General features: G+C 55.7%; 87 protein-coding genes, 1 pseudogene and 1 riboswitch (1 of these 89 running past the window's edge). Of the genes and pseudogenes, 40 read left to right on the top strand and 48 right to left on the bottom strand.

The features are described 5' to 3' along the window. Window positions 1-316 carry the 3' portion of a diguanylate cyclase domain-containing protein gene (locus tag AC4BBN_RS00440; RefSeq protein ID WP_490589984.1) on the top strand. Its footprint begins 1,400 nt before the window's first position, so 316 of the gene's 1,716 nt are visible here — the last part of the coding sequence; its start codon lies beyond the left edge, outside the window; the stop codon is at window positions 314-316. Here the strand turns inward: AC4BBN_RS00440 and AC4BBN_RS00435 are convergent. Next, window positions 296-1,216: a LysR family transcriptional regulator gene (locus AC4BBN_RS00435; RefSeq protein ID WP_490589983.1), complete on the bottom strand. Its 921-nt coding sequence runs from the start codon at window positions 1,214-1,216 to the stop codon at window positions 296-298. The genes AC4BBN_RS00440 and AC4BBN_RS00435 overlap by 21 nt on opposite strands. Before the next feature lie 103 nt (window positions 1,217-1,319). Between AC4BBN_RS00435 and AC4BBN_RS00430 the strand changes: the two genes are divergently transcribed. Next, on the top strand, window positions 1,320-2,351 hold the full coding sequence (locus AC4BBN_RS00430) for a zinc-binding alcohol dehydrogenase family protein (RefSeq protein WP_490589982.1): 1,032 nt from the start codon (window positions 1,320-1,322) through the stop codon (window positions 2,349-2,351). 260 nt (window positions 2,352-2,611) lie between these two features. Continuing rightward, a complete protein-coding gene (locus AC4BBN_RS00425; RefSeq protein ID WP_490589981.1) occupies window positions 2,612-2,854 on the top strand; it encodes a hypothetical protein in 243 nt (80 codons plus the stop codon). Window positions 2,855-3,042: 188 nt separating this feature from the next. Here the strand turns inward: AC4BBN_RS00425 and AC4BBN_RS00420 are convergent, their stop codons facing one another. From AC4BBN_RS00420 to AC4BBN_RS00405, 4 genes are all read right to left on the bottom strand, one after another. Further along, complete coding sequence (locus AC4BBN_RS00420) at window positions 3,043-4,395, bottom strand: TRAP transporter large permease (RefSeq protein WP_490589980.1); 1,353 nt, start codon at window positions 4,393-4,395, stop codon at window positions 3,043-3,045. A gap of 2 nt (window positions 4,396-4,397) precedes the next feature. Continuing rightward, window positions 4,398-4,880 (bottom strand): TRAP transporter small permease, encoded by a 483-nt coding sequence (locus AC4BBN_RS00415; RefSeq protein WP_490589979.1) that lies wholly within the window; start codon window positions 4,878-4,880, stop codon window positions 4,398-4,400. A gap of 57 nt (window positions 4,881-4,937) precedes the next feature. After that, window positions 4,938-5,924, bottom strand: a complete 987-nt coding sequence (locus AC4BBN_RS00410) for a TRAP transporter substrate-binding protein (protein ID WP_490589978.1) — start codon at window positions 5,922-5,924, stop codon at window positions 4,938-4,940. A 100-nt stretch (window positions 5,925-6,024) separates the two neighbouring features. After that, window positions 6,025-6,807, bottom strand: coding sequence for a FadR/GntR family transcriptional regulator (locus AC4BBN_RS00405; protein ID WP_490589977.1), 783 nt, complete (start codon window positions 6,805-6,807; stop codon window positions 6,025-6,027). A gap of 169 nt (window positions 6,808-6,976) precedes the next feature. Between AC4BBN_RS00405 and AC4BBN_RS00400 the strand changes: the two genes are divergently transcribed. From AC4BBN_RS00400 to AC4BBN_RS00380, 5 genes are all read left to right on the top strand, one after another. Then, window positions 6,977-7,786: an NAD-dependent epimerase/dehydratase family protein gene (locus AC4BBN_RS00400; protein WP_490589976.1), complete on the top strand. Its 810-nt coding sequence runs from the start codon at window positions 6,977-6,979 to the stop codon at window positions 7,784-7,786. Beyond that, complete coding sequence (locus AC4BBN_RS00395) at window positions 7,783-8,661, top strand: SMP-30/gluconolactonase/LRE family protein (protein ID WP_490589975.1); 879 nt, start codon at window positions 7,783-7,785, stop codon at window positions 8,659-8,661. Before AC4BBN_RS00400 ends, AC4BBN_RS00395 begins: the two co-directional genes overlap by 4 nt. Window positions 8,662-8,768: 107 nt before the next feature. Next, entirely contained in the window at window positions 8,769-9,680 is a 912-nt protein-coding gene (gene kdgD / locus AC4BBN_RS00390) for a 5-dehydro-4-deoxyglucarate dehydratase (protein ID WP_490589974.1), read from the top strand. A gap of 6 nt (window positions 9,681-9,686) precedes the next feature. Next, the gene (locus AC4BBN_RS00385) at window positions 9,687-11,126 is read left to right on the top strand and encodes an aldehyde dehydrogenase family protein (protein WP_490589973.1); all 1,440 of its coding nucleotides are present in this window, start codon (window positions 9,687-9,689) and stop codon (window positions 11,124-11,126) included. Window positions 11,127-11,153: 27 nt separating this feature from the next. Next, window positions 11,154-12,080: a sugar kinase gene (locus tag AC4BBN_RS00380; protein ID WP_490589972.1), complete on the top strand. Its 927-nt coding sequence runs from the start codon at window positions 11,154-11,156 to the stop codon at window positions 12,078-12,080. A gap of 35 nt (window positions 12,081-12,115) precedes the next feature. Here AC4BBN_RS00380 and AC4BBN_RS00375 read toward each other — a convergent pair whose 3' ends face one another. Together AC4BBN_RS00375 and AC4BBN_RS00370 are read right to left on the bottom strand one after the other, a co-directional pair. After that, window positions 12,116-12,499 carry a RidA family protein gene (locus tag AC4BBN_RS00375; RefSeq protein ID WP_490589971.1) on the bottom strand — a complete coding sequence of 128 codons (384 nt, stop codon included), beginning with the start codon at window positions 12,497-12,499 and terminating at the stop codon, window positions 12,116-12,118. Between the two features lie 130 nt (window positions 12,500-12,629). Further along, window positions 12,630-13,829: an MFS transporter gene (locus tag AC4BBN_RS00370; RefSeq protein ID WP_490589970.1), complete on the bottom strand. Its 1,200-nt coding sequence runs from the start codon at window positions 13,827-13,829 to the stop codon at window positions 12,630-12,632. A 266-nt stretch (window positions 13,830-14,095) separates the two neighbouring features. On the opposite strand from AC4BBN_RS00370, the gene AC4BBN_RS00365 reads away from it, so the two are divergent. Next, complete coding sequence (locus tag AC4BBN_RS00365) at window positions 14,096-15,391, top strand: GNAT family N-acetyltransferase (protein ID WP_490589969.1); 1,296 nt, start codon at window positions 14,096-14,098, stop codon at window positions 15,389-15,391. A gap of 89 nt (window positions 15,392-15,480) precedes the next feature. Here the strand turns inward: AC4BBN_RS00365 and AC4BBN_RS00360 are convergent, their stop codons facing one another. After that, window positions 15,481-16,005, bottom strand: a complete 525-nt coding sequence (locus AC4BBN_RS00360) for an FKBP-type peptidyl-prolyl cis-trans isomerase (RefSeq protein WP_490589968.1) — start codon at window positions 16,003-16,005, stop codon at window positions 15,481-15,483. 54 nt (window positions 16,006-16,059) lie between these two features. Here AC4BBN_RS00360 and AC4BBN_RS00355 point away from each other — a divergent pair, with 54 nt between their 5' ends. Both AC4BBN_RS00355 and AC4BBN_RS00350 read left to right on the top strand, forming a co-directional pair. After that, window positions 16,060-17,178, top strand: a complete 1,119-nt coding sequence (locus tag AC4BBN_RS00355; RefSeq protein WP_490589967.1) for a JmjC domain-containing protein — start codon at window positions 16,060-16,062, stop codon at window positions 17,176-17,178. A gap of 6 nt (window positions 17,179-17,184) precedes the next feature. After that, window positions 17,185-17,694, top strand: a complete 510-nt coding sequence (locus AC4BBN_RS00350; RefSeq protein ID WP_490589966.1) for a hypothetical protein — start codon at window positions 17,185-17,187, stop codon at window positions 17,692-17,694. A gap of 92 nt (window positions 17,695-17,786) precedes the next feature. Here the strand turns inward: AC4BBN_RS00350 and AC4BBN_RS00345 are convergent, their stop codons facing one another. The 8 genes from AC4BBN_RS00345 to AC4BBN_RS00310 form a co-directional block, all read right to left on the bottom strand. Continuing rightward, window positions 17,787-18,026: a hypothetical protein gene (locus tag AC4BBN_RS00345; RefSeq protein ID WP_490589965.1), complete on the bottom strand. Its 240-nt coding sequence runs from the start codon at window positions 18,024-18,026 to the stop codon at window positions 17,787-17,789. Between the two features lie 133 nt (window positions 18,027-18,159). After that, on the bottom strand, window positions 18,160-19,107 hold the full coding sequence (locus AC4BBN_RS00340) for a cation diffusion facilitator family transporter (protein ID WP_490589964.1): 948 nt from the start codon (window positions 19,105-19,107) through the stop codon (window positions 18,160-18,162). Window positions 19,108-19,131: 24 nt separating this feature from the next. Beyond that, the gene (locus AC4BBN_RS00335; protein ID WP_490589963.1) at window positions 19,132-19,707 is read right to left on the bottom strand and encodes a TMEM165/GDT1 family protein; all 576 of its coding nucleotides are present in this window, start codon (window positions 19,705-19,707) and stop codon (window positions 19,132-19,134) included. 5 nt (window positions 19,708-19,712) lie between these two features. Beyond that, window positions 19,713-19,887, bottom strand: a riboswitch (yybP-ykoY riboswitch). Window positions 19,888-19,916: 29 nt separating this feature from the next. After that, window positions 19,917-20,693, bottom strand: a complete 777-nt coding sequence (locus tag AC4BBN_RS00330; RefSeq protein WP_490589962.1) for an MBL fold metallo-hydrolase — start codon at window positions 20,691-20,693, stop codon at window positions 19,917-19,919. Between the two features lie 20 nt (window positions 20,694-20,713). After that, window positions 20,714-21,793, bottom strand: a complete 1,080-nt coding sequence (gene bamC, locus AC4BBN_RS00325) for an NlpB/DapX family lipoprotein (protein ID WP_490589961.1) — start codon at window positions 21,791-21,793, stop codon at window positions 20,714-20,716. Between the two features lie 91 nt (window positions 21,794-21,884). Next, on the bottom strand, window positions 21,885-22,766 hold the full coding sequence (gene dapA, locus AC4BBN_RS00320; protein WP_490589960.1) for a 4-hydroxy-tetrahydrodipicolinate synthase: 882 nt from the start codon (window positions 22,764-22,766) through the stop codon (window positions 21,885-21,887). Window positions 22,767-22,911: 145 nt separating this feature from the next. After that, a complete protein-coding gene (locus tag AC4BBN_RS00315; protein WP_490589959.1) occupies window positions 22,912-23,037 on the bottom strand; it encodes a hypothetical protein in 126 nt (41 codons plus the stop codon). A 3-nt stretch (window positions 23,038-23,040) separates the two neighbouring features. Beyond that, on the bottom strand, window positions 23,041-24,264 hold the full coding sequence (locus AC4BBN_RS00310) for an MFS transporter (RefSeq protein ID WP_490589958.1): 1,224 nt from the start codon (window positions 24,262-24,264) through the stop codon (window positions 23,041-23,043). An 89-nt stretch (window positions 24,265-24,353) separates the two neighbouring features. Between AC4BBN_RS00310 and AC4BBN_RS00305 the strand changes: the two genes are divergently transcribed. The 4 genes from AC4BBN_RS00305 (at window position 24,354) to AC4BBN_RS00290 (ending at window position 31,541) form a co-directional block, all read left to right on the top strand. Next, window positions 24,354-26,330 (top strand): DNA topoisomerase IV subunit B, encoded by a 1,977-nt coding sequence (locus AC4BBN_RS00305; protein ID WP_490589957.1) that lies wholly within the window; start codon window positions 24,354-24,356, stop codon window positions 26,328-26,330. 7 nt (window positions 26,331-26,337) lie between these two features. Continuing rightward, a complete protein-coding gene (locus AC4BBN_RS00300) occupies window positions 26,338-27,147 on the top strand; it encodes a lytic transglycosylase domain-containing protein (RefSeq protein WP_490589956.1) in 810 nt (269 codons plus the stop codon). 173 nt (window positions 27,148-27,320) lie between these two features. Then, window positions 27,321-29,663, top strand: a complete 2,343-nt coding sequence (gene parC / locus AC4BBN_RS00295; RefSeq protein ID WP_490591358.1) for a DNA topoisomerase IV subunit A — start codon at window positions 27,321-27,323, stop codon at window positions 29,661-29,663. 96 nt (window positions 29,664-29,759) lie between these two features. Continuing rightward, complete coding sequence (locus AC4BBN_RS00290; protein WP_490589955.1) at window positions 29,760-31,541, top strand: methyl-accepting chemotaxis protein; 1,782 nt, start codon at window positions 29,760-29,762, stop codon at window positions 31,539-31,541. 23 nt (window positions 31,542-31,564) lie between these two features. Here AC4BBN_RS00290 and AC4BBN_RS00285 read toward each other — a convergent pair whose 3' ends face one another. The 4 genes from AC4BBN_RS00285 to AC4BBN_RS00270 form a co-directional block, all read right to left on the bottom strand. Continuing rightward, window positions 31,565-32,023 carry a RidA family protein gene (locus AC4BBN_RS00285; protein ID WP_490589954.1) on the bottom strand — a complete coding sequence of 153 codons (459 nt, stop codon included), beginning with the start codon at window positions 32,021-32,023 and terminating at the stop codon, window positions 31,565-31,567. Between the two features lie 90 nt (window positions 32,024-32,113). Continuing rightward, window positions 32,114-33,127: a transglutaminase family protein gene (locus AC4BBN_RS00280; protein WP_490589953.1), complete on the bottom strand. Its 1,014-nt coding sequence runs from the start codon at window positions 33,125-33,127 to the stop codon at window positions 32,114-32,116. 64 nt (window positions 33,128-33,191) lie between these two features. Continuing rightward, window positions 33,192-35,777 carry a circularly permuted type 2 ATP-grasp protein gene (locus AC4BBN_RS00275; RefSeq protein WP_490589952.1) on the bottom strand — a complete coding sequence of 862 codons (2,586 nt, stop codon included), beginning with the start codon at window positions 35,775-35,777 and terminating at the stop codon, window positions 33,192-33,194. Window positions 35,778-35,910: 133 nt separating this feature from the next. Beyond that, window positions 35,911-39,486, bottom strand: coding sequence for a transglutaminase family protein (locus AC4BBN_RS00270; protein ID WP_490589951.1), 3,576 nt, complete (start codon window positions 39,484-39,486; stop codon window positions 35,911-35,913). A 117-nt stretch (window positions 39,487-39,603) separates the two neighbouring features. Here AC4BBN_RS00270 and AC4BBN_RS00265 point away from each other — a divergent pair, with 117 nt between their 5' ends. Both AC4BBN_RS00265 and AC4BBN_RS00260 read left to right on the top strand, forming a co-directional pair. After that, window positions 39,604-40,506, top strand: a complete 903-nt coding sequence (locus AC4BBN_RS00265) for a ComEC/Rec2 family competence protein (protein ID WP_490589950.1) — start codon at window positions 39,604-39,606, stop codon at window positions 40,504-40,506. Window positions 40,507-40,704: 198 nt separating this feature from the next. Then, the gene (locus AC4BBN_RS00260; protein WP_490589949.1) at window positions 40,705-41,805 is read left to right on the top strand and encodes a hypothetical protein; all 1,101 of its coding nucleotides are present in this window, start codon (window positions 40,705-40,707) and stop codon (window positions 41,803-41,805) included. 653 nt (window positions 41,806-42,458) lie between these two features. On the opposite strand, the gene AC4BBN_RS00255 is transcribed toward AC4BBN_RS00260, so the two are convergent. The 3 genes from AC4BBN_RS00255 to AC4BBN_RS00245 all read right to left on the bottom strand — a co-directional run bounded on the left by AC4BBN_RS00255 (window position 42,459) and on the right by AC4BBN_RS00245 (window position 45,858). Next, window positions 42,459-43,439 carry a hypothetical protein gene (locus tag AC4BBN_RS00255; protein ID WP_490589948.1) on the bottom strand — a complete coding sequence of 327 codons (981 nt, stop codon included), beginning with the start codon at window positions 43,437-43,439 and terminating at the stop codon, window positions 42,459-42,461. A 713-nt stretch (window positions 43,440-44,152) separates the two neighbouring features. Continuing rightward, complete coding sequence (locus AC4BBN_RS00250) at window positions 44,153-45,541, bottom strand: type II toxin-antitoxin system HipA family toxin (RefSeq protein ID WP_490589947.1); 1,389 nt, start codon at window positions 45,539-45,541, stop codon at window positions 44,153-44,155. Beyond that, window positions 45,538-45,858, bottom strand: a complete 321-nt coding sequence (locus AC4BBN_RS00245) for a helix-turn-helix domain-containing protein (protein WP_490589946.1) — start codon at window positions 45,856-45,858, stop codon at window positions 45,538-45,540. The genes AC4BBN_RS00250 and AC4BBN_RS00245 overlap by 4 nt, the downstream gene beginning before the upstream one ends. Window positions 45,859-46,535: 677 nt before the next feature. On the opposite strand from AC4BBN_RS00245, the gene AC4BBN_RS00240 reads away from it, so the two are divergent. From AC4BBN_RS00240 to AC4BBN_RS00225, 4 genes are read left to right on the top strand one after another with little or no spacing between them, the layout of a single operon-like run. Next, window positions 46,536-47,576, top strand: coding sequence for a hypothetical protein (locus tag AC4BBN_RS00240; RefSeq protein ID WP_490589945.1), 1,041 nt, complete (start codon window positions 46,536-46,538; stop codon window positions 47,574-47,576). Window positions 47,577-47,605: 29 nt separating this feature from the next. Further along, window positions 47,606-48,325, top strand: a complete 720-nt coding sequence (locus AC4BBN_RS00235; protein WP_490589944.1) for a zinc metalloprotease — start codon at window positions 47,606-47,608, stop codon at window positions 48,323-48,325. Beyond that, window positions 48,322-49,377: a S1 family peptidase gene (locus AC4BBN_RS00230; RefSeq protein WP_490589943.1), complete on the top strand. Its 1,056-nt coding sequence runs from the start codon at window positions 48,322-48,324 to the stop codon at window positions 49,375-49,377. Before AC4BBN_RS00235 ends, AC4BBN_RS00230 begins: the two co-directional genes overlap by 4 nt. Continuing rightward, entirely contained in the window at window positions 49,374-50,345 is a 972-nt protein-coding gene (locus tag AC4BBN_RS00225) for a S1 family serine peptidase (protein ID WP_490589942.1), read from the top strand. Before AC4BBN_RS00230 ends, AC4BBN_RS00225 begins: the two co-directional genes overlap by 4 nt. 208 nt (window positions 50,346-50,553) lie before the next feature. Here AC4BBN_RS00225 and AC4BBN_RS00220 read toward each other — a convergent pair whose 3' ends face one another. From AC4BBN_RS00220 to AC4BBN_RS00200, 5 genes are read right to left on the bottom strand one after another with little or no spacing between them, the layout of a single operon-like run. After that, entirely contained in the window at window positions 50,554-51,576 is a 1,023-nt protein-coding gene (locus AC4BBN_RS00220; protein ID WP_490589941.1) for a transposase, read from the bottom strand. Between the two features lie 48 nt (window positions 51,577-51,624). After that, a complete protein-coding gene (locus AC4BBN_RS00215; protein WP_490589940.1) occupies window positions 51,625-52,788 on the bottom strand; it encodes a TniQ family protein in 1,164 nt (387 codons plus the stop codon). 5 nt (window positions 52,789-52,793) lie between these two features. Continuing rightward, window positions 52,794-54,443, bottom strand: coding sequence for an AAA family ATPase (locus AC4BBN_RS00210; protein ID WP_490589939.1), 1,650 nt, complete (start codon window positions 54,441-54,443; stop codon window positions 52,794-52,796). After that, window positions 54,436-56,646, bottom strand: a complete 2,211-nt coding sequence (locus AC4BBN_RS00205; RefSeq protein WP_490589938.1) for a TnsB C-terminal domain-containing protein — start codon at window positions 56,644-56,646, stop codon at window positions 54,436-54,438. The genes AC4BBN_RS00210 and AC4BBN_RS00205 overlap by 8 nt, the downstream gene beginning before the upstream one ends. Next, complete coding sequence (locus AC4BBN_RS00200; protein ID WP_490589937.1) at window positions 56,646-57,497, bottom strand: TnsA endonuclease N-terminal domain-containing protein; 852 nt, start codon at window positions 57,495-57,497, stop codon at window positions 56,646-56,648. Before AC4BBN_RS00200 ends, AC4BBN_RS00205 begins: the two co-directional genes overlap by 1 nt. A gap of 230 nt (window positions 57,498-57,727) precedes the next feature. Between AC4BBN_RS00200 and AC4BBN_RS00195 the strand changes: the two genes are divergently transcribed. Then, on the top strand, window positions 57,728-57,979 hold the full coding sequence (locus tag AC4BBN_RS00195) for a DUF6471 domain-containing protein (RefSeq protein WP_490589936.1): 252 nt from the start codon (window positions 57,728-57,730) through the stop codon (window positions 57,977-57,979). A gap of 653 nt (window positions 57,980-58,632) precedes the next feature. On the opposite strand, the gene AC4BBN_RS00190 is transcribed toward AC4BBN_RS00195, so the two are convergent. From AC4BBN_RS00190 to AC4BBN_RS00155, 8 genes are all read right to left on the bottom strand, one after another. Continuing rightward, window positions 58,633-58,929, bottom strand: coding sequence for a hypothetical protein (locus tag AC4BBN_RS00190; RefSeq protein WP_490589935.1), 297 nt, complete (start codon window positions 58,927-58,929; stop codon window positions 58,633-58,635). A 1,356-nt stretch (window positions 58,930-60,285) separates the two neighbouring features. Beyond that, window positions 60,286-60,618, bottom strand: a complete 333-nt coding sequence (locus AC4BBN_RS00185; protein WP_490589934.1) for a helix-turn-helix domain-containing protein — start codon at window positions 60,616-60,618, stop codon at window positions 60,286-60,288. Then, on the bottom strand, window positions 60,599-61,012 hold the full coding sequence (locus tag AC4BBN_RS00180; RefSeq protein ID WP_490589933.1) for a type II toxin-antitoxin system RelE/ParE family toxin: 414 nt from the start codon (window positions 61,010-61,012) through the stop codon (window positions 60,599-60,601). The genes AC4BBN_RS00185 and AC4BBN_RS00180 overlap by 20 nt, the downstream gene beginning before the upstream one ends. Window positions 61,013-61,342: 330 nt before the next feature. Next, window positions 61,343-62,308, bottom strand: coding sequence for a plasmid replication initiator TrfA (trfA, locus tag AC4BBN_RS00175; RefSeq protein ID WP_490589932.1), 966 nt, complete (start codon window positions 62,306-62,308; stop codon window positions 61,343-61,345). 1,322 nt (window positions 62,309-63,630) lie between these two features. Then, window positions 63,631-64,782: an SAVED domain-containing protein gene (locus AC4BBN_RS00170; protein WP_490589931.1), complete on the bottom strand. Its 1,152-nt coding sequence runs from the start codon at window positions 64,780-64,782 to the stop codon at window positions 63,631-63,633. Beyond that, a complete protein-coding gene (locus AC4BBN_RS00165; RefSeq protein ID WP_490589930.1) occupies window positions 64,772-65,251 on the bottom strand; it encodes a Mov34/MPN/PAD-1 family protein in 480 nt (159 codons plus the stop codon). Before AC4BBN_RS00165 ends, AC4BBN_RS00170 begins: the two co-directional genes overlap by 11 nt. Continuing rightward, window positions 65,248-66,870 (bottom strand): ThiF family adenylyltransferase, encoded by a 1,623-nt coding sequence (locus AC4BBN_RS00160; RefSeq protein ID WP_490589929.1) that lies wholly within the window; start codon window positions 66,868-66,870, stop codon window positions 65,248-65,250. The genes AC4BBN_RS00165 and AC4BBN_RS00160 overlap by 4 nt, the downstream gene beginning before the upstream one ends. A gap of 92 nt (window positions 66,871-66,962) precedes the next feature. Beyond that, entirely contained in the window at window positions 66,963-68,042 is a 1,080-nt protein-coding gene (locus tag AC4BBN_RS00155; RefSeq protein WP_490589928.1) for a nucleotidyltransferase domain-containing protein, read from the bottom strand. Window positions 68,043-68,188: 146 nt separating this feature from the next. Here AC4BBN_RS00155 and AC4BBN_RS00150 point away from each other — a divergent pair, with 146 nt between their 5' ends. The 7 genes from AC4BBN_RS00150 to AC4BBN_RS00120 all read left to right on the top strand — a co-directional run bounded on the left by AC4BBN_RS00150 (window position 68,189) and on the right by AC4BBN_RS00120 (window position 81,293). Further along, window positions 68,189-69,076, top strand: a complete 888-nt coding sequence (locus AC4BBN_RS00150; protein WP_490589927.1) for a BrxR family transcriptional regulator — start codon at window positions 68,189-68,191, stop codon at window positions 69,074-69,076. A 232-nt stretch (window positions 69,077-69,308) separates the two neighbouring features. Continuing rightward, the gene (locus tag AC4BBN_RS00145; protein ID WP_490589926.1) at window positions 69,309-71,123 is read left to right on the top strand and encodes a type I restriction-modification system subunit M; all 1,815 of its coding nucleotides are present in this window, start codon (window positions 69,309-69,311) and stop codon (window positions 71,121-71,123) included. Further along, the gene (locus AC4BBN_RS00140) at window positions 71,120-72,409 is read left to right on the top strand and encodes a restriction endonuclease subunit S (protein ID WP_490589925.1); all 1,290 of its coding nucleotides are present in this window, start codon (window positions 71,120-71,122) and stop codon (window positions 72,407-72,409) included. The genes AC4BBN_RS00145 and AC4BBN_RS00140 overlap by 4 nt, the downstream gene beginning before the upstream one ends. Beyond that, a complete protein-coding gene (locus tag AC4BBN_RS00135; protein ID WP_490589924.1) occupies window positions 72,406-73,461 on the top strand; it encodes a hypothetical protein in 1,056 nt (351 codons plus the stop codon). Before AC4BBN_RS00140 ends, AC4BBN_RS00135 begins: the two co-directional genes overlap by 4 nt. Further along, a complete protein-coding gene (locus AC4BBN_RS00130) occupies window positions 73,449-74,006 on the top strand; it encodes a DUF2939 domain-containing protein (protein ID WP_490589923.1) in 558 nt (185 codons plus the stop codon). The genes AC4BBN_RS00135 and AC4BBN_RS00130 overlap by 13 nt, the downstream gene beginning before the upstream one ends. A gap of 74 nt (window positions 74,007-74,080) precedes the next feature. Then, on the top strand, window positions 74,081-77,170 hold the full coding sequence (locus tag AC4BBN_RS00125) for a type I restriction endonuclease subunit R (protein WP_490589922.1): 3,090 nt from the start codon (window positions 74,081-74,083) through the stop codon (window positions 77,168-77,170). A 43-nt stretch (window positions 77,171-77,213) separates the two neighbouring features. Next, the gene (locus tag AC4BBN_RS00120) at window positions 77,214-81,293 is read left to right on the top strand and encodes a PIN domain-containing protein (RefSeq protein WP_490589921.1); all 4,080 of its coding nucleotides are present in this window, start codon (window positions 77,214-77,216) and stop codon (window positions 81,291-81,293) included. A 163-nt stretch (window positions 81,294-81,456) separates the two neighbouring features. Here the strand turns inward: AC4BBN_RS00120 and AC4BBN_RS00115 are convergent, their stop codons facing one another. Then, complete coding sequence (locus AC4BBN_RS00115) at window positions 81,457-81,864, bottom strand: H-NS histone family protein (RefSeq protein WP_490589920.1); 408 nt, start codon at window positions 81,862-81,864, stop codon at window positions 81,457-81,459. Window positions 81,865-82,122: 258 nt separating this feature from the next. Between AC4BBN_RS00115 and AC4BBN_RS00110 the strand changes: the two genes are divergently transcribed. The 3 genes from AC4BBN_RS00110 (at window position 82,123) to AC4BBN_RS00100 (ending at window position 93,185) form a co-directional block, all read left to right on the top strand. Beyond that, complete coding sequence (locus AC4BBN_RS00110) at window positions 82,123-82,629, top strand: hypothetical protein (protein WP_490589919.1); 507 nt, start codon at window positions 82,123-82,125, stop codon at window positions 82,627-82,629. Between the two features lie 333 nt (window positions 82,630-82,962). Next, window positions 82,963-89,559, top strand: coding sequence for a DUF3320 domain-containing protein (locus AC4BBN_RS00105; RefSeq protein ID WP_490589918.1), 6,597 nt, complete (start codon window positions 82,963-82,965; stop codon window positions 89,557-89,559). Between the two features lie 473 nt (window positions 89,560-90,032). Beyond that, window positions 90,033-93,185, top strand: coding sequence for an SIR2 family protein (locus tag AC4BBN_RS00100; protein WP_490589917.1), 3,153 nt, complete (start codon window positions 90,033-90,035; stop codon window positions 93,183-93,185). Between the two features lie 298 nt (window positions 93,186-93,483). On the opposite strand, the gene AC4BBN_RS00095 is transcribed toward AC4BBN_RS00100, so the two are convergent. Together AC4BBN_RS00095 and AC4BBN_RS00090 are read right to left on the bottom strand one after the other, a co-directional pair. Further along, the gene (locus AC4BBN_RS00095) at window positions 93,484-94,974 is read right to left on the bottom strand and encodes a hypothetical protein (RefSeq protein ID WP_490589916.1); all 1,491 of its coding nucleotides are present in this window, start codon (window positions 94,972-94,974) and stop codon (window positions 93,484-93,486) included. Between the two features lie 301 nt (window positions 94,975-95,275). Further along, the gene (locus AC4BBN_RS00090) at window positions 95,276-95,443 is read right to left on the bottom strand and encodes a hypothetical protein (RefSeq protein WP_490589915.1); all 168 of its coding nucleotides are present in this window, start codon (window positions 95,441-95,443) and stop codon (window positions 95,276-95,278) included. A gap of 684 nt (window positions 95,444-96,127) precedes the next feature. Here AC4BBN_RS00090 and AC4BBN_RS00085 point away from each other — a divergent pair. After that, window positions 96,128-96,691: a hypothetical protein gene (locus tag AC4BBN_RS00085; protein ID WP_490589914.1), complete on the top strand. Its 564-nt coding sequence runs from the start codon at window positions 96,128-96,130 to the stop codon at window positions 96,689-96,691. Between the two features lie 161 nt (window positions 96,692-96,852). Then, a complete protein-coding gene (locus tag AC4BBN_RS00080; RefSeq protein ID WP_490589913.1) occupies window positions 96,853-97,128 on the top strand; it encodes a glycine zipper 2TM domain-containing protein in 276 nt (91 codons plus the stop codon). 112 nt (window positions 97,129-97,240) lie between these two features. Here the strand turns inward: AC4BBN_RS00080 and AC4BBN_RS00075 are convergent, their stop codons facing one another. From AC4BBN_RS00075 to AC4BBN_RS00060, 4 genes are read right to left on the bottom strand one after another with little or no spacing between them, the layout of a single operon-like run. Beyond that, window positions 97,241-98,131: a hypothetical protein gene (locus tag AC4BBN_RS00075; RefSeq protein WP_490589912.1), complete on the bottom strand. Its 891-nt coding sequence runs from the start codon at window positions 98,129-98,131 to the stop codon at window positions 97,241-97,243. A 2-nt stretch (window positions 98,132-98,133) separates the two neighbouring features. Continuing rightward, entirely contained in the window at window positions 98,134-98,682 is a 549-nt protein-coding gene (locus AC4BBN_RS00070; protein ID WP_490589911.1) for an HAD domain-containing protein, read from the bottom strand. After that, entirely contained in the window at window positions 98,679-99,350 is a 672-nt protein-coding gene (locus tag AC4BBN_RS00065) for a hypothetical protein (protein WP_490589910.1), read from the bottom strand. The genes AC4BBN_RS00070 and AC4BBN_RS00065 overlap by 4 nt, the downstream gene beginning before the upstream one ends. Before the next feature lie 36 nt (window positions 99,351-99,386). After that, the gene (locus AC4BBN_RS00060; RefSeq protein ID WP_490589909.1) at window positions 99,387-99,887 is read right to left on the bottom strand and encodes an HAD domain-containing protein; all 501 of its coding nucleotides are present in this window, start codon (window positions 99,885-99,887) and stop codon (window positions 99,387-99,389) included. Window positions 99,888-100,644: 757 nt separating this feature from the next. Here AC4BBN_RS00060 and AC4BBN_RS00055 point away from each other — a divergent pair. The 5 genes and pseudogenes from AC4BBN_RS00055 to AC4BBN_RS00035 all read left to right on the top strand — a co-directional run bounded on the left by AC4BBN_RS00055 (window position 100,645) and on the right by AC4BBN_RS00035 (window position 108,849). Next, window positions 100,645-100,884, top strand: coding sequence for a helix-turn-helix domain-containing protein (locus tag AC4BBN_RS00055; protein ID WP_490589908.1), 240 nt, complete (start codon window positions 100,645-100,647; stop codon window positions 100,882-100,884). Window positions 100,885-101,251: 367 nt separating this feature from the next. Next, window positions 101,252-102,907 (top strand): annotated as a pseudogene (locus AC4BBN_RS00050) (DNA internalization-related competence protein ComEC/Rec2); the annotation flags it as partial. A gap of 126 nt (window positions 102,908-103,033) precedes the next feature. Next, window positions 103,034-104,539 carry a circularly permuted type 2 ATP-grasp protein gene (locus tag AC4BBN_RS00045; protein WP_490589907.1) on the top strand — a complete coding sequence of 502 codons (1,506 nt, stop codon included), beginning with the start codon at window positions 103,034-103,036 and terminating at the stop codon, window positions 104,537-104,539. 32 nt (window positions 104,540-104,571) lie between these two features. Next, window positions 104,572-105,531 carry an alpha-E domain-containing protein gene (locus tag AC4BBN_RS00040; protein ID WP_490589906.1) on the top strand — a complete coding sequence of 320 codons (960 nt, stop codon included), beginning with the start codon at window positions 104,572-104,574 and terminating at the stop codon, window positions 105,529-105,531. 96 nt (window positions 105,532-105,627) lie between these two features. After that, on the top strand, window positions 105,628-108,849 hold the full coding sequence (locus AC4BBN_RS00035) for a bifunctional diguanylate cyclase/phosphodiesterase (RefSeq protein ID WP_490589905.1): 3,222 nt from the start codon (window positions 105,628-105,630) through the stop codon (window positions 108,847-108,849). Here AC4BBN_RS00035 and AC4BBN_RS00030 read toward each other — a convergent pair. From AC4BBN_RS00030 to AC4BBN_RS00010, 5 genes are all read right to left on the bottom strand, one after another. Continuing rightward, window positions 108,843-109,307, bottom strand: coding sequence for a spore coat protein U domain-containing protein (locus tag AC4BBN_RS00030; RefSeq protein WP_490589904.1), 465 nt, complete (start codon window positions 109,305-109,307; stop codon window positions 108,843-108,845). The genes AC4BBN_RS00035 and AC4BBN_RS00030 overlap by 7 nt on opposite strands. Further along, the gene (locus tag AC4BBN_RS00025; protein ID WP_490589903.1) at window positions 109,289-111,556 is read right to left on the bottom strand and encodes a fimbria/pilus outer membrane usher protein; all 2,268 of its coding nucleotides are present in this window, start codon (window positions 111,554-111,556) and stop codon (window positions 109,289-109,291) included. Before AC4BBN_RS00025 ends, AC4BBN_RS00030 begins: the two co-directional genes overlap by 19 nt. 52 nt (window positions 111,557-111,608) lie before the next feature. Continuing rightward, complete coding sequence (locus tag AC4BBN_RS00020) at window positions 111,609-112,313, bottom strand: fimbrial biogenesis chaperone (RefSeq protein WP_490589902.1); 705 nt, start codon at window positions 112,311-112,313, stop codon at window positions 111,609-111,611. 1 nt (window position 112,314) lies between these two features. After that, window positions 112,315-112,842 (bottom strand): Csu type fimbrial protein, encoded by a 528-nt coding sequence (locus AC4BBN_RS00015; RefSeq protein WP_490589901.1) that lies wholly within the window; start codon window positions 112,840-112,842, stop codon window positions 112,315-112,317. A gap of 137 nt (window positions 112,843-112,979) precedes the next feature. Continuing rightward, the gene (locus AC4BBN_RS00010; RefSeq protein WP_490589900.1) at window positions 112,980-113,906 is read right to left on the bottom strand and encodes a transporter substrate-binding domain-containing protein; all 927 of its coding nucleotides are present in this window, start codon (window positions 113,904-113,906) and stop codon (window positions 112,980-112,982) included. 60 nt (window positions 113,907-113,966) lie between these two features. Here AC4BBN_RS00010 and AC4BBN_RS00005 point away from each other — a divergent pair, with 60 nt between their 5' ends. After that, complete coding sequence (locus AC4BBN_RS00005; RefSeq protein WP_490589899.1) at window positions 113,967-115,211, top strand: ABC transporter substrate-binding protein; 1,245 nt, start codon at window positions 113,967-113,969, stop codon at window positions 115,209-115,211. Window positions 115,212-115,343: the final 132 nt, after the last annotated feature.

Raw genomic sequence — 115,343 nt, 5'->3', positions numbered from 1 at the left:
GCAGCGCATGCTCTCCCTGGTGCGTGAAGTAGACACGGTGGCCCGCCTGGGCGGCGATGAGTTCGTCGTGCTGCTGGGGGCCGCCGTGCCCGACGAAGACCTGATTGCCATTGCCGAAAAGCTGCTGAACGGCATCAAGCAGCCCATGACGGTGCGTGGCAAGGTGCTGCAGCTGACGGCCAGCATTGGCATCAGCCGTTACCCGCAAGACGGGCAGACGGCCGGCGAGTTGCTGTCCAGCGCCGACAAAGCCATGTACGAGGTCAAGGGCAGCGGGCGGGACAGCTTCCACCAGTCATCCATTCTGCCGCTTTGACCCCGTGGGCAGTGTGGCGCACTGGACTGCGACAAACTCGCGCAGCAAGCGCAGGGCGGGCGTGAGCTGGCGCCGGTCGGGCAACACCATGTACAGGGGCGCAGCCTCGGTATCCCAGTCGTTACACAGAGCCTGCAGCCTGCCGTCCGCCAGTGGCTGGGCCACATCCAGCCAGGACTTGTAGGCAATACCTCGCCCGGCGATGGCCCAGCGGCGCACCAGATCGCCATCGTTGGCCACATGGCCGCCGCCGACCCGTACCGTGGTGGGGTGGCCGTTGTGGCTGAACTCCCAACGGTCGTTCACATCTTCACCCAGCAAAAAACACAGGCAGTCATGCCGAGCCAGATCGGCTGGCGTGCTGGGTGTGCCATGCTGTTGTAGATAGGCTGGTGAGGCACACAGCACGCGCCGGTTTTCCAATGCGACCGGCAGCGCCACCAGGTTGGAGTCGGGCGGCTCGCCGTAGCGGAAGGCCGCGTCCACCGGTTCGCTGAAGATGTTCGCCATGCGGTCGGATACCTGCAGGCGGAAGCGCACCTGCGGATGCTGGTCCTGGAAGGCATCCAGCCAGGGCAGCAGCAGGTTGCGCCCCAGGTCGGACGACACGGCCAGGCGCAGCGTGCCCTGTACCTGCTGGCGGCCCGTGGCCAGGGTTTGCTGCCCTTCACGCAGGGTGTTCAGCGCCAGGCGGCAGTGCTCCAGGAAAACCGCGCCGTCGGGTGTCAGGCGCAGGCTGCGGGTGGAGCGCACCAGCAGCGCAGTCTGCAGTTCGGCCTCCAGCCGCTGCAGTGCCGCGCTGGCCGCTGCGGGGGTGATGTCCAAACTCCGCGCGGCGGCCGACAGGCTACCTGCATCCACGGTGCGCACGAAGATTTCTAGGTCTTGCAAGGCTTTCATTTGCAAATTTTATTTGAAACTGAATTCAATCATTGGGCTATTTATCTTAAATTCAATAAAGCTGAAGATGAGTCCCTCAGTACACGTCTTTAAAGGAGTTTCCATGCGTGCCATCGGCTACCAACGCCCCCAAGCCATCTCCGAACCCAGTGCTTTGCTGGACATCGAGCTGCCCGAACCCCAGGCCCAGGGCCGTGACCTGCTGGTCGAAGTGCAGGCGGTATCTGTCAACCCGGTAGACGCCAAGGTCCGTGCCTCTGCCGCACCTGCTGAAGGACTGAGCCACAAGGTACTGGGCTGGGACGCCAGCGGCATCGTGCGTGCGGTAGGGCCGGAGGTGCAGCTGTTCCAGCCTGGCGACCGCGTTTACTACGCCGGCTCCATCACCCGGCCCGGCAGCAACAGCCAGCTCCATCTGGTGGACGAGCGCATCGTGGGTCACATGCCTAAAACACTGAACTTTGCCGAGGCTGCTGCCTTGCCCTTGACCAGCATCACCGCCTGGGAGTTGCTGTTTGACCGCCTGGCCATCGCGCAGGGTGAGCAGGATGACCAGGCCCCGTCCAAGTCGCTGCTGGTGATTGGCGCGGCCGGTGGCGTGGGCTCCATCCTGGTCCAACTGGCGCGGCGCTTGACCGGGCTGACCATCGTGGGTACAGCCTCACGGCCCGAAACCCAGGACTGGGTGCAGCAGTTGGGCGCCCACCATGTGATCGACCACAGCCAGCCCCTGGCGCCGCAGCTGCAGCGTGTCGGTCTACCGCAGGTGGATTACGTCGCCAGCCTGACCCATACCGGTGACTACCTGGCACAGATTCAGGAGGTGATTGCGCCGCAGGGCAAGTTAGGCCTGATCGACGATATGGCGGTGCTGGACGTGATGCCGTTCAAGCGCAAAGCGGTGTCGGTGCACTGGGAGATGATGTTCACCCGTCCCATGTTCGGCACGCCCGATATGCAGGCCCAGCACACGTTGCTGGAGGCGGTGGCACAGCTGGTGGATGCAGGCCAGATTCGCACCACGCTGGCGGAAAGTTTTGGCAGCATCAATGCCCACAACCTGCGCCGCGCCCACGCCCTGATCGAGTCCGGCCAGGCGCGTGGCAAGGTGGTGCTGGAAGGCTGGGGTAGCTGATCTGACTGCCAGCGAAGGGCGCATTCAGAAGAGTGAGCAAATGTGTCTCATGCATCTGCTTTGTTACTCTTTTGATAGCGCCCTACGCAGGTATTTTGTGCGCTGCAGGGCTATGGGGCTTAAATGGGTGGCGTGTATAAAGAAATGTATATGTGGTCAACGGGGTTGATACGTTCGCGTTGTAGGTGCAGGTCTGAACGCAATTCGGACTTGCTCGACGAAGTCGGAGCCTATGCGACTATTGTTTTAGGAAACCTGTAATGACCACGATCAAATCCCTCTTCGCTGCCGCCCTGATTTCTACGGTTGCTGCTGCCTCGTTTGCCCAAGCGCCAGCCGCGCCTGCCAAGGACGCCGCTCCTGCTGCGGCCGCTGCAGCTCCCGCAGATGCCACATCCAAGCCCATGAAGAAGCACGCCAAGAAGCATGTGAAGAAGGCTGAGAAGGCTGCTGCAGCAGCACCGGCAACGCCTGCTGCACCCGCAGCTTCTGCCGCCAAGTAAGCACATCCGCCATTGCAAAAAGGGGGCTGAAGAAATTCAGCCCCCTTTTCTTATGTGCGCCCAGCATGGGCGCACTCTTGGAGGTACAAGTCCTCCCGCAAGCTGGTCACAGCGCGCGAAGTGAAGCGCAGCTGCATGAGGGGTAAAAAGGGCTGCGGTTGCAGCCCTTTCATTTTTTACCGGGTTCGCTAGAACACCGGGTGGCCGGTAATGATGGACGGCAGCCAGGTGGAGAACGACGGCACATAGGTCACCAGGTTGATGGCTATCCATATTGCCAGGTAGTAGGGCCAGGCGGTTTTGGTTGCCTCACCAATCGATATATTGCCTATGGCACACCCCACAAACTGCACCGTACCCACCGGCGGGTGGACCAGGCCGAGTGCGCAATTCAGCAGCAGCATCATGCCGAACTGCACAGGGCCCACGCCCATCTGGATGGCCAGTGGCAGGAACAGCGGCGTGGTGATCAGGATGTGCGCTGCCATGTCCAGGAAGATGCCCAGAAAGATCTGGATGATGTTGATATACAGCAGCATCAGCCAGGGCGTGGTCGTGGCGTGCAGCAGGGCTGCCTCGATCGCATCTGGGATTTCCAGGTAGGCCATTTGCCAGCGCAGCATGTTCGATACACCGATCAGCAGCAGGATCACACCCGTGGTCTTGGAGGCTTTCTTCAGCGACTTGATCAGCTTTTCTTTGCTCATGGTGCGGTAGATCACCGACGTCAGCAGCAGCGAATAGGCCACAGCAATTGCTGCTGCCTCGGTAGCGGTGGTGACGCCGCCCATCACGCAGCCCAGAATCACCACGATCACCATCAGACCGGGAATGGCCGCGATGAAGGTAGTCAGCACCGCGTACCAGCCGGGGAACTTCTCCAGCATGGAAGAGCCGTCGGCCCGCTTGGGGAAGCCGTTTTTGTTGGCCTGCCAGTAAGCTGCAATCAGCATGCAGACCATGATCCAGAACACTGGGACCAGGCCGGCAAACATCAGGTCGCCAATGGACACACCACGGATAGGGTGGCCGTCGATCATGCCGCTGGCAGCCTGGGCCGCAAACGCGTAGATGATCATGTTGTGCGAAGTAGGCATCAGCGCGCCGGTCAGCGATGCGTGGGTGGTCACGTTCACTGCGTAGTCGGCGCTATAGCCCTCGCGCTTCATGATGGGGATCAACACGCCGCCCATGGCCGATGTGTCGGCAATGGGGGAGCCCGAGACACCGCCAAACAGCGTGCTGGCCATCACGTTGGCCAGGCCCAGGCCGCCCTTCATGTGGCCGACGAGGCTGCGCGCGAAGTTCAGGATCTTGTCGGCAATGCCGCCGTGCAGCATCAGCTCGCCAGAGAAGATAAAGAACGGAATCGCCAGGAACGAGAAGACGTTCATGCCGGAGACCATCATCTGCATGGCGGTAGCCAGCGGTAGGCCCTCTACCGCGAAGGTGGCCAGGCAGCTCAGACCGATCGCAAAAGCGACGGGCACACCCAGCACGAGGAAAAGCACGAAGCTCAGGGAAAGTACAGCGAGTTCCATGGTCAGGCAGCAGCCTTCTTGGTAAATAGTGCCAGCAGGTGCTTGACTGAAAAAAGGACGATGAGGACACCCGCAATCACTGGAGGCAGGTAGCGGAATGCTTCGGAAATGCCCAGCGTGGGAATGGTGTCGTGCCGGGTGGACGCAGCCATGTGTTCGCAGCCCCACAGCAGTACCAGGGCAAATGTGATGGTCAGCAGCTCGACCAGTACGTGGCAGATGAATTGGCCCTTGGGTGGCAGCAGCTTGACGGCAGAGTCCAGGCCAATATGGCCGACATCATGCACGCCCGCAGCGGCGCCGAACATGGCGACGGAGATGACCAGCAGCAGGGCTACCTGTTCCACATACGCAGGCGCGTCGTTGAATGCGTAACGCATCACGACGCCGTAGATGACCACCAGGCCCAGTGCGGCCAGGCAGACACTGGCCAGGCGCAGCACCCAGTTGGACAGGTGCGCGTTGATTGAGTTGAATAATTGCATGGTGCGGCTTTGGCACGGCTCTGCCGCCGCGCCCAGGAGCGCGGCGGCAGAAGTGGCTTATTTGACGTTGACGATCTCTTGCACCAGAGCCTTCAGCTCAGGCGTGGTGGCGAACTTGTCCCAGACGGGTTTTTCTGCATCTACAAAGCTTTTCTTGTCGATTTCAGAGGTGGGGATGATCTTGGCGCCGCTCTTCAGCACGGCAGCGCGGGCTTCCTTTTCCTTGGCATCCCATAGCGTCACGTAGTAGGGCACAGAGGCCTTGGCCGACTTGCGCAATGAGGCCTGCTCGGCCGGAGTCAGGGTATCCCAGACCTTTTTCGAGAACACCAGCACTTCGGGGGTCATGACGTGCATGGTCTCCGAGAACACACCTGCCGACTCGTAGTGCTTGGCTTCTTCGTAGGAGGGGACGTTGTTTTCCGCTGCGTCAACCAGGCCGGTCTTCAGGCCGGTATAGACCTCAGCCATGGGCATCGGGGTGGGCGATGCGCCCATGGCGCTGACCATGCTGACCATCAGGTCGGAGGGCTGTACGCGGATCTTCATGCCTTTCATGTCGGCCACGCTCTTCACGGCCTTCTTGGCGTAGATGGAGCGCGAGCCGCTTTCATACATTGCCAGGCCGACAAAGCCTGCCTTGTCGAAAGCGGCCAGGATCTTGTCGCCCTGGGCGCCGTAGATGGCTTTGCGGAAGTGCTCGATGTCACGGAAGATGAACGGGAACGATGGAATCATGGACTCGGGCACGATGCCATTGAACGAGGCCAAGCTGACGCGCACCATGTCGATGGCGCCTATCTTCACCTGTTCCACCGTGTCTTTTTCGGAGCCCAGGGCGCTGTCGCCAAACACCTTGATGTTGTCTTTGCCGCCGGTGTCCTTGCTCAGCTCTTCGCCCATGAACTTCACCGCCATATTGGTCGGGAACTCCTTGGAGTGCACATCGGCCGAGCGGAAGTTGCGGGCCGAAGCCTGGCCGCTGACGACGCAGAAAGCGGCTGCGGCGATCAGGCTGAGAATTTTGCGATGGCTTGTCTTCATGTGTTTTCCTGGTTGAGGCTGGGGGATGGCTTATTGATCAGTCATCCTACAACTCAAACCAGAAAAGTATCAAAGGGTAAACCCCAGTTTGTGCTTTGTCTCAGTCTTTTGGGGCGTCCAGCGGCTGGCTTTTGCGTAGTCTTTCGCGGCTGTTCGACAGGTGGGTGCGCATGGCTGCGCGGGCGGAATCGCTGTCCTGGTCGCGTATGGCGTGGTAGATGCTCTCGTGCTCGCCGTGCACCTTTTGCAGGTAGGCCAGGCGGCCTTCGGGGACGTGTTGCAGAGTCTTCACCCGGGTGCGCGGAATGATCATGGTGCCCAGGTAGGTCATCAGGTCGGCAAAGTGCTGGTTGCCTGTGGCGCGAGCCACCTCCATATGGAACTGGAAGTCGGCCGGCACGGCGTCCGAATCCTGCGGAATGGCGTTCTTGAAGTTCTGCAGCGCTGCTTCCAGCTGGACCAGGTTGGCGGGCGTGCGGCGCTGGGCGGCCAGGCCCGCTGCCTCGGTCTCCAGGCTGATACGCAACTCCAGCAGGGCGATCACGTCGGCCACGGTGGCGAAGTCTTCAGGGGCAATCTTGAAGTTGCGGGTGTCGGGCGGCTCGATCACGAAGGTGCCTATGCCGTGCCGAGTTTCCACCAGGCCGGACGCCTGCAGCTTGGACAGGGCCTCGCGCACCACGGTGCGGCTGACGTCAAAGCGGGCCATCAGCTCGACCTCGGTGGGCAGCTTTTCGCCCGGTGGCAGCTGGCCCTGGCGGATGGTGGCGGCCAGCGTGTCTACGATTTCAGTGACCAGGCCCCGGGGGCGACGGGAGCGGGGAATGGAGGAGGCCGGTGTTTCGCTGTTGTTGTAAGTGCCGGTGTGGGTGGCGGAGGCCATAAAAAAATCCTTGACACGGAGAGAGTAGGTTATGAGAATCCATGTTGTCAGACAACGTACGACTGATGTGTGGAGCTGCTGGCCCACTGTATAGCAAAGCCTTTGGCAAAGTCCAGCAATAGACGCCAAAGGACACCAAACTGGTGTTTACACGGAGATCGGGACAAACATGGTCATCAAAGTGCACGAAAAAATCCTGCTCACTGGCGCCGCAGGCGGCCTGGGCAAGGTACTGCGCGAAAGCCTGAAACAAAACTGCACCACTCTGCGTCTGTCCGACGTGGTGGACTTTGGCCCCGCAGCCGAGGGTGAAGAAATCATGCTCGCCGACCTGGCCGACGCTGCTGCGGTAGATGCCATGGTGCAGGGCGTGGACGCCATCGTGCACATGGGTGGCAAGTCGGTGGACGGCCCGTTTGGCCCTATCTTGCAGGCCAATATTCTGGGCGCCTACAACCTGTACGAAGCGGCCCGCAAGTTCGGCGTGAAGCGGGTGGTTTTTGCCAGCTCCAACCACGTGACCGGCTTTTACCGCCAGGATGAAACCATTACCGCCGATGCACCCGCCCGGCCGGACGGCAACTACGGCCTGAGCAAGGCCTTTGGCGAAGACGTGGCGCGCTACTACTTTGACCGCTACGGCATCGAGACCGCTTGCGTGCGCATTGGCTCGTCGTTTCCCGAGCCACGCGATCGCCGCATGCTGGCCACCTACCTGAGCTACGGCGATCTGCACCGCCTGGTGACAGCCTGCCTGACCACGCCGGCGCTGGGCTTCACCATCATCTTCGGTATGTCGGACAACCCGGTGACCTGGTGGGACAACTCCCGCGCACGCCACGTCGGCTATGTGCCGCAGGACAGCTCGGCCGTGTTCCAAGATGCGGTGTATGCCCGCACCGCACCGCCGGACTTTAACGACCCCGCAGCCTTGCACCAGGGCGGCGCCTTTGTGCGCATGGGCCCGTACGAAGAATGAGCACGGCACACGCCATAGCCAGCACCCGCGACCGCGTGGGCGAATGCCCCGTGTGGTCCGTGGCTGAGCAGGCCTTGTACTGGGTGGACATCGAAGGCCGGCAGATCCGCCGCTGGAGCTTTGCTACCGAGCAGGTCCAGAGCTGGACCCTGCCCGAACGCGTAGGCTGCATCGCCCTGGCCGCCGCCGGTGGCGTGGTGGCCGCGATGGAAACCGGCATCTACGCCGTGCAGCTGGATGCAGCCACGCCGCGCCTGGAATGCGTGGTCCGCATCACCCACCCCGCACCCGGCATGCGCTTCAACGACGGCCGCTGTGACACGCAAGGCCGCTTCTGGGTCAGCACCATGGTGATGGACATGGGCCTGGCTTCGCCGCTGGGCGCCATCTACTGCCTGGACGGCAAGGGTTTGAGTGCTGCGCGGATGGATGGCTTCATCACCCCCAACGGCATGGCCTTCAGCGCGGACGGGCGTACCGGCTACGTGTCTGATTCGCATCCCAGGGTGCAGAAGATCTGGCGTTTTGCACTGGACGCCGACGGCATGCCCGGTCCACGCGAACTGTTTGCCGACATGCTGCCGCTGCCGGGTCGCCCCGACGGCGCCGCACTGGACGTGGAAGGCCACTACTGGATCTGCGCCAACGACGCCGGCCTGGTGCACCGCTTCAACCCGCAGGGCCAGTTGGTGGCCTCGCTGGAGGTACCGGTGGCCAAGCCATCCATGTGCGCCTTTGGTGGGCCAGACCTGGATGTGCTGTATGTGGCCTCCATCCAACCCGGCAACGTAGACCCCGCAAATCCTGGTTTGAACGGCGCCATGTTCGCGCTCAGGCCCGGTGTGCGCGGCCTGCCAGAGCCACTTTTTGTATAGCAAAAACTGCTGGTTAAAAATGCTTCCACCGCAGATAAATCCAGCGCTAGGTGCTATCTAAAAAATAGCAATTTCCTTGTAAACCATTTACCTACTGAGACAAAACCATGACACCCCAAGACCTCAAAACCATCATGGGCTCCGGCCTGCTGTCCTTCCCCATCACCGACTTCGACGAGCAGGGCGAATTCCGCCCCAAGACCTATATCGAGCGTCTGGAATGGCTGGCACCGTATGGCGCCAGCGCGCTGTTCGCGGCAGGTGGCACGGGTGAATACTTCTCGTTGGCTGGCGCCGAGTACAGCCGGGTCATCAAGACTGCGGTGGACACCTGCCGTGGCAAGGTGCCCATCATTGCCGGCGCCGGTGGCCCAACCCGCATGGCCATTGCCCACGCGCAAGAAGCCGAGCGCCTGGGCGCGCACGGCATTCTGCTGCTGCCGCACTACCTGACCGAAGCCGGCCAGGAAGGCCTGATCGAACATGTGGCGCAGGTCTGCAACAGCGTGAAGTTTGGCGTCATCGTCTACAACCGTGACCGCACCAAGCTGACCCCCGCATCGCTGCGCATCCTGGCCGACCGCTGCCCGAACCTGATCGGCTTCAAGGACGGTGTGGGCAACATCGAAACCATGTCCTCCATCTTCATGGCCATGGGCGACCGCTTTGCCTACCTGGGTGGCCTGCCGACGGCTGAGGTTTATGCAGCGGCCTACAAGGCGCTGGGCACGCCGGTGTATTCGTCCGCCGTGTTCAACTTCATCCCCAAGACCGCGATGGAGTTCTACCACGCGGTGGCCGCTGACGACATGGCCACGCAGCACCGCCTGTTGAAGGACTTCTTTATGCCTTACCTGGGCATCCGCAACCGCGTGGAAGGCTACGGCGTGAGCATCATCAAGGCCGGCGCCACCATCGTCGGCCATGGCGGCGGCCCTGTGCGCGCCCCACTGAGCGACTTGAAGCCTTCCGAGGTGGAAGAGCTGGCTGTGTTGATCAAGAAGCTGGGCCCCCAGTAAACCGCCATGACCCAAAAACACGACAACTTTATCAACGGCGCCTGGGTCGCAGGCGCGAGCTACGCCGCCAACGTCAACCCGTCCAACCTGGGCGATGTGATCGGTGAATACACCCAGGCCGATGCCGCCCAGCTGGACGCCGCCGTGCAGGCCGCCCAGGCGGCTTTCCCTGCCTGGTCTACCGGCAACATCCAGGCCCGTGCCGACGCGCTGGACAAGATCGGCACCGAAATCCTGGCCCGCCGCGAAGAACTCGGCACGCTGCTGGCCCGCGAAGAAGGCAAGACCAAGGGCGAAGGCATTGGCGAAGCCACCCGCGCCGGCAACATCTTCAAGTTCTTCGCTGGCGAATGCCTGCGTTTAACGGGTGAAACTGTGCCCTCGGTGCGCTCTGGCGTGGGCGTGGAAATCACCCGCGAACCGCTGGGCGTGATCGGCCTGATCACCCCCTGGAACTTCCCCATTGCCATCCCCGCCTGGAAGATTGCCCCGGCCCTGGCCTACGGCAACTGCGTGGTGCTCAAGCCCGCCGACCTGGTGCCGGGCTGCGCCTGGGCGCTGGCCGAGATCATCAGCCGCAGCGGCATTCCCGCTGGCGTGTTCAACCTGGTGATGGGCCGTGGCTCCGTCATCGGTGACCCGCTGGTCAACCACCCCGGTGTGGCGGCCATCAGCTTCACCGGCTCGCAAGGCGTGGGCGCCCGCATTGCCCAGCAGTGCGCGCTGAACCTGAAGAAGGTGCAGCTGGAGATGGGCGGCAAGAACCCGCAGGTCATTCTGGACGACGCCGACCTGGCCCAGGCCGTGGAGCTGAGTGTGCAAAGCGCGTTCTTCAGCACCGGCCAGCGCTGCACGGCCTCCAGCCGTCTGATCGTGACTGACGGCATTTATCCGCAGTTTGTGGCTGCCATGCAGGCCCGTATGGCGACGCTGAAGATCGGCGACGCCCTGGCTGCCGGTATCGACATCGGCCCGGTGTCTTCGCTGTCGCAACTGCAGCAGGACTTGGACTATGTGTCCATCGGCCAGGCTGAAGGTGCGCGGCTGCTGGCAGGTGGCGAACGCTTGCAGCGCGATACCGAGGGCTTCTTCATGGCCCCGGCGCTGCTGACCGACACCACGGCGGCGATGCGCATCAACCGCGAAGAGGTGTTCGGCCCGGTGGCCAGCATCATCCGCGTGAAGGGCTATGAAGAGGCGTTGGCTGAGGCGAACAACACGCCCTTCGGCCTGGCTGCGGGCATCGCCACCACCAGCCTGAAATACGCGACGCACTTCAAGCGCCACAGCCAAGCCGGCATGGTGATGGTGAATTTGCCCACCGCAGGGGTGGACTACCACGTGCCGTTTGGCGGCCGCAAGGGCTCCAGCTTTGGCTCGCGCGAGCAGGGCCGGTATGCGCAGGAGTTCTTCACCACGGTAAAGACCGCCTACACTTTCGCCTAATAAAAAGGCGACAAAAAGGGCGACACAATGCACAAGGTAGTACTGTTTGGCGAATGCATGCTGGAACTGCAAGGCGAGGCCTTTGGCAGCATGCACCAGGGTTTTGGCGGCGACACGCTGAATACCGCCGTCTACCTTGCGCGTTGTGCGACTGGATTGCAGGTTTGCTACGCCACCGCGCTGGGAGATGACGGCCTGAGTGCCGGCATGCTGCAGCGCTGGCAGGCCGAGCGGCTAGACGTGTCGCTGGTGCAGCGCCTGCCGGGCCGCATGCCCGGTCTCTACCTGATCCAGGTGGATGCCCAGGGTGAACGCAGCTTCAGTTACTGGCGCGACAGCAGTGCGGCCAAAGCGTATTTCGACGCCGCCATTACGCCGCTGGAGGCCGAGGCGGACAGCCTGGACGCCTTCTACCTCAGCGGCATCAGCCTGGCCATCTTGCCACCGGCTGGGCGGGAGTGCCTGTTTGCGCTGATGGGCCGCCTGCGTGCACGCGGCGCCACCGTGGTGTTCGACAACAACTACCGGCCGCGCCTATGGGCCAGCCGAGAAGAAGCCCTGGTCAATTTCGACCGGGCCTACGCTCTGGCCAGCATCGCATTGATTACTGCCGACGACGAGCAGGCCCTGCGCAATTTGCCCACGCTGCAGGCTGCGGTAGACGCTGCCCAGGCTTTGCCTTGTGCCGAGGTGGTCGTCAAGCGTGGCAGGGACGCAACCCTGGTGCGCAGCGCATCCGGCGTGCTGGAGGTGCCGACCGAGCGGGTCGACAAGGTGGTGGACACCACGGCAGCCGGAGATTCATTCGCCGCCGGCTACCTGGCCGTGCGTTTGCAGGGCGGCAGCCTGGCCGACGCAGCGCGGCATGGCAACCGCCTGGCGGGCCGGGTCATACAGCACCGTGGCGCGTTGATCCCGCAGGACGTGATGACCGACCTAGTGCTATCTAAATAATAGCTGCTCGCGCAGGCAATACCTGCGCTAGAGGCCTATTTCGCTTTGATTGCTGTCACTTCAATTTCAATCTTCATGCGCGGGTCCAGCAGGCCTGCGATGACCATCATTGCCGCCGGTTTGGCCTGGCCCAGGTAGCGCCGCAGCACCGGCCAGCAGGGCTCGAAGTCGGCCCCGTTGGGCAGCACGTAGTTCACCCGCACGACATCGTCCAGGCTGGCACCGGCCTGCTCCAGTGCGGCCTGAATGTTTTTCAGGCACTGCTCGGCCTGCACCACCACGTCGTCCGAGATGCTCATGCTGGCGTAGTCAAAGCCGGTGGTGCCAGACACAAACACCCAGTCGCCGTGCACCACGGCGCGGGAGTAACCAATCTGTTCTTCAAAAGGGGAGCCGGAGCTGATGTGTTTGCGTTGCATGGTGAGAGCCTTGGTTTAGGTAATCAGAATGTGAGACACGGCCTGGCCTATCGCCAGGCAGCTGGTCAAGCCCGGCGACTCGATGCCGATCACGCCGGCCCCGATGACGACGGCGTCGACGCTGTCCATCTCAATGCAGTGTGTTGCGCCGGGCCAGGCTGGGGAACAGGCGCAGCCACAGCACCGCGACCACCAGGGTGCCAATGCCACCCGCCACCACCGAGCCCACCGGGCCCAGCAGCGCCGCCGTGGCGCCCGACTCAAATTCGCCCAGCTGGTTAGACGCGCCTATGAACACAGAATTCACAGCACTCACCCGGCCGCGCATTTCGTTCGGCGTTTCTAGCTGCACCAGGCTTTGCCGCACCACCACGCTTACCATGTCGGCGCCGCCGGAAATCGCCAGCACCGCCATCGACAACACCAGGCTGGTGGATGCGCCAAAAATCACCATGCACAGGCCGTACAGCCCAACAGACAGCAGCAGGGTGCGCCCGACCTTGCGCTGCAGCGGCCAGCGTGTCAGCGCAATGGACACGAGCAGTGCGCCCACGGCGGGCGATGCACGCAGCAGGCCCAAGCCCCAGGGGCCGGTGTGCAGAATGTCTTTGGCAAACATGGGCAGCAGCGCTGTGGCCCCGCCCAGCAGCACGGCAAACAGGTCTAGCGACACCGCGCCGAGGATGGTCTTCTTTTCCCAGATGAAGCGCACGCCGGCCAATACGCTGTGCAGCGTCATCGGCTCGCGCGGAGGCGGCACGTGGTCGTAGCGCAGGCGGCTCAGCAGCACCACGCTGACGGCAAACAAAAGCACGCCGCTGGCGTACACCGCACTGGCACCACCGAGAAAAATGGCCCCACCCAATGCCGGACCGCCTATGGTTGCACCCTGCATGCCGGCCGCGCTGAGCGACATGGCACGCGGCAACAGTGCGGGCGGCACCAGCAGTGGCGTCAACGCCTGCTGTGCAGGCATCTGGAATGCACGGGCCGTGCCGAGCACCAGCGATATGGACAGCAGCCATTCGCGGCTCACCCATTGCTCCTGCGTGACCCACAGCAGGGTGAGGGCTACGAGTGCCTGCATGCCAACGCAGACAGCGACGATGCGGCCACGGTGTACCCGGTCTGCCACATGGCCGGCAATCAGAGTCAGCAGTAAAGCCGGCAGAAACTGCAGCAGGCCGACCAGCCCCAGGTCCCAGGCGCTGCCGGTCAGGTCATACATCTGCCAACCCACGGCCAGCATCAGGATTTGTGTGCCCAGGGTACCGAATATGCGCGCGATCCAGAGGCGCATGAAAGCGCGCTGTTCAAACAGAGAGGACAAGGTGTGCCTTGTGGAAATACAGAAGTGTGGTGAGGCTCAAAACCAGGCATCTGACCAAGCATCTGTGCAGGGTAAGCGCTGCAAGCTGGACTGGGAGCGCCGGGTAGGGCGGTTTTCGATTCTAGGTTGATGCTGAACTTTTCGCTGGAGGGCGGCGCGCTGGTAGCCTTGTAAAGTTCTGGATACCATGGGGCATCCATGGTTGCGACAGTTCGCGCCAAGAGCACAGCGGGCTGGTGCCCAGGTGCTTGATCCAAGAGGCATGTATGAAAACAACGGGTCGCTCTTTCAAGGCCTCGGCACGCAAATTTTTGCATATAGGTCTGCGCAAAGTGTTTGCCGCGTTTCCACGGCGGGTGCGCTTTGCTGCGTACCGCTCTTTTGTTGATTGCGACGTGGCTCCTGGTCCCGGCCTGGTGCTCAAGATTGCGGAGACCCAGCAAGAACTGGCCGCCTGTTTTGCCCTGCTGCACGATGCCTATGTGGCCAGTGGCTTTATGCAGGCGGACCCTAGCGGGATGCGCGTCACCCTCTACCACGCCTTGCCCACGACCACGACCTTGTGTGCCAAGGTGGACGGCAAAGTGGTGGGCACTATTTCGCTGATACGCGAGAGTGTTTTTGGCTTTCCGCTGCAGGCCATTTTCGAGCTGCAAGGGGTGCGCAAATTGGGCGGCAACATTGCCGAGGTTTCGGCGCTGGCGGTGCACCCCGACTATCGCAAGACGGGCGGAGCTATTCTTTTCCCGCTGATGAAGTTCATGTTTGAGTACTGCTCAACATTCTTCGACACCCGGCATGTGGTGATTGCGGTGAACCCCAGCCGCATTGAGATGTACGAGTCGCTGCTATTTTTCAAGCGCCTGCAGGCTACGCCGGTGGACAGTTATGACTTTGCCAACGGCGCTCCGGCCGTCGGTGCCTTTCTGGATCTGCGCAGCGCGCCCAAGCTGATGAAACGGGTCTACGGCGCAAAGAGCCAGCGCAAGAATTTGTACGCCTACTTCACGCAAGTGGTGTTGCCCAATATCTGCCTGCCCAGCCGGCGCTATTTCACGACCAATGATCCGGTGATGACGCCGGCTTTGCTGGACTATTTTTTCAACCAGAAGACCGCTGGATTCGCCCTGCTGGACGAGCGCAAGAAGTTGCTGCTGCACTCGATCTACAACCTGCCCGAATACCAGCAGGTGCTACCCAAGCTGGCGGCAAACGGGCTGGACACACATCCTTTGCGCGTCCATCCACGGTACTCGCTGAAGTGCCCCGCTGAGCTGTACATAGACGCTATGGCAGGCGACAAGCTGCAGAGTTTGCAGGTGATCGAGGTGTCCAGCTCCGGCTTTCAAGCCTACTGCGCCAACCATCTACCGCTGGATGTGTGGGGCGAGGTGACCGTGCACCTGGGCGCAGGCGAGCATTCGCGCATGTTGGCCATGGCGGTACGCGCAAAGTCCGGTTTCTATGGTTTTAAGCTGGCGAACCCGGACGCGGTCTGGCGGCAGTGTGTGCGCGTGCTGGAGTCTGGCACCACGCATGAACACCTGGCGACCGCCGCCTAGCCCATCTTGACCTTGCTATCAAAAAAATAGCTGCCAGCGCAGCTTTTACGTGCGCTAGCAGCCATTTTGGCTTGGGTTCTGTGTGTTGCTTAATGCAGGGTTTCGCCGTCGGGTGCGCCGGGGGCAATATTGAAAAAGCTGGCGCCGGTGCTGCCTCGGCCAATCTCTTCCTCGGTGGCTTCGCGCACATCTTCCACCCGCAGCTTCAAGCGCAGGGCAATGCCGGACAGCGGATGGTTGCCGTCCAACACCACATGTTCGGGGTAGATTTCGGACACGGTGTACAGCACATCCTGCGGCATGTCTGGGCTGGTGCCCTTGGGCAGTGCCGTGCCTTCGAAGACCATGCCTTCTTCCAGCTCGCTGGGAAATAGATTGCGCGCCTCCAGGAACAGCAGCTGGTCGTTGAAGTCGCCAAAAGCGTCTTCAGGCTCCAGTTGCAGCTCGACCACGGAGCCTGGCGTCAAGCCCATCAGCGCTTCCTCGATCTTCTTCAGCAGGTCGGAGCCACCGACCAAAAATTCGACGGGTTCGTCCAGGACGTCCAGCTCTTCGCCCAGGGTGTCTTTCAGCGTCCAGGTCAGGGCTGCGACGCGTTGTTGTGTGATTTCCATAGGAGAATTGTCGCAGTTTAGGCACCCGTCCTGACCACGCACACAAGGAAAACCATGGACGTTACCCAGATTCTGCCCCTGCTCGGCGGCATCAGCCCCCAGCAGTTTATGCAGCGCTACTGGCAGAAAAAACCGTTGTTGATCCGCCAGGCCATCCCCGGCTTCCAGGCTTTGCTGGACCGCAGCGCGCTGTTCGCGCTGGCCGAGCAGGAAGAAGTCGAGTCGCGCCTGGTAACCCAGGATAAAGGCCAATGGAAGATGAAAACCGGCCCGTTCCAGCGTCGCGCTTTGCCATCCCTGAAGACCCCAGGCTGGAGCCTGCTGGTACAGGGAGTGGACACCCATGAGGCTACCGTGCATGCGCTGCTGCAGCAGTTTCGCTTTGTGCCCGATGTGCGGCTGGATGACCTGATGATCAGCTACGCCACTGACGGTGGCGGCGTCGGCCCGCACTTTGACAGCTATGACGTGTTTCTGCTGCAAGCCCACGGCCAGCGCCGTTGGCGCATCGGCCGGCAAAAGGATTTGACCCTGGTGGAGGGCGCACCGCTGAAGATACTGGCCGAATTCACGCACGAGGAGGAGTTTGTGCTGGAGCCGGGTGACATGCTCTACCTGCCGCCGCGTTATGCGCATGACGGCGTAGCCGTGGGCGAGTGCATGACTTATTCCATCGGATTCCGGGCCCCCAGCCGTGGTGAGCTGGCGCGCGAGCTGCTACAGCGCATGGCCGAGGAGGCCGACGATGTGGTGGGCGAGGCCTTATATGGCGATGCCGGCCAGCCCGCGACCGAAAATCCGGGTGCCATTCCAGCATCTTTACAAGACTTTGCACAGAGCGCTTTGACGGCTTTGCTGGACGATCCACAGGCTTTGCAATGTGCTTTGGGCGAGGTTTTGACCGAGCCCAAGGCCAACGTCTGGTTCGACGCGCAAGAGCTTTCCGGGCCGCTGGAAAACGTTGTACTGGACCCGCGCACCCGCATGGTCTACGACGCCCACCACATCTTCATCAACGGTGAAAGTTACCGCGCCTCGGGCAAGGATGCGACCCTGATGCGCCGCCTGTCCGACCAGCGTCGGCTGGATGCCAAAACCATGGCCAAGGCCAGTACCGATGCGTATTCGCTGCTGGTGTCGTGGTGCGAATCGGGCTGGGTACACACGGGCTGAGATCGTATGGACACGCTGCCTGAACCTGTTTTGCCGCAGCGCCCCCAGGGGCGTTTTCTGGGGCGCGTGGCCTTCCAGCAGCTGGTGCGCGACGCCTTTGCCTGCGCTGCGCACGAGGGGTGGCGCGAGATTTTCATCTCTGACAGTAACTTCGAAGACTGGCCGCTGGGCGAGCGCGCTGTCTGCGCGGCGTTGCAGTCCTGGGCTCGCTCGGGGCGGCGTTTCACCATGCTGGCCCAGAACTTTGAGGAGGTGGTGCGCCGCCATGCGCGCTTCGTGGAGTGGCGGGTGACCTGGTCGCATCTGGTGGAATGCAGAGCCTGGCGCAGTGCTGATCCGCTGGAGCTGCCCAGCGCGCTGTACAGCTCGGAATGGGTGATGCGCCGCCTCGACCCGCTGCATTGCAGCGGCGTGAGCACGGACGATGCCTCCAGCCGCATCCAGCTGCGCCAGACCCTGGATGCGGGTTGGCAAAAAGGCAGCCCGGCGTTTGCTTCGTCGGTGCTGGGTTTGTGATCCGGACTGTTGGTTTTTCCGCTAAGGGTATTTAGGCATTGCGGAAGAAAAAGCTTATAATTTAAGGCTGAGTTGAAAGAGCTCGAGTGCTTTCACTCGGTCGCACCGACATACTGTATGTGCTGACGATTTCCGGAAATTGTTTTCCCATCTAAGGAATTTTCTAATGAACAAGTCTTATGTACTCGCGGCTCTGATGGCTGCTGCTGCTCTCGCCGCTTGCGGTAAAAAAGAAGAACCAGCTCCTGCACCAGCACCTGCTGTTGAAGCACCAGCTCCTGCACCAGCACCCGCTGCTGACGCATCTGCTCCAGCACCTGCTGCTGACGCATCTGCTCCAGCTGCTGACGCTGCTGCTGCTGCCGCTGCTGCTGCTGCCAGCGCTGCTTCGAAGTAATTCGTTACTCGAAAAATTAAAAGCCACCGCAAGGTGGCTTTTTTTTGCCCGCTTGAAGCCTGATGGACTCAGGTCTTGGTGGCCAGGTGGTCCAGGTCGGGCTTGTCTGCCGGGTCCACGTGGGTCATCAGGTTGAGTACCTGGTGGCGCAGCATGACGCGCCGCCGTGCCTCTACTGCAATGTCGTGCCCTTGTTCGACCGTTATGTCGGCATGCACCACGATATGGGCATCGGCCACGATCATGTCGCCCATGCGCCGTGTCTTGATGTCATGTACGCCCACAACGCCCGGCGTTTGCTCAATGGTTTTGCGGATGGCGACCACCTCCTGCTCGTCTGCGGCCCGGTCCATCAGGTCATGCAGCGCGGCCCAGCCAAAGGTCCAGCCCATGCGGCCCACCATGAAGCCCACGATCAGGGCTGCAATCGGGTCCAGCAAGGGGTAGCCCAATAGATTGCCCACAATGCCCAGGCCTACGACCAGAGAGGAGGCGGCGTCTGACCGCGCATGCCAGGCATTGGCAACCAGCATGCTGGACTTGACCGACTTCGCAATCCGCAGCATGTAGCGAAACAGCAGCTCTTTGGCGACCAGCGCACCCAAAGCGACCCACAGGGCCACCATGTGCACGCTGGCGATGCTGCTGGGTTGCTCCAGCTTCACCGCTGCGTTCCAGACCATGCCGATACCCACGGCCAGCAGCAGCAAGCCGAGCGCCAAGGAGGCGCCAGTCTCAAAGCGCTGGTGGCCATAAGGGTGCTCCTTATCCGGCCCCTTGTGGCTATGGCGATTGGCTAGAAGCACCGCAAAGTCTGCGACCAGATCGGACAGAGAATGCACGCCGTCGGCAATCAGGCCTTGAGACTTCGAGAATATGCCGATGGCAATCTGTGCACTGCTCAAAACCAGGTTGACGACGACGCTCACCCAGGTGCTTCTGGATGCCGCCGCCGCCTTGATTGCCAGGTCGGCCGGGGTCTCTTCGGTGTTGTCGGACAGCAGGGAGGTATCCATCAAGGTTCCATTTTTATGGTTTTACTAGAAGCCGAGGCCGGCTCCGGCCCCCATCAAGGTGGCGATACCGATGACGGCGAAAAGGGCTGCCGCGATGCGGTGTACCAGTTTGGTTGGGATACGCTGCGCTAATTTGTCGCCCAGCAAGACTGCGGGTACGTCGGCGAGCATCATGCCCATTGTTGTACCTGCAACCACGCTGAAAAAGCTATGGTACTTGGCCGCCAGGGCAATGGTTGCGAACTGGGTTTTGTCGCCCATCTCGGCCAGAAAAAATGTGACCAAGGTGGTGCCAAAAATACCGAAACGCAGCAGCTTGGCATCGTCATCGTCGAGTTTGTCTGGTATCAGCGTCCAGGCTGCCATGCCGATAAAGCTCACGCCCAGTACCCAGCGCAGGATTTCCGGGCTGACGATGGAGGTAAGCCATGAGCCCACGGCGCCTGCAAATGCATGGTTTGCGATGGTGGCGGCCAAAATGCCGCCAATGATGGGCCAGGGCTTGCGAAACTTTGCGGCAAGCAAGAAGGCCAAGAGCTGGGTTTTGTCGCCGATTTCGGATAGCGCGACGATGCCTGTGGATACGAAAAATGCTTCCATGGGTAGGTTTTCCTTGGCCAGATACGAGACGAATGACCACGCCATCCCCTGGCCGAACCGGGACGGTATGGTCAAAGGTCTTGCCAAGATTTAACCGCTTACGCCATGGTTGCAGGGCAACCAAGTATGTTGACGTAAGCCTCATGCGCCGATGAGAGGCTACTCCCCAATGAAGCAGCGATGATAGCCTATGAATGTGTCAGTTCTGCCTACACCGCCACCCAATTCGAGCCTTGTGCTGCATCTGCGACGCCAATTCGCAGGGTGTCGCAGCCGCAGGCTTGTGTCAGCGCGGCCAGGGCCAGGTCGGGGTGGTTGTTCTTCTCGCTCAGATGTGCTGCCACCACTTGGCGCAGACCGCCCGGTAGGAGGCGCTGTGCAATCTCCGCTGCCGCATGGTTGGCCAGGTGGCCATACAGGCCGCCCACACGGCGTTTGAGGAAGCTGGGGTAGCGCGATGCTTCCAGTAGATCCGGGTCGTGGTTGCACTCCAGCAGCATGGCCTGGCAGCCCATCAGTTGCTCCAGCACATGGGGAGTGGCGTGGCCCAGGTCGGTCAGGATACCCAGCTGTTTGTCGCCGTGCACGCAGCGCAGCTGAAGGGGTTCGCGGGCGTCATGCGGTACGGTGAAGGGGTGTAGTTGCAGGTTACCGAGATCGATCGGGCTCAGGTCGCGCGCGATATGCAGCAGTCCATCGAAGTCGGGTGCGCCTATGGCCGCCGCAGAGCCTTGGCTCATCCAAACGGGAATGCGGTGCTGCACGGCCCACTGCCGCGCGCAGCCTACGTGGTCGCCATGCTCGTGGGTGATGAAGATGGCATCGACATGCCCCGGCTGTACGCCGGCAAGTACCAGCCGCTGGTCCAGCTGGCGGGTGCCAAAACCGCAATCGACCAGCACGCGCGTAGTGTGCGTGCCGGTCTGGGCTTCCACCAGGGTGCCATTGCCTGCGCTGCCGCTGCCCAGGCTTTTGAAGCGCAGCAAGCGAGGCTCGCCTGCTTGGCTTATTTCAGATCGTCCGCAATGATCTTGATGATGCGCTGGGCGTTGGCCGAGGTCTCCGGTGCGCCGTCGGCATTGAGTACCGCTACGGTGCTGGACTCGCCTGCGCTGCGTACGGAGATGCGGTATTTCAGCGGCTGTGCCGTGCTGTCCTTGCTGAACAGCTTGCTGAAGAAGCCGGGCTCCTTCTTGTTTGCGTTGGGCTCGACATAGCGTACGAAGTACACGCCTTGGCTGCGGTCGCGGTCTTCTACGGTGAAGCCGGTGCGGTCCAGTGTCAGGCCGACACGGCGCCAGGCGCGGTCAAAACCATCGTCCAGTTGCACCACGGGCTGGCTGCCCTGTGTGGATACGCGGGCACCGGCTTTGCTGGCTTCAGCCTGCATCACGGCCTTGACCTGCTCAGATGGAGCACCTAGGCGTAGCATCAGGCGGCGCAGAAACTCGACTTCCAGCTCGGGATCGGTGGGGCGGGGCTCCCAAATGGTCTGGTCTTTGGACTGGCTGGTATAGACCTCCACCATGCCGCGGTGGCTGATGTAGATCTCGGTACCGCCGGTGGCGGTGCGTTCCAGGCGGGTGCGGAACTTGTCGCGCTCACCGGTGGAGTACAGCGAGTCAAATACTTTGCCAATGGTGCTGCGGATGATGTCCTGCGGCAGCTTGGCGCGGTTTTCGGCCCAGTCGGTTTCCATGATGCCCAGGCTGGCCTGGTCTTCGGTCAGAACGAAACCGTTTTGCTGCCAGAAGTCGCGTACCGGTCCCCAGAGCTGGTCGGCGGGGCGGTTGATCACCAACCAGCGCTGCGTGCCCGCGCGCTCGATGCGAATGTCGCCCAGCGAAGAGGCGGCAGTAGGTGCGGCAGAGGCGACCTGGCCCACCTTGTAGTTGCTGGCGGTCACGGCACTGCCCGGCACCACGTATTTGGAGTCGCGGGTGAGCTGGGACAGATCAGGCGGGACCTCCAGCGAAGGGCCGGCCTTGGTCGCGCTCTTGTAGTCGATTTTTTCGCTTTCCAGCACGCTGCAGGCGCCCAGGGCCAGAGTCAGTCCCAGCAATCCAACTTTTGCAATATGGTTCACGTGTCGTTCCTAAAAGGGTGAGGGCTTATGCCGCCAACGGTGACCGGGCGGTATGCCCGGCGCTTTGTTGCAGCATGTATCGCGAAATGGTTTAGATCAGGCCGCCGCTGCGCAGCGCGTCCTGCACGGTGGCGTGCAGATGGGGCGACAACGGGGTCATCGGCAGGCGCATGGTGGCGCCGCACAAGCCCATATGGGCCATGGCCCACTTCACGGGAATGGGGTTGGCTTCCACAAACAGGTTCTTGTGCACAGGCATGAGCTTGCGCTGGATTTCCATCGCGCCGCGTGCATCTCCCGCCATGGCCGCCACGCACAGCTGGTGCATCAAGCGTGGTGCCACATTGGCAGTGACGCTGACGTTGCCTTGGCCGCCGCACAGCATCAGGGCTACAGCGGTGGGGTCGTCTCCCGAATAGACGGCAAAGCGGGCCGGCACGTCGCGGATCAGCCATTGGGCGCGTTCGATATTGCCGGTGGCTTCCTTGATGCCAACGATGCCGGGCAACTGGGCCAGGCGCAGCACGGTGTCGTGCAGCATGTCGGCAACGCTGCGGCCGGGGACGTTGTACAGCACCATGGGCAGGTCTACCGCTTCGGCGATGGCCTTGAAGTGCTGGTACTGGCCTTCTTGTGTGGGCTTGTTGTAATAGGGTACGACCTGCAACTGGCAGTCAGCACCCACGCCCTTGGCGAAGCGGGCCAGTTCAATGGCTTCGGCGGTGGAGTTGGCGCCGCAGCCGGCCATGATCGGCACGCGGCCCTTGGCTTGCTCCACCGCGACGCGGATGATTTCGCACTGCTCTTCGACGTTGACTGTCGGCGATTCGCCGGTGGTGCCAACCACGCCTATGCAGTCGGTGCCTTCGGCGATGTGCCAGTCGATCAGCTTGCGCAGGGTGGGGTAGTCCACGCTGCCGTCTTCATGCATCGGGGTCACGAGTGCCACGATGCTGCCAGTAATGGGTGTCATGTCCGCAGTCTCAAACGGGAAAATGGCCATTCTAACTAGAGCCTGTAACGGGTTTGTGCTCGGTGGCTGTGGCGAAAAATACTGTTTTGCTATCAAATGTGTAGCTTCTAGCGCAGGTATTTAATGCGCTAGAGGCCAATTTCATTCAAAAGCAGGCCCACAGCTGGTTGGCCATGTCCACCAGAAACTCAGGCCGGGTGTACAGCATGAATACGCCGGCCAGCACGGCCAGCGCAGCGCACCAGGCAAGTGGTTTAATGCTGCGGTGCATCCGTCATGCCCCTTGTGCTGCGCCTGCGGCACGGCGTATGGGGGTCTCTTTGACCGGCAGATTCACCAGCCCGGCAAACACACCCAGCGCTATCGCGATGTACCAGACCAGGTCGTAGTTGCCATTGCGGTCATAGATGAAGCCGCCTAGCCAGACGCCCATGAAGGAGCCAACCTGGTGGCTTAGAAACACAAAACCGCTGAGCATGGACATGTGCTGGATACCGAAAATCTGCGCCAGTGCCGCGTTAGTGGGCGGCACCGTGGATAGCCACAAAATGCCCATGGTGGCCGCAAATAGGTACACGCTCGTGGGCGTCAGCGGCGCCAGCAGAAACAGGCTGATGACCACCGCTCGCGCAATGTAAATGAATGCCAGGATGTTCTTTTTCTGCATGCGCTGGCCCAGCGTTCCCGCCAAGTAGGTACCAAACACATTGAACAGGCCGATCAAGGCCAGCGCATAGCTGGCCACCTGGGGCGACAAGCCCTTGTCGCGCAGATAGCTGGGCATGTGCACACCAATGAACACCACCTGGAAGCCGCAGACAAAATAGCCGGCCATCAGCAGCTGGAAGCTGGGGTACTTGAAGGCTTCTTTCAGAGCCTGGGCAATGGTCTGTTCCCGGTGTGCTGGCTGGCCGGTGCCAAAGCCGGGTTCCCGCAGGCCCCAGGCCAGCGGCATGATCAGCAGCGCTGCGCAGCCCAGTACCACCAGGGCCTGCTGCCAACCGAACTGGCTGATCAGTAGCCCTTCGGTGGGCACCATCAAGAACTGGCCGAACGAGCCGGCTGCTGCTGCGATGCCCATGGCCCAAGAGCGCTTGTCGGCCGGAACATTGCGGCCAATGATGCCGTAGACCACGGCGTAGGTTGTCCCGGCCTGCGCCATGCCGATCAACACGCCAGTACTGAGCATGAACTGCAGCGGCGTTACCGCATGCGCCATGCCGAACAGGCCCAAGGCGTAAAGCAGCGCGCCCACCAGCATGACGCGGAAGGCACCAAATTTGTCGGCCAGCATGCCGGCGAAGACGCCGCTGATGCCCCAGGCCAGATTCTGGATGGCAATCGCGAAGGCAAAAGTTTCGCGGGTCCAGCCCTGGGCCTGGGTAATGGGCTGCAGCCACAGGCCGAAACCGTGGCGTATACCCATGGACAGGGTCACGATGGCGCCGCCGTACAGCAGCAACTGGGGGATGGATAAAGCAGGGGGCGTGCGGTTCATCCCAGCACTGTAGCCAATTTGGCGGAGTGTAAAGCTCGGGCTGTTGTTACATCCAGTATTTGCGGTCCCAAACCACTACAATCCGCCGCATGGCAACCCAAACTTCTGCAACCCCCGCATATTCTGAAAGCTCGATCCGCGTACTCAAGGGCCTGGAGCCCGTCAAGCAGCGCCCGGGCATGTACACCCGCACCGATAACCCTCTGCACGTGATCCAGGAAGTGCTGGACAACGCTGCCGACGAAGCGCTGGCAGGCCACGGCAAGCGTATCCGTGTCACACTTTTTATCGATGGCTCCGTGGGCATCGAAGACGACGGGCGTGGCATTCCGTTTGGCATGCACCCGGAAGAAAAAGCGCCGGTGATCGAGCTGGTGTTCACCCGACTGCACGCGGGCGGCAAGTTCGACAAGGGCAAAGGCGGCGCCTACAGCTTCTCTGGTGGCCTGCACGGTGTCGGCGTGAGCGTGACCAACGCCCTGGCGCTGCGGCTGGAAGCCACCTCGTACCGCGAAGGTTCGGTGGCCAAGCTCGTCTTCGCAGATGGCGACGTGGTCGAGCCGCTGCTGGTGCGCAAGGCCGAGTCGGGCGACCGCAAGTCCGGCACCAGCGTGCGCGTCTGGCCAGATGCCAAATATTTCGAGTCCGTGGCCTTGCCCATGGCCGAACTCACTCACTTGCTGCGCAGCAAGGCGGTGTTGATGCCCGGCGTTACCGTGACCCTGACGGTCGAGAAAACCAAGGAAGTGCAAACCTGGTCCTACAAGGGCGGCCTGCGCGATTACCTGACCCAGACGCTGAACGGCGAGCTGGTGATCCCCATGTTCGAGGGCGAGGGCTTTGCCGACAGCGGCCATGAAATCTTTGCCGAAGGCGAGGGCGCCCAGTGGTGCGTGGCCTTCACTGAAGACGGCGCGCCGGTGCGTGAAAGCTATGTCAACCTGATCCCCACCACCGTGGGCGGCACCCATGAGCTGGGTCTGCGCGACGGCCTGTTCAATGCGGTGAAGAGCTTCATCGAGCTGCATTCCTTGCTGCCCAAGGGCGTCAAGCTGCTGCCCGAAGACGTATTTGCCCGCGCCAGCTTTGTGCTCAGCGCCAAGGTGCTGGACCCGCAGTTCCAGGGCCAGATCAAGGAACGGCTGAACTCGCGCGACGCGGTGCGTCTGGTGTCCAGCTTTGTGCGCCCGGCGCTGGAGCTGTGGCTGAACCAGCATGTGGAATACGGCAAAAAGCTGGCCGAGCTGGCCATCAAGGCCGCCCAGTACCGGCAAAAAGCCAGCCAGAAGGTCGAGAAACGCAAGGGCTCCGGCGTGGCCGTGCTGCCCGGCAAGCTGACCGACTGCGAAAGCCGCGACTTGGCGCAGAACGAGGTATTCCTGGTCGAGGGTGACTCCGCCGGAGGCAGCGCCAAGATGGGCCGCAACAAGGAAAGCCAGGCCATTCTGCCGCTGCGCGGCAAAGTGCTGAACACCTGGGAAGTTGAGCGCGACCGCCTGTTTGCGAATACTGAAATCCACGACATATCGGTGGCAATTGGTGTGGACCCGCACGGCCCCAAGGACACCCCTGACCTGAGCGGCCTGCGCTACGGCAAGATCTGCATCCTGAGCGATGCGGACGTGGACGGCTCGCATATCCAGGTGCTGCTGTTGACCCTGTTTTTCCGCCATTTCCCCAAGCTGATCGAGTCTGGCAACGTATATGTGGCGCGCCCGCCGCTGTTCCGCGTGGATGCGCCGGCGCGCGGCAAAAAGCCGGCCTCCAAGGCCTACGCGCTGGACGAGGGCGAGCTGACGGCGATTCTGGACAAGTTGCGTAAGGAAGGCGTTCGCGAAGGCGCGTGGAGCATCAGCCGCTTCAAGGGCCTGGGCGAAATGAATGCCGAGCAGCTGTGGGACACCACGCTGAACCCGGATACCCGCCGCCTGTTGCCGGTGCAGCTGGGCAGTGTTAACTTCGAGCAGACTGAAAACCTGATCACCAAGCTCATGGGCAAGGGCGAGGCCGGTTCACGGCGCGAACTCATGGAACTGCACGGTGACGCGGTGGAAATCGACGTCTAATGAACCCATGAATACTTTTGGCATCTACCGCAGATTCTGCTTAGGTCTACTGCTACTCTTTTTGCAGCAGATAGCGCATGCGGATGTGTGGGGCTATATCGACCCCCAGGGTGTGGCGCATTTCTCGACCCAGAGGGAGGACGAGCGCTACGAGCTGTTCTTCCAGGGCGATGAAAGTTTTGACACCACCCAGGGCGTGCAACCACTCACCAGTGCGGCCCAGCCGGCGCCCGGCGTGCCGTCCAAATTGTTGGCGTTTTTTGATATTTCTCCCAGTTACAAGCTGGTGAAACACCATCTGCAAGAGGCCGCCAACAAGCTCAGCATCGACTACGAGTTGCTGCAGGCGCTGATCGTCAACGAATCGGGCTTCAGCGCGACTGCCGTATCGCCCAAGGGCGCCATAGGCCTGATGCAGATCATGCCGGCCACGGCCGAGCGCTATGGCCTGGTGGGCGACCCCAAAAACAGCATCGAGCAAAAGCTGACCGACCCGAAGACGAATATCCGTATCGGCACCCGCTACTTGAGCGACCTGATCCGCATGTTCCCTGGCCAGCTGGATTTGGCGGTGGCCTCGTACAACGCCGGTGAGGGCGCGGTACAGAAGGCCGGTAACCGGATTCCTAATTTCAAGGAAACCCAGGCCTACGTCAAAAACGTGCTGCAGCTCTACACCAGCCTGAAGCCTGCGGCGGCCGCGACGGCCCAGCGCCGTCAACCCACGCGCGTGCGCATGGAACTGGCCGGTGGTGCTTCTGGCAGGGGCAATATGCCGGCCAGCGCGGACGCCGCTTCGTTGCGCGCTGCTCCCTGAATTCCCGCTAGGCTTGCCTGCGCCGCTCGGTGGCGGGCTGCCGTGTCTTTTTATTTCTTTTCTGCTTTGAAGTTTGTGTTCTGACCATGACCGACCAACCTGAATTGGACCTGCCGCAAGACCCGCCCCAACAGCCACCCCAGCAGCCGCCGGAAGAGCCCGCGCTGATCGTGATGGACGATGGCGGCCAAAGCCTGGCCGGCTACGCCCAGCGTGCCTACCTGGAGTACGCGCTCAGCGTGGTCAAGGGCCGGGCCATTCCCGATGTGACCGACGGCCAGAAGCCGGTGCAGCGCCGGATTCTGTACGCGATGTCGCGCATGGGCCTGGGCTTCGGTGGCCCTAACGGTGCCACCGGTGCCAAGCCCGTGAAAAGCGCGCGGGTTGTGGGCGATGTGCTGGGTAAATACCATCCGCACGGTGACCAGGCTGCCTATGACGCCATGGTGCGCATGGCGCAGGACTTTAGCCAGCGCTATCCGCTGATCGACGGCCAGGGTAACTTTGGCTCGCGCGATGGCGATGGCGCAGCGGCGATGCGCTACACCGAGGCCCGGTTGTCCCGTATCACGACGCTGTTGCTGGACGAGCTCGATGAAGGCACGGTGGATTTCGTGCCCAACTACGACGGCTCTTTTGAAGAGCCCAAGCAATTGCCGGCGCGCCTGCCGTTCAATCTGCTGAACGGCGCCAGCGGTATTGCTGTGGGTTTGGCGACAGAAATTCCCAGCCATAACCTGCGCGAAATCGCCGATGCCTGTGTGGCGCTTATCAAGACGCCGCAGCTCAGCGAAGAGGAGCTGTTCACCCTGGTCCCAGGCCCAGACTATCCCGGCGGCGGCCAGATCATCAGCAGCAGCGCCGACATTGCCGACGCCTACCGTACCGGACGTGGCTCCCTCAAGGTGCGTGCGCGCTGGAAGATCGAAGAACTGGCGCGTGGCCAGTGGCAGCTGGTGGTGAACGAGCTACCGCCCGGTGTCAGTACCCAGCGCGTACTGGAAGAAATTGAAGAACTCACCAACCCGCGTATCAAGGCTGGCAAAAAAGCCCTGAGCCTGGAGCAGACCCAGCTGAAAGCCTCGGTGCTGTCGGTGCTGGACGTGGTGCGCGACGAGTCGAACAAGGACGCGGCCGTGCGCCTGGTGTTCGAGCCCAAAACCAGCCGCATCGAGCAGCAGGAGCTGATCACCGCGCTGCTGGCGCACACCAGCCTGGAAACCTCTGCACCGGTCAATCTGACCATGATTGGCTTGGACGGCCGGCCCATGCAGAAGTCGCTGCGCCAGATGCTGGAAGAATGGATTACCTTCCGCCAGACCACGCTGCAGCGCCGCTCGCGCTTCCGCTTGGACAAGGTGCTGTCCCGCATCCATATCCTCGAAGGCCGGCACATGGTGCTGCTCAACATTGACGAGGTAATTGCCATCATCCGCACGGCCGACGAGCCCAAGGCGGCCTTGATCGCGCGTTTCAATCTCAGCGACATCCAGGCCGAAGACATCCTTGAAATCCGCCTGCGCCAATTGGCCCGCCTGGAAGCCATCAAGATCGAGCAGGAGCTCAAAAGCCTGCGCGTAGAGCAGGCCAAGCTGGAGGAGCTGCTGGCCAACCCCACCGTGCTGCGTCGCCTGATGGTCAAGGAGATCGAAGCCGATGCCAAGCTGTTCGCCGATGCGCGCCGCACGCTGATCCAAGCCGAAAAGCGCGCCGTGGTCGAGGTCAAGGTGGTCGATGAGCCGGTCACCGTAGTGGTCTCGCAAAAAGGCTGGGTACGGGCTCAAAAGGGTTGGGCAAAGGACCGGGCCGCCGGGACGACGGCCGAGTACAGCTTCAAGTCGGGCGATGCGCTGTACGGCACGTTCGAGTGCCGCAGTGTCGATACCCTGCTGGTGTTCGGTACCGCCAAGGACAAGGTCGGCCGCGTCTATACCGTGCCGGTTGCCTCGCTGCCCGGCGCACGCGGTGATGGTCAGCCCGTGACCACGCTGATCGAGCTGGAGCCGGGCACCCAGGTGGCGCATTATTTTGCCGGCCCGGGGGCGGCCTGCCTGCTGCTGTCCAGCTCAGGTGGCTACGGTTTCCTGGCCACGGTGGACGATATGCTGTCGCGCCAAAAGGGCGGCAAGGCCTTCATCACTGTGGGTGAGGGCGAAACGGTGTGCGCACCCTCGCATGCCAGCGGTGGCGGCGGTGGGCAGCCGGTGCTACCGGCAACCCATGTGGCCTGTGCTTCGGCGGGCGGGCGCATCCTGACCTTCGAGATTACGGAGCTGAAGAACCAGCCCAAGGGCGGGCGTGGTCTGATGATGATCGATCTGGAAGACAAGGACAGCCTGGCCGGTGCGGTGGCGTATACACGCAGCATCCGTATCGACGGCATAGGCCGTGGCGCCAAACCGCGGTCGGAAACCCTGGAAATCCGCAGCCTGAACAATGCCCGTGCGGTGCGTGGGCGCAAGGGCAAGGTGGCGGACCTGGGATTCAAGCCCCATGCGGTGTTGCGACTGGAGTAAACCCTAGGGCGCGAGCCACGCCAGTCCTATGTTTCCGGTGGATGTCTGTCACAATTTGCGGTGCACACCGACGGCACATTCAACCGGGGACAAATCATGAACTTCAGCAATCTCAAAGTAGCCTCCAAGCTTTGGCTAGCAGTTGGCGTCATCGTCGCGACTTTGCTCGTTTTGGTGGGTCTGGTCAGCTACAGACTCGACAGGTTGGAGACGCAAAGTGCAGCGGCGCAAGCCGCCATGATGCAGCGCGTGATGAAGTCCACCAAGTGGTCGGGGCTGACGGCCATGAATGCGGTGCGTGCCGAGGCGTCGCTGCTGAGCAGTGATCCTGCGGTGGGAAGTGCCTTCAAGGACCCGACGGCGGCCACCAGCACCCAGATTACTGAAATTCAGAAGAGCATCGTGGAAGAGGCTTCGAGCGAAGCCGACAAAGCGCAACTGGAGAAAATTGCCAGCAGCCGCAAGCAGGTGTTGGACAGCCGGGCGCGGGCCCAGCAACTCAAGAAGGATGGCAAGGCCGAAGAGGCTGTGGCTTTGCTCCAAGGGGAGGTGAAATCCACGGTTACGGCCTATCTGGGCGAACAGCGCAAATTTGTGGAAATGCAGGAGCAGTCTTTGCTCAAGTCCGAGGCGGACGCGAAAGCCGAGCGGGCCCTGCTGTTCAATGTGATCAGTTTGGGATTAGCGGTGTTGGTGTTCGGTGTGCTGGCTGGCGCTTATTGGTTGATCCGTAGCATCCAGCAGCCGCTGCAGCAGGCCAACACGGTGGCCGCACAAATCGCCGAGGGTGATCTGAGCATGCAGCTGCAGTCTGTTCGGAAAGATGAGTTCGGTGATTTGCTCCGCTCGCTGGGTAGCATGAGTGGGGCATTGGGCCGCATGGTGCACCAGGTCCGCCAAAGCACCGACAGCATTGCGATTGCCAGCGCCGAGATTGCCAGCGGCAACAACGACCTGGCAGCGCGTACGGAGCAAACGGCCAGCAATCTGCAGCAGACTGCGGCGTCCATGGACCACCTGACCAACACCGTACGCAACAGTGCCGACAATGCCCAACAGGCGACTACGCTGGCTGCCAATGCATCGCATGTGGCTCAAAAGGGCGGCGAGGTGGTCAAGCAAGTGGTGGTGACCATGGAAGACATCAACGCAAGTAGCAAGAAGATTGCGGACATCATTGGTGTCATTGATGGCATCGCCTTCCAGACCAACATTCTGGCTCTGAATGCGGCCGTGGAGGCCGCCCGTGCGGGTGAGCAGGGCCGTGGCTTCGCGGTGGTGGCCAGTGAGGTGCGTAGCCTCGCGCAGCGCAGCGCCCAGGCGGCCAAGGAGATCAAGGGGCTGATCGACAGCTCGGTGGAAAAGGTGGAGTCCGGTGCGCGCTTGGTGGCAGAGGCCGGCACCACCATGACGGACATCGTGCAGTCGGTCAAGCGGGTGACCGATATTGTGGGTGAGATCACCTCAGCTGCGAATGAGCAAAGCTCGGGCATTGGTGAGATCAACCGGGCCGTGGTGACCCTGGACCAGATGACCCAGCAGAACTCCGCCCTGGTGGAGGAAAGTGCGGCGGCGGCCAGCAGCATGCGGGAGCAAGCGGCACAGCTGGCATCTGCCGTGTCGGTGTTCAAGGTGCCTTCGTCCATCCATGTGCAGCCTACGCCGTACCCGTCTGTGGCGCCCGCCAAGGCGCCCGGTGGAGCCAGTCACAGTGCACAGCCCGCAGCTAAATTGCCTGCCAAAAAGCCTGCGATAGGGGCTGCTGTGGCTAAGAAGGTAGTCAAATCCCCAGCGCGCACGCTGGCGGCACCCAAGACCGCTGGCGTAAGCCAGCCCAGTACCTCTGCGGGTGGCGAAGGCGACTGGGAGACCTTCTAAGAACCTTTTTGGCCAGGGCTGGCTCAGGCGACTTCTGCGACCAGTTCGATCTCTACGCAAGCGCCCATGGGGATTTGCGCCACGCCAAAAGCGCTGCGCGCATGCGCGCCTTTCACCGGGCCGAACACTGCGCCCAGCAATTCGCTGGCGCCGTTGGTCACCAGATGCTGCTCAGTGAAGTCAGCGGTGGAGTTCACCAGGGACATGACCTTGACGATACGGGTGATCCTGTTCAGATCGCCCACCGCGGCGTGCAGCGTGCCCAGCAGGTCAACCGCTGCAGCACGAGCTGCCGCCTGGCCGTCGGCGGTGCTGATGCTTTTGCCAAGTTGGCCAACCCAGACCTTGCCGTCCTGCTTGGCCAGATGGCCGCTCAGGAACACCAGATTACCGGTTTGTACAAAGGGCACATAGGCTGCTGCCGGCGTAGAAACGGGGGGCAGGGTGATGTTGAGTTCTTTGAGTTTGGCGTAAACGTCCATGGTGCTTCCTTATGGTTAAAAATGGTTCTAGCGCAGGTTTTATCTGCGCAGTTAGCTATCTATTTGATAGTGAGTGAGCGTAAGGCTACTTCAGGACTGCCATTGCGTCGGTGCGGGCAACCAGTTGCTGCTTTGGGATTGGCTTTGCGATACGCCGCCGTCTGCTTGGCCTGGCCCGGTCTGGCTCTGGCGTTGGGTCAGGTGGGCATAGGATATGGGCGCGGCCTCCAGCGGCATGACGGTGACGGCGACGCGCAAGGTGTGGCTGGCGCCGCCATGGATAACGCCGCGCATCGGCGACACATCCGAATAGTCACGCCCTGTGGCCAAGGTCACATAGTCTTCACCCGGCATGCGGTTATTGGTGGGGTCGAAGTCACACCAGCCCTGGTCGCCCACAATGTCTGGCACATAGACGGATGCCCATGCGTGGGAGGCGTCACTGCCAATCAGCCGGGGTTGGCCGGGCGCCGGGTGCGTCAGCAGGTAGCCGCTGACATAGCGTGCCGGTAAGCCCATGGCACGGAAGCAGGCCACCATGATGTGGGCAAAGTCCTGGCACACACCTTTGCGTAGCGCCAGCGCCTCGACTGCGGGTGTGTTGACTTCAGTGCTTTCAGACGAATAGGTGAAGTCGGTATAGATGCGCTCCATCAGGTCCTGGGCAGCCACCAGCAGGGGCACGCCTTGCGCGAAACTGGGCCGTGCATAGGCAGCAAAATCGTCATGGCGCGGCACATAGGGGGATGCAAATACGAATTCGGAGGCCGGATTGAAGCGTCCGCCGGCTTGGTAGCGGAAGCGCTCGCGCACCTGTTCCCAGGGCATGCCGCTCTGGGCCCAGGCGGGTTCGCGGGTGTTGACCACGCTGCGAGCGATCACGCATAGTCGTTCGTGGGCTGCCTGCAGTGAAAAGAACGAGCACAGATTGCCGTACACATCCAAGGACTGGGTTAGCTGGCTGGGCGTAGGGCTGATTTCCAGCGTATGGCTCAGCAGCTGCTGGTGGGCGCTGCTGGGCGGGCGCAAATGCGCCACGTGTTGGGCGGTCTCAACTGCCGGATGGTAGGTGTAGCTGGTTTCGTGGGTGATTTCCAAGCGCATCTCGGTGGCCTTTCAATGGATTGCGCCGTGCACGGCCTGGCGGGCATGTTGGCGTGGCTGCACATCAGGCTCCCAGGCTTCGCTTGGCGTCCCGCGAATGGGTGAAGTAGGTAGCGCTGATGTCGTCCGAGGTGTCATAAGCACATTGTGCACACTGCGTCAGCAGCCGTATCAGGTGGCTGTAGTGCCCCTGGGCGTCCACACTGCACAACTTGGCCAGATCCCAGTCGGCCGGTGCCACGACCTTCTGGGCCATGGGGCTGAGTTCATTTGGCGCGCTGCCAGCCAGCTTGGCCAGGCGACCACGCATTGTCTGTGCGACCCAGGCCAGCGAGCGGGGGTTATCGCGGTCCAGCACCAGCAGGTCCAGCAGGGCCACGACTTCGCGGCTTTGCTGGTACTGCGAATGGAAGGTGATGCTGCTGTCAAACAGCGACACCATGGCTTCAAAGCCGCCGGTATTGGCCACGGAGCCGGTTTTGAAACCGCGCGCCAAAGCGCTGGACAAAAAGCCCAGGCGCTCGATATGGCGGCCAATGCTGAGCAGGCGCCAGCCATCATCACGGGTCATGCGGTCGGTCTGGGCGCCGGTCATCGCGGCCAGGTGGGTGCTGGTGGCTTCGAGCACCTGCAAGGCTTCAATGGGCGAGAAGTCGCTGCCACGGCCATTGCGGGCGCAGCGGCTGAAGAACTTCTCTTCGGCGCGCAGGATGACGTTCCAGTGCTCCTGCGACAGCCGTTCGCGCAGCGTGGCCGCCGTGTTCTTGATGGCCCGCAGGTTGTAGCCCACGCTGTGCGCAGCATTCGGGTCCGCCAGTGCGGCGATCAGTGAGCGTTCAAACACCCGCCGCGCCTGCAGCGGGGAGGGCACAGCGGCCAGTACCAGTCCGTGCTGTACCGACATTTCATGCAACCAGGACAGGAAGGGCGTGGCCGTCTGGTCTTCTCCCCCTAGGCCTTCCAGGGTGACGCGCGCCAGGCGCAAGGTGTTTTCGGTGCGCTCGGCATAGCGGCCCAGCCAGAACAGGTTTTCGGCTGCGCGGCTGGTGACGCGGTGGCTGCGCCGTGTCACGACCTCAGGCGACAGGCTGGTGTGCAGCAGCGTGGTGCGGTCCACTTCGCCTTTTGCCTTGACCCAGACGTCGGCACTGCTGCCGCCACGCTGCATGGATGCCACGCTGTCGCCGGCATTCACCATGCGTGCCAGGCCGCCAGGCAGTACGCGCCAGGACTGCGGACCATCCGATACGGCAAATACGCGCAACATGGTGGAGCGCGGTGCAATGCGTGCCGGTTGGCCGGGCTGGGTGCTCCAGGTCGGCATTTGCGACAGGGGCATATAGGCTTGCACCGTGTATTCGTCGCCCTGGCGCAGGATGCGGCCAGCCCATTCGTCTAGCTCGCGGCGCGACAGGGACCTGCCCAGCACAGCGTCAAACGAGCGGCGGCTGGCGGCGCCCTGGTAGGTGGGTTTGATCACACAGTTGCCGAGTTCGGGCAGGGCGGCTTCCATGGCGGCACGCTCGCCGCACCACCAAGTCGGTAGGGCTGGCAACTGCAAGTCTTCGCCCAGCAAGTGGCGCGACAGGGCCGGCAGAAAACCCAGCAAAGCGGGGGATTCAAGAAAGGCCGAGCCGGGTGGGTTGGCCATCAGCACATTGCCAGCGCGTATGACCTGCAGCAGCCCGGGTACGCCCAGGCGGGAGTCGGGACGCAGCTCCAGCGGGTCCAGGAACTGGTCGTCCAGGCGTTTCAGCAGCCCATGTACCGGCTCCAGTCCTTTCAAGGTCTTGAGGTAGAGGCGCTGGTCGCGCACCGTGAGGTCGCTGCCTTCTACCAGGGTCAGACCCAGGTAGCGTGCCAGGTAGGCGTGCTCGAAATAGGTCTCGTTGTACGGGCCGGGGGTGAGTAGGGCGATGTGGGCATCCTTGCCTGCCGGGCTCATGCGCTTGAGGCCATCCACCAGGGCCTGGTAGGTTGCGGCCAGGCGCTGGATGTGCATGGACTCGAATGCCTGCGGAAACAGGCGCGAGATGGACAGCCGGTTTTCCAGCAGATAGCCTAAGCCCGAAGGGGCCTGCGTGCGTTGCGATACCACCCACCAGTTGCCGTCGGGGCCACGTGCCAGATCAAAGGCGGCCACGTGCAGGTGGGTACTTCCCAGGGGCTGCACGCCATGCATGGAGCGCAGATAGCCAGGGTGGCCTTGCACCAGATCGGGCGGTAACAAGCCCTGCGCCAGCAGTTGTTGGGGGCCATAGATGTCGGCTAGCACGCGGTCCAGCACGCGCACCCGTTGCAGTACGCCGGTTTCGATTTGTTGCCAGCTTTCGGGGGTGACGATCAGCGGGAAAAGGTCCAGCGACCAGGGGCGCTGTGGATTCTCCGGGTCGGCGTAGACGTTGTAGGTAACACCGTTGTCGTGGATCTGGCGCTGTAACTGTTCGGTGCGCCGGTTCAGGTCGGCAAAGCCGCTGGAGCCCAGGTGTTCAAAAAAATGGTTCCACTCCGGTACTAGGGGCGCGCGATCGGCGGCGGACTTGTGCGGCGTGGCGTCGGATGCCCTGGCCTGGCCGCGCAACTCATCAAAATGCCCTAGTGCTGCGCTGCGCGCAAGCACAGACGCCAGGGCTCGGGGGTCCTGCGACATGGGCATTTGAAATAGGGGGGTGTTCTGATTTTCCACAATTCACCCAATTGTCACACCAGATGACGGGGCAAATGCCGTAGGCAGATGCCCCCCGTGCATAAACATATGCCACCCACCAGGGGCGGCGGGTGGATTAGCGACGCAGATCCAGAGTGAACGGGAACTCGCGGCTGCCGGGCACGTTGATGGTGGCCGGGGGCACACGCATCTCGCCAGGGGTATGGCCCATACGCGTGAAGCGCGACAAACGGCGGCTTTCTGCGGTGTTCGCATTGACCGGGAAGCTCTCGTAGTTCACACCGCCTGGGTGGGTCACGAAGTACTGGCAGCCACCTACCGAGTGCTTCATCCAGGTATCCACAATGTCGAAGGTCAGTGGCGCATGGATGCCGATGGTGGGGTGCAGGGCCGATGGCGGGTTCCAGGCGCGGTAGCGCACGCCGGACACATATTCGCCCACGGTGCCCGTGGGCTGCAGCGGCACGGCATGGCCGTTGCAGGTAACCACGTAGCGGCTTTGGTTGAAGCCGGTCACGCGTACTTCCATGCGCTCCAGCGACGAGTCCACATACCGTGCGGTGCCGCTGGACGTGCTTTCTTCGCCCAGCACATGCCAGGGCTCCAGCGCGTTGCGCAGGGTCAGCGTCATGCCATGGGTCTGGATGTCGCCCACCAGCGGGAAACGGAATTCTAGATGTGGTGCAAACCAGCTGCGGTCGAAGGCATAGCCTGCGGCCACCATTTCGTCGATCACATCGTTGAAATCCATCTCGATGAAGGCCGGCAGCATGAAGCGGTCATGCAGCTCGGTACCCCAGCGCGTAGCGGGCGCCTTGTACGGTTCGTTCCAGAAGCGGGCCACCAGAGCGCGCAGCAGCAGCTGCTGGGCAATGCTCATGCGGGCATGTGGCGGCATCTCGAACGCGCGGAACTCCAGCAGGCCCAGTCGGCCAGTGGCGCTGTCTGGCGAGTACATCTTGTCAATGGAGAACTCGCTGCGGTGGGTGTTGCCGGTGGCGTCGATCAGGATGTTGCGCAGCGTGCGGTCCACGATCCATGGTGGCATGTCCTGGCCGTATTTTTCACGGTTCTTGGCGACCTGTTCGACCGCGATTTCCAGCTCGTAGAGCTGGTCGTTGCGGGCCTCGTCCACGCGTGGCGACTGGCTGGTCGGGCCGACAAACATGCCGCTGAACAGATAGCTCAAGCTGGGATGGTTGTGCCAGTAAACCAGCAGGCTGGTGAGCAGCTCGGGCCGGCGCAGGAACGGGCTTTCTGCTGGTGTGGCGCCACCCATGACGAAGTGGTTGCCACCGCCGGTGCCTACGTGGCGGCCATCAGTCATGAACTTTTCGGCGCTCAGGCGGGATTCGAACGCGGCGTTGTACAAAAACTCGGTGTTGTATACCAGCTCGCCCCAGGATGTGACGGGGTGTACGTTGACCTCGATCACGCCGGGGTCGGGGGTCACGGCCAGCAGCTTCAGGCGCGGGTCACGCGGTGGTGGATAGCCTTCAAGGACCAGCTTGACGCCGAGTTGCTCGGCCGTGTTTTCCACGGCGGACAGCAGTTCGATGTAGTCCTCCAGCAGCTCCAGCGGCGGCATGAAGACGTAGATCACGCCGGACTTGGTGCCCACGGCTTCGGCCTTGGGGCCGCTGGCGCGGCGCGGGTCGCGTACTTCCACGCACAGCGCAGTGCGGCCGACCCAGGAGGCGGACTCATTGCGTGCCGGCATGCGGTTGAAGTCGGCGGGCTCGGTTTGCCCTGGGCGGGACGCATTTGCCAACGGGGGCACGGCGCCCAGTGCGCTGGCCGAGCCGTCCTGGCGTTGCCGGGCGGCTTCGGGCTGCGGCGTACCGCCGGCCTGGTAGGGCATGCTGGCGCGCTCGGTCAGCGTAGGCACCTGGGTCGGACGCAGAGGGCCGCCGACAGCGGTGGCGCTGCTGGTGAAGCCGGCTGCACGCGCCGCAGCACGGTTGGCGTAGCGGGCGTAAATGCTGCTGGATTCGGGCAGGCCCGGGCGTGGAATCGACGGGTCCTGCTCAATCATGTACGGGAATTCAGCCTCGCTGACCCATGGCAAGGAGTCCAGTGGCAGGCGGAAGCCCATGGGCGAATCGCCGGGCATCAGGTACATGCGCTCGTCGCGCAGGAACCAGGGGCCGGTGGTCCACACCGGGCCGGCCAGGCGGGGGCCGTCGGCAGGGCGGACCGGCAGTACATAGCCGATCACCGAGTCCAGTTTTTGCTCGAACACCCGGCGCAGGCGGGCGCGCTCCATCTCGTCGCTGAGCTTGGAGTTGAACGGGTCTACGTTGACCGGCAGGCGGCGTTCGCGCCACAGGTAGTACCACACGTCTTCAAAGGCGGGCAGGATGAACTTGGGGGTGATGCCCAGGTTTTCCGCCAGCCGTTGGGTGAAGCGCTGTGCGTCTTCGCTGGTGTAGCTGGACGGCTGGCGTTCATCGGCAAACAGGGCGGGGTTGCGCCACACGGGCTGGCCGTCGGCACGCCAGAAGATGTTCAGCGCCCAGCGTGGCAGTTGCTCGCCGGGGTACCACTTGCCTTGGCCAAAGTGCAGAAAGCCGCCCTGGCCGTATTCGTCGCGCAGCTTTTGCACCAGCTCGGTGGCGAACCCGCGCTTCGTGGGGCCGAGTGCATCGGTATTCCATTCGGCGGCGTCGCGGTCATTCACGGCGACAAAGGTGGGCTCGCCGCCCATGGTCAGGCGCACATCGCCGGCGACCAGGTCTTGGTCGACCTTTTCACCCAGGGCCAGCACTTCGGCCCATTGCTCGTCTGTGTAGGGCTTGGTGACGCGTGGCGATTCGTACAGACGCGTGACCTGCATGTGGTGGGCGAACTCGACCTCGGCCTTGTCCACGCCGCCTTCAATCGGCGCGGCGCTGGAAGGCTGGGGCGTGCAGGCCAGGGGGATGTGGCCTTCACCCGCAAACAGACCCGAGGTGGCGTCCAGGCCGACCCAGCCGGCACCGGGCAGGAAGACTTCGCACCAGGCGTGCAGGTCGGTGAAGTCCACTGTCGTGCCGCTGGGGCCGTCCAGGGCTTTCACATCGGGGGTCAGCTGTATCAGGTAGCCGGATACGAAGCGCGCCGCCAGGCCGCAGTGGCGTAGCAGCTGCACCAGCAGCCAGCCGGAGTCGCGGCAGGAGCCGCTGGCTTTTTCAAGCGTTTCCTCCGGTGTTTGCACGCCGGGTTCCATGCGGATCAGGTATTTGATGTCGTGCTGGATCTGCTGGTTGATGGCAACCAGGAAGTCATTGGTGGGCTGCTTCTTCAGGTCCAGCTTGTCGAGATAGGCCTGCACCAGCGGCGTGGCAGGCTCTGTCATCAAATAGGGGGAAAGTTCTTCCTTCAGGCCATCTTTGTACTTGAAGGGGAAGTGCTGGGCCTCGGGCTCCAGGAAGTAGTCGAAGGGGTTGTACACCGCCATTTCGACCACCAGGTCCACTGTGACCTTGAATTCGGTGGTCTTTTCGGGGAACACCAGGCGGGCCTGGTAGTTGGCGAACGGGTCTTGCTGCCAGTTCACGAAATGGTTGGCGGGTTCAATTTTCAGCGAGTAAGAGATGACATTGCTGCGGCAATGGGGGGCAGGGCGCAGACGGATGACTTGGGGGCCGAGGTTGACCGGGCGGTCGTACTTATAGTGCGTAACGTGGTTCAGTGCGGCGTGGATCGACATGTATGTGTCTCTTGGTAGCTGGAAAGTTCTGGCCAGACAACGTCTTGGCCTGCTCGCATACTAGCAAGTCCTGAGCCACGGGAATGTGTAGATGATGTGGCAGTGAGACATAACCTTATGCAAAACCCTTGGCCGTCTGAAATTAAACGCGTGGCGCTGGTGGCTCCTGGCCTGGCGGGTTGGGTAGCGGGCACGGCGCTGCAGCTAGCGCAGGCGCAACTGTGGTCCTGGCAGGGTTATGGGTCGATTGTGCTTCTAGCGCTTTTTTTTATTGCGTGTGTAGCTATTAAAAGTATAGCTTTTGTAGCGTCTTGGATACATGGGATGACCCGATGGGCCCTGGCTTTTCTGGGGGCCTTGTTGCTGGCCTTCGGGCTGTGCGGCCTGCGCTGCACGGCCTATGTGCAAACCGCGCTGGACCCCGCGCTGGAGGGGCGTGACATCACGGTGGTCGGGGTAGTGGCGCAGATGCCACAGCGTACCGAGTCCGGCCTGCGTTTTCGGCTGGAAGTGGAGTCCGCCCGCATGGGCAATACGCAGGTTGCCGTGCCGCCACGCATCGACCTGTCCTGGTATGACGGTGTGCTGGCTTTTGGCGCGGGCGGCAGCGCCGCACAATGGGAGCTGCAACGCCAGCTGCCCGACCTGCGTGCCGCCCAGCGCTGGCAGATGACGCTGCGCTTGAAGGCGCCACACGGCGGACGCAACCCCCACGGATTCGACTTCGAGCTGTGGCTGTGGGAGCAGGGCGTTCAGGCCACCGGCTATGTGCGCGCCGGCCCCAACGATGTAGCGCCCCAACTGCTGGAGAGCACTTGGTGGCACCCGGTGGAGCGAGCGCGACAGGCGGTGCGTGATTCCATTTATTCGCATGTGGAGGACCGCCATTTGGCCGGCGTGATTGCGGCCCTGGTGGTGGGTGACCAGGGGGCCATCGAGCGGTGGTGGCTTACATTAAAGTTCTGCTCCGGGATATCGTTGATTCATAAGGGTTTTTTACTTTCACAACTTTCGGAGTGACATTAAAACCTTGCTCCAGCAAAAACTGGTTGAAAACTGAAGTGACATTAAAGTTCTGCTCCCAAGAAGGTCCGTTGAAATTAGCGACCCTCAGCGGTCGGAACTGGCACCCATAAATGCAAAACGCACCATGTAGGTGTGTAATCTGGGCAACACTGCCGGTTCATTCAGGCAACTGGTTATCACGCAAGGGGCCACTTGGACATGAAAATCTCACGTGAAGAGCTCTATCGCCGTGTTTGGGCGACACCGGTTCGAACCCTGGCCAAAGAATTCGGCATTTCTGACGGAGGCCTGGCCAAGGTTTGCCGCAAGAATCACATACCGCTTCCGCCAGTTGGGCATTGGATGAAAGTACAGCATGGGAAGGCGGTGTCGCAGCCAGCACTCCCACCTTTAGAGGCCAAAGAATTGGTTTTTGAGGTGAGTTCCAATCGGTTCCATGCTCCATCCATGCCGGATGTGCAGGCCTTGGTCACCAAGGTTCCCGAGTTGGATTTCAAGGTTCCTGCCAAGGCAATAGACCTCTCGCCCATTGCCGCACAGACCCATAAAGCACTGTTGGCGGCGAAGCCTGATGCTCGCGGGTTGGTGGCCTGCGCTGGGTCTAGCGTATTCAATTGCTCGGTCAGTCCCGATTCGGTTTCTAGGACTGTTCGCATGCTGCACGCCATCGAACTGGCATTGCCGCAGCTGAATGCCAGGTTGACTAGCGCAGGCAGCCACTCCCCCGTGGTGGTTGAGTACGAAGGCACCACGGTCAGGATGCGGGTCATTGAGGCGTACACCCGGTCGGAAACCAAAGTGCAGAACAGCAAGTACGAATGGGACTACACCAAGACGTACAAATACCATCTGACCGGGCGCCTCACCTTTGAAATCGAGGAGTGGTTCGACGGACAAAAGCGGTGGTCCGACACAGCACGGCAGTCCATGGAGGGCAAGCTGGGCGGTTACATCCTGAGTCTGGTGGACGCCGCCAAGGCAATCATTCAGCGCAAGCTCGAATGGGCGGAACAGGAGCGCTTGCGCGAGGAGGCTGCCCGTAAGCGTGATGAGGCCGCCAGGCGCCTCAAGGAAGAGCAGGCCTTCCGGCAGCAGTTATTCGACGAAGCTGCGCTCTGGCAGAGATGCGAGGCGGTCCGGCAATATCTTGACCACGTTAGGGGGCGGTTCGCTACCAGCAAACAGCCGATTTTGCAGAAGGACATGGACTGGCTGGAACATGCTGAATTGGCGCTAGCCGACATGTTGCCGCTCGAGAGGCGACTGGCCCAAGCAACGGCCCCCTCCCCCTAATATTCCTTCTTGGCTGCTCGAAATCGACATAAGCAGTTGATTTCAAAGTGTTTTGGCCAACAGCTTATTACCACCCAGCACCGATGAAAAAAGCGCCCAAGTTGAGAATTGAGCGCTTCTTGAGGTAATCCTTTGTTGCTTAGCAACGCCTAAACCAGAACGGCTAGCCTGTGCCCAACGAGCTATTCGAGGAGGGGTCCGGCTATCCGCGCTGCTCAATGGCACCCCATCGACGTGGACCTGAAGCTCGCGTTCAAGAAGTCTCCTTCAGTGCTTTGCCGTGGCATTGTGAGAAAGTTCCTCGCCGCGATTCTTAAAAAGGTCTGTTTTCAGGGGCACTACGCGACGTGTTTCTCCCTATTGAGGGGCGAACACCTTACGAAACGCCAAGCGATTACGCCGGCATCCTGTCTACTCAGTCCCGGGGACCGTAGCCCGTTACGTATGTCTCAAAGTGGTCTTCGCACAGAGGGCCGGCATCAGTGGTGTTCTGCGCGGGGGCTCCGCAATATTCGCACTCTTGGCCGCGAAGCTCAGCATCCTTTTTACAGGACGGGCACAACGGGTGGGTAGGGTTGAACTCCGCGTCCACGTCCTCGAATGCCACGGGACCCGTTTTGCAGCCACAGTTTCTGCATTTGAAGCGGAGAGCGTTAGCCATGAGGCACTCCTTTGCCCATCGTGCGTGCAAAGAAGGCTTCAGCCTGCTGCTCAGATGTCAATGGCGCCCATGCTGGCTTGTGCTTATAGAGCAGGTTGCGCATGTCTTCCGACAGCTCGACCTCCACAAGGTATTTCAGGAATGACACAAGCCCTTGGCGAGTCTCCAGCATCGTGGCGAAAGTGTTTTCTTGGAGGTCATCCAGGATACGGTCGGCGTCTTTGTATCCGCACTCCAGCGTCATAATGACGCATTGAAGGGCATCAACGAAGTAGTTCTCTGCCAGCAGTCGTTCGCCAAGCGCCGCCAAGGCCATTGGAAAACCATTGATGTGCGCTTGGACTAGCAGTTCCGCAGACTTTGTGGACAACGGCTTGCCAAATGGAGTTGCCAACAGGCCGCCAATGAACTGCGAGTACACGTGGCCCTGTTTGGCCAAGGCGTACATAGCCTCCTTGATGTGCTTGTCGGCTTCTACCTCGGTTCCGTAGAAGAAGCGGCGATACTCCGGCTCTCGCGGGTCGACTACGAGCACGTCATTAAAGGTATTACGGAATTTTTTGGCGACCTCGTCTCGCAGCTTATCGACGAGCTGCGCGTGCTTTAGCCCGAGTAGCTTCTCGCTCAATTCGTCATATTTGCGAGCCTTACTGCTTGCAGTACCAACGTTCAGGGCATGAGCGCGCAAGTCTTCGATGGTCTTGACCTCTGGATGCGAGGGGATGCTCACTTGCAGGCAAAGAGTGTCGCATTCTTGGCTCGCAAGCTCGAAGTCATTCTTCAGGTATTCGAATTTTTCCAGTTCGAACGCGGAGTGAGGCAACTGACGCGGCCAGTATCTGGGAGGACGAACTCCGGAGTCTTCCTGAACAGGTTCGGAACGAACAAATGCAAGTGATTTCCCGGTAAGTAAAAACCTGCGGGGAACTGTAAGAGCCTTGCCCTTATGCTGGAGTCGGAATGATGGAGCCATGATGTGCACTTTATGAAAATTTTTGGCATCCGACCTCTACCGCAAATTTCAAAAAGCGAATCGGGCTGAAGACAGTACTCATCAGGCCGAAGACACGATTCAAATAACCAACTATCACGCCAATGTTTTGTCCTGGGGTCGGACAGCGAGTGAACTCGCTGGAGACAATGTGGAGGCTTGTGCCACGCATGAATTGTAACCTTTGGCCGTCGACCTCTCGGGAGACGGCATGCAGAATTTTGTGTTGATGGACGCTGCTGCGCGCCACTGAACACTTCTATATCAGCAAGAAAATCTACGCCCCCCTACAGGGGGTAGGTATCGGGCGCAGGCGAAGCGCTAGCTTCCGACGTCGGGTGTCGTGCGAGTAGTGATTCCCAAGGAAATCTAAGGTGGCGGATTGTGGGTGTTCCAAGAGCAGCCCGGTCGGGCGATGGCCCGGGCAGCTACTGTGTTGCTTGGAACCGCATTGATGTGGCGATTGGTGACCATCGAATGGTAATTTCCTCCAAAAGGTTTGTGGTCCGAAGGCTCCTTGTTTAGAGAACCCGCAACTAGATGGGTTCACAGCGTAAATACCGTGAATCCCGATGAGCGCGAACTGCTCTTGGCCACGGTGCGACTGATAGAGCCTTTGATAGCAGCGCGTCGCTGGTGGTGGGTCCAGGCGCTGTTACGCCTGACCCGGGCTGCGCGGCGCTTGAAGGGGGGTATTAAGCGGTTGCAGTTTTACTTGCGCGCTTCTCGAAGGACTGCACCATCTGGTGTGAGCGAAAGTGCGTCAAAAGATTGCTCTTCATATGGCCGGTGATACCGGAGGCGGCAATCATGTCAGGCCACTTAACGACCGCCGCAGCAATGACCTTGCGCAGGACAGCAGCCATCGGCTTCTCAGGAAGACCCAGAATGGCACAAAACTGGCGCAGCACCGCGGGCGAAAGCTGGGGCTTGCCCGGCGTCGCGATGCCGGATTCCACCTTGACCTTCGGCTTGAGCCCAGGTGTGTCGGGCGGAAGTAAATGCAGCGCATGGCCCACCCGCTTGGCATAAGCCGAGTAGCCGACGATGTCGTAGGCGCCAGGTAGCTCGGGGCGGTGGCCATCGGGATAGTGCAGGCCGATGTTTTTTAGGTGCATATCGGGGTTGCCGAGCAGCTCGTTGACGAGCAGCCTACGCAGCAGCTCGGTGACGCCCTCCTCGCCAAACAAGGCGTTCAGCACTAGGGCAACCTGGGTATAACTCGCTTCCCGGTACTTGTCCTCCGGCCAGACCCCCAGGACCTGCGCAAAGTCTTCGCAGTGCGCGCGACCGGGAGCGTCTCGGTCATAGCGGCTCACGGCCAGGAACAGGGTCTGCGCATCCGCCTCGCCCATGTCATAACCGTGCTCGACCGCCAGCAGGGCTAAGGGTGCCAGCCGGGCTTCGCAGACGTTCACGCCAGCGGCACCGGCCAGCTGCAGCGACAGGTGCTCGAGCTCGGGCAACCGCGGCTGGCCAACGACGGGCAACTTGGCGATGATGTGCGCCTCGCCGGTCTTGGTGCGCGCCACGTAGCGGCCGTCCTTCAAGGTGACGGCCACCTTGGGCTGCACACCGGACAGAGACACGCCTTCTTCAAGAGGTTCGGCCGTAACAGACATCTCCAGGGCATCCTGGTTCTGGGTGATGTAGCGGCTGAGCGCGTCCCGGTCCAGGTCCACCGGTAACGCGTACACAAAACCAGGCAGGTCTTTGCCACAGGCTGCCAGCATCTCGAAGTGGTCCTTCGGGTCACAAGCACGCAGTTCGGCTATATGGTCCCGAAAGACGCCTTCGGGCAACAGGTTCTGAAAAAACGCTGGCAGCAACCAACCGTTGCGGTTCGAAAACCTGCCGTTGAGCAGGCGCGAGGTGACGTCCGCCCAGAGGGTGCGCTGTGCTTCGGGGTTGGCCGCACGCAGACTCGAACTCAGCAGAAGGGCCGCAGGGTCGGTGGCGAAGCCCTCGTCCGCCACGAAGCGGGTAGTGACCGCATCGTGGGACAGATGGTACTGAAACAGGACACCGATGCGGTGGGCGGCATCCGTACCCCCGAGGAAGATGGCCAAGGCTTTGACGTTCATACACCGGGCTCCTCGGCACGGACGCCAGGCACAGTCGCGCGCTCCAGCGCAGCCTGGACCACGGACTTGACGGCCGGCTCGGTGACACTGCCCGCATGCACCGCAGAGGCTACCGCCTTCGGTACCAGAACCATCTCCAGCCCCAACCGGTCGGCCACAGCTAAAAGCGTGCCGAGGCGGTAGTCGCGCGAACCGTTGAGCATCAGCTGAAGAGTACGAGGTGCGAGGCCCGCACTGGCGGACAGCTCGGCTTGGGTGATGCCTTGGCTGCGCATCTGTTGGCGTAGCAGCTGGGCGATTTCGGAATGGCTTTTCATGGCTACTTTGGTAGTATTTCTTGAACTAAGAATACTTGTGTAGCTAATAGAAGTCAAGAAAAAGCTACTTATGTAGCTTTTAATTAAAATACAATACATTTGTAGCCATTAACTACCGAGGGAGCAAGTAGTTGCCAGCATGGCCGCGACGTAATATGTGAGTGGCTGAATTTGGTCTGTAAGGACACCAAGCTTCCAGTAAAACAGCCGTTGTCGTTACGTTCAACCCTGAGCAGCAGCGGTTGATTAAAGATTTGTTAGACGAAGAACGGAGTAAAGACCCTTCGCTTGAGTCTCACTTTGCTGAATCTATTCTCGAATCAGTGTACGTTAAAAACTTGGAAAGTGTGCAGGGTGGCAAGCGGTATGTCATGTAGCCTCGGATGTAAAGGCCGGTATTACTACTATGTTTAAGTCGCTGGGGTTGCAACGTGCGTGGGCTAGCAGTCAGGAGCGCCTGTTCGCTGCTTGGCGGGCAGTTGCTGGCTCCGCTAATTTCGAACCAAACTAGCTCATGTTCACTTCCACTCTGCGTAACGGGTACTCGTCGGCATTAACCTAGAAGCCGTCTACCTAATCATGATAAGGATAGATTTTAACGTTGCATTGAATTTATCTTGCAATCTTTCGGTTCCAAATCGATGATGTGAGCAACTAGTCAAAAAGAGGGGGACGCGATGAAACTGCGAACAATGTTGCTGTCGACTAGCGCGCTTGTTCTATTTGTCTCGGGTTGTGGAACGCCGTACATAGATGCTGGTGGAAAGCTCGCCCAAGGATTTGATAGTGGCACTGCCATTTTGTCTAAAGGCATCGAAGGGCGTTCAGCGACCGTTCGTCAACATCTAGTACTTAGTCCACGCGCGCCGCAGCTAGCTGGAGGAGTAATCCCCGCAAAATTCATCGCCCTTTCTTGCGCTCAATTCGACAGGACTCTGGCTCGTGAAATAGTGGCAATTGCGAATTTACAAGCGTACAGCGCTTCTGTAAAGGCTCATACGACAGCACCTAAGGAAACTGACCTCGGAAGTACCCTTTCTAGGCTAGCAAGTGCTCAAACTGTGGCCAAACTCGATTCTGTTGAAAAGCCAGCGGATGAACTTAATCAAAAGCTGATGCAACAGTTTGACACCTGCGCCCAAGATGTTAAAACTATTTTTGTTATGCCCGCAGCTACTCCTCCAATTGCGCTAATCGTCGCGGTATATCCAAAACTTAAAGAACTAGCAACACTGCTTGCAAGTCAAGCTGAGAAAAAAGTGCGAGAAGAAAGGTTTCAAAGACTATTGATGGACGATGAGTATCAAAAGTCTTTCGCTGAGTCATTGGATGTTTTAGATAAGTCTGCACTGACAGGTCAACTTAGCATCTTCATTATGAAGCAACGACAACTTGCTCTTTGGTCGGCATATGCGAATTTCGTCGCTATTGAATCGGCCAGTGCAACTACTTCGTATCTTGAACTATCTAAATTCGCTTCTGCAATGTCTGAAGACATGTCGACGTTTGATGCTCTTTATCAAATTAGCTTTACGCAGACAGTTTCTAACATGCGGAAATTAAATGACACCCTGGTCTCCGCAGCTAAGCGCGGCGAACTTCCAAAAGGAAATGATGTTGGTGGAATCAAAGAATTGGTGGAGTCACTCGATTTTCTTGTCTCAGTAGCAGAAAAATATGATGCTACCAAGGATGCACTAGCAAAAGCAAAAAAATAACGGCGGTCGACTGCGAAGAGGGGCGCAATATGAAACATCCTAGCAAGAGATTTTTTGAAGCGTTGGCCTATTTAGTATTTTCTATGTTATTACCGGTAGGCACGAATGCTCAGGAAAGTAGCTTCCAGTCAGCATTGGAGTCTGTTCTGTTACTCTCGCAAAATCCACATATAAGACCATACGCTAGGGTAATGGCGGAAGCCCGATGGGATTCCTTAAATATATTTGTATGTTGGGAAAAAAATTCCCACTTATACGAAAATGAGAAAAAAATTGTAGAAAAATCTGTAAAAGAAACATGGCAAAAAAACTCCCTGCTAATTCTTTCAGGTTGGGAGGAGTGCCACTCTGAAAACAGAGGTATTCATATTGGAATCGAGGATTCTGGCCCTAGAACAATCGGTCTTGGTTCTACACTTGACAAGCAGCCTAATGGAATTATATTAAATTTCGAGTTCAAGGCATTTCCAATGCCGTGCGAGTCTCAATCCAGAAATGAATGCATTCGAACTATTGCTGTGCATGAATTCGGACATGCACTTGGATTCACACACGAAGAATGGCAGAAAGATACCCCAGACTCATGCGTTTTACTTGCTGCAGGGCCTACTGGTGACCGTTCACTTACCCCATATGACATTCATTCGGTAATGAGTGGATGTAATCCAAAATACGATAATTTAGGCCAGCTTAGTAAACTGGATATTGACGCTCTTCACGAATTTTATGGTCAGAGGCCCATTTCATGATTTCAAATTTTGAATTTGATAGAAGGCAATTGCTGGCAAGTTTTTCCGGAATGATTTTGACTGTACGAAGCATTAATTTAGCCTATGCTGATACTCCATCAGAAGAACCTTTAAGTGCCAAGTTGGCACCCGTCGTTGTTTATCTTAGAATAAAAAAAACTGACGCAAAAAATGGAGCAGTTTACAATGTTGACTGCACAGGATTTCTCATTGGAAAGGATGGATGGGTATTGACTGCCGCTCACCCGCTAAGTGCTCCAATATTGGATGCTAACAACGCAGTCATTCTGACGCAACCAATACCAGAAATTTTAGGGAGTATAGGGCAACGTCAGCACGAATTGGAACCACTTCGCGCACATGTGGTGAATGACAAACTAGATTTGGCTTTATTGCAATTTCGAAATTTCAGCGACCCCAGGGAAAGATTATCATTTGGTCGAAGTTCAAATATCAATGTTGGTGATTCTGTCTTTGCTTCTGGTTTCATGTATGACGACAAGCCCAGAACAACTGTCGAACTTAAAGTCACTTCAAAAGGCGGTGTTAGTCCATTATGGAATTTATTCGAGAAAACAACTAAGGGACTAAGTGGTGCTCCTTTGGTTAATAGAAATGGACACGTCGTTGCAATACTAATTGGAGGGGATGAGCGACCAGCCGGTGGTAGCTATGCGCTTCCAATAAATATGGCACGTGAGTACGCAGTCATTGCAGAAGCAATATATGCTGACGACTTAACTTTAGTTACCCCCGACACTTCACTTGACTCTTTTCAGAAAACGTTTACTCATAAATTTCGCGCTCCGAACGTAACTGAGGAAGCAATAATTCGACGTCCGTATGTAAAGGCCTATCTAGTGCCTTCAGGATGTGAAATAGTTTCAGCGGCTTTCTCTGTGGATAGACAAGAAGGCCTTTCGGAAGGCCCAATTGTCACCATCACTGAACGGAACGTGAGTGTTGCTTATAGCCTGGATTGTGGCCCAAAATCTTCAGGTAAGACGGGTTGGCTAGAAGGGTCTGTTGTAATGGACCTGGTAAAGAAATGAAAATAAAATCATTCCACTGTCGAACGCTTTTTGTTGCCGCCTTGTTATGCTTGCAGGCGCTGGCATCCGCTGGTGAGCTGCTGGACGATGCGGCAGTTCAATTTCGAGTAGAAAACTTGGGCTCTAACGGAGAGACTCGGATTTCCAACGCTGCGGGGGTTCAACTAAACGCTGATGGATTGATTTTAACGACTGCGGCGCCTTTTTCACCTGGCGCTAGCCTAGTTAGAGTTTATGCAGTCGACAGGGAGCCATCAAAGTATTCACGCCAGTATGAGGTGCTGTTTGTTGATAGGCAGGCAGATATTGCCGTTCTCAGAGCACCCAGCTCATCTAAGGCTGCCAGCAGCTTGCGGCTAGGGGACCAAAATGTGACGTTGCTACCGGGTTCCACATATTTTGGAGTAGATTTTACCGAGAGGTCACGAGATACATCAAGCTCTAGTGGCATAAGTCTCTTTCCAGTGGCGCCAAATAAACTACAGGCAATTAATGGCAGCCGTCTATTCGTTGGGTCGCCAATTACGACTGAGCAAGGTATGCTAGTTGGTCTTGTAAGCGAAGTCGATAGAGGTGGCATCGCAACGGTTAAACCAATATCTGTAAATTCGATTCCGCCATCTGTATATGCATCTGTATCGGGAGCCTCTCAAGGCCTTAAGACTCCCCTTACTAATCAGCAAGTTCTAGTAATTCCTTTAAACGCCACCCAAGATACTCACTTGACCGGTACGACCGTACGGCACTTTCAACAAAAAATCGACGCCCCTTCTGGAGCAAAAATAATAGACGCAAGCTTCTCTATCAACAGCGCCAATAAATTGACTGAAGGCCCTGCAATACAAATTTCGCCGGATAGTAAGACTGCGATAGTATCCTACACATTAGAAAGTGGTCCTATATGGAATCAATGGCGCGGCTGGTTATTTGGTGAGGTGCGGTTGGTTTTGGCTACGGAAAAGTACTGACAAAATCATTGGTCAGTGAGTAAGATTTTTTAGTATTTTAAATGTTGCTGAATTTATATTTTATGTCTTATAAAATAAATTAGCTTACGAGTTAATTTTGAATTTGTGTGGATTCGAAGTTTAATTAAACCAATGTGCGAGATTTTTGCTATTTTTTCGTATCTTGAATGGAAAACTATAGGTTTTGGCTGTCGCGCGCTTTTTCATATTAAGTGCGCATTGTCATCAGAATTTCCAGCGAAGGCATAAGTGTTTCTCGAGAACTCCAGCTCCGTTCCGCGAACCGTACGTTGTTACCCGTTCCCGATTTCGGAGCCAATCTTTGCCAGCTTGTGCCGAAGTTAATTTTCTGCAAAATTGCGTCAAAGAGGTGACGTTGGTTAAGGCTTTCACGGGCTCTTTTTTGTCCTTTAAGGAGGGTCGGAGCTATCGCAGTCCACTCCAGGTCGGATACGTCCAGCTCACCGTTTTTTCCAATGGGAACTTTGCTGATTTCTGCCAAACTACTTTTTAGGGGTCCGTCATAACTCACATTTCTCAGGACAAAATCCTGAGAGCGTCCTGTCGCCCCCAAAATGGGGTTTTCATCGGCATGGACGGTGAGGACCCGCATCTCCGTTACAAAAAGAACTTCGCCAATTTTGAGACCGTGCATCGTTGCTCTCGCGCTGCCGACGGGCGGGCTCAAGCCAATTTCCCCACGCATGGCGAATTCGTGGACTGAAGATGCAAGTCGGATTGCGGAAGGGAAAAGTGTCATCCATGAAATGCATTGGTTCACTTCATCTCCTGACCGGTACTTCCCGTACCAACTGGAGTCGACAACCACCTCGGTGGGTGTATGGGTGTAGTCCAGGAACCGAATGCGGTCCAGGGCCTGTGGACGGAACATTACGGGCAACAAAAACTTGGTCGGCCTAAAAAGTGCCCTCATAAGCACAAGTGCGGGAACAACCACTTTTACGCCATCAAATCTACATTCGAACACCTGGTGTCGATTTGGTAATTTTTGTGGCGCATGTAGACCCAAAGCTTCCAAGTATTCGTCCGCGTTTACTGCTAAGAGCGCGCTGAAATCAAGCGTACCCTTGTGCTTAACCAACTGCGAACAGTTAGGCACTCCACACGTGCCTAACTCCAGAAGGTTACCAATCTCCAAGTCACCGTCACGACTCGTACCTTCGACTACCAGCTGCCCATTTTTTACCGCTATTCCGAATGCCCATTCCATTTACAACTCCAGTTACTGGAGTTGTGTAGAACCGCATGTTTAGCCTGGTCAGGTAGGCTTCTTGTACAGGCGTTTTCGTCTGCCAAGTTGGCGTTCGGACTGGTCTGATGCCTTAAAAGCTTGAATGAGGGCGTTGGTTTTCGGAAACTTTTCTCGGTGATGCCGAAACTTCTCCGAGATGCCAATCGTTCGCAACAGCGCCTGAACTGTCAGACGAACGCCGTTTCGTGCCGCCTTCTGCAGCTCACGGTGGAGCTGTTTTGCTGCTTTGGTGTCCAGCGCAACACAGTCGCACGACCTTGGACCAGGCCGCGAGTAGCCCCCGGTCACGTTCAGGGTCTGGCTGGTTTCGGCATTCAGGAAGATTTGCATCAGAACGTGCTTCACGGGGGCGAAAGCAATGCTTGAGCTTTCTCGTGACATCAACGATGGCCACGGGCTCACTGCACTTTCCTTTAATTGAGCGCCACAATCTCTCAGGAATTTGTCCCCATAGAACCTCGAAACATCTGCTGTTAACACCCTGCTTGCCACGGCACCTCCTTCAATGCAATATCCCTTCTCCAACGATTTGGTGCGGTAGACGTAATGCCAATCCATTTCTAAAGGCCTAACGGCCTTCAAGGCCGCTATGGATACCTCGGTGACCGCCTGCAAAATGAAGCTGGGCGCGATATCGGAAATCGACTTATGTCCAAAGGGAGTGGGGAAGTGGATAAAGTTCCTACTCAGGTTGCGCTTGAGAGGCATGTCCGTCTCATGCAATCGAATACCGTGTTTGGCACAAATATGGACGGCGGGAAGCAAGTGCGAGCGGTGCCAATAGGTTTCACCGTAAGTTTTGAGGTCCTCCGGGATGCACTGTGGACACACTCTGCGAAAAGGGACCCCGTAGGTGACCGACTTGGTCAGCGAGCTAAGACAATCCGTTTGAACATTCAGTTCCAGCGCTTTCTTACGCAGACGTTCTCGTTCCTCCTTTGGCATGAACGCTACCGAATAGGGAAATACGGTATGCTCATCCAAAATCTGTTCAGGAGACTTTCCTGTTAGTAAGCCGAGCCTATGAAAGCTCGACGGCATCAGGAACGAGTAATAGCTCCGGGGACTTTGAAATATGTTTTCCAGCATGCGCTTTGGCGGAAGCCCTGAATGCATGCAACCGCGGGCGATGACGCTGCCCATAATCTCGTCTGGATAAGGGCTGGGCAAGCGTATCAAAAGTCAAAGAGTTCCTCTAGTTGAGGTGCAAGTCCGAGTTCTTTCATTTCAGTTAATACGTCCGACTTCTTCAGGTGTGCAGCCTGTATCGCACGACGGTAGTCTTTGGGACGGTTGTCAAAGTTAACTACTTCGAACGCTTCGGGCGTATCCTTCTTTTTGCTGGTCTTTTTGGGCGTAGTTAATGCATTCATTGCCATTTTTGCGCCTTCAAGAACAGACAGCAGTTTGCCTTCTTCCAACGTGTTCGCCGCCGCTTGAAGGGATTCCTTCTCGCCAAAGCCCATGGACGTGAGTCCTTTGGTAATGCGGTCGATATAGTTTCCGTCCGTCGATTTAACGGAGTACAGTGGAGACGCTTTGCTCTTGAGCTTCATGTCCATCCCCTTAAGAATTTCCTTCAATCCTATTGGCGCAATATCGTCATAGAGAGAAAGCTTGGCAATGTCGTCATCCCGGAGTGCATCAATCATTGGGTGCATAAGCTTCAGCTCCCGGTTGTATACGTCTACCAGCAGTTCTGCCGTCAGGGTCTCTGACTGGTCAAGCATTGCACGTGCCTGTGCAGACGCAAACAGTTTGATGGCGATGTCGATGACGCCCTGGGAGTAGTAGTACATCACCTGGGCAAAATGTGCATTGAAGGGCACTGGCTTTCGGACCCACTGAAACTTCCAGAGTTCAATTAGAAATCTTGTCCATTCACTGGACTCGCCGTCGGCCTCAACTTCGCGCAGTCGGTCCCATGTGGCGATTCCGTAGCCCGTCGCACGACGAGCCGTCCGAAAGTCTAGCCCCAGAATCTGAGTTGCTTTGTTTGTGCCGATGAACAGAATGGGGCACTTCAGCTCATTTGTGGCCGATACAAGCTCCGTCATTACGGTTTGAGCGCCCTTATGTGAGTTTGAGAGGTTCTGCACTTCATCGCAAATCAACAAACCTACCAAGTGTGTGTTTAGGACTCGTGCTACGTTGCGCATCATTACGTCAGCACCTGGCTTACCACGTACCGCGTACTCTTCGTAGTAGTTGGCACCAGGAATGAGCGAGTCGAGTTGGTGCAGTATTGCGATGGCCAAGCCCCGGATACTAGAACCGTCGCTGGGCATCTCCACGTGCAGGTACGGGATTTGATACAGGTTCAGGTCGTTTTCACCGTGATAGATGACTTTGGGAATGTGTGCGGTAAATCGGTCAACGGTGGTGGTTTTCCCCATTCCGGAAATGCCAATGAGTGAAGTTGACTTCTGTGTCACGATGGACGTGGCCGACTGGCTGAAAGTGATACCCTTTTTCTGGTTGTCGTAAAGACGTTGGTAAATCTGGGCATGGCCCGCTGTACGAGGGGCGCGACCGACATAGCCCGAGCGCATTAAAGAATCCAGGGCGCGAGCAAGCTCTATGTGCCGGGAGAGCGGGACGCAGAAGGTGGATAGGCTTGTGAGCATTTGAAAGCGCTCAAAGGTTTCCCATTCGCGCTGTTCAGGGTCAAATTCTGGGGACAGTTCTAGGGCCTCTGCAAGACTTGCGTCGCTCATGCTCGGTGGAAGTGCTTCAATTAGTGGGTTCCCCTTGTACTGCGGCAGACGCTGTGCCGTGTAGGTTGCCTTTACGCATCCAGGGCTGAGTTGGTGCAAGTTATCCATGGAACATTCTCTTTCGTGCTTCTATTGCTAATTCTTCCAGCGTTGGTGGCTTCTTCGAGTTCGTTGCGGATGTCGCGCTGTTTGCGGGAGGGGTTGTTACTTGATTTGGTTTCTGGTTTGATTTGTCTTCGACACCTTCAGCAACAGACTTTGAAGACGTGGGGGAGTTGGAGGACTTCGCTGCCGAAATGGGAACCACCTGCGCAGAACTTGCAGTCTGAGGGCGTTCCGCCATTGCAGTAGCCTCTGCCCGCTCATTGCGCTCTTCACTCAGTTCGGCTTGGCGGTCGGGTTTAATGTCGGCTTTCCTGGCATTCCGAGATTTCTTGGACTTGACGCTGTTAAGTCGCTTCTTTGCAGCGTCTACGATGGGCTTTGTCTTTGTAATCAGGTCAAATGCTGACGAGTTGTGCGAATGCTCAACCTCAGGCATGACTGCTTTCTTCAGTTTTTCGTAAAACGCGACTTCTGCCAGGGATAATCCCTTGTACCTGATGCTTCTACCTGACAAATCAGCACGAATGGGTTGTCCGTTGGAGACTGAAGTGTGAACATAAATGCAGTTTGCGCTGCGGGTATCGAAAGACACCTTTATTGAGTAGTGCGACTTGCGTGCCTTTACAAACCATCCTTCGGCTACGGCCTCGGGGCAGGTGTAGTAGCAGTCGCGAAACAAAATTCCTTCAGCAGTTACCTTTGCGTTCTCGCGGGGAAGTAGCGCATATCGGACAGTGGATTCTTTGTACTTGGCCAAGGCACCCATGCGTAAGATGACATCTTCGTTCCAGAGTGATATTGGGTCGGTAGTAATTCCTGCCGAAATTTGCTTTAACGTATGTGGGTAGGCTCGGATGGCCTTCCGGTTGTGGGCGATGATGGCGCTCACGATGATGAAGCCAAAATCCTTCAAAGTCAGGCAGGCATCCTTCTCATAGTGCTTGCCGCGTCTCTTTGTTGCGTTCGACGGCGGGTCATACGCGGGAGTAATGTCATGAATGGCACCGTGCGTCAGTTTGAATCCACATTCCACCAAGGGCTTCCAATCAGGTCGTTGTCCAGGTACGTTTGTAACGGTTAGCCCCAGGTCATCAGAAATTTGGGAGCTGGACTTGGAAATCATCTCGCCTCTGTCCGCTAGAAATTCCTTTGGCATGACACCATGCGCAGGCCAGTCCTCCGGGTTGTAAGGAACGCCATAGAGAGAGCACAATTCATTTTTGTCAGCTGCAATGCTCAATATCGATTCCATGGCACAAATCCAACTGGCATTCTCTAGGCCTATATAGAAGCCCACAATGAGGCGTGACCACCTGTCAATAATGAGATAGTAGGTGGGCTTTCCGACTATCTTGGTCACGTCCGCGGTTGAAACCAAATAGACATCACAAATGCTTGCATCGATTTCGTAGATATGCCCGACACCTAAGCAGTCCATTGCGATGGTGCCAACTTTTGCACGGTGGTCGCGCTCGAAATCCTTATCGCCTTCTCGGCTTCGCAGCCGAGATTCAAGGTTGTAGTTGGTATCCAGGAAGTGTCGGAACTGACGCTTTGAAGGGTAATCGCCAATGCCGTTGAGACAAGTTACCCCGTTACCGTCCATGTAGTTGTACTTTGTGGCCAGCATATGGTTGTAGGCATCGATGACGGTTGTACGTTTGTCTTTGAGGTATTTCTTCTTAATTACATCGCGGAAATTTTTGATATCACTGTCTGAGAGCTGGAAGGTATTGCAATTTCCACTTGGCGCGCGTCCGCGGCCGGCTGTTACGTGGGCTTCCGAACGCCCTGAGCGGTGGTAGTTGGCAAGAAGCGCTTGGGGGGTCTGTCCACCTTGCCAGTAGCGACGCAGGTCCTTGTGCAATGTGCGCTCCGAGCAGCCCAGCTGAGCAGCACGCTCATCGATGAGGGCTGAACGACCCTTTGAATCGAATACCTGGGGCCTATTGTGGTCAGCTACTATGGGTGCAATACGAGCCATAGCCGCATCCCGTCTGAGGGCGGCGGCTTTGCTTGGTTCCAGCCGAACTTCGCCCTCAATTTCGATGGCACGGTGCTGTGTCACTACCGCTATAGGCAGTTCAAATGGCCACGCAAATTTGTCATGTATGTCAATTACATAGGCGCAACCTGTCTTAGCGCTGGCATAAAGGAGCCTGAGTTTGCGGCCTTGGTGGTTGAATATTTCGTTCTGAAAAAGCATCATGCACCTCCTACAGCGCGTAGCTGGCCGCGTTGTGCGGTCATGACGAAGGCCGAAAGTGGCTCTGCTGCCAAGTTGGAGGAAGACAGGTCAACCTTCAGGACGCGTTCATGCATGAGCATTTGGGCAATACGCAAGCCAATTCCTTGTTCTAGGCCGTGGCGTTCGTCAAATGCCTTGCAGTAATCTGAAAGTACCGTTGTCTGGTTGAGCGACGGGCCACTCAAGTCCGCTGCCATCCGGGCGGTGAGTCCACTGAAGAACCCCAGGCGGGGCTCAGTTTCACCAGGCTTCAGTAGCGCAGAGCGTATCCAATCAATGTTGTCGGATTTTTGGCGAGGAATTTGCGAATGAAAGATTGCGTGGTGTGGCACACCGGTGAGCTCAAAGTAGGTCCTTTGAATCTCAAGTTTCAAGAGGGACTCTTGGTCGGACGCCTCTTCATCACGTTTGGCATTTAGCGCCATGAGGGACTTATTCCCGGTAATCATCTGTGTGACTAAGAAATCCACGGTCATCACGGTTGCAACGTGTGTGCCCGGGTAGTGGGGATGCCTCAGGCCTAACTGCTGAGCAATCGTCTGGGTCGTTGCTCTGTCTAGCGGGTACTGCTCTCGAATATCGACTACGCTGGGCATCCATTCCAGGACCAAAAAGAGTCGGTATTCGACGTCAGACAGCAACTCGTGGGTGCGGCCTGTCTTGTGGCTGAAAACCCGTCGCGAGCGGCCCAGGCTGCTTACATCGGTGACGCTGAGCCAAGGGATGTAATCTTTTCCCGCTCCATGCCCGTTTCCAGCGGTTTCAAGGCTCTGAATCTTTTTTTCTGTCCACTTAATCGGTCTTGCCATCTGCGGTTCCTTACTTTGAATATCAAGCTACTCATGCCTGACGGCTTGAGCAGTAACTCCAACGTCTAGAAACCTGTTTCAGCGTTAAATCCGTGTATTTCAATTTAGCATCAGTATTGGTATGAATATGTTCCAATAGATGGAAATATGTCTAATACGACATTGTAGCAATTTATGTCATATACGACAGTTAAATATTTTCATCGTTATATATGTGGTATTTTTGACAAATGACTAATTGGGACAGAGAATCTAAACTCCTGCTTAAGGGTGAGCTGGCGAGGCGCGGCATAAGCTACAAGGTGCTCGTAGTAAAGCTTAAGGAACTCGGTGTCACGGAGACTGAGGGCGCCATTGCGAACAAGATTTCGAGAGGCAAGTTCTCCATGACGTTCTTCCTCCAATGCATGAACGCAATTGGTGTGACTGATGTTTCAGTGGCGGTAGTGCAACCAGGGGTATCAAAGTCGAGCCAGGTGTAGTCCAGAGGGAGTACTCAAGGACTCGTGGCATGAGGTACTAGGGTTTTTCCGCGAGCGGCAGTGACACATTGCGGCCAACCCTGAAATCAGTTTGTCCCATGAGGCGACTCTTTAACGGGTCCGTGGCTTTAGGCCGCGACTCAGGTCCCCTACGTTTGTTCGCTGACCTCAAACGTCATGCCAGTCGTCAAATCGCAATCGTGGAATGGTTCCAACGACCTTTCAACGAAGTTGGGTACTGATGCATTAATGATGGCGGGCAGGTTGAAATGGCGGGCTGTTGAGCTTCCATTCATGGATACCGATTGCACCGCCGATGCACCCGAAGGCGCATATGAATTTTTATAGTGAATTTGAATAATTATTGAAAATCAGAATAATTTTCACATTTACAGTTGGCAGCCGCTTGAGGTAGCTTCTGCAGGTTGACTCAGTTTTGGCGCTGTGACTGTTGGCGCCGACGTCGATATGACCACGTATGCCAGCTTGGGATTGACCAGCCGAGTGCGGCGGCAACGCGCGTCCGGAAAGGCGCTTAACAGGCGACAGCTGCTCAATCCGTCTTAAGCAGAACCAGCCCGAAGTGGTCAAATTCTTATGGGCCGTAACAACCTCGGGTTGAATTCAGGCCGAACCCCCATTTACCGAGTCGACTAGCACTCGCTGCCTAGTTCGCTCTTGCTTCCCTCAAGCGGAACCGCTTTTTCGTCCATCAGTGGTTTGGCTACGAGGGTGCGAAAACGCATCAGGTCGACGCCCGAGTCGCTGCCCTCCATCGAAACCTCGATGACCATCCCACCTTTGGGCATGGACCACTGCTCAACCTTCAGTTCGACCTTTGGCGAATGGGCTTTCGTTCGCTCCATTTGGTTTGAGCAGCCCTTTTCCGTTGCAGAGTAGCCCGCAGGAACTGCTGCCTGCAACGCAGCCTTGTCTTCGGTGCAACTCACGGAGTAGGCGCGCCTGAGCTGGCTGACACCAACGAGGCCGACATCGACCTCGGCCTTGCTCTCTGAGTCGCCTATTAACGGACACTTCCAAGCTAAGAGCTCGGCGGGGATTGGCTCCGGCCCGCGGACCTTGTAGGTGGCGTCTGGCTCTTCTCCCGGCACACCCCGTTCTCGACCAAGTAACTTGTAGCCGTTAGGCACTGCCGTCGGCTGGTCGACCTTAAAGTAGCCACTCCAGAATGGTCCATGAAACCTTGGTTCTTTGGACGACCCATGTCTCCTTGATGGATTTCGACTTCTCTTTTTTTCATGGTTTCGGTTGCGCTAGACCGTGGAAGTTTTCCAAGAAAATTAATTTATTCAAGGTTTAGGTAGGTTTGCGGGGCGAAATCTCGCCCCTCCATGAATTCCAAGTCATGCATGTCTGAAAAGACGGCATCGCCGTCTGCTCGAGTCTCCGTTTAAGGTTTGAATTTCTTTCTCAAGACATGAGATGTCGTTTGCGATGTAGTTTTTATTAGAAGAAGGCATCGGAAATGGCGTTTTTGCACGTTTAACCAGTCCATGACTGAAATCGAACGAGTGCAGTGCGCTTGCGCGAATAAGAGTAAAGAGACGGAGTGCCGCAAAGCCAAGCCTGGCGTGGGTTTGCGGAGGGTCGCTGCATTGCAATAAACATCGGCTGCCTCGAAAACGACATGAAATTGGCCGTGGCGGAAGACGGTTTCACTTCAAAACCGCGTCAGATGGTCGGTTTGCATCGCAAGTGACATGGATTGCATTGCAATCGACATGGGATTGCTGTTCGCGCAGTCAGGCAATGTAGTTGAACAAGGGACGGGCGCTTGCGCTTATGAGGGCAACAGTCCGTAGCTGCACCGGAAGGTTGTGCAAACATCGTAGCGAAATTTTAGAAAATACTTTTATAAATCAACAAGTTTTTCTGGACACGCCATTTAGTAATGGAAGTTTTGGGCCTAGATTTAAGCAGTGAGTCATGACCCGAAATGTTGCTCGGATACCCGAAACTGGTTCGCTCAGCCATTCCGCACGTAATCCTGGACGCCCATAAGCGTGCGAAGTCAACGGGAAACTTCGACCCGATGTTCAGCCTCAACCACGCGTGCGCAAAAATCAGGGCCAGCGTGGCTGTAATGGCTCGCAAAACCTGGACTATGCAAAGTCCACGACCAAGCTACAAGACACGCTCGACATATTCATCGCGGTGCACAACGAATACCAGTTTTGCTAACCCGTTGGCTTTGTTTTGAAGCACGAATGGCTTGTTGACCCGTATCCAAAAAACGCCGCATCCAATCGAATGCGGCGTCAGAATCAAACAGCTATATGCCGGTGTCAAACCAAGAGTGCTTCGACCCCTTTTGCCTCGACCATTTGCAGTAGCTTCGCGGAGGTGCCGCTAGGGTGCTTGTTAGCGGTGGGAGACTCCCATTTCTGCACTGTTGACACGCTCACGTTAAGCATTGTTGCGAAAACCGCTTGGCTTGCTTTAACGATAGTCGTGCGGATTTTTACAATGCGGTCTGCGGTATAGGTTGGTGGTACTTCGCAAAGCGCACGAATCCGAGCCATGTCCGTCTTAGACATTACTCCGTAGGTGCTCAGGTCCGCAGCCGTGTCCAGGAGTTCCTGGAGCATGCGTGCGTCTTCACGGTTTCTTTTTGGCATTCCAAATCTCCTTTAAACTGCCAGATACTGTCATTTCATCGATTTTCGTCATTCGTTGACTTTGCAATCTTGCTCCGAGAATCTTTACTGATTCCACGGCGGCATCGAGAAAGTCGGCGCCAGGTGAGTTCTTTTCTCGGCCGAGCAAAAAGAAAATCGCCGTGGCATGTTGTTTTGCCACGAGAGTTCGAGTTCCACCGCTTTTCCCCATACCCTCAATTGCGATTCGCTTCTTACAGACCCCGCCTCCAAGGTCTGCTTCGTAAAGGCCTTGCTCAATCTCCCGCGCAGCCATGCAAAGCACCTTAACACTCAGCAATTTCTTTGCCCATCGGTCAAGGGTTTTTGTCTTAAAAACTCGTTTTTGATGCCTCGTTGCCTCATGGTATAGCACTCAGTGCTACAGTTTCGTTTTTCAGTAGTCATTTCGCGATTTGACCTGCTTGATGTAGCCAACACCTCAAAACAGGTCGGTTGTCGGCAAAAGGTGCAAAACCTTCCGGTGCAGCTAAAAACGGTTTTGGGCCTTGCGGAACCAAGTCTGACCCAGGAATGCGCAGGCACCTTTAATAGTGCGATTCACATGGGGCAGTCGCAAACGGTATGAAACTGGTCACGGTGTACGGCTCATAGTTGCGTCAGAGGGCCAGCTTGCATTGCAAATGCAAATGCAATGGTCGGCACCATACGGATGGTTGTAGCCTTCCGCCGGTCTAAGTCAAGATTAATGCGCTGATTTTTTCATCCAGCGAACCTCGCCGCGTCTTAGCGACCATCCTGATTCAATTATCTCGTTGCTTACGAGCTCCTTCATTGCAATGCGTAAGGAGTTGGTGAACGCGCGCTCGCCTGAGTCCGAACCGCAGAGTTCTCGTAACCTGGGAATTTTTGTAGGGATGAGCCGGGTCTGACTTTCGATGTATGCATACAGCCATGTCGCTAGGCCTTCCGAAAGGCTCAATCTCAGTTCCATCGATAGCCAAACCTGAGGCGACACTCTGAACAATTCTACGATGTGTCGATGCAGAGCTACAGTCCAGCCTCCCGACTTCGGATACTCAAAACCCAGGCATAGCTGAACGCTGTACTTGTCTGTAATCACTAGCGCCTTTTGTAGCCTTTGAATGTGCGTGCGAAGCTGCTTGCGGCTGTTGCCATCGTAGCGCCCAAAGAGCGCTTTGCAAACCTCGTCGGGTTGCAGGATGACTTGGGTGCCCACCTGAACGTCGCGAAGCATGTGCAGTATCGTCAGAAACACCAGTGCATCCGATTGACGTAGTTCCGGGCCACTGTAGCGAATGAGCGGCTTACCCTGACTCAAAGCCAGGGCGAATTCCACATTTCGCTCTCGCTCGACTGAACGATTGGTAGCCCTGAACAGAGGGGACTGGAAGAACGCCCGAGGGCTTATGAACTGCGACGGACTATGCTGGGGAACATATTCCGCGTCAAGTAGCTGTTCGAGTTCGTTCGCTTCGAGCGTGCAAGTGCGTATTTCGTTGTATATCTCCTGCTTTTCAGGAGTTTGCTTCATGCCCCGGACTTCCTTGAACGCATCTGCTACGCGCTCATTAAGCCTTCGTTTTGACACCAGAACATCTTGTCGAGTCAGGCGCTTTTCGCTGGAGGCAGGCTCGTCAATCGTGACCCTCGGTAAGACCTCTACGAAGGAGAGGATGTGTTCCGGCATACGGCTGGCCGGCTGCGACTTAGGCAATACGGTCGGCAGAGGTTGGGATGGGCAAAGGGACTCCATGTGTCTCAAGCCAAGTACGCGCTGTTTGGTTTCGGCGCGGCCGACCCAAAGCAGGGGACGGTCTGGTCGGAAAAAGTAGGTTGACTGGGCCACGTATGCCCCGGAGGTTTGTAAGCGGATGCCGCTACAAATGTCTGCTCCCTGATGTCGTTCGTAACAAAGTACTGGCACACTTGGTTAAAAAATGCATCCTTGCCGGGCTGCGTACTTACCGAGTTTGGAACGCCCTCAAAAACGGTTCTGCCGAAATCGCGTTTCCTGTCGAGTGGGTGTTCGCTGAAGGGAATAGACATCATCCTTTCTGAAGATAATTGGGATAATTTCTGTTTCATAATTTTGATTAGTGAAACAGGTATATGTCCCGTTGTTTAGATTATTTTTATATTCAGTTGGAGCCAGATTGATAGGTAGCCGTTAACTTTCGATTGAGTTGCCACGCCTTTTGTCTGCTCACGGTCTCACATATCTTTGAATGACCTCGACAACATCCAAGAGGCTGCAGCCATTCACAATGCCTAGACGGCTGCTGCAATCATCTGGCCGATTCAATTGAGTTCTCAGCGCTCGCCTAGTTGTCGACGCAAGTTGCCAGCCTAACGGAATCGGCACGGAGTCGATGCCAATTTGAAATTCGATGTAGTCGGATAGAACATGGTTGTCCTGCATCGTTGTCACGACGCTCTTCAGCGCCTCTGCTGCGAGAGCCCCCCTAGCTGTGCGCGTATTAACCATAGTCCGTGCCGGGGAAAGTAATTCCCCCAGACCACTCGCCTCAGGCTCTTGTGCCTCCACCGATGCGGGACGCTTCTCTGTTGCGGCAAGCATGCTCGGAGAGTTTCCAATTCGAAGGACCACCGGTCGGATAGGAATCCCATACTGCTCTGCCGTTAGCATTGCGACATCTACTGCCTCAGCCAGAGTCGCTGCGCCGGAGTTCTCGAAGTAGCCGTCGTCGACAAATCGCAGTTTTTTACCTTAGACAACCAAAGATGCGGCCGGCGTCACGATTGGGAACCTGGCACTTGTGACAGCCATTGTGCTGATGCGGAAGTCGATGGACGGCACAAACTCGTAGAAGGTCGCGAGTCTATGTAACCGTTCCTCAAGTGGGTAGATATCTTCCTCTCTTCTCTTCGTTAATGTCACTGCCCAAGTCTTCTGCAGCTTATCTTCACTGGTGGCGCACAAGATTCCTAATTAACGAGGAATCCGTTCTAGTAGCTCCGTACAAAAGGCTGGGCTATCAATCGAAATCGTTAAGTCGAAACCAGATTCAGTGTTTTACTCCACACTTCCTTCTGATACTCCCATACGGTTACGCGATTAAAAATTTTGGGAAGAATGAGCCGGCCAAGTTCTACGCTGGTCGACAAAGAGGTTACCGGGAGCAAATCAATCTCTCGAACCCCAGCCCGGTGGAGGCTTGTTAAAAAGTCGTTGAACCTACGTCGGAATCCCTCCAGTTGTTTCTGGCTCCCAACCAGTTCTCTTTTCGGGGCTAGCGCTGAAAATCGAAGTATCGGCGCGAGGCCCGAGAGGATATCGATGTTGCTTGCCATACCGCTAATGTCAACTGTCACAAAAACTCGCGAGGGAAGTACCGCCGGCACTTCAAAACCGAACCAGTCGTCAGAGGGACTATTTGACGAATAGTCTGTCCTCCAAAGCCATTTGTTGGAAGGTAAGTCCAGCACCATTGCTTGACGTTTGTCCCCAATAAGTGCCCCCAGCTTCATGGCCATCGGAATTGGTGCAAATGCAGCGATGGTGATGTGTGTCGCAGCTTCACTCCCAACCAGTTTCGGTTCTAGGACCCGGGTATACCAGCGTACGAGTGCTTTTTCCGCAGCATCCCAAAACGAAGGGTCATCGTCTCTGACATCGAGGTCAGCTCGGTTCAAAATTACACCATCCTGGAGCGGGTGAACTTTGTAATCTGAATTTTTCAACACAGCCGCATGAATTTGCCGTGGGTCGATGCTCGGAACATGCTGTGCAACTGGCATGACCATCAGCACGGGAAGACTCAATGTGCTTATTTCGGCCCCGTAAATGGCGTTGACGCGTACCTCATGCTCACGCTTCCACCGCAGCAATAGTGCTTCAGGATAGTCTTCAATTTCACGGACACGGTCGATGCGCGCATGGCATTCAAAACAGGCAAGCATGAGGTTCGCCTCGTCTCTTGCAAGTTCCTTCGAACGAGTTTCATCCCCACGTGGTCCGACGGGACTATCGGACACGATGTGTGCCAACTCACCAACATTGGCTTTCCGACCTGTAAGGAAGTCAATGCCTACCGATTTACAGCAACCGCTGAATTCGCACCTGCCGGCTGCGGCTATCCATAGCCGGTTGCGTACATCGGCCGGGATAGTGGTTCTTTTATGTTCAGATTTAAGCTTCATATTGAGTAGTGAGTTTTTTGAATTCAAGGTTTCGATTGCCCATCCAGACGCCGATTTCTTCGGTACCTACGATGATGAAGAAAAGTTGTTCCCCCTCGAAAGAATCCTTGCCGATAGCGTTTTTCCAATCGGTCATGTCGGTCCCGCTGGGGCTTGGGAAACTCTCCGGATGGGTGTGCCATAGGCCGAGATAGGCAACTTTTCCGCAGGATTCCTGCCATCGAGCCATCGCAGCATCACTGTGTCGCGATGACCGAAAGAAACTAAACCGGCTGCGGTGGTCATGCTTCTGAGGAACAGTGACTTCGTCGACTACGATATCTTTCGAGTCGCATAGATGGCGGCCTAAGAGTGCTCCGCCAGCCTCAGGGGTTTTATTGGAAAACTGCTGATAGATTTTTAACTTGGCGACAGTAGCTTGAGTCAATATGACTCGTTTCCCGAAACCAAATTCCAAGAGAAGGTTCATGACGAACCCACACATTTAGGACATTGGTGGCCGAATACACTTTTAGATGCCGCAATTGAGTTGACCGAACTAGCTCTCTTGAACCATGCCGAGGTCTCCGCGGAAGCTGTTAAAGCCAGCTCGTCATTACCAACCCAAAAGTCATAGCTAGCCGCAGTGTTTCCATTCAACTGTCGGATGACCGCTTCACTTGCCAATAGTGCGGTACGTCGCGAGTGCATGGCAGAATACGGAATAAACGTTCCGAGACAGCCAGAGATAGACCTACTCACTTTCTGTCCCGGAGCAAGGAAGGAGACGTAAGGATGTAGAGCTGGGTTCCCTTCATCATCCCGGTATATGCATTCAATACAACCGTGTCCTATAGACGGCAGCGAAATTGCGTGTCCGCCCAATCCAAACGCTTCAAGCCACGTGACTGTTACTCCACAATTCAGACCTAGGTCACGAATTTGACTTGCCAACTTACGGTCACTGGCTGGTGCGCCAATTGCAATCACCGCCACGTCAACGGTCTTTGCTGAATCCTTGACGAGCCAATGATGTGCTGGCGCTGTCGAGGTTTCAACTGTCAAGCCTGGATACTTTTTAAGTAGCTCAGCTTTCAGCGCTGTAACCTTTTTCTCACCTATGGCATTTTTCCCCAACGCGTGACGAAATACATTCTCAACAGTCATTTCGTCGATATCGACCAACGTAAGCGTTCCAACCCCGCAGGAGGCCAGCGTATCCGCTACCTCTGACCCAATCGAGCCGCACCCTAGTACAGCGACATGTGCCTTCGCGAGGCTTAGCGAGGCGCCGCCGCGTTCACGCATGTAATTTGGGATATGTCGATGTATCGCAATTGGTTTGATTGCGGTAGTTTCACTAATTTCACCGTTATGTAAGGTGAACGCGATGCCAAATAGTGAGCTTCCACCGGAAGGGCGGGGCATCGATATCAAGACCGGGCAAAACCGTTTCGGACCTTTCCATCTCTTCTCCAGGGTGTCGAACCAGAGTTGTTGGTCCTCCGAGCTCAGCGTTTTGACTACCCGTTGGATAAAGTGTTTGTCGAGGGCTGATTCGGGCGAGGGTGGTGCAACAACTGTATCTAGCTTCAAATAGAGCGTAGAGCAACTGGCAAGTTTGGATGTACGAAACTCCGTTGGCTGGGGTTCACCGCGTTCTGTGAAGTATCGACAGGCTAGCTGGCCTTTGCCAAGGTTCTCAACTTGTCCATACAAAGCTCTGGACTTGCCCTCAATTTCAACTGCAGACCGGGCTGTCTGTACGTGGGGCAAGCCATTCCAGTACCCTTCAAACTCATCGAAGAGACCCGCCATTCCACTGGCGGTTTCAAGTTCGGCGGCTTCCAAAACTTTGAACGCATCGCAGGCCACATTAGCAATAACGCTGCCGGGGCGGTCGTCTGCAATGGACAGACCTTGTCCATCATCTATGCAGACAAGTCGGTCGTGCGACACATGCGCAAGTAGCTTGACCGGACTTATCAGTCTGACCTGGGGTAGCCTGCCAAATACGCTGGGTACATGCTCGACTTCAATTTTCCAGTTAGTAGTGACTCCTGCTAAGTCGAAACCAACCCATCCGTTTGACGCCTCAACGTTTGACACGGTCACCGCCTGCAATCCCCGAGCCGCGAGTATTGCTTCCATTATTTCGATGACCTCGGGTATCGATACTTCTGTTGGCGAGACCGTCGAACTCATGCCGATGTGCCCGTACTTATGTAGGGTGCCCGGACGGCCTTCGCGGTTTCGTCAGTAGTTGGTACCAGAAAGTCATCGCCAAACTGCTTTTTCATACGTTTGCACGCATCTTCGGGAAGGACGTCTGCAGCTGCCGCTGTGAGTTCATCTCGTAAAGATGTCAGCCGCTCTTTAAAGGCTGCCATTTGCAAATTGGACATGCGATTCATTAGGTCAGTGTTAGGCACGACCGGAAGCTTGACCGTTAGCCTGTCTGCGAACTGATTCTCGTGAAAGCAGGTACAGAAATTATTCAGCATTGATGTTGTCAATGACTTCAATGCATTTAGGTCAGAGTACTTTCCTGACAATTCTTGGGATGCTTGAAACCAATGGTATGCAGCAACAGTTATTGCAATGCTTAACGGTGCCCCGCCATTTGAAAATTTATTGCATTTCCAGCGCTTGAGGTACCTCACGCAACGGCGAAATTGGGCTGCATCATCTCCGCTCAATTTATTGTTAATAAGCTTCGTCAGTTCTTTGGGGGCGGAAATATCCCAGACACGTTTATCAGGGGTAGAACTTTCTTTACCCATCGCGATATCTAAATGGTCGTCGCTTCTTTTTACGTAAATGGCGAGGTCTATGTGGTAATCAGGGACACCATTGCGTAAATAGGTCACTGTTACACAAGGCCTGCGAATATCTACGGTCCTGTTGAGACGTGTAAGTGCATCTCTAACCTTTTTCTTGAGGCTGACGGGGTCGACGTACTTATCCTTTTTACAGTCAAAAATCAACCCAACATCGATATCAAAGTTCCCATTCAGAGGAACAACACCGGTATTCATCGAGTAGCTGCCTTGATGGAATTCAGAAAACGAGGGCACGTCACTGGGGAGGTTTTCGCGCAACTCCTTCAGAAGCATGTCTCGCTTTTCCCGAAGTTTTGCGTTTTCATCATTTTCGTCAAGCTTAATTCTTGAGTGAAAGGAGTCAAAGTGGTTTTGTATGGTTGGCACAGGCGGTTCGTCCTTAGAAAAAATCCAATCGAAGAATGCAACCGCCGCTAAAAATTTGAGTAAGACATGCACTTTTTGAGTCCGTTCAGGTGGGTAGCGGTAGGGTTGCAGGAGGTGGGCAGCGTTCACGCAAGTTCAGGTGGATTGCTTGAGCGTATTGTTAGTATACGTATAAAAATTAGATGCGTATAGTTTTTGTATTTTGGCATAATGTTGCTATGCCACGCACTACAGAAATTGACGATGTCACGACAAAAGCTAGCCCACGCTGGGGGCGCGATAGAAGGCTCGAGTTCATTGACTTTCGCCTTAGGTGGGATGGCCGCCTGAATCGAAGCGACTTAACTGCGTTTTTTGGCATTTCAGTGCCCCAGGCTTCGCTGGATATCGCTAAGTACCTGGAGTTGGCACCTAAAAATATGGCGTATGACAGAGGGGCAAGGGTCTACCTACCGACCCAAGAATTCACCGCTCTGTTCAGTTCGAGCAGTCCTTCAAGGTTCCTAAACGAAATTTTGGCTGCTGAAAGTGGGGTGATTGAGCAAGGCTCGAGTTTGGTTGGCTGGAAGCCGCCGATGGCGCTGGTTCCGACTCCGGGGCGGACTTTGAGCGCGGAAACTCTTGCAATGCTTTTGAGGGCCATTCGCGATAAATCTGGTGTAGAGGTCAAGTACCAGTCAATGTCCCGCCCCGAGCCAAGCATTAGAAAACTCACGCCACATGCCTTTGCCCACGATGGGTTTCGATGGCACGTCCGCGCTTATTGCCATACGCGTGGGCAATTTCTTGATTTTGTAATTGCTCGTATTCTGGAAATATCCCCAACTGAGGGCGCTGGACCTGGTGTGGATAGTGATGTGGTTTGGCAGACCCAGGTCGAACTCGTACTTGGCCCGCATCCTGAGTTACCCGAGCCTCACCAACGCGTAATTGAACTTGATTACGGGATGGAGAATGGAGAAGTCCGATTGGTTTGCAGAAAAGCGCTTCTCTTCTATCTACTTAAGCATCTTGGGTTGAACTCTCCTCAAGAGATGGCCGCAGAAGCTCAGCAAATTTTCTTAAAAAATCGCGATGAAGTCCACGCGCATTTGAATAATCGCTAAAAATAGATGAGCAGCATTAAAAACCCGATTTCTGGGGTGAGGTGTATAGGTCTGGAAGATAAAAATATCTGCTACACCTGTCACCAGGGAAGGCGAAGCCAATGCGAGAACTAATTCCTGCGATTACGCCAAGAGGCTTTATGGCTGTACTGCTCTGGCTCTAGAAACTCCTGTTTTTAGTGCAGACTGCAAATAGACCCGAACCACATATTAGAAGTAACTCAGAAACTTTATGGCTCAGAATTTTTCAGAAATTGCTAACTTCCTTTGGTCCGTAGCGGACCTGCTCCGAGGCGATTACCGGCCAGCCGACTACGGCAAAGTCATCCTTCCTTTCGCACTATTGCGACGCCTTGACTGTGTCTTGGACAGCACAAAGGACGATGTTCTGGCAGAACATGCGAAACGCAAGGAAAGTGGCGTCAACCTTGACCCATTCCTTAAGCGCAAGAGCAAACAGGCCTTTTACAACACCAGCACCTTCACGTTGCCTGGCCTACTCGCGGACCAGAAGCATGTTCGGCAGAACCTTGTGGCCTATCTGGGGGAGTTTTCAGAGGACGCGCGAGACGTGTTCGAACGTTTTAAGTTCACAGAGCGAGTCACCGAGTTGGAGGACAAAAACCTCCTGTTTCAGTTGGTTCAGAAATTCTCAAATATTGACCTGCACCCGGATGTAGTCTCCAACGAGATGATGGGCATGGTATTTGAAGAGCTCATTCGGAAGTTCGCTGAAAGCTCGAATGAGACGGCTGGTGACCACTTCACACCGCGGGAAGTTATTCAGCTCATCGTTCAATGCCTGTTCGCAGGCGACGACGAAGCTCTGTCAAAGCCCGGAGTTGTGCGGTCCATGTATGACCCTACGGCCGGAACTGGGGGCATCTTGTCCATGGGCGAGGCCGTTGCCAAGTCTATCAACTCATCCGCAGTGATTCGTTTGTTTGGACAGGAGTTGAACGATGAGTCCTACGCCATCTGCAAGGCAGACATGCTTATCAAGGGGCAAGACCCCAAGAACATCGTGCGCGGTAACACCTTGTCAGCAGATGGCTTTCCATCAGACAAGTTTGACTATGGTGCGGCCAATCCCCCTTTCGGCGTGGATTGGAAGAAAGTACTCGACCAAGTCAAGTCTGAGCATGAAAAGAAAGGTTTTGCGGGGCGTTTCGGCCCTGGACTGCCACGTATTAGCGATGGCTCTTTGCTGTTCCTGATGCACCTTATCTCCAAGATGCGTCCGGCTGCCGAAGGTGGTGGCCGAATCGGCATAGTCCTGAACGGCTCACCACTGTTTACCGGTGATGCAGGTTCTGGCGAGTCCGAAATTCGTCGCTGGATTCTGGAAAACGATATGTTGGAGGCAATCATTGCTTTGCCAAATGACCTGTTCTACAACACTGGGATTGCCACCTATATCTGGATACTAGATAACAATAAAAAGGGTGACCGCAAAGGTAAGGTCCAGCTGATTGATGCAACACGCATGCACACCAAGATGAAGAAAAGTCTCGGAAATAAGCGCGTAATGATTTCAGATGAGCAGGTTGCGGAAATTGTGAGCGTCTATTCGAGTAAGGCTAAGGATGTATCTTTTAGTCTTGAGTACAAAGAACTTCTGAAGCGTGGGAATCGAGATACTCTCGAACCAGAGATTTCTCGAATTGTTTCCAAAATTTTCGATAACAAATTTTTTGGATACCGTAAAGTCACAGTTGACCGTCCATTGGCAGATGGAAAGGTTGGAAAATTCAAAAAGGGCGAGAGACCCTATGACAAGGACTTGCGCGACACCGAGAGCGTGCCCCTAACAGGGGACCTTGATGCCTATATGAAGCAGGAAGTTCTGCCCCATGTGCCGGATGCTTGGGTCAACAAAGATATCAAGGACGAGAAGGACGGGCAGCCCGGCAAGGTCGGGTACGAAATCAACTTCAATCGATACTTTTACGTTTACACGCCACCGCGTAAACCCAACGTGATTGCTGATGAAATTCTTGAGATGGAAAAACGCTTCGTTGAGTTGATGAAGGGGGTGGTTGCGTGAGTAACCTTCAAGCAGATGTCCGTCGTTTGAAATATGCTGTAACTGGCTGCTTTGGCGGAGTTTGGGGCGACGAGCCCAATGGCATAGACGACTTGACCGTTGTTCGCGTAGCTGACTTTAACCGTGAAAAGGCCTCAGTCGAACTAGGTGACAGCCCTACGATACGCGCAATTCCGCATAGCGCTAGAAACCGCCGTGTCCTCTCAAAGGGCGACCTCTTGCTTGAAAAGTCAGGTGGCGGGGAATTGCAGCCTGTTGGAAATGTGGTCCTGTTTGATTCTGATGTAAACGCTGTTTGCTCTAATTTCGTTGCGCGGATGCCAGTTTCGCCTGATTGCGACCCGCGCTATACATGCTACGTCTTTCGGTCTCTGTATTCGGAAGCACGGAACATTAACCATATCAAGCAAACATCGGGAATTCAAAACCTGGACTCGGAAAGCTATTTGAATGAGGTGGCTTGGTTGCCCTCGCGGGATGTGCAGTTCAGCATTGCCAACTTCCTTGATGACAAGACAGCGGGCATTGATGCCTTGATTGCAGAAAAGGAGCGACTTCTAGAGCGAATCGATGAAGCCAAGCAAGGCGCTATCGATACTGGTGTACTCGGTGGTGCTGAACCGACTGAGCAATACCCATTTACTCCTCTGGCCCACCTAACGGACGGTGTCAACTGGATGCGCGTCACCCTGAAGCAGAAGTGGCAAGTTACGGATTGCAAACACCTAACCGTTGAGTTCATCGACGACGGAATACCGCTTGCAAGTATTCGCGAAGTGTCGGGCAATCGGTTAGACCTGTCCAATGCGAAGATGGCAAGTAAAGAAGACTATGTGAACTTGACTGACGGGGGGCGTTCACCAAAGAAGGGTGATTTGATATATGCACGAAACGCGTCAGTTGGCGCAGTCGCGTTAGTGAACGTCGATTGTCCATTCGCCATGGGACAGGACGTTTGCTTAATTACATCCGAGGACCAAGAGCAAGCGTTTTTGAGACTTCAAATGCTGGCAAGTCCGCTTAAAGCTCAATTGGAAGCAACGTTGCAAGGTGCAACGATTCGCCGCATAAATGTTGAGCAAATTCGCAACTTTGTCCTATTGCTGCCACCCCTGGATACACAACGAAACATTGTAAAAAAATTGGACTTGCAACTGCACAGGTATGACGCTCTGCAAGAACACGTTGAAGTGCATATAGCTCGCCTCCGTGAGTACCGCGCTTCCTTGATTACAGCGGCGGTAACTGGGCAACTGGATGTTGGTTCATTTGAGGCGCCAGTATGAGCTTCCTCTCCAAGTTCGTATCAGCGCTGACCGGGGGCGTCCAAGCGCCAAATACAGTAAAGGCCGTACCGGCAAGGAATGCAGCAAGCCAGAGGCCGAAGTTCCGCGTACGTGATGACTATTTGGAAGCGGACGATTACGAATTTTTTGGCGCTGCCCATCTGTCTCCAAGTAAGCAATGGGTGGTCGCCTGCGACGACTCTGACGGCGGAGGCCGCGGCGGCAATCGAGAACGTGGAAACGGACGCGTGTTGCTGGTTGAGTTGCCACAGGGTTCAGCGGTGTGCGAGGTCAACAGCATCGCCAGGCCATTTGACATAGCGGTTTCAAATAATGGCACTTTCTCGGTCAACGACCCCGGATTCGGCAATGAGCTGGCGGCCGATGCCGTTGTCTTTGATGTGCAAGGCACAGAGCTGTACCGTCGCCATTACTCTGCGAACATCTTTTCCATATCCATCTCGCCTTGTGGTCGCTTCATGGCTGTGCAAACCTGTAATGCGCCAAAGTCACCGGATGGAAATCTGCTGGAAGTCCACGACATCCTGAGCAAAGCGACTTTGTTTTCAAAGACGCCTGATACGCCATGGAGCAAGAAGTTCGGCTTTGACGTAGACGGTGATGCGCTTAAGCAAGTCTGGGTGTACGTGGATGGTCTTGGGAGATTCGCATATTCCCCATCTGGGGAGTTCATCGGTGCGAAGAAGTACCAGACAGCATGCCTTGATAAGGGGGACTACGCATCAAGACTGTTTGCAGTTGAAAAGCTGCTCAGGACATCTGCTGATGCCGAGAGCGCGGAAAGGGCTCTGGCCGTTCTTGAGGCCGTAATGCCTATGGTGCCACATACTGAGTCGTCATGGCAGGCTAAAGCATATCGTTTGAAGGGTGAGTCGCTGGAGGCCCTGAGGCGACCGATAGAAGCCATTTCAGTCTATGAGTCCGCTATCGCCATAGACCCAAAGATTGGTGTCAAAAAGCGGCTCGAGTCGCTGCACAAGCGAATTGCCAAATCAAGTACAAGTCACAAAAGGGAATCATGTCCAAACTAGTCAAAATTGTTTCGGCGGGGTGCACGGCAGTCGTAGTCAGCGTGGCTGCATATTGGTACTGGTCCCCGTATCTTGCTGTCAAACAGATGCATGCTGCAGCGCAATCTAAGGATGCGGATGCATTTAATGACCACGTGGACTACCCAAGTTTGCGCGAGAGCTTTAAAGGACAGTTTTCAGCAATGCTTGCTTCAAAAGTTGGGCAGTCAACTGATACCGATAAAGGCTTTGCTGCCATGGGCGCGGCACTTGGCTTGGCTATGGCCAACCAAATTATTGATGCGATGGTTCGTCCAGAAACCATGATGCGCCTGATGGAAGAAGGCAAGATGGCTCCAAAGATGCCAGCCTCCTCATCGAGCGAGGCATCTTCTCAAAAAAAGCCGGAGTGGGCATTTGAGCGCAAAAGCGTAGATAAGCTGATTGCGTACCCCAAAAATCAGGGGGTACCGCAGGCAGTCGGGGAGAAGCAAGCAGGGTTCGTTTTTCAACGAAGCGGATTTGCAAATTGGAAGCTAACTGAGGTCCGGTTACCTAACCTGTGATACCTGCAAAAGTTACCGGATTGGAGCAGAAGGCTAAAGAACGTATCTAGAACTAAGAGCAAATAAGGGAGTCCATGCCAACAATAACAAACGTCCATACAGAGCGCGTCTTCGAAGATGAACTGTGCTCCAAGCTTGAAGCCAGCGGCTGGGCAATCAAGACTCACCCCAAGAGCGCGCCTTCGTATAACAAAGAGCTCGCCATCTACGCTGCTGACTTGTTGGCATTCATTCAAGAGACCCAGCCAATGGAGTGGGCCAAGTTCAAGCGTTGGCATAACGGACAGTCAGAGCAGATTTTTGTTAAGCGCGTTGCGAAGCAACTCGATACCCATGGTACGTTGCATGTGCTGCGCCACGGATTCAAAGACGTTGATGCAAAATTCTTTATGTGTGCCTTTAAGCCGGCTCACGGCAAGAATCCGAAGTTGGTTGAGCTCTATGCCAAGAACAAGTTAACAGCCATTCGGCAGCTTCACTACAGCCTAAATAACGAAAACAGCATTGACATCGTGTTGTTCGTAAATGGTCTGCCAGTCGCCACTCTTGAGTTGAAGACAGACCTCACCCAGAGCGTACGGGACGCTATCAATCAATACAAAAAAGACCGACAACCTAAGGACCCAAAGACGAAAGAGGTTGAGGCGCTGCTTCAGTTCAAGACCCGAGCATTGGTTCACTTTGCGGTATCGACGGACTTGGTTTTTATGACCACCAAGTTGGCCGGGGATGCAACATTCTTTCTGCCTTTCAATATTGGTAAGCCGGACGGTGTGGATTTGTTCAGCGCTGGTGCAGGTAACCCACCTGCTCCGGCAGGTAAGGGCTACCCGACGTATTACCTGTGGGAGTTTGTCCTGAATCCTGATAACTGGCTTGAAATCTTAGGTGAATTTATGCACCTGGAGGTCAAAGAAGTTGAAGTTTTGGGCAAACGGGTAACTAAAGAGTCCATCATTTTTCCGCGGTTCCATCAACTGGTTGCCGTCAAAGAGCTTTTGACCTACTCGGCGATTGAAGGCCCGGGACATAGCTACCTGATTCAACACTCAGCTGGTTCAGGTAAGTCGAATTCCATTGCTTGGGCGGCCCATCGGCTATCCAATGTTCATACGGCGGCCGGCAAAAAGGTATTCGACTGCGTCGTCGTGGTCACTGACCGCCGTGTCTTGGACAAGCAGCTCCAGGAAACCATTAGCCAGTTTGAGCACAAATCTGGTGTGGTCCAGGTCATCAGTGAGAACAGCGCCCAGCTAGCCAAGGCGCTCAATGATGGGGTGCCCATCATCGTCACAACCTTGCAGAAATTCGGGTTCATCCTGGACCAAGTGGGCAACATTGGTAATCGCAGCTTCGCGCTCATTATTGATGAGGCCCATTCCAGCCAGTCTGGTTCCGCTGCCACCAAGCTTCGCAAGGCTTTGACCAAGGGAAAGCCTCATCCAACGGCTGTTGAATTCATTGATGGCGTGGAAGTTTCAGTACAGGCCGAGGTTGAGGTTGATGCCGACGATTTGACGGCTGAGGACGTCATTAACGCGGTGGTCGAAGGTCGTAAGCGTCCTGATAACGTGAGCTATTTTGCCTTCACCGCCACACCAAAGAACAAGACATTGGAGCTTTTTGGTCGGAAAGATGAGGATGGAAAACCCATTCCGTTCCATGTTTACTCCATGCGCCAAGCCATTGAAGAGGAGTTCATTCTCGATGTGCTTAAGCATTACACGAGCTATGCAACCTTTTACAACCTGGGGGCCTTGGCAAATGAGAAGCTAGTGCCTCAGAAGAAGGCTAAGCAAGCCTTGGCCCAATTCGCGAAGCTACATGCTCACAACATCAGCCAGAAGGTTGTTGTCATTGTGGAGCACTTTCGCGAGCATGTTGCAGCCAAGATTGGTGGAAAAGCGAAGGCCATGTTGGTGACAGACAGCCGAAAAGCTGCTGTACGTTACAAACTGGCTATCGATAAGTACATTCGAGACCAAAAGTACCACGATTTAAAGACCTTGGTGGCATTCTCTGGCTCTGTCGATGACCAAGAATCGGGCTCAAGCGATTTCACCGAGGTGAACATGAACTCCATCAAAGGGCAGGAGCCCTCCGAGGCGTTCAAGCAGGACGAGTACCGCATTCTCCTGGTAGCCAACAAGTATCAGGTCGGATTTGACCAGCCTTTGCTGCACACCATGTACGTTGATAAGCGTTTGTCGGGTGTTTTGGCAGTCCAGACGCTCTCCCGCCTGAACCGTATGTACCCGGGTAAGGAGGATACTTTTGTCCTGGACTTCGTCAACAAGCCGGATGAAATCCTCAAAAGCTTTCAGCCTTACTACCGTACTGCACAGCTCGAAGATGTCACAGACCCTAACCTTGTCCACGAGCTGCTGACAAAACTCAATCGAGCCGGTGTGTATTTCTGGAGTGAGGTAGAAACCTTTGCTGAAGCCTTCTTCAACCCCAAAGTTAAAACGCAAGGTGCCTTGCATGGGGTGTTGAAGCCGGCGTTTGACCGTTACGACGACCTGGACGAAGAGGAGCAGCAGTTATTCCGCAAGGATTTGACATCCTTTATCCGGTTGTATGAATTCCTGTCGCAAATCATTCCTTACGCTGACCCAGAACTGGAGAAGCTGTTTGTCTTTGGCAAGAATTTGGCACCTAGGCTCGCGGAGCATGGTCGAAAAGAGCAACTCTCCTTAGACTCAGATGTTCGCCTTACCCATTACCGTTTGCAGAAGCTTGGTGAGCAAAAGCTTGACCTTGAGGCTGCTGAAGTCGTCAAACTGAACGGTATCAGTGCGGTCGGTACTGGTGCGGCTCCTGAGGATGAGCGTAAAGAACTACGAGAAATCGTCTCAAAGATGAACGACCTGTTTGCTGGGGACATCACCGAGTCTGACTTCTTGGGCGCTGTTACGACTTGGCAAGGGCGCCTCATGACCAGCGACAAGTTGGCGGACCAGGCCAAGAACAACTCTGAAGAGCAGTTCGCGATGGGCGACTTTAAAGACGCTTTCATGGACGTCGTCATAGAGGCGCAAGACTCCCATAACAACATTGCGGACCAGCTACTTAAAGATGAGCGCATCCTGGGGGTCATGCAAAAGATGCTGGCAAAGATGGTCTGGAAGGGGTTTCAGCAGGGCGCCACTGGTGCGCCTTGACTTTGCATTGCGCCTGGTATCAATTAATGTGGGAGCAGATTAGTTGCATTTCATTCCGTTAGAAATTACACCTCCGAAGAATGAGGCCGACTTCGAACGCATGTGTGTTCAGGTCTATGGTGTGGTCTTCAAAGACCCGATGCCAAAGACAAATGGACGAAGTGGTCAGGCACAGAATGGTGTGGACATTTTCGTGAAGGACCCGTCATTGGGTCGAGTTGGTATTCAATGCAAAAAATATACTCTTAAACCGGTGAAGTGGAAGGATGTAACAGATGAGGTTGACAAAGCTGACGAGGGTCGAGTTGCAATAAAGAAGCTGATTCTTGCGACGACAGCAGTGAATGATGCTGTACTTCTTAGACAAGTACAGGCACTGTCGGATGAACGCGAAGCGAATGATTTTTTCCCAGTTGAGATTGAGTTTTGGGGCGACATTTGCAATCACATTGACCGTTACCCCTTTCTGCAAGATAGTTACTCGCCAAACTCACCGGGTGCGTCCTTTCATAGAACTGATGTCAAGCTCAGCTCAATACAACAAATCAGTCTTGAGACCCACGCCGCAGTTGTAAACCTGAGCCTACTTCCCGGTGGACGGGATGACTCTGTAAACAGACTAATTACAACGCAACTTGACCATACAAACGTCCTGCTGAAGGCTGGACGTTATAGAGATGCTTTAGACCACTTGGCTGTAGTTGGGGTCGACATGCTTCCTTTCGACAACCACCAAAAAGCAAGATGGCATTTACAAAAAGGGCTTGGCCAGTGGTTGAGCCATGATGCCGTCGGAGAATCTGCAGACCATTTCCTTAAGGCATTTTCCTTGTATCCGAATGATGAGCGGATGGCAGCAGCTAATGTTCGCGGACTAATGTTCAAGGGGGACTTAGCATCGGCTTTCGATGCGGGCAAAGCTGCAGTAGAACGATTTCCCACCTCCGACCAAGTTTGGTATGCTTATTCCAATGTGACGTTAATGCAGGGCACGTCAATTCAAATGGCTGATGTTCCCCTGCACTTGAAAACTGAACCGGACGCTCTTCAGTTTGTTGCGCAAGTTGAACTCAAATCGGGAAACCTTGATGAAGCAATTCGTCTGAGCCAACTTGCTGCTTCGGATGCAAATGCTGGTTTCTTTGTTCGAGCTACTGCGCTTCGGGTTGCCGTCGATTGCAGTTCACGTCTTCCACCTGGTGCCATGAATGGGGTTTTGCCAGAGCGGGAAAAGAAGGCATTACTTTTTGCCATTAATTTATTTGAGCCTAGGCACGAACGGCTGTGGGCTGTGCAATCTGCGTCGACAAATGAGGCTGCATCCCATTTAGGTTATGCGCTTTTAATGTTGGCGCGATATTCAGATGCGCTTAAATTAGTCAAAGACGCGGAAGCAAATCGCTTTGAGTCAAGAGCACTCTTGCGTGTTCAAGTCATCGCTCTTTCAGAGCTTGGGGATAATGAAACTGTTCAGGCATTGGCCCAGGCGCGCAGTGCTGAACTCGACCCAGAAGCTGTAGCGATTGCTGGTCAAGTTGCTGCAAACTGCGGAAATATGACGCTGTTAAAGAGACTTTCAGAAGTGGCCGCAGTGCTGGTGCCTCCCAACCCAGACGCGGTAGAGCTGATTGCAGCTTTTCATTGGGAGGCCCTTGAACGAGCTGAGCAACGAACTTTGGCCGTTAGTGAAGTGCTCAAGGCTAAGCTAGAACTCTCAGGTGGATTGATTTCATGTTGTGTTGGTGGTCGAGTCCTTAATCGTGCAGGGCTTGCGTTAGATGCTCACGCCGTTGTTTTGAGGGCGCAGAGCCTCATAACGGACGAAAGTAATTTTGGCGACAAGCTTATGCTTGCCGAGTTGCTGTTCAGCGTTGACCAATGGAGTCAGGCTGCCGACCTGTATGAGGGTCTACTTATAGCGGGGACTCTATCCGAGCTGCACAACCGATTGCTATCCTGCTATGTATGGTCGCGGAATCGAAGGAAGGCGAAGGAACTAATTGGGCGGCTACCAGGGGGGTGGCACGAAAATGACGTCACTCGGCGGCTGGCGATAGAGCTTGGACAACAGGCCGGGGATTGGGCGTTCTTAAAGCCGTTGATGTCTGCCCAAGTCATTAAGCATCCGAACCAAGCCGGAAGCTGGCTTTTCAAGCTTAGCGTGAGTCTTCATTCGAGTAGCCCGGCTCAGTTTCAAGCTGACCTTAGAGAGGTTCCAAAAACCCTTGAAGGGCCGATTAAGCTGGTGGTACAACTAGCGAGGCTGGAGTTGCGGTACGGGGAGCTCGAGCGCGGTATGCATCGGCTTTATCGCATGGTCCGTACAAATCTGGATGAACCAGAGGCTTTATCTGCGTACTTTATTTCGATTATGGGTGCCTCTCGTTCTTTACCAATGATGGAGGCATCTCTTGTAAGTGTTTCAGATGGTAATTCCATATCACTTTCCGATGAATTTGGTCGGCTACTTGAAATTGTGATTGACCCGCTGGACGTTGGCAACTTACCAAAACGAGATGGCTACAGTGACAAGGCCTCACCAATTGCCAAGGCGCTTATTGGAGCGAAAGTGGGGGATTCTGTAAAAATCCCCATGGCATTTGGTGACCCAGCAGAGTACGTGGTTAATTCGATTCAATCGGCATATCTTCGGCTACTGCAAGTTGTAATGGAGCGGGCCAATTCAATTGGTGGGTTACCGCACATGAAGGCGGTCCCTATCGGGACCACTGGAAATGCCGAAAAAGACTTGGCGTTTATGAAGGCGGAGGTCTTACGAACTTCGTCAATTTCGAAGGAAATATTTGAACATTATGCCAAGGGGCATCTGACCCTAGGGATGTTCGCAAAATTACAAGGTAAAACGCCGGTGGAGGTCGCAATAGGCTGGCCTTTAGAAGGACCGCCGCTTTTTGTGGCAAATGGGACTGAGGAAGAGCGGACACGTGCCTTTGAGTTATTACATCGGCCTGATGCCTTTTATGTCATTGACTCATTAACTATTGCTGAGTTGGTTAATTTCGGACTCACTGAGATTCTGATAGCACTGCCGCGAGTTCTTGTTTCGCCCGTAACTAAGGTGTTGTTGGAGGAACGGCTGAGAGCGGCTGAGGGTGACAGAAGTGTCGCCACAACTATGGAGGTAATGGGGCAACTGACTATTGTTGAACATGGTGCTCAGTACCATCAGAAAAGAGTAGCTCTTTGCAAAGAGCTCCTAAGCTGCATTGAAACTTATTGTCATGTGCAACCTGCATATGGGGAGCTGGGCTTGCCCGTCGAACATGCTGCACTTGTCGATGTGTTGGAAGACGAGGAAGTTGAGGTGTTGATGCTGGCAAAGAGCCAGGGTGCTACAGTTCTGTCATTGGACGGACGGTACAGAGCCCTTCTCGAGAGTTTTGCAAATGTGCCTGGTATTTGGCCGCAGGCTTTGCTTATGCATTGTGGCCAGCAAGGGCTACTTGAAGCTTCTTCAGTGAGTAGAGCTACTATCCGGCATTTTTTGAATAATCGAACCTTTGTTTGCGTGAATTCTGGTGATTTAGTTTGGATGGTTCTTCAAGGTGGAGGATTTCTTCAGCAGGGAATGCAGAGATTTAAGAGGTACCTAGGCTCAAGTGATGCGGAATTCTTGTCAACTGCCACGGTTGCATTTGAGTTTCTTGCAAAAATTGCTGATTTGAGGATTCACTTAGGGGCTTTTGGCGAGCTGTTTGAACATGTTGTTGAGGCAGCTTTGCGACATCCGCATTGCCCTCCGAACTTCATTCGTAATATAGCCGAGTTCGTTGAGGGCCTATCGGGTGACCTCAATATTGCGGAGCAGCTGTATCGTCCAGCGGATATGCCGCGAATCGAGCGAATAAGTATGCAGCGGCGATATCTTGCCGAGCGGATGCGAAAGGCACGGGCTAGCGCATCGAGGCCTGAAGTCATGCGCCCAATCGCCGTCCGTACGCTTTTTTGTAGCACCATTCCTTGGATAGTGGAGGACCTTGGCAATAAGAGGGAAGCGATTTCAGCCAAGAATTATGCTAAGGGCGATGGAATGGATTCGACGGAGTTAATCGAGGACATATTCGAGAAGCCTAGTGCGTATTTAGTTTCTCCATCAAGTTGAGCGCATTAATCCGATATTACATGGCCAAAATACCGAATTCAAAGTGACTGTGGAATCAGGGTTTTTTAGTTTAACCCGACAGAATAACTACATCAGCATGACTCATTTGCACTTTGAATTGGTTTTTTCGGTATTGCCTTGTGCTATTCAAGTACTGTGACGATTAGGACTTGACTAGAAAATCTTCGGCTGTCTTGCCGCTCTCCAGTGCCACTATGAACCAGCCTGGGCGCTTGCCATGTCCAGTCCAAGTCTTTCCCGTCTCATCTCGGTATTTAATAACACTCACTTTTTTTTCTTTCTTTGCTGCCATCTTGTTCAAGGGACCCGCCGCACTGCCCTTGCGCTTGCTCGGAGAGATTGCACCTACCTTGGTTTCGAAAAGGTCCGCAGGTGTCAGGCCGTAGAACTCAATTGCTGTTCGAATACGTTCAATGACACCTCCGACTTCCTTCGCTTTTATGACCGCAGCCTCTTTCTGAAGTTTTTCAATTTGACGATGAATGCTGAGCAGATTTTTTGCCATATAGGTCTCTGAAGTTAAGGTGTTGTACATAAAAATAGGGTTCATGGAAATTTCATCATCCCCGCGCTTACTTCAATTTAGGTCAAATTTTTGTTGATGAAGCGTTCGGTTTAGTAATAGAAGCACACGCTCTAGAGTGTAATAAAATTCTTTCAAACTGCATCAGTGCTAACGACTGAAGACCAGAAATGTGGCATTCGAGCTAACTTGGCTAGTCATTGTGACGGCTACTTTGGGCAACTGGCTTGCATTTGGTTATGCAGTGCGATGTGGGTTCACTGCTTACTGTGCCATGATATCTAAATGAAGCTGCACTTTTTCCTATCTATCAGCCTCCTGAGCTTCGTCACTGCATGCAGTAGTCCGCCAGCCCTCCATGAGCTACCAAGTCCTTTAACTGCGGCGCATCAGCAAGTAGTGCCGGTGGAAGCCTTAAATCCTGACGTACAACAAAGTACGATTCAACAAACTATTTGCGTTGCAGGCTACACCGCTTCGGTTCGGCCATCAACTACATACACAAATGGCGTGAAATTCAAGTTATTACGGGAGAAGGAACTTCCCATTTCTGCGGCGAGCGAGTTTGAGCTAGACCATCGCATTCCGCTTGCATTGGGCGGGCATCCTCGGAATCTTCAGAACCTAATGCTTCAGCCGTGGGAGGGGAAAGATGGGGCAAAAGTTAAAGACCGACTTGAACGGCGCCTCCAGCAGTTGGTCTGCACAGCAAAGCTGCAACTTGAGGATGCCCGACGAGCGATTTACATGGATTGGCAAGGTGCGTACCGCACCTATATCCAAGACAAATAGCGTCGGCATGGAAGAAATCCGGTAAATCCGGACCCTAAACTAAAGTTGGATGGCCAACAGTTTGGGACAGCTATGGCGCTCGCTCCATATAGTCAGACTTACCCCTCTCTAGGCCGCTCCAAGCCATATAGGGCCGATTCTTGGTGTTTACGGCATTTACTGCGTAAGCGTTCCTAGTATGGCAGGCGCCCAGGCAAGGCATCTCCACACTATGTGCGATGCGTGCAGCAATATTTTGTGACACACTCATCCGATGCTCCGACCAAGGGGGGAGGACGCGCATTTTTTGCAGGGCGAAGCACCTTGGTGGTCATTCGTTCGCCAAGGACCCAGATGGACGAAATCATTCAGCTACCGGTAGATGCGCAGCCTGTAGCTCCTCCCGCCACTATCGATATTGAAGCCACGTTTGCCGCAAGGCTGAATTTGGCCGACTATCAAAACGCCGTCCCAGTTTTAAGAGAGCTTGCGGTCGTCAACAACCTCAACACTGACCTCAAAGAGCTGGACCTGGTTATCTCGTCGGAACCTGCGTTCTTGCGGCCAAAGACTTGGCACATCGACGCTGTTGGGGCGGGACAGACAGTTCGGCTGTCCAGCCTTGACGTGGTCCTCGACGGCACACACTTGACGCGGCTCACCGAGGCTGAAAAGGCCGTCGTCAGCTTGTCGCTTCGTTCCCGTTCAGCGCCTGAAACCGAGCTGGCTAAGAACGATGTATCGGTTGAGCTGTTACCCCGCAATCAATGGGGCGGACTATCGTCCATGCCCGATATGGTCGCGGCATTCGTTCAACCGAACGAACCCTATATCGACCGTTTGCTGAAGCAGGCAGCGGACATCCTGCGGAAGGCCGGAAAGGATGCGTCTCTGAATGGATACCAAGGTGGAGCGAAGCGGGCTTGGGAATTGACATCCGCTATCTGGAGCGCCGTCGGCGCCATGGGGATTGACTATGCGCTTCCACCAGCGAGTTTCGAACTAAAGGGACAGAAGGTACGCAGTCCTGGACAGATTGCGGAGTCCGGGTTAGCCACATGCCTGGATATGACGCTGCTGTTCTGTGCCGCGCTGGAGCAAACTGGACTCAACCCCATCATGGTCTTCACGCAAGGACACGTGTTTGCCGGCGTTTGGCTCAAAAAAGAAGAATTTAGTACATCGGTTGTGGACGATGTCACTGCGATTCGGAAACGGGTCAAGCTCAAGGAGTTGGTCCTTTTCGAGACGACTTTGGCGACGAGTCGCCCACTACCCGCATTCAGCCACGCGTCCGAACGCGCCAATTTCCAGATAGCCGAAGAGCAAGAGCAATCGTTTGAGCTGGCGGTAGATATCCGACGTGCCCGCTTGCAACGCATAAAACCCTTGGCCAGTGCCGATGCGGTTGTACCTAACGCAGGAGGCGGTGCTGGCGAGACGGCTATCGCCGAACCTGTCTTCGAGGATGCGCCAGACCTACCAGACGCTCCTGACGAGGGAAGTGACGAACGACCTGATGAGCGCCCAGAAGACCGGCTTAGCCGTTGGCAGCGCAAGTTGCTGGACCTGTCCCTGCGGAACAACCTGCTGAGCTTTAAGGGTGTCAAAAAGGCCATAAAGCTCGATGCACCGGACCCTTCCGCGCTGGAGGACATGCTTGCCGATGGTACCGCCATCAAGCTGCTTGCACGGCCTGATTTGATGGACGGAAATGACCAACGCAGCCTCGCCATTTATGAGGAGCGTGTGCGGGAGGATGTACGACGGGAACATGCACGTGATGCACTGAGTCGCAAGGAAGTCTTTGTGAGTCTTCCCCAGGAGGATATGGAGACGCGTCTGGTTGAGCTCTATCGCACTGCACGTTCCACCCTCCAGGAAACCGGTTCGAACTCGCTTTTCTTGGCTGTTGGTTTCTTGTCGTGGACCCGTGATGCCTCCGACACGAAGCGCTACCGGGCTCCGCTTATCCTGGTGCCGGTAACCTTGGACCGCCGGAGCGTACGTTCCGGTTTCAGCCTCAAATTGCATGATGACGAGCCCAGGTTCAATCCGACGCTCATCGAAATGCTGCGCCAAGATTTCAACCTTGAATTGGGCATCATTGACGGCGACATGCCAAAGGACGAAAAAGGGCTAGACGTTAAAGGTATTTGGTCCCAGGTCTCCAACGCCATCAAAGATGTGAAGGGTTGGGACGTGGTCGAAGACGTGGTGCTCTCAACGTTCTCATTTGCCAAGTACTTAATGTGGAAAGACCTGACCGAGCGTACCGACCAACTGAAGCTTAACCCGGTCGTCAGGCACCTGATAGAAACACCTCGGGAGCCGTATATCAGCACGGTGTCCTTTGCCAATCCCAAATCGCTGGACACCGAACTGCCTCCGCAGGAAATGTTTTGCCCCCTGCCTGCGGACTCGTCGCAATTGGCGGCGGTAGTTGCCGCCAGTCGGGGTAAAGATTTCGTTTTGATTGGGCCGCCCGGCACCGGGAAGAGCCAAACGATTTCCAACCTTATCGCGCAATGCCTTGCGGAAGGCAAAAGGATACTTTTTGTCTCTGAAAAGATGGCCGCACTGGACGTGGTTTACCGACGTCTCAAAGATGTTGGTTTAGGTGACTTTTGCCTTGAGCTTCATTCCAGCAAGGCGAGCAAGGCAGAAGTCTTGGCGCAACTGAAGCGCTCATGGGAAGCAACAGGTGGGATGGACCCTGAAGAGTGGAGGGCCCAAGCCGAACGACTCGGGACCCTCCGCAATGGTCTGAATCGCTACGTTGAACGCCTACATCATCGGTATCCAAATGGTTTAAGTGCCTATGACGCTATCGGACGGGTTGTCTCCGGTTCCGAGGTTCCACAGCTTGGATTGTCTTGGCCGTCAGCAAGGTCACACGACTTACAAAAGCTGTCCTCGCTTAGGGAGACCGCAGAACGACTGGACTTGAATGCCCACGCCGTAGGGGGCAGCCTTGTCGCGCACCCGATGGGCGATATCGTCCATACCGATTGGTCGCCAACGTGGCAGGCAGGCCTCCTGCAAGCCGCCAGGCAGGTGATTCCTGCTTCTGATGAGGTTGGACGGGCGGCGGAGTCCTACTTGGGCACTACTGGGCTCCCGGCGTTGGCTTTAGACAAACGGGTGCGTGGCGGGATTGCCGTACTTTGCCGAACACTGCCCCAGGCCCATGGGCGCGATTGGCGATTTGCGCTGGCACCCGACGTAAGAGGGACCATGGATGGAATCCAGCGTGGGATTGGTTTAGTAAGTGCATACAGGGCAGCGCATAGTGCACTTCCTACTGTGTGGGCGCACAAGACTTCGCAGGCGCTGACCGCGGGCCTCGATTTGGTGAGACGCGCCCGTGAGCTACGCGCCCAACTTGATGCAGCTTGGCATCCTTCGCTCTGTGGAGAGCTTGCCCAGGCAATCGAGCTTGTGGAGAAGTACCGGGAATGCAAGGCTGGTCTCTCGGTGAAGTACACCGACGGCCCCCTCCCGTTCGATGTATTGAAACTGCAACGTGATTGGCAGCTAGCCGTGAAAGCAATTTGGCCTGCAGGTTGGTTCAAGCGCCGAGGGTTGGTTCAGCAACTCCGACTGGCGGTCGTCGAGGGAACCAACATCGATGCCGCAGAGGACATCCGACGACTCATCCGGCTCAAGGGCCTTAATGTGGATATCCAGGCTAAAGCTAGCCTGCATGTCACCGCTGAACCGGTCTGGAGCGGCCTTGAGTCAGATGTGGATGCAGTGCGGGCTGCTATTGCTTACCAAACCGCGCTGGCCGGTTTGCTTGCCAACAGTGAATGGGAGGATGTCGGACTTCAGCTAGTGGCAGACGGTAAATGCGGAGAAAACTTCAAAGCTAACCTTGCCAGGATGCGTGAACTCCGAGTCATCGACCTGGAACTCAGCAAGCTAAGCTCGTTGACGCATGAGTCGGATGGCGTTTGGCGCACTTACGATACGGATTTAGATGCCGCATCAGCCGCAGTCGCTTACCAAGGTGCCTTGGCCGCATGTAGGGAGGAGCAGACGTGGCGGGATGATGGTTTTGAGCCGGTTTCAGAGGGACGTTGCGGTGCACACGCCGTAGCAGGTCTTCAGTCCATGCGGGAAATGCGTCGTCTGGTCGGTGAGATTCAGCAGCTTTCCCCTCTGTCTGGGAAAACCAATGGACTGTGGAATGGAACAAAGACCGATTTGGTAGAAGCAGAGGCTGCGATTAAATTCCAATCCATGCTGGCAGCGGCCATCGGCTCGATGGCCGCAGATGCAGAAGCCTTGGTTTCCATTAAAGGACCCATTGACCGTCTGCTTGGCGACGGGAATATGCTTTTAGATGCGGCAGGGCCCATCGTTGCTGCGGGCCAGCGCTTTCTAGCCGGGCTACAGTCTTTTGATAGCACTTTGGAGCAGTATGGTCAGGCGAGCGGTCATACCGAGGCTGGGACCCTGGTCGAAGGCACGGTATTCAGCGTCGCAGAAAAGGCCCAGGACCTGCTTCAACATGCGGGGAAAATTCATGCATGGTGTGCCTGGCAGAAGATTCGGGTCCAAGCTGTATCTCAAGGACTGGCTCCACTGGTTGCTGCTCTCGAACAGGGCGGTATTGCCCTAGGTACCGTTAAAGCGGTTTTCAATACCGAATACTGCCGCTGGTGGCTCAACTCCACTGTTGACAGCGATGAGGTTCTGCGCATGTTCGTATCCGCCGAGCATGAAAAACGCATCCGCGATTTCCAGGAGCTGGACAACCACTTCACCGAGTTGACTCAGAAATGGGTCCGGGCCAAGCTTTGTGCGGATTTGCCGTCCCAGAATGATGTGAGCAGGAACGGGGAATGGGGTGTGTTGAGGCACGAGATGCACAAGAAGAGAAACCATCTACCGCTTCGGACGCTGATGGTTAACTCACCATCAGCCATTACGAAGCTCGCACCGTGCCTGTTGATGAGTCCACTGTCGATTGCGCAGTATCTGCCCAGCGATACCAATAATTTTGATGTTGTGGTTTTTGACGAGGCGTCACAGATTCCTGTTTGGGACGCAATTGGAGCCATCGCCCGTGCGAAACAGGTTGTCATGGTGGGCGACCCTAAGCAGTTACCTCCGACAAGTTTCTTCGACCGTGCCGAAAGTGATGCTGACGACGCGGATATTGAAGCAGACCTTGAAAGTATCTTGGACGAATGTATGGGGGCGAACCTTCCTACTATCGACCTTTCTTGGCACTACCGCAGCCGGCATGAAAGCCTCATCGCATTCTCGAACCACCGTTACTACGGTGGTGGCCTGGTCACATTCCCGTCCCCGGTGACGGAAGACACGGCTGTTAGCTTCCACCATGTCAAAAAGGGTGTTTACGAAAAGGGTGGCGCACGGACGAACAAGCCCGAGGCGATGGCGCTGGTGGCACACCTGGTTGCGCAGCTAAGGGCACCGGCATTCCGGGCTTCCGGTAAAACAGCCGGCGTCGTCACGTTCAACTCTGAGCAGCAGCGGTTGATTGAAGATTTGTTAGACGAAGAACGGCGTAAAGACCCCTTGCTAGAGTCTCACTTTGCTGAATCGCTTCTCGAACCAGTGTTCGTTAAGAACCTGGAAAGTGTGCAGGGTGACGAGCGGGATGTGATGTATTTTTCGCTTACGTATGGCCCAAATGTCAGCGGCGTGGTGTCGATGAACTTCGGCCCCATGAATAAACAGGGCGGTGAACGGCGTCTGAATGTGGCCATAACGCGCGCCCGCCAAGAGCTGTGTGTGTTCTCCAGCTTGCTGCCAGAACACCTCGACCTGTCCCGGACGCAAGCTGAAGGGGTACGTGACTTGAAGCACTTCATGGAGTTTGCCCAGCGTGGCGCTCGTGCCTTAGGTGAAGCAATTGCCGGGAGCGTCGGAGACTTCGAAAGTCCGTTTGAGGAACAGGTTTCGGCCGTGCTGGCACGAAAGGGCTGGAGACTCCAGCCTCAGGTCGGTGTTTCATCCTTCCGAATAGACCTGGGTGTTGTCGACGAAGACTTCCCTGGCAATTATCTTGCCGGTATCGAATGTGATGGAGCGACCTATCACAGCTCGGCGACCGCACGCGACCGCGACAAGTTGCGCGAACAGGTCCTCCGAGGGCTCGGCTGGAATATTGTCCGCATATGGTCAACGGACTGGTGGATAGACGCGGCTGGAACTGCTGAGAAAGTCGACACTCAGCTCCGGGCCTTGCAAGCTGACAGAAGGGCTGTCCGTGCAGAACTGGCGCAAACTGAAGCGGAGAGTGCAGCAGACGCGGCGCAGGTACTTGCGAAAATTACGCCGGCCCCTGATTTAAGTGTCCCGATTGAAGTTCTACCACCAGCGGTTACGGACGAGCCCGAGATTCTTGAACCATCGATGTATGCCAAACAGTTTGTTATGGAAGAGATACCGACGGCCACGCCTGAGAGTTCTGCGATTCCGGACGCTCTGCCGGATGCCAATGCTTTCTTTGAACCGCATTACGACGGAGTGCTTTTAAGCATGATTGACGAAGTCGTTCGCCTCGAAAGCCCTGTCCTCGATGCAGCACTGGCTCGGCGTATCGCGCGAATGCATGGTTGGCTTCGCACAGGGGCCCGTATCCATGAGCGCGTTGTACAACTAGCCTCCCGCCAGCACACTCAAACGACAGAGGACGTAGGCTCGTTCTTTTGGCACAGTACCGGCGCTGATGCAACGATGATTACTTTCCGGAAGCCTCAGAGTGGAACTACCAGGGTTGTTGAGGAGATTGCCATGCAGGAGCTTGTCGCATTGGCTAGGGGGCACATACCGGTTGCCACTGATGTAGAGGCTGGTATCACTGCTATGTGTAAATCGCTTGGTTTGCAACGTGCAAGAACTGCTAGTCGGGAGCGTCTATTGGTGGCATGGCGGGCAGCTGCTAGCTCAGCTAATAACGAATTGAACTAGCCAATAGTCGCTTTCGATATGGATAACAGGTAGCCAACGGAAATCTGCCAATAATGGATATTCGAGCTGCCTGCCTGCCAGTGGCCCATATCGTGAGCATGACTCGCCAAGTATGGGTCTCAAATCTACAGAAAAATTCGGGTCACATAGCCCTCTACAAACGGAAAAACAATACTCATGGATTTCGCGCTGGCGAGCATTATATGGCTTGGGCTCTAATGGCCGCAATACGCGAAATCATCATGTACTTCCACAGTTTACAAAAAGAAACCCTCATTGAGCGTGTTGCGTTGTTCGCCCATTCCTGCGTTCCATTAGGTTAGGGCATGACACCATACTTGTCATTTCCAATAGCTTCTGCAATCGTAAAGCGTTGTCGAATCGACGTTTGACTATATGAAAACCGCTAGATATTTCTAAGTTCTTTACTCCTGAAAATTCTCCTCTACTAAAAAAATACTATTGGAATAGTTATGAACAATGAATTAAGCGCGCCTATTAAGTCGGCGATTGAGGCAGGTAATGCAATTCTTTTTTTAGGAGCAGCTGCATCGTACGATGCTCTAGTGAATGGAGTTAAAACTCGAATTACGGCAGATAAGGTCAAAGATGTTTTATCCGATAATTTTCTCGGTGGAAAGCACAAAGACCGCTCACTTATGGTTGTGGCCGATTACTCTCGAAGTGAGGCTTCTTTACCTAGAGTTCAGGCACTAATTCGCGAAACATTCGTCGGCTTGAAAGCTTCAGACTTTCATCTCATTGTTCCTCGTTTTCGCTGGAAAGCGATTGTTACAACAAACTATGATTTAGTAATTGAAAATGCTTATGCCCGAGCCGAAGATAGACTCCAGGAGCTAAATCCCGTCACAAAAGACGGCGACGAATTAGAACAGGCATTGAAAGGGCAAAATGCTTTGCCGTATTTAAAATTACATGGATGCATTAAGAATCATAACGATACAGCCGTACCTATTGTATTAGACTCTAACGAATATGCAAAATTCAGGCGTGGTCGTGAACATCTCGTAAAGACTTTTATTGAGTGGGCTCAGAATAGCCCCATAATTTTTTGTGGATATAGTCTTTCAGATGAAAATATAAAAGAAATATTGTTCGACATAGGCGATGGCAGCCAGCATCGAGATAGATACCTTTATGTTAGCCCAACTTTTAGCAGTATTGAAGAGCGTTATTGGCAAGAGCGCAGAATTACACCGTACGCGGCTTCATTTGAAGGTTTCTTAAAGTCTATAGATTTGGAGATTTCGAGGGACAATAGAAAAATTGCCGCCGCTTTTTCAACTGGTGAAAGCTCACTCTCCAAGTGGATTCCATCGCATAGAAAGCCATCTGACGCACTGAGGCAATATTTAGAAGAAGAACTTCAACATGTTTTGCCAAATATTGAGGCAAATTCCGCAGTAAATCCAAAGTATTTTTATAATGGTCTTGATAATACATTTGGACCAATTTATGAAAATTTGGATATACGCCGAGGGCTTGAAAAAGAAATTATAGAAAATGCTGTTATCGACACATTGTCAAGCACTTTGCCGAAACTTTTTATATTGGCTGGCTATGCTGGGTGTGGAAAATCAGTACTTTCGAGACGCCTAGCGTTGGAGACCACATTACTGCTGGATGCACCGTTGGCAGTTTACCTCCGGGAGGGCTCCATTCTAAGACCTGATTTGTTAGTCGAACTACAGAGTCTTGTTGAATCACGTTTATACGTTTTCATTGACGATATTCTTTCGCATGAAGCTATACTCGGTGATACATTAAATTTTCTAAAACAGGATAATTCTAAAATAACCTTAATTGCAAGTGCTAGAACCAACGAATTGCACATTTACGGAGATGGATTCAAAGCGCACATTAATAAAACTTTTGAACTCCACGACCTAGATAAAAAAGAAGCAGAGCAACTGATTGAAAAATTATCGGAAGTAAAAATTCTAGGCCCAATGGAAAGCTATTCTTCAGAGGAAAGAAAAGTCTTCGTTGAAAAATTCTTTGAGCAACAGTTATTGGTTGCCCTTCATGAGATTACTTTTGGAAATTCGTTTGAAAATATTTTAACTAGCGAGTTTGAGCAAATCTTACCCAGAGAAGCTCAACAAATCTATTTGGATATTTGCACTCTTCATCAATGTGGTGTGGGCGTTCGGGCAGGTCTTGTCTCCCGAATTAGTGGAATCCCAATCGCCAACCTAAATGAATTTCTGACGAAATCTTTGGCGAGAGTCGTTCGGTCAAATTTTGAAACAAGATATCGCGATTATGTTTATCAAAGTAGACATAGTGAAATTGCGAAAATGGTATTCTCTCAAGTAATAACTGACCCAGCAGTAAGAGCTTCACAGCTTACTCGAATGATATCAAAGCTAGACTTGAATTACAGTAGCGATAACAAGGCATTTTTTGAGCTTGTGCGGGGGCGAAAGCTAGCTGAGCTGTTTCAAAGCAAAATTTTTGCTGTTTCTGTATTAGATGCGGCTGAAGAAGCTGCTGGGCCACTGGGGTATCTTGCTCACCAGCGCGCGATTCTTGAAATTAGACACGCAGAAGGTAATTTCGATGCCGCAGGAAATTATTTGAGAATGGCTGAGCGTGCCAACAGGGAAAGTGGTCACAGTGACAATAGCTTGCAACACACAAAAGCTGTGTTGCTGCGGAAACGTGCAAATCTATCGAATTCAAGCACAGAGCGAGAGAGATATCGAGGAGACGCATTAGCCATTTTAAAAAACCAAGTACGAATTGGTCAAAATTCTCATGCAGACCATTTGCATGGACAGCTACTTTTAGACGAGCTTAAAGATTCTTTTGCCGAAAAATCGTTACCATTAGGGTCTGTCGAAGGTGACTCAAAAGACCAAGCAATAGTCCGAAAAATCTCGGAACTTTCTAAAGCTATATTGACGGGCTTGCAACGTGACCCCACAAGCCAACCCATGACTTTATTACGGTCTGATTTTTTAAATAAAATTGGAAATCAACCTCAGGCAATTCAAGTACTACAGAAATTTAGTAAGGCCAATCCAGGGAGCTCAAATATTGAAACTGTACTAGCCGAGGCCCTTGCATCGAGCGGGAACATTCCGGATGCAATTCAAGTTTTACACACCGCACTTCTTCATTCTGCAAATGATAAAGGCGCAAATTTGGCTTTGGCAAAGTTGCTTATCAGGCAAAATGAAATTCAAAATGCGACGACAGCGCTTACCCACCTACGGCGGAGTTTTTCCGATGGCGATAGCAATTACGAAGCGAGATTTTATTTCGCTAAAATGAATATTCTATATGGAGATAAGGCTCGTGGGATGTCAGAGTTTTCTGAATTTCGCAGAATTCATATGGATGTCTCAGATAAACCTCGTGCTCATGTTTGTGAGGCTAATGGCGCCAGAAAAAAATTTAGAGGAATAGTAACCAATAAAGATTCATCCTTTGGATTTATAAGGTGTCCGGAGTTGAGGTTTGATACTTATTTTCGGATGCAGAGTATGCCCGCGAGCGATTGGAGCTCATCATCAAAAGGGCAGGAGGTTATCTTCGAACTAGCCTTTACTTTCAAAGGGCCGGTAGCGACTTCCGTCAGCACAGTTGGCTATCTGTAGGCTGCGCTCCGGAATTTTCAATGGTCCTATGTGGAGCCCCCTAAGTCTGCATTAGTCAATGCTCAGACATCGGACAGAAATCGTCTAGCTTGGAGCTAGGCTGCCTGACAACAAACGTCTTATGCGAACGTCGAAGAAGTGAGATTTCCCGTGAGGTCGAGACTGGCTCCGAAAAATCAACCGAGAAACTTCGTCGCTGCCAAGATGCGTGCTCCGAGCGACTTATCGTCACTAGCTGGTCGGAAAGCGCGAAACGAAGTTTTGTCGTTTTGACTCCTTCTTTGGACGTTTCTTCGCCTTAGTTTGCAACGTAGGTCGCAGGATACCGGCGACCTTCACTTGAGAATCCTGCATTCTGCAAAGCAGCAAGGACAGGGTCTTCCGATGCTGACGGAACCAAAAATCTTTTTTGGTCGGGGTCTTTGAGGGCAAATTCGGGCGACAGTCGTAGCTTTAACCCCAAATAGCGGGCGCAATAGTTGCGCGCCAAATTTCCCGCACCGCCCAGGAGCCCGCAGGACTGCCGTTGAGGACGCAATGCAAGGTCGGGCGGCAGTATTGAGCTAAGCCGCAGAAATGGGTGAGCTCCCTCGACCAATGGAAATACGAAGATGGTCGGCCATTCAGCAGGGTTCTCTCCGGTCCACTTGTGATTCGAGAAAATCCACTCACCGCCTTTCATTTGTGCGCACTTGTTAGTTGCGAACCAAGCGGCTGTCAGATGGGCGCTAGTTATGTCCAGGTATGCGGACGGCGCCCCGTACTGCTGAAGCATCAATCCGCGTTGAAACGTCGTCAGCCCAACGTCGGGGAGTGCGTGGCGATTTCGTTCAGAGAAGTTGCTGTGCAAGTGGTTGGTTTCTGGCAAAAGGGCCTGTGCGGCGTCAACCCATTCGGACAACTCAAGAAGCAATTCGTCATAACTGGTGATTGTTTCAAGATGCTCGTCGTACCGACGATACAGCGACGGTGTGAAGTCTGATTCGGGAACGTTGGAATAGGGTGTCAAGCCGAGCTTTAGGAGGCCGTCACGATTTGGAGTTTGATAGTCTCTTGATTGACCGCGAAACCATAGTTCGAGGTTGGGCACCTTCTTCGACGCCTGTGTGAGTTCGGAAACAATCTCTTCAAGGTGCGATTGCGAGCGAACAAGAATCTCGGGGGCAATGCTTCTCTCCCAGTCGCTGCGAGCAGGAGGCAGGAGCCCGTTGAATACATGTCTCGCCGAAAGTACGCCGCCAGAGAGCATGTTGTCGGCCCTTTTTGTCCATTGGTGGGTTTGCAGGTCGAGGGGCATTGAATTGAGCCTAGACTGCCAAAAGTCGATTGCGAAGCAGTGGTTGCCAAACGTTCCATCCTGGCGGATGAAAAAGCCAAAACCATATAGAGGGTCAAGTGCGTAGAGCGGAGCAGGGTTGTGCCACGCGGCGGCAGCGGCATCCGAGTGGGGCGAGTAGGCCGACAACATCCGAAGCGAGAGAAGTGAGAGCTTCGTTTTGGTGGCGTCAAGCCCTTGTCCACGTAGGCCAGGTAGCTTGGATAGTTCTGAGTTGATTCTCGATGGTGGTACCGGGTGAGGAGGCTCTAGGCTCAATGCTGTCTTCTCAAAAGCGTTGGATAGCCCGAAGTCTCGGATGACTTTCGCTATCTCCGTGAAGTACGAGGCCCTCATGGCTTGCTCTAGTTGAAGAGATGGATAGCGGCTTCTGGCTTCCTTGTTGCTCGACCGAGATGCTGCCGCGCGTAGAGCTTCTTTTATAGCTTCGGCCGACTTGTTAAGCACTTCCATTCAGGTTGTTTTTTCTCAGAAAATTACGGACACAAAGTTAAAGCCGAAACCTAGCAATCGTTCTGCAGATGCTTTTTCGGAACGCAATACGGATTGTCAGTTCCTAGCCGAAGGCAGTCGATTTCGAGCGTTGCCAAACATTTCTGCGCCTTCTACTGAAGCGGGGCAGCCCGGCAGATACGCTCTAAGAGTTGCACCATAGGGATGGCAACGGGAAACGGTTCAATTCGATAGCGCTCACAGATACGCTCAACCACCCACTTGTCCCAATACGCACCGTAGCCCTCGTCATCGAACCCTCTCAGGTCTTCCCGGTCGTCGAGGCCACAGCCGCGGAGTCAGACAGCGCAGATTCATCGGTCATCAACGCCCAAGGCAGGCCAAGAATTTCGCCCAAAAAGCTATCAGCCAAATCCTTAAAGGCATCCATGTGGTCACTTGAAGCAAAGGTGACGGGTCTATCGCTCATCGGGAGCATTTTGCCGTGATTCGACCGACAAAACGCTCAGACGATTTGGCATTCCTTACCGCCCACTCTTGGCAGTATCTTGCCTCAGCGGTGGTTGTGTGCAAAAGAGTTATCCCCTGAGTAAGAAAACTGGAATTGCCTAAGTAATTGATTTATAACGATTTTTCCAAAACTTGGGGTGTAAGCACTTTTGGCATGTGTAAAAGAGTTGTTTCCCGGCTTTTTGCACGTTTTCGTCAAGTGTGTAAAAGAGTTCTTCCAAAGAAAACTGCTGACCTAAAAAACGGGTTTAACGGCAGAAACGGGAGGGCCGGGCTAGGGTGTCGAGCTAATCCTGCCAGCTTGGCGAGGGTGCGCTGGGGGCGTGCGGGGGCGCCGTAGGCGGAGGTGAGCGGTTTGGCCGGTATGCCGCTGGTGGAGCGGTTTTGGCAGACATCTTGGGGATTCCGGCAAATGGCCAGGTGGGCGGCCAGCACCGTTCTGCACGGATTTGCTTTGTGTGTAAAAGAGTTGTTCCCTTGAGCGTTTTCTAGAGCTGAAGCGCGGGGACTCCAGTCCAGAGTTTGTAAAGGCAACTCGAGCCGGATGGCCTAAGGTATCAAACAATGCGCTGAGTTAAGATTAAACGAAACGGGTTCTCTAGCAAGAATCCTTAACACCTGCCCCTTTAGAAAACATCTTTGAATGCCTGATTATAACGCTCGCCTTTTGTTGGCCATTAAACAAACGCAGGCAATTGGACTCAGTACTGAGAACTTCCAGGTTGAGGAAACGCTGCCGGTAAAGAGCGTCGTAGAGTACGTGGATGATTTATTGGAAGCCGCTGAGGTCGAGTTCGGCACCCGGTACGAAGAAGGACTCGAGAATTTTGCGTTGCAGTGCTGTCTGGTGACCTTGAGAATGAAACCCCACGTCGAACGGATTTTGGGGCGGTCGGCCTTGTTGACTGTCGGGGGTGCTAGGGCGCATGGCACAGATGTATTCACAGTAGTGGAGCCGAGTATCCGCGCAATGTCTTCAACCGGAAACTACCACGTATGGCTAACATTGCCGTCGCTTGAAATCATCGATTTCACCCTGTTAGCTGGTCTTGCGCTGCAAAAAGGAGCACCCTCTAACAAAGCAAAACTGGTTGCTGGGCACCCCGAATCATTTGACGGATTCGGTTGGACCCCTTGGTGGGTTGGTAGTGCTATAGGGCGTCGCTTGCTCAAACCTTTTGAACATGCGCTCATAGATAGCAGCTAATTTTGGTGTCGATTTCAAAATTGCTCCCTGAGCCTCAAGGCTCTCGATTATTTCGTCGAAGGTCATTTCGTCGAATAAGCGGGGCGGTGGTTTTGTCGGAGTCATGTTCGCTTTGTTTGAGGGATAGTCCTCCGTATAGCGCATCACCTTAAATTCGATTTTTGGCGGGCGGCGTCAGCCATAGACCTGTCGTTCACCATTACTATCCGGTCCAGCACGCACAGGCGCAGTCCAATCAACAGTATCCCCAGGCACCCGTTTACCAGCAACCAGCACCGGTTGCGCAAAATCGCCCGCTTGGTATCGGCGTAGGCGCGGTACTTGGTGGATTGCTGGGTAACCAGGTGGGTGGCGGTAAAGGTAAGACCCTGGCAACCCTCGCTGGCGTTGTGGGTTGTGGCTACCTTGGTTATGAGGTTGCCAAGCGAAATCAATAGGGCTGTTGGTGCAGTCGGCAGGCGGCGTAGGTAGGTAAGTCCACTAGTTAAGCTGGAGGCAGTTTGGTGGCGAACGGTGGCTTGACTGAGCGCCATGCGCTTTCGCATACCTTTAAATCACAATTTTGGCTCCAATCACGCGCGGCGTTAAGCCCTTTGTGACGACGCATTCGACCTTCTGGCCGATTTCTAGCTTTTTCCAATGCACTCCATGCGTCGTAGCAGTGATGGCATATTGATTCCCGTCGTCTGCTTCAACACAGGCGTGCTTGAGTTCTGATGCTACCGTGATGACTGTCGCAACGACGGTTCCATAGTTGTCCAGCTGAGAATTTCCAGTGGGCATTGGACTGGAGAACCCAAAAACGGGAAACGAGCCTTCTAAAAAATCGTATATGTCTCCCGGCTTGTACGCATCGTCAACGATGGGCACGAAAGGGACAGTGGTACCTTCATATCGATGCTCGAACACTACCCGGGCTTCCGAGGGAAGTTCACTGGCACGGCAGTACTTCATTCCATTGAAATCATATATTTTTGGCTCAAGCTCGCGGGGCCATGGGGGCAAGTAAGTTTGTCCCGTCGCTTGGAAGCAGAGGCTGATTTGAGTCAACCTCCAAAGCCCAACAGGTACTGCGGGCACGGGGAAGTGCCGTCCGTCGTCTAGTATCAGTTGACCGCCAGTCAACACCAAATCCATACTAAAGAGCGGTGTTTCGTTCAATTGAACGTCGACTAAATAGTCAACTGCATTTTCTGGGCAAGGGCAATCGTTCCCTCGGTCAAGTGCGGCATTGATAGCACGTGACAGGAGCAATGCTGTTGGCTCCGACCACCGGGGATAGCCAGTGATTTCCGCCTGTGCAATTACTTGTTCTTGGAAGCCATACAGGCTGCAAGCGTACCGCCCGACTCGCATCCCTGAGACCCGCCCAACTTCACCCAGTACCGTGAGTATCGGGTTCCCTTCTGTAGCCACCGCATGAATCTCAATGTAGAGCACGGTTACCTTTTATGCGATGGCGGGGCGGACACTTTGCTGATTAGTGGTGATAGAGCGGCTCGAATGAATGGCAAATGACTTTGATTTAAGCCGATGTCCATCTTGCAGAAGACGACTCTTTGCTTGCGGTCGTGTACGGAGTTTTTTAGACCCGTACCGCTTAGTTCATCGTCGAGAATTAGGTACGGCTCGCCTCGGTGGTTTTCTAACAGCCACCGGTCGATTGCTTGACAGCGGGTTTCTCCCCTGTTCTGCGGTGCCTCCCAGGCATCGTGAAGACTTTTGCTCAGAACTTCAAGCGCAGTCTGCTTAAAAATGTATTCGAAGGAGTCGCGCAGCAGAAAGCGGAGCCAGCTTGTGGTGATTACGACCCGGGCATCATGTTCCGTAACTGCCTTTACCAACGTTTCGATAGCTGGTGGGTGAAAGAGTCGCTCCCATAGCTGCGGCGGTGGATTGGAAGAAATTACATCAAAGACACCAAAGTCGCCAGGTCGATTGAGAACTATCACCTCGTCGAAATCCAGCATGATGATAGGTCGCACGTTCATGGAGGAGCTTTACCTAGGAGCCCAGACACATCGTTTTCCCACAGTTCTTTGCACCTGCGCACAAGCTTAAATTCGTCAGTTGACTCGGATGCCGAGAACGCTCCAAATGGTCCTTCTGGCATCTCTGTCTCTTCCGCACTCTCCAACTCTCCTGCCGGATGCTTGGCTTCTAAATGGTCCTGGATTTGAGCGATTGAAATGGGATTGGATGTGGACCTTTGAACCTCATCGGCCGCGGCATGCTTGTCCCCTAGAACAACATTTGGACCAGCCGCAGAATCGGTGCCATATCGCTGAGCGGCACCTCTCATAAATACCGCCCACCGAAGCAAGTGCCATCGAACCTGGTCTTGTTCCTTCAAGCGGAAACCGCCCATGGCATATCGGTTTTGCAGGAACCACTGTGCAAAGCGAATTCTGCTGTGTGGCCACTTTAATCGGGCTCGCACAGCTTCCAGAACCTCGTCGGTGGGGTGTTCGTATTGGCTTGCGGCATCTGGGCCGAGAATCAACAGCGCGCTGATATACCCGGCGTCCCACAGGGCCCCTGCCCGCGAGAGAGGTGAATTTTCTGGGCGGGCGGCATCGCGCATCGCGAGTGTGCAGAGGGTACGCCATATGTCGACTACGGGACTTTCAGAGACGTTTTCAAAAGTGTTAGGTTTCATGGGTATTGGGCGTAAGTTCGTCTACTAAGAGGAAATTCATGCACACATTGCCTGCAGCTTGCAGGCAAGTTCAGCTTGAACTGATAGGGGGCTAAGTCCTTCGTGTGGGTCTGTCTGTATGAGGTTTTCAGAGCAGCAGTCCGGCCAGCTCTCGGCATCGTCATCGAGTGCCAGCCATGCCCTGGGTTTGCGTAGACAGACGTCGCGCCATACTTGATTTCCACGCCCAAGGTCGATGAGCAAGTCCTTATTCATGCCACTGTGGAATGTTCCTCCGATGACCCTCACACGGAGGCCTGGCGAGAGCTTTTTTGCTGTGCCTGCATAGCCAAAGTGCCACTGCCACGCGGTACTCAACACAATTCGTACATCGGGGTATGGAAGCAAGAGCGTTTCGAGCAGAGCGGAGTGCTGAAAGAGGGTGTAACCGTCTGGTGCGGGGAAGCGGATGCCCTTCGACGGGTGCCGCCACACCCGTTCGTGATGCAGAACTCCATCAAAGTCAAGATACAGCAAACGACCATTCGCTCCTTTCACGTTTTCACCATGGGAGCAACTCTCTTGCTTACCACTAACTCTTTGGAGCTAGTTCGAGAGCTATCTGTCATAAGGCTCTTTCATTCAGTAGGGTCAAGATAGCGGGCAAGTTCACCTTGTTTATTTATGGCGACTTTTATAAACAAGTCGAAGTTCCTGAACCTTCTCCGTGGCCGGAGGGGAGTCGTTTGCACTGGTAATAAAACTTTTCCCATTCGCAAGCTGAAAGAGAAAGAGGTCATTAGCATCCGATTGATAAGCGCTTGATACCTCGTCAAAGACGGTTGAATCAGTATTTCTAGTCGGCTGGTGCATGCATACAAGGACCTTCGACCAGGTACTGGACGGGCGTCCCGTAAGCAATAGGTCCGCGATGTGTATGGACGTGGTGACCCACCTTTTGGTTTTTGGCTGCCCTGCGACGTGCTGGTCGCACTCAACGACGAACCAAGTCGAAGTTGTAACTACTTCGGCTGCCATCCAATTCAGACTTTCGCATCTAGTGCCATCTTCTTCCTGCGCGTACCGTTTAACTGTCTGAATCCCGCTTTCCATGAGGCCGCTGTTTCCTTTTTTGGAGGTGAATTTTTGGGGTTGCCGTGTGTACTACTTGAGCAGCGGACATCGTTAACTTCGTAGAAAAACGTGCACCGAGTTGCTGCAATTTGCCTGCATTGTAGATGTATAAACAGTGGATATATGAACGGTAGATATAACGGCTGTAGATTTTAGGGCGGTATGTAGGCAACCTTAAGGAATGAAAAAGCAAGAAAAGGTGCCTGACGCACGCACGCTGTTGGCAGCCAATGTTCTAAAACATCGAATGCAGTTGGGGGTATCGCAGGAGAAGCTAGCGGAGATGGCAGGCTTTCACCGGACCTACGTCAGTCAAGTGGAGCGTCGGGTTGCGAATGCCACGACTGACAACGTTCAAAAACTTGCTGACGTCTTGAGTGTTCCAGTCGCGAAGCTATTTGAGGTTCCCAGCGAGAACTGATGGGCCTGTAGGCCGCTTTGGGAGGGGGAGGCGCTGGAGCAGAACTTTAATGTCACCTGAAATTCTGGAGCAGAACTATTTGTCACTTCGTGCGTTTTTTGCCCTGAATCTGCGTATTTGCAGAGTTTTCGCGTCATCGCGACTTAAGAGCAGATTTGGCACGAATTCAAGCTGCCGAATTCAGAACTCCAAATTTCCAGCTTGGGAATTTCCGAGAAGTGGGTGTTCATGCGGGTTTTAGGCCGCTAGAGCAGAACTTTAATGTCACTTAGCGGGGCCGCATTTCAGGGCTTGGAGCAGAACTATTTGTCACAAAACCGCTGGAGCAGAACTATTTGTCACGGAGCAGAACTTTAATGTAATCCACCAGCGGGCCGATTGGGATATGTTCCGGGCGGCAGGGGTGGCACATTTGATGTCGATCTCCGGGCTCCATGTGACCATGTTTGCCTGGATCGCTGCGGGGCTGGTGGGGTGGCTGTGGCGGCGCAGCGATGTGCTGGGTTGGCGTGCCGGCCTGTGGCTACCGGTGCCACAGGTCGCCTTGGTGGGCGGCCTGCTGCTGGCGTTGGTCTACGCAGTATTCAGTGGCTGGGGCGTGCCCTCGCAGCGCACGGTATGGATGCTGGCGACGGTGGGCGTGTTGCGCCTGAGTGGCCGCAGCTGGCCCTGGCCCTCGGTGTGGCTGCTGGCTTGTGCGGTGGTGGTGGCGATCGACCCCTGGGCCTTGCTGCAGGCGGGGTTCTGGCTGAGCTTCGTCGCGGTGGCTGTGCTGTTTGCTACAGATTTGGGAGCTGCTGGCGCAGGTGATGTCAGCGCTGGAGGTCGATTTCGTTCCATGCTACGTGAGCAGTGGACGATTACGCTGGCGCTCACGCCTTTGACGCTGCTGCTGTTCCAGCAGGTGTCGGTGGTGGGCTTGCTGGCCAACTTGTTGGCCATTCCCTGGGTGACGCTGGTGGTGACGCCCCTGTGCATGCTGGGTGTGCTTTTGCCGCCGGTGTGGCAGATGGCGGCCGGCAGCATCGATGGCCTGGGTTGGGTTCTGCAGTACTTGGTACAGCTGCCGTTTGCTACGGTTTCGGTAGCTGCTCCCGCAGTATGGATAGGCGCCGCAGGCGTTTTGGGTGGCCTGATTCTGGTGCTGCCACTGCCCTGGAGCTTGCGTGCGCTGGGTGTGCCCATGCTGCTGCCGGTGCTGTTGTGGCAGGCGCCGCGTCCGCCGCAGGGGCAGTTTGAATTGTTGGCGGCTGACATCGGCCAGGGCAATGCCGTGCTGGTGCGCACCGCCCACCACAGCCTGCTGTACGACACGGGCCCGCGCTGGGGGCAGGACAGCGATGCCGGTCAGCGCGTGCTGCTGCCTTTGCTGCGCGCCATGGCCGAGACGCTGGATACGGTGGTGGTGAGTCACCGCGACAGCGACCACAGCGGCGGCGCGGCCTCGGTGCTGGCACTGCAGCCAAAGGCGGAGCTACTGAGCTCCATCGAGTCCGGCCACCCTTTGCAGTCAGTGCGCACGGTCACGCGCTGTGCCGCGGGGCAGGGCTGGGACTGGGACGGTGTGCGGTTTGACGTGCTGCACCCGCTGGCGGGCGACTACGCCAGTCCTGCCAAACCGAATGCACTGAGCTGTGTGCTGCGCGTGTCGAACGGCGCACACACCGCCCTGCTGGTGGCCGATATTGAGCAACCCCAGGAAGCGCGGCTGGTGGGCGGGGCGGACGCCCTGCGGGCCGACGTGCTGCTGGTGCCCCACCATGGCAGTAAGACATCCAGCAGCCCGGCGTTTCTGGACGCGGTACGGCCCCGCTTTGCGCTGGTGCAGGCAGGTTACCGCAACCGCTTTGGCCACCCCGCGCCGCCGGTGCTGGCGCGCTACCAGGAGCGCGGCATCCAGGTGGTGGACAGCAGTCACTGTGGGGCGGCCACCTGGCAGTCGGTGGCGCCGCAGCGCGTGGCTTGCGAGCGGCAGCAAGCGCCGCATTACTGGCAGCACCCATGGGCAGATGGAGCGCTCTGAAATGTCGTTACGATGGATGCGGCGAACATAGGTCCCAGCGTTTGCGCTTAATTTGTGCGAGTTGCCCATTTGCACGTCAACATGGCTCGTTACTTGCTATTCTTTGGTTTCAGGAGATGAAAACTTATGCAGAAATTTGACGAAATGTATACATCGCTACCGTATGAGTTTTTCTCTAAGGGAAAGCAGATCCGGGATCACTACAAGATTTATGACGCGTGGTTGGCCAAGCAGCCGGGCGACATGATGGCCAAGCGGCGCGAAGAGGCCGAGATGATCTTCCGCCGCGTCGGCATCACCTTTGCCGTGTACGGCGCCAAGGACGAGGACGGCTCGGGCACCGAGCGTCTGATCCCGTTTGACCTGATCCCCCGCATCATCCCTGCCCACGAGTGGGGCAGCATGGAAAAAGGCCTGGTGCAACGCGTCACCGCGCTGAACCGCTTCATCCATGACGTCTACCACGACCAGGACATTCTGAAGGCCGGCATCATCCCGCGCGACCAGGTGATCAACAACGCCCAGTTCCGCCCCGAGATGATGGGTGTGGACGTGCCGAACAACATCTATTCGCATATCTCCGGTGTGGACATCGTGCGCGCCCCCGATGCCCAGGGTAACGGCGAGTACTACGTGCTGGAAGACAATCTGCGCGTGCCCAGCGGCGTGAGCTACATGCTGGAAGACCGCAAGATGATGATGCGCCTCTTCCCTGATCTGTTCAGCAGCCATCGCGTGGCTCCGGTGGCCCATTACCCCGACTTGCTGCTGGAAACCTTGCGTGCTTCGGCCCCTGCCGCCACAGCGGACCCTACAGTCGTCGTCTTGACGCCTGGTATGTACAACAGCGCCTACTTCGAGCACGCCTTCCTGGCGCAGCAAATGGGTATCGAGCTGGTCGAAGGCCAAGACCTTTTCGTAAAGGACAACTTCTGCTACATGCGCACCACGCGTGGCCCGAAGCGGGTGGACGTGATCTACCGCCGGGTGGACGACGACTTTTTGGACCCGCAGGTCTTCCGCCCCACCTCGACCCTGGGTTGCGACGGCCTGATGGCAGCCTACCGTGCAGGCAATGTGACTATCTGCAACGGCGTGGGTACCGGTGTGGCAGACGACAAGTCCATCTATCCCTATGTGCCGAAGATGATCGAGTTCTACCTGGGTGAAAAGCCCATCCTGAACAATGTTCCTACATACATGTGCCGCAACAAGGACGACCTGGCCTACACCCTGGCCAACCTGAAGGACCTGGTGGTCAAGGAAGTGCATGGCGCTGGCGGCTACGGCATGCTGGTCGGGCCGGCATCGACCAAGGCCGAGATCGAGGAGTTCCGCGCCGCGCTGCTGGCCAACCCCAGCGGCTATATCGCCCAGCCCACGCTCAGCCTGTCCAGCTGCCCGACCTTTGTGGAGTCCGGCATTGCGCCGCGTCACATCGATTTGCGGCCGTTTGTACTGTCTGCCAAGGAAGTGCAGATGGTGCCCGGCGGTTTGACCCGCGTGGCCTTGAAAGATGGCTCTCTGGTGGTGAATTCGTCCCAGGGCGGCGGCACCAAAGACACCTGGATTCTGGAGGACGACTCTGTCCCCGCGACCGTGCCTGCCGTGCACAGCCAATCCCAATCGTAGACACGTAGACACACAGAACAAGGAACGACTTCATGCTGTCACGCACCGCTGACCATTTATTCTGGATGTCCCGTTACACCGAGCGCGCGGAGAACACAGCGCGCATGCTGGATATCAACTACCAAACAGCGCTCTTGCCCCAGTCCAACGCAGTCGCCCAGGTGGGCCTGCAAGGTCTGTTGTCCATCAGCGAGCTGCTGCACCCCTACACCGAAAAGCACGGCGCCATCACCTCCCAGTCGGTGATGGAGTTCATGGTGAAGGACGAAGAAAACCCGTCCTCCATCATCTCCTGCCTGCGTGCGGCCCGTGAGAATGCCCGCGCGGTGCGCGGTACCCTGACCACCGAGGTCTGGGAGACGCTGAACACCACCTGGCTGGAAGTCAACCGCATGCTGAAGTCCGGCGAGTTTGAAAATGACCCGGCGCAGTTTTTCGAATGGGTCAAGTTCCGCTCGCATCTGTCGCGCGGCGTAACCCTGGGCACGATGCTGCAGGATGAAGCCTTTCACTTCCTGCGCCTGGGTACCTTCCTGGAGCGCGCCGACAACACTGCGCGCCTGGTGGACGTGAAGTTCCATGCGGTGCAAAGCGACTTTTTTGGCACCGCCAATGAGAAGGACCAAGAGTACGACTTCTACCACTGGAGCGCCATTTTGCGCAGCGTCTCGGGTTTTGAGGTGTACCGCAAGGTGTACCGCGATGTGATCAAGCCCGAGCGCGTGGCCGAGCTGCTGATCCTGCGTGCCGACATGCCGCGCTCGCTGCACGGCAGCCTGAACGAGGTGTTGAACAACCTGCTGCTGGTGTCGAGCGACCCGGCCAGCGAGACACTGCGCCGCGCCGGCAAGCTGCGTGCCGATTTGCAGTTTGCCCGCATCGATGAAATCCTGGCGACTGGCCTGCATGCCTTCCTGACCCAGTTCCTGGACCGGGTGAATGAGCTGGGAGCGCACATCAGCCGCGAGTTTCTGGTTCCCACCACCAACTGAGCGGCGGAGAACTGGCATCTTACTTAGCACTTCTGGAGAGGATTGCCCAACGGGGCAGTCCTTTCCGCGTCTTGATTTCGGAGCCCGCCTAACGCCATGGCGTTGACCAACAGGTTTACTCGTTGGCTAGGGCGCCTGAGCGTGGGGCGCAAACTCACGCTGATTTACCTGCTGGACCTGACCGCGGTCATTTATGTGTCCAGCATTCTGATCCACGAAAAATACCTGTCTATTGATTTCACCCGCAAGGAGATCCGGGGCACGGCATACAGTGTGGCGGTGCGAGATGTATTGATGCTGCCGTTTCTGCCATCGCAGAGTGGGCAGAATGAAGTAGCGTTGCAACGATTTCAGCAATTGCGTGAAAGCCTGGACGGAGAGCTGAAAACCACCCAGGCCAGCCAGGAGTTCATTTCCGCATGGCGTATTGCCGCCCGGGTGAACGAGTCGGAGCATCAAAATGCTTTGAAAGGCATGGTGCGGCAAGGCCGCGAGTTGCTCACCACGGTGGGCAACCAGTCGAATCTGATCCTGGACCCGGACCTGGATAGCTACTACGCCATGTCCCTGGTGGTGCTGCGTTTTCCGGAGTTGTTGGAGGTTCTCAACGACACGGTGCGCATACTGCCCAAGGCGCCTGCGGCGGACAAGATCCCGTCGGGTGTGACGGACCGGCGCACCGAACTATTGATACTGGCTGGCAGGCTGGATGCCGTGACCCTGGGGATCCGCTCCGACTACAACCAGGCATTTTCTGCAGGTACGCCGCTACAGCGCGCCGCTCTGGAAAACGGACGCAAGCTGCTCGAACAAAGGCTGAGCGCATTCTTGTCTGCCGTACAAGAGCTGGCCGATGGCAACCCGGACCCCCAGATATTGGCGCAGCTGGGCGTCCATTACTCCGAGACGCTGGATGCCATGGCCACGGCCTGGGCGAGCACGGCAACCGATCTGGACCGTTTGCTGCATGACCGCGTGGATATGCTGTTTGGCCGCATGTGGCTGCACCTGGGCACGGCACTGCTGCTGCTGTCCTGCATTCTTAGCCTGGTGTACGCAGTGGCTCGACAGATATCGCGGCCGCTAAAGCAGCTGGCTTTGGTAGCGGACGCTGTGCGCCAGACCGGTGACCATACGCGACGTGCGCAATGGCATAGCCGTGATGAAATCGGTCAACTGGTTGATGCTTTCAATGGCATGCTGGCGCAGTTGGACGAACAGCGCATGGTGCAGCAGGAGACGGCGGCTAGCACCCGTGCAGCCCAGGCGCAGCAGGCTTTGGTGGAGGCTATCCCGATTGCCCTTGTCGTGACTTCCGTGCCCGACCACGAGGTATTGCACGCCAATGCGCCGGCCCAGCTGTGGCTGGGCGGCACCACCCGTGACCCTTGGGTGACGGGGCTGGAGCATGGCGTGCGTGCGCGGTTTTTCCAGCACCTGTCTGACCAGGGCAAGGTGGACGAATTCGAGGTGCGTTGGCTGGGGGCTGCCGAGCCGTCCTGGGCCGTTTTGTCAGCGCGCCGCCTGCAGTTTCAGGGGCGGGATGCGGTGTTGACGGCGTTCACGCCCATCAATGTGCTGAAGGTGATGGAGAAACGCCTGGAGCTGTGGGCCAAGGTGTTCGAGGCCTCTTCGGAGGGCATCATCATCATGGACTCTAAGCAAAAAATACTCAGTGTGAACCGGGCGTTTTGCCGCAGCACCTCTTACGATTTTTACGAGGTGATTGGTGAGCACCTGGGGTTTTTGATCGAAGGGCCGCAGGCCACAACCTTGGGGCAACACCTGGATGGCTTTTTGCAGGAGCGCGATGCCTGGCAGGGTGAGGTGAACTTTCTTAAGCGTTCGGGCGAAACTTATCCGGCCTGGTTGATGGTCTCGGCCGTGCGGGACGGCTCGCGTTTGGGGGCGGTATCGCAGTACATCGGCATATCCGTAGACATTACCGACCGCAAGCGCACAGAAGCACGGGTGCAGTATCTGGCACAGCACGACGTATTGACGGAGCTGCCCAATCGTGCGCTGTGCGTACTGCGGCTGCAAGAAGCCTTGCAAGCAGCGCAGCGCGACGGCGATCGTGTTGCGGTGCTGTTCATTGATCTGGACCGCTTCAAGATCATCAACGACACCTTGGGTCACCATATCGGCGACGGCGTGCTGCGGTCCGTGGCCAATAGGCTAACGCAGGTGGTGCGGGCTGGCGACACGGTCAGCCGGCTGGGTGGCGATGAATATGTGATCGTGTTGCGCGGCATTGTTGAACGCAGCGAGGCGCAACAAATGGTCGAACAGCGCCTGATACCGCTGATTCGGCAGACGCACCACATCGAGGGCAATGCCTTGCACGTGTCCTGCAGTGTGGGTGTGGCGCTGTACCCTGAGGACGGCACGGATCTGGATGAGCTGATGCGACGGGCCGATGCAGCCATGTATGTGGCCAAGAATACGGGGCGCGACATGCTGCGCTTTTATGAGCCCGAGATAGAACAGCTGGCCCAGCACCGGTTGGTATTGGAGCAGCACTTGCGCCAGGCGCTGGAGTTGGGGGAGTTCAGCCTGCACTACCAGCCCAAGGTAAATGCCAATACGCTCGATATTGTGGGAGTGGAGGCTTTGCTGCGCTGGGATAACCCGGAGCTTGGATCGGTGCCTCCTGCCAGTTTTATTGCATTGGCTGAAGAGACGGGCTTGATCCGGCCGATTGGCGCCTGGGTGCTGCAAGAGGCTTGTTCGCAGTTGGCGCGTTGGCATGGGCAGGGGTTGGGTACGCTGAATGTGTCGGTCAATCTGTCTGCACTGCAGTTGGCTGATGGCGACCTTGCTGAGCAAGTGCGCAGTTGTCTGCTGCAGTATGGGGTCATGCCTGCAGCGTTGGAGATAGAAATTACCGAGTCCGTGCTGATGGACAACACCAACCTGGCCGAGGAGCAGCTAGCGGCGCTCAAGGCCTTGGGCATACAGCTGTCCATTGACGACTTTGGGACAGGCTATTCCAGCCTGGCATACCTCAAGCGTTTTGCAATCGACAAGTTGAAAATAGACCAATCTTTTGTGCGCGACATGTTGACTGACCCTACGGACTTGGCGATTGTTCGCGCCATCATTGCCTTGGGCCATACCCTGGGGCTGAGGGTGGTGGCGGAAGGTGTGGAGGGGGAGCAGGTAGCCGGTCAGTTGAAGGCCCTGGCTTGCGACGAGATGCAGGGGTATTACTTTGCCCGTCCCATGACCGCAGAGGCGTTCGCGCAATGGCTGCTGGATCGCCGGCAATCGCCGGAAAGACGGCGCAATCTTCTGGCGAGCCAGCTTGCTCAGTAGCTCAAAGTGACGTTCAGGCTGCCCGAGTAGAGCAGTCCGGCGCTCACGTTTTGAAGCGATTGGATGCGCGAATAGACGTTATGTACCTTGACCCCCGCCACCAGCGCCCCTGAAGATGTGACGCTGCTGCTGAGACCTGTACCGGCTGTGTTGCCCCACACCGTGCTGAAGCTAGGGTCTTTGTAGGCTTGGTAGTACAGCCTGTTGCCTAAATAGACGATAGAGCGGGTCGTGTCATTGTTGATACCGGTGCCCGCTATCGTCAGGGTGTAGTTGGTTGTGAGCGAGGAGCCGCCAGGAATGCATGAGACAGTGATTGTGCTTGTGGTGTCTGTAGATGAGGGCAATATCGAGTTGTAGATGCCGAACGCCATGCCTGACAACAGCAGCGTGCAGACAACAGCCGAACTGGTGAGCGGCGTCAAAATCAGGATGCAGATTAGGGCAATGTTGCGCATAAATAGCCTCCGGCAATATCGTCTTGTGGCTTGTAATTAAAGCTGCAGCGGTTGCCACCCCATTCGATGGTGACTTCTGCCGGTCGGTCCGAACGCTCGAAAAATACTTCGCTGCGTGACGTCACTGCGGTGTGTAGCCGTTGCGTTGAAATGCTGACTTTGGCGCCTGCTGGCAGCAAATTGCCCATCGCATCGCGCACGGGTACAGAGATGCCGCCATCGCTGAGGTCGAACTGTGCCAACACTCCGGCCGCGCTGGTGGGCACAATGTTTTGTTGGTCACGCGGCATGGCGTATTCGATAGGCAATGCCGAGGTGTCCACTCCGACATTATTGGGTTGGTAAGAGCGCCCCTCGGTCACAATGGCCCAGCCTTTGTCGTTGGTGCGGGCAACTTCGCGGTTGTCTAGCAGAACCGGTAGGTTGGGTAGGCCCACGTCCACCACGATAAAGGCGTCGTTGATGCGCCGCGACATAAAGTAGCGACCTTCTGCGACCCCAACAGCACCGGATACGCCCAAGGTCGAGGTAAGACCTCTGCTATCAACCTGGGCCGCCACTCGCCAGTCTGCCTCTGCGCCACGCTTGTTCCAGCGGGCACCTATATTGGTTTGTTCACCCACAGTGCCGAAGGCTTGGAGCCATTGGTTGTCCATTTGCGCATCGGGCGGCGGTGTTGACTGGACGCTCCAACCCAAGGATGCTTTTTCGCGGGAGCGTTGTTGCAGACTGAGCTGCCCGTCATAGTTGTTGCCCAGCGGCTGAGACCAGACGAGGTAGATGCCTGTAGTGACCTGGTCGTTAATGGCTATGCGTTGCAGGGACAGGCCCCATTGGCTACGCGGGCCGGTTTGCATGCGGGCGCTGAGTGACGATACGTTGGTCTTGCGTTCTCTGCTCTCGCGCCGGTCGTCGATGCTTGCCGAAATAGACCAGCGGTTGTTCAGGTTGAAGCTTATGCCTGAGCTGATCGTCCTGCAGGCGCGCCAGAGGCGATCTGTTAACACCTCGGTGAAGTCAGTTGAATAGCAGCCACTCAGCGACTGTTCCGCTCTGATGTTCGCAGAAAACTCCTGTGTGGCGTAATCATGGTTTACGTCCAGCCACCATTTGCCTTGCGGCTGTGCCTCTGAACGTTGCCAGATAACGCCTGCAGAGGAGGCGCCTCTTTGCGGCGATGCTGTCTCTGCGGCAAGCGTTAAACGGGCTGCACCGTCTGCGGCAAGTACCTGGGTCTGTAGCGTGAGTTCCCGGTTGATGCCGCGCCGCAATGTTGCGCTGGCCACTAAAGGCGGACTGGATCCAACGCTGCGACCATCACTGGCGAGGACACCCACATCTGCCGACCATTCGCTAGCGCCCGGTGTAAGCATTTCTGGCGCGTAGTAGTACGGCACGCTGCTATGCGTTTGTACGCCGCTTACATCGGTGCTGATGATGTCCATGTGACCGAGGCCGGGGAACTGCGGCTGCAGTTCTATGCTGTAAGGGCCATAAGGCACTTGGGTGGTTTGGCGAAACATGCCATCTATGAAAACATCGGTACGCTGAGAGCGATCAACTAATCCGTCTATGCGCGGGCGCAACACTTGGCTAGTACTTGGGCTTAGGCTTGCATTGCTGCCAATGCGCAGTCCTGTCAGGGGTAATCCGGCACCTAATGACGTGTCGGGCACGGAGATGCTGCCTGCTTGTATGGAGTAGCCTGAGCGCGGACGATCCACTTGCCATACGGCTTGTGTCAGCGTGCGGGAGCCATAACCTCCTATGACAACCCCGGCGGTACGTATGCTTCCGTGTCCATGGGGTGAATATATGCGTCCCTCCAGCAGAGCCGATGCACCAGGGTAACTGGTGAGCCATGTATCCACGTCGTAATTGAGGTATCCGCCTGTGGATGTGACCTCGGTTGCTTCACCCGTTTCGGTAAGCGCCGGCATTATGCGCAGTGGTAGCAACTTGCTGTTCTCTAGTGTGATCGTGAGCACGGTGCTGGCTTCGTCATAAAAGCAGCGGTCTTGCGAGCCACAAAAGCCGACGTGGGTGATTGTTTCGAACGTCCGCGTATCACGCCCTGCAAGACCCATGCGCCAGCTGCTAGCTTCGCTTTCAGGTATCCAAATGCGTGTGTTTGCGGGGCCTAGCTGCCGGTATAAAAGCTGGGATTCTGTCAATAACGTACCGTTTAATACGACGCTTACTACGATGGGTTCAACCGATGCAGGTGCCGGTTCCGTGTACTGCGCCAAGGCTTTTAACGGTAGTAGCCACAGGGCTAGCAGTGCCAGCCGGTAAGCGGATTTATTGCAGAGCGAGTGCGCTCTCGCGCTCATCGTCACCCTCCAGCCAACGTACACGGGAGTCAGGAGGAAGCTTGTCGCCCAACGGTATGGTCAATGCCGAACGCGCCAGTATGTAGTTGCTGGGTAGTTCTAAACGAATGGGTCCAGATGTACTAACAAGCGCCAACTTCGCAGCTCGGACATGGATGTTGCCGTCATTTTGGGCAATCAACTGCCAGCTATCAGCCTCTTTATGAACGAACCATTTCAGTGCTTGTGGTTTGGATTCTTCAGGCGCGACAAATACGGGTATGCCTATACGTAAACGCACGCCTATGCCCATGCCCTGCTGCAGCGGCGCGGGAGATGTCAATTCCGTGAAGTACAAGCGATAGGCGCGTTCCGTTTCACCTTTGCTTGGCCTCAATAGGCCAATTCGCAAGCGCATGCGTTGGTTCGGCGGCAGGGTGACTACTGCGGGGGTGACCACCACGTCGTTATCCAACTGGCCTTGAGTACCTTCGGGCCATACCTGGACCTGCGTTTCCACCGTGATTGTTTGCGCGCTGGTATTGGTGAGTAGAACGGACTGCACGCCGCGGTTCCCCCCAAAGTCAATCCGGGTGGGCAAAATGGTAAGCCCACCCGCGATGGCGCTAGCGTTAAGGAGGACTAGCGCGAGCCCTGCGGCGCTGTGCAGCAGTCGATGTACGCCAAGCAACATCTCAGTAATCTACCGTTACCGTGATTTGGTCTAAGTAGCTACCAGGCGCGACATTCTGATTTTTGGGAATTTTCCCGTAAATGATGTTTGGGATGGCAACACCCGTGCCTACGCCGGATACGCCCAGTGTCGCGGCCACAGTACCAAAGATGCCTGTCATTGCTGGATCGCGGTAGATCTCGTATGTGAGTCGAGAGGTGCCGTTGCCCATGCGCCTTGTCGAGCCTGCGGCAAAACTACCGTTGTTCAGGCTGATGGTGTACGGCGTCAGCAATGAGCAGTTGACGTTGATGGTGGACGTTGTGGTGGCATCGGTAGCGGAGCCACCGTCGTAGGTGCCGAATGCCATTTCGGTTGCAGTGACTGCGCATGAGGTGGCAACGGTGGCCGTGACGTTGAAATTGGCGGTAGCGCTGGCGGCGTGGGCGACGCTTGGCGGTAGCGCGGCGAAAAGGCTTATGAGCGCTAATTGCTTCGCAAGCGGCGTAATGCGCTTTCCATATATACCGCTATATGTTGAAGTATTCATCGCTGCACACTTTTTAAATCTATGTGCAAATGAATATATCAGCTGTATGTAACTTTATGCAATGTGGCTATGGCAATTTTCTTCGGGTTTGTAGGGTGATTTGAGAATTTCTAACGGGGCAGAAATTTCTATTTATATTAGATGTCTTTCATTTCACTACCGGGGGCATCAAATAGTTCACGTAACTTCTGCGGAATCGGTATTCCTAGTGCTTGAGGAAGGCTTGGAATGGGTTGCATGAACCATTTGTCATACAGTCGAGCCATTTCGCCCGTTTTCATCATGCTGTCTATTACTTCATTTGCCAGCGCTTGCAGTTCTTCGTCTTGGAGTCGAAACATCAAGGCAATTGGATCTGTACGCAGCACGCCATCCACCAAGACGTAGTGAGACGGATCTACGGAAAGTGCGCGTTGCGCAAGCAGAGATGGAGTGGGGGAGGCAACAGCATCTACGCGTCCTGATGTCAGTAGCGCAAAGGTATCTTTTGCTTGGCGTGCATAGGTTTCCTTGACCTTCTGCGCACCATTGCGGGCCAAGGCGCGTAGCGATGCAGCTGCCGAACTGCCAGCCTCCAAGCCTATTGTTTTGCCTCCAAGATTGGAAATACTCAGATCCTTGTTGTCGGCTTGGGTCATTACGCGAATCTCCAACACCATGGTGGCATGCGCAAGCAGAGCTTGCTGGAGCGAGGATGTGTTGACGGTGTTGCTACCGCATTCGATGTCTATCGTGCGGTTGTCCAACAATGCAAAGCGCGTCGCCAGGTTGGTGGGTACTGTGACTACCTTAATTTGCGGCAGATCGTAGCGTTTTTGTATTGCCGCGACCAATCGTAAGCAGATGTCGAGGTGGTAGCCAATATGTGTGCCCGATGTATCGAGATAACTGAGAGGAATAGCTGAATCACTGACGCCAAGAACAATACGTCCGGTGCCTGCAATTCGGCTCAAGGTGTTATCGTTTGCATGGCTCAATGTTGATATGCTCAGCCACACGAGAATTATGCTTAAGCTGCGCTTGAGTGGTGTCTGATGCTTACTTTTTTTAAATTTTTTTAGCATACTTTGATACTAAATTAATTTCATCATCAAATTTGATTATATTTTTGATATTAACTGGGCTTGTTGCTGGCAGTTAATGCCCTGGATGTTATTATTTTAAAGAGTTGGTGCGTGCATGCTTGGATGAAAGATGTAACCATGGCTAAATTTAGAAGGGTTTCGTGTTTTATTAAGCAGTGGCTTGCAGTCGGGCTGGGACTGGGGTTCGGCTTCGTCTGTCCGACCCATGCTGAATCTTCGGACCGCGCGGATGAAATTCGTATCGGCATGGTGAATGCGCGTAGCGGGCCCGTCGGTTTCATGGGAGAAGGCATGTTGCAGGGGGCAAGCGCTGTTTTCAATGAGGTGAACGCCAATGGCGGCATTTTTGGCCGCAAGATCGTTCTGCGTGTTGCTGACGATGCTTATGAGCCCGAGCAAACGCTTGAGCACACCATCCAAATGATCGACGATGAGAAGGTCTTGGCCTTGTTTGGCTACGTGGGGACTGCCACAGTCAACGCGATTTTGCCTCTGCTAGGCGAGCAGGATGTGCCATTGATCGGCGTCATATCGGGCTCGCAAAGCTTACGAAAACCCATCGTGCGCCAGGTTTTCAACCTACGCGCTTCATATTGGGATGAAGTTGATGCATTGGTCGACAGGCTGATGACCAACGGGGCCAAAAAGATTGCGGTTGTTTACCAGAATGATGGTTTTGGCTTGTCTGTGCTGTCCGGTGTAGACCGTTCGTTGTTGAGGCACGGTATGTTGGTCCACAGCACTGGCAGCTTTCAACGCAATACCACCGCCATTCGTATGGCTCTGTCCACGATGGTGGAGCAGCAGCCGGACGCGATCGTGCTGGCGGGCACCAATGCGCCCGTCGTGGAGTTCATCAAGCAGGCGCGAGGATTGGGGGTGAAGGCGCAATTTGCTACTTTGTCTTTTGTCGGCACCGAAAGGCTGCTGGAAAATCTGGGCAATGCCGGCCAAGGGGTCTTGATTTCGCAGGTTGTGCCTTACCCCGGGGATAACAGCGATTGGAAAATTGTGGGCAGTTGCCGCAAGGCCCTGAAGCAACAACTGAATGCACCTCTGAATTTCACCAGTTTTGAGGCGTGTATCTCCGCCAGACTCTTGGTGCTGGCTTTAGAAAAGGCCGGCCCTCAGCTTTCACGAGAGGCCTTGCGCAACAGCCTTGAGTCCATGCGTGCCTTGGACTTGGACGGCATGGCGATCAACTTTTCAGCGGACAACCACCAGGCCAGCGACCGTGTTTTTCTGACCCAGATACGCAACGGGAAAATAGTCCAGATCCGCTAATTGCGGCCTAACAGGCTGCTGAAATACCGCCCACCGACATGCACGCCGACCCCGCCGTTGCCGGAATTTTGAGGATTCGGCGCGCAACGAAGGTCAGACTGCTCGCTTCGAAGCCGATTCGGGCCTTCTGAA

It is taken from the genome of Rhodoferax sp. SPJ21 (genome assembly GCF_058216335.1).
Note: the sequence above shows the minus strand (reverse complement) of the source record. Positions and strands in the feature narration are given on the sequence as shown.

Bases quoted from the DNA above. Each gene is read 5' to 3' on its own strand.
- AC4BBN_RS00165 (WP_490589930.1), bottom strand. From the start codon at position 65,251: ATGAACCTTCTCTTGGAATTTGGTTTCGGGAAACGAGTCATATTGACT.
- AC4BBN_RS00090 (WP_490589915.1), bottom strand. From the start codon at position 95,443: ATGAGCGATAGACCCGTCACCTTTGCTTCAAGTGACCACATGGATGCC.
- AC4BBN_RS00355 (WP_490589967.1), top strand. From the start codon at position 16,060: ATGGACGTTACCCAGATTCTGCCCCTGCTCGGCGGCATCAGCCCCCAG.
- AC4BBN_RS00030 (WP_490589904.1), bottom strand. From the start codon at position 109,307: ATGCGCAACATTGCCCTAATCTGCATCCTGATTTTGACGCCGCTCACC.
- AC4BBN_RS00110 (WP_490589919.1), top strand. From the start codon at position 82,123: ATGAAGCTGCACTTTTTCCTATCTATCAGCCTCCTGAGCTTCGTCACT.
- AC4BBN_RS00245 (WP_490589946.1), bottom strand. From the start codon at position 45,858: ATGAAAAGCCATTCCGAAATCGCCCAGCTGCTACGCCAACAGATGCGC.
- AC4BBN_RS00130 (WP_490589923.1), top strand. From the start codon at position 73,449: ATGTCCAAACTAGTCAAAATTGTTTCGGCGGGGTGCACGGCAGTCGTA.
- trfA (WP_490589932.1), bottom strand. From the start codon at position 62,308: ATGCCGGAACACATCCTCTCCTTCGTAGAGGTCTTACCGAGGGTCACG.
- AC4BBN_RS00185 (WP_490589934.1), bottom strand. From the start codon at position 60,618: ATGCCAAAAAGAAACCGTGAAGACGCACGCATGCTCCAGGAACTCCTG.
- AC4BBN_RS00410 (WP_490589978.1), bottom strand. From the start codon at position 5,924: ATGAAGACAAGCCATCGCAAAATTCTCAGCCTGATCGCCGCAGCCGCT.
- AC4BBN_RS00395 (WP_490589975.1), top strand. From the start codon at position 7,783: ATGAGCACGGCACACGCCATAGCCAGCACCCGCGACCGCGTGGGCGAA.
- AC4BBN_RS00115 (WP_490589920.1), bottom strand. From the start codon at position 81,864: ATGAACCCTATTTTTATGTACAACACCTTAACTTCAGAGACCTATATG.
- AC4BBN_RS00250 (WP_490589947.1), bottom strand. From the start codon at position 45,541: ATGAACGTCAAAGCCTTGGCCATCTTCCTCGGGGGTACGGATGCCGCC.
- AC4BBN_RS00220 (WP_490589941.1), bottom strand. From the start codon at position 51,576: ATGGAATGGGCATTCGGAATAGCGGTAAAAAATGGGCAGCTGGTAGTC.
- AC4BBN_RS00100 (WP_490589917.1), top strand. From the start codon at position 90,033: ATGAACAATGAATTAAGCGCGCCTATTAAGTCGGCGATTGAGGCAGGT.
- kdgD (WP_490589974.1), top strand. From the start codon at position 8,769: ATGACACCCCAAGACCTCAAAACCATCATGGGCTCCGGCCTGCTGTCC.
- AC4BBN_RS00400 (WP_490589976.1), top strand. From the start codon at position 6,977: ATGGTCATCAAAGTGCACGAAAAAATCCTGCTCACTGGCGCCGCAGGC.
- AC4BBN_RS00340 (WP_490589964.1), bottom strand. From the start codon at position 19,107: ATGGATACCTCCCTGCTGTCCGACAACACCGAAGAGACCCCGGCCGAC.
- AC4BBN_RS00070 (WP_490589911.1), bottom strand. From the start codon at position 98,682: ATGAACGTGCGACCTATCATCATGCTGGATTTCGACGAGGTGATAGTT.
- AC4BBN_RS00170 (WP_490589931.1), bottom strand. From the start codon at position 64,782: ATGAAGCTTAAATCTGAACATAAAAGAACCACTATCCCGGCCGATGTA.
- AC4BBN_RS00360 (WP_490589968.1), bottom strand. From the start codon at position 16,005: ATGGAAATCACACAACAACGCGTCGCAGCCCTGACCTGGACGCTGAAA.
- AC4BBN_RS00240 (WP_490589945.1), top strand. From the start codon at position 46,536: ATGAAACTGCGAACAATGTTGCTGTCGACTAGCGCGCTTGTTCTATTT.
- AC4BBN_RS00065 (WP_490589910.1), bottom strand. From the start codon at position 99,350: ATGAAACCTAACACTTTTGAAAACGTCTCTGAAAGTCCCGTAGTCGAC.
- AC4BBN_RS00305 (WP_490589957.1), top strand. From the start codon at position 24,354: ATGGCAACCCAAACTTCTGCAACCCCCGCATATTCTGAAAGCTCGATC.
- AC4BBN_RS00280 (WP_490589953.1), bottom strand. From the start codon at position 33,127: ATGCGCTTGGAAATCACCCACGAAACCAGCTACACCTACCATCCGGCA.
- AC4BBN_RS00350 (WP_490589966.1), top strand. From the start codon at position 17,185: ATGGACACGCTGCCTGAACCTGTTTTGCCGCAGCGCCCCCAGGGGCGT.
- AC4BBN_RS00380 (WP_490589972.1), top strand. From the start codon at position 11,154: ATGCACAAGGTAGTACTGTTTGGCGAATGCATGCTGGAACTGCAAGGC.
- AC4BBN_RS00210 (WP_490589939.1), bottom strand. From the start codon at position 54,443: ATGGATAACTTGCACCAACTCAGCCCTGGATGCGTAAAGGCAACCTAC.
- AC4BBN_RS00225 (WP_490589942.1), top strand. From the start codon at position 49,374: ATGAAAATAAAATCATTCCACTGTCGAACGCTTTTTGTTGCCGCCTTG.
- AC4BBN_RS00275 (WP_490589952.1), bottom strand. From the start codon at position 35,777: ATGTCGCAGGACCCCCGAGCCCTGGCGTCTGTGCTTGCGCGCAGCGCA.
- AC4BBN_RS00235 (WP_490589944.1), top strand. From the start codon at position 47,606: ATGAAACATCCTAGCAAGAGATTTTTTGAAGCGTTGGCCTATTTAGTA.
- AC4BBN_RS00265 (WP_490589950.1), top strand. From the start codon at position 39,604: ATGCAAAACCCTTGGCCGTCTGAAATTAAACGCGTGGCGCTGGTGGCT.
- AC4BBN_RS00055 (WP_490589908.1), top strand. From the start codon at position 100,645: ATGAAAAAGCAAGAAAAGGTGCCTGACGCACGCACGCTGTTGGCAGCC.
- AC4BBN_RS00285 (WP_490589954.1), bottom strand. From the start codon at position 32,023: ATGGACGTTTACGCCAAACTCAAAGAACTCAACATCACCCTGCCCCCC.
- dapA (WP_490589960.1), bottom strand. From the start codon at position 22,766: ATGACACCCATTACTGGCAGCATCGTGGCACTCGTGACCCCGATGCAT.
- parC (WP_490591358.1), top strand. From the start codon at position 27,321: ATGGACGATGGCGGCCAAAGCCTGGCCGGCTACGCCCAGCGTGCCTAC.
- AC4BBN_RS00085 (WP_490589914.1), top strand. From the start codon at position 96,128: ATGCCTGATTATAACGCTCGCCTTTTGTTGGCCATTAAACAAACGCAG.
- AC4BBN_RS00270 (WP_490589951.1), bottom strand. From the start codon at position 39,486: ATGTCGATCCACGCCGCACTGAACCACGTTACGCACTATAAGTACGAC.
- AC4BBN_RS00415 (WP_490589979.1), bottom strand. From the start codon at position 4,880: ATGCAATTATTCAACTCAATCAACGCGCACCTGTCCAACTGGGTGCTG.
- AC4BBN_RS00145 (WP_490589926.1), top strand. From the start codon at position 69,309: ATGGCTCAGAATTTTTCAGAAATTGCTAACTTCCTTTGGTCCGTAGCG.
- AC4BBN_RS00425 (WP_490589981.1), top strand. From the start codon at position 2,612: ATGACCACGATCAAATCCCTCTTCGCTGCCGCCCTGATTTCTACGGTT.
- AC4BBN_RS00435 (WP_490589983.1), bottom strand. From the start codon at position 1,216: ATGAAAGCCTTGCAAGACCTAGAAATCTTCGTGCGCACCGTGGATGCA.
- AC4BBN_RS00365 (WP_490589969.1), top strand. From the start codon at position 14,096: ATGAAAACAACGGGTCGCTCTTTCAAGGCCTCGGCACGCAAATTTTTG.
- AC4BBN_RS00345 (WP_490589965.1), bottom strand. From the start codon at position 18,026: ATGCGTCAGCAGCAGGTGCTGGAGCAGATGCGTCAGCAGCGGGTGCTG.
- AC4BBN_RS00125 (WP_490589922.1), top strand. From the start codon at position 74,081: ATGCCAACAATAACAAACGTCCATACAGAGCGCGTCTTCGAAGATGAA.
- AC4BBN_RS00430 (WP_490589982.1), top strand. From the start codon at position 1,320: ATGCGTGCCATCGGCTACCAACGCCCCCAAGCCATCTCCGAACCCAGT.
- AC4BBN_RS00105 (WP_490589918.1), top strand. From the start codon at position 82,963: ATGGACGAAATCATTCAGCTACCGGTAGATGCGCAGCCTGTAGCTCCT.
- AC4BBN_RS00310 (WP_490589958.1), bottom strand. From the start codon at position 24,264: ATGAACCGCACGCCCCCTGCTTTATCCATCCCCCAGTTGCTGCTGTAC.
- AC4BBN_RS00420 (WP_490589980.1), bottom strand. From the start codon at position 4,395: ATGGAACTCGCTGTACTTTCCCTGAGCTTCGTGCTTTTCCTCGTGCTG.
- AC4BBN_RS00195 (WP_490589936.1), top strand. From the start codon at position 57,728: ATGACTAATTGGGACAGAGAATCTAAACTCCTGCTTAAGGGTGAGCTG.
- AC4BBN_RS00290 (WP_490589955.1), top strand. From the start codon at position 29,760: ATGAACTTCAGCAATCTCAAAGTAGCCTCCAAGCTTTGGCTAGCAGTT.
- AC4BBN_RS00255 (WP_490589948.1), bottom strand. From the start codon at position 43,439: ATGGCTCCATCATTCCGACTCCAGCATAAGGGCAAGGCTCTTACAGTT.
- AC4BBN_RS00230 (WP_490589943.1), top strand. From the start codon at position 48,322: ATGATTTCAAATTTTGAATTTGATAGAAGGCAATTGCTGGCAAGTTTT.
- AC4BBN_RS00315 (WP_490589959.1), bottom strand. From the start codon at position 23,037: ATGCACCGCAGCATTAAACCACTTGCCTGGTGCGCTGCGCTGGCCGTG.
- AC4BBN_RS00205 (WP_490589938.1), bottom strand. From the start codon at position 56,646: ATGCTTTTTCAGAACGAAATATTCAACCACCAAGGCCGCAAACTCAGG.
- AC4BBN_RS00045 (WP_490589907.1), top strand. From the start codon at position 103,034: ATGCAGAAATTTGACGAAATGTATACATCGCTACCGTATGAGTTTTTC.
- AC4BBN_RS00150 (WP_490589927.1), top strand. From the start codon at position 68,189: ATGCCACGCACTACAGAAATTGACGATGTCACGACAAAAGCTAGCCCA.
- AC4BBN_RS00010 (WP_490589900.1), bottom strand. From the start codon at position 113,906: ATGCTAAAAAAATTTAAAAAAAGTAAGCATCAGACACCACTCAAGCGC.
- AC4BBN_RS00020 (WP_490589902.1), bottom strand. From the start codon at position 112,313: ATGTTGCTTGGCGTACATCGACTGCTGCACAGCGCCGCAGGGCTCGCG.
- AC4BBN_RS00200 (WP_490589937.1), bottom strand. From the start codon at position 57,497: ATGGCAAGACCGATTAAGTGGACAGAAAAAAAGATTCAGAGCCTTGAA.
- AC4BBN_RS00405 (WP_490589977.1), bottom strand. From the start codon at position 6,807: ATGGCCTCCGCCACCCACACCGGCACTTACAACAACAGCGAAACACCG.
- AC4BBN_RS00375 (WP_490589971.1), bottom strand. From the start codon at position 12,499: ATGCAACGCAAACACATCAGCTCCGGCTCCCCTTTTGAAGAACAGATT.
- AC4BBN_RS00135 (WP_490589924.1), top strand. From the start codon at position 72,406: ATGAGCTTCCTCTCCAAGTTCGTATCAGCGCTGACCGGGGGCGTCCAA.
- AC4BBN_RS00040 (WP_490589906.1), top strand. From the start codon at position 104,572: ATGCTGTCACGCACCGCTGACCATTTATTCTGGATGTCCCGTTACACC.
- AC4BBN_RS00385 (WP_490589973.1), top strand. From the start codon at position 9,687: ATGACCCAAAAACACGACAACTTTATCAACGGCGCCTGGGTCGCAGGC.
- AC4BBN_RS00095 (WP_490589916.1), bottom strand. From the start codon at position 94,974: ATGGAAGTGCTTAACAAGTCGGCCGAAGCTATAAAAGAAGCTCTACGC.
- AC4BBN_RS00035 (WP_490589905.1), top strand. From the start codon at position 105,628: ATGGCGTTGACCAACAGGTTTACTCGTTGGCTAGGGCGCCTGAGCGTG.
- AC4BBN_RS00300 (WP_490589956.1), top strand. From the start codon at position 26,338: ATGAATACTTTTGGCATCTACCGCAGATTCTGCTTAGGTCTACTGCTA.
- AC4BBN_RS00335 (WP_490589963.1), bottom strand. From the start codon at position 19,707: ATGGAAGCATTTTTCGTATCCACAGGCATCGTCGCGCTATCCGAAATC.
- AC4BBN_RS00015 (WP_490589901.1), bottom strand. From the start codon at position 112,842: ATGAATACTTCAACATATAGCGGTATATATGGAAAGCGCATTACGCCG.